This window comes from Amycolatopsis cynarae, assembly GCF_026802195.1.
GTDB classification, from domain to species: domain Bacteria; phylum Actinomycetota; class Actinomycetes; order Mycobacteriales; family Pseudonocardiaceae; genus Amycolatopsis_E; species Amycolatopsis_E rhizosphaerae.
Map to the genome: position 1 here is coordinate 5824124 of NZ_CP113836.1, position 115343 is coordinate 5939466.

Sequence of the window (115343 nt, forward strand, 5' to 3'; positions counted from 1 at the left end):
GCGGGCGATTCCGCGAACCACAGGTCAGCGTCTCCCGACCGGCAGGGCAGGTCGGGGATAGGTGAGGTCACGGCGTCGAGCAAGTCGCCGACCCCCATCGTGTGGGGATCGGTCAGCTCGTCGGGTAACGCCCCCTCTGACGCGAAGGCGATTGCCGATGACATTCCCGTTCTCCTTTGTGTAGTAACGGTTTTTGTTGTGGAGGGTGCTGCACAAACACGAAGGCCGCGGATCCGGTTTACGGTTCCGCGGCCTTCGTGAGCCTGTTTCCCTGCGTGTCAGGGGCTTCGCTCGAGCAGAGGGTGCGGAACGTGGATCTTCGGCTGCTTGGCCTTGGCGTAATCGGCGATCGCCGGGACATCACTGCCGGACACACGGGTCCACTCGGTGACGTGACGAAGTCGGACGATCACTCCGGCCGACAGCACAGCGTCGCTGGCCCGTCGCATACCGGTGCCCAGACCGACAGGAGCGGCCACGACGGGGGCGCAGGACAGCGCGGTGCCATGATTAGCGATCGACGTAAATGTCTTCACTTCCGGCACCTCCTCTCGCTGTCCACTGCTCATCGCCGTCGAGGACGATCGAAACCTGTCGGGCGGCTGCGGCCACCCGTCGCATGCAGGCTATGGCCCATCCGCACACCGGGGCAACCGATTTTCCGCAAGACTCTTCAAATCGACGAAGATTGCCCCTGAGCAGCGGCTCCGCCGCACGAATCACCGCTTCGACGCGGTCAACCTCGCTCGCCGCGGATCACGGCCAGCACATCGGCTCCGAACCGCTCGACTTTGCCCGACCCGATCCCCGAAATCGACACCAAACCATGTCGGTCGTGAGGTTGCTGCTCGGCGATCGCCAGGAGTGTGGCGTCGGTGAACACCACGAACGGGGGCACCTTGAGCTCCCTGGCCCTACTGCTGCGCCAGTTCTTCAGCCGTGCCAGCAGATCTTCGTCCAGCGTGGACGGGCAGCCATCACAACGGCCGAGCTTGATCTCCATCGTGTCGCGTAGCGGTCCACCGCAGACCCGGCAGCGCGGCTTCGCCGCCTTCGAGGTCTGCTGGCCCCGACGCACCCTGGCGTCGGGATGTTGCTCGGGTAACAAGCCGTAGAGGAACCGGCTGCGCCTGCGATGCCGACGACCGCCGGGATGCCGGGACAGCGACCACGACAACCACAGATGCTCGCGGGCCCGTGTCACTCCCACGTAGAACAGCCGCCGCTCCTCCTCGATCGCGTTGTCGTCGCCATCGGCGTGCTGGATCGGGAGAGTGCCTTCGGCGAGCCCGACGAGGAAGACGGCATCCCATTCGAGCCCCTTCGCCGCGTGGAGCGAGGCGAGCGTCACGCCCTCGACCGTCGGCGGGTGCTGCGCAGCGGCCCGCTGCTCGAGTTCGGCGACGTACCGCCTCAGGTCCGCACCCTCGACCGTCGCCGCCAGCTCCTCGGCGAGTTCGACGAGCGACAGCAATCCGTCCCAGCGCTCTTTTGCGGCACCGCCTGCCGGTGGTTGCTCGGTCAGGCCGACGGGCGCCAGCACGGAACGCACTGCTGTCACAAGCTCGGTCGGTGGAGGATCTCCCGCCGCCGTGCGCAGCGAGATCATCGCCTGGCGTATTTCACGCCGATCGAAAAACCGCTCTCCACCCCGCACCAGATACGGGACACCGGCGTCCGCGAGAGCCTGCTCGTAGGTCTCGGACTGGGCATTCACGCGGTAGAGCACCGCAACCTCACTCGCCGCGACACCTGCCTCGAGCAGTTGCCGGACCCGCGAGGCCACGGCTGTGGCCTCGGCTGGCTCGTCGTCGAACTCGGCGAAACGCGGCTCCGGCCCGTCCGGACGCTGCCCGACCAGGCGGAGCCGGGAGCCTGCCGGGCGGTTGCGTGCCGCTCCGATCACCTTGTTGGCCAGCGCCACGACCTGCGGAGTCGATCGGTAGTCGCGCTCGAGCCGGACCACCGTCGCCTCCGGGAACCGGCGGGTGAACTCGAGCAGAGGGCGCGGCGAGGCACCACCGAACGAGTAGATGGTCTGGTTGGCGTCGCCCACGACGGTCAGATCGTCACGGCCGCCAAGCCAGGCGTCGAGAAGACGCTGCTGTAGCGGAGTCACGTCCTGGTATTCGTCCACGATGAAACAGCGGTAACGGTCGCGGAACTCCCTCGCCACCTCTCCGTGTTCCTCCAGCACGGCCGTGGTGTGCAGCAGGAGATCGTCGAAGTCGAGGACCTGGGCGTTGTTCTTGATCGCCTCGTAGGCCCGGTATACCTCGGCGACCTGGGCCGGGGAAGCAGGCACATCGCGTTGGGCGCGTGCCGCTGCGACGGGATAGTCCTCGGGGGTGATCAGCGAAGCCTTCGCCCATTCGACCTCGCTCGCCAGATCGCGCAGGATTTCCGGCTCCGTGCCGAGCCCGACCCGGTGTGCGGCCTGCCCGACCAGCCGGAGCTTGCCCTCGAGCAGGTCCCACGGCCGATCCCCCACCACCCGGGGCCAGAAGTACCGCAGCTGACGGCGGGCGGCCGCGTGGAACGTCAGGGCCTGAGCCCCCTCCACCCCGAGGGCTCGCAGGCGCGCCCGCATCTCACCCGCGGCCCGTGCGGTGAAGGTCACCGCAAGCACCTGACCAGCGGCGACGTGGCCAGAGCGGATGAGGTGCGCGATGCGGTGGGTGATCGTTCGCGTCTTCCCCGTCCCCGCGCCGGCCAGCACGCACACCGGCCCTCGCGGCGCGATGGCGGCGGCTCGCTGTTCCGGGTCGAGTCCGTCGAGCAGGCTCGGCCGGTCGGAGGTCGGGGATGTGGCAGCCACGTTCGCATCCTCGCAGAGGGGGCCGACAGATTCCGCGCTGGCCACCCGCCCGTATCCTGGTGCAATGGCGGGAAAGCAGGATAAAGAGGCTGCCAAGCAGGCCAAGCAGGAACGGCGCGCGGCAAGCAAGGCCCGGCGTGGGCAGATCTTCGAAGCGTTCAAGGTGCAGCGCCGGGAGGACAAGGCGCTCATCCCCTGGATGCTGGGCTCCTTCCTCGTTATCACCGGCGTGGTGTTCGGGGTCGGGTTCCTCTTCAAACTCCAGTGGATCCTGCTGCCGCTGGGCATCGTGCTCGGCCTGCTGGCCGCAATGATCATTTTCGGGCGCCGGGTACAGCGCACGGTGTTCACGAAGGCCGATGGCCAGCCGGGCGCGGCAGGATGGGCGTTGGACAACCTGCGCGGCCAGTGGCGAGTGACCCAGACGGTCGCCGCGACGACCCAGCTTGACGCCGTGCACCGCGTGCTCGGCGCGCCGGGCGTGATCCTCGTGGCGGAGGGTGCACCCCACCGAGTGAAGAACCTGCTCGCCCAGGAGAAGAAACGTGTCGCGCGTCTGGTGGGCAGCACGCCCATCTACGACGTCGTCGTCGGCAACGAAGAGGGGCAGGTCCCGCTGCGTCGCCTGCAGTCGTACCTGATGAAGCTGCCACGCAACCTCAAGGGCCCCCAGGTCGATGCGCTCGAAACACGGCTCGCCGCCCTCGGCAACCGCGGCGCGGCCATGCCGAAGGGCCCGCTCCCCCAGGGCGCGAAGATGCGGAGCGTGCAGCGAACCCTCCGCCGTCGCTGACGGTCCCTGCCCGCTTTCCGAAGCAAGGGGTGTTTCCTACGGATGATCCGTAGGAAACACCCCTTGCTTCATCTTTGCCCCGCTTCAGCCCTCTCGCGTGTCGCAATCCCGCTGCGGCATCACCCAGTTGGGCTGTGATGAGTGTTCTCGTCGGTGTCGAGCACGATGAAGCCCAGCACCTCGCACCAGAACGCCGCCAGCCGTTGCGGGTCCAGTGAAGGGATCACCAGTTCGGAAATTCGAGAAGCCGTGATCGGGACCCTATACAGCTCAACCGAACGCACTTACGGTGGTGGATCCGTCCGGCGCCGATCGACGATGCGCAGAATCATCACGCGTTAGGGGTTTGCTCCGTGTCGCGCCGGGTGAGCACCAAGGGGGCGTCCTCGGTGATGGCGATCGTGTGCTCGGAGTGGGCCGTGCGTGAGCCGTCGGCCGACCGGATGGTCCAGCCGTCGGCGTCGTAGACGATCCGGTCGGTCGTGCGGGCGAACCAGGGTTCGAGCGCGAGGGTCAGGCCCGGCCGGAGTTTGAGGCCGCGACCTGCCCTGCCCTTGTTGGAAACGTGGAGTTCCTCGTGCATGGTGCGGCCGATGCCGTGACCGCCGAACTCGGTGTTGACCGGATAGCCGTAGTCGCAGGCCACCGCCCAGATCGCCGCCGAGATGTCACCCAGGCGGTTGCCCGGACGTGCCACCTTGATCGCCGCCTCCAACGCTTCCTCGGTGGCACGGATGATCCGCAGGTCCTCCTCGGCGGCAGTCCCGACGACGATGGTGCGCGCCGAATCGGCCACCCAGCCATCGATGCCGACTGCGAGGTCCGCGCTGAGCACGTCCCCGTCGCGCAGTGTGTAGTCGTGGGGCAGGCCGTGCAGGACGGCGTCGTTGACCGAGAGGCAGATGACGTTGCGGAACGGTCCCTTGCCGAAGGACGGAGCGTAGTCCCAGTAGCACGACTCCGCCCCGCGCCGTTTGATCATGCCGCGCACGTGGTGCTCCAGGTCCAGGAGGTTGACGCCCACGTCGGCGAGCCGGCCGACCTCGGAGAGCACCTCGGCGACGAAACGTCCCGCCACGTGCATGCGTTCGATCTCCGCAGGCGTCTTCAGTTCAATCACGAATACCTCACGTCACCGGATGTTGGTATGATTATACCGGTACCTTAGCACGCGTCGGTATAGTAATACCAGCACGATGAACGCCCAAAAATGTCAGTGGGTAGTTGCAGGATGACAGTGTGCCATCGAAGCAGCTCGCGCCCGATCACGAAGCGCTGATCGCGTTGTTCCCGGAAGGCGTCGCGCCCCGGGCAACGTTGGTCGCGCTCGGCTTGTCACATTCGACGATCTCTGCACGCTGCCGTCCCGGCAGGGTCTGGCAGCGACCGATCCCCGGCGTGATCGTGCTCAACAGCGACCCGTTGAGCAGAGCACAACTGCACCGCGCAGCCCTGGTGCACGCCGGCGCACGCGCCATGATCACGGGGATCGAGGCGGCGAGGTTGCATGGCCTGACCCGCCTCCCGCCAGGGGAGGCCGTGCACGTACTGGTACCGCACACGAGCGGAGTGAGTTCATGGGGCTTCGCGACCGTCGAACGAACGATCCATCTCCCTGCCCCCGTCGTAATCGAGCGAGTCCCGGTCGCTCCGCTTGCCCGCGCCCTCTTCGACGCGGCGCGTCGCATGACCGATCTTTCCGCGGTCCGCGCCATGATCAAGGAGGCCGTCGGTCGCGGCCTGTGCGATCCGCGGGATCTGCAACGCGAGATCGAGTCGGGTTCCACGATCGGCTCGGCTCTTCCCCGCCGTGTGGTGCACGAGATCCACGCAGCGGTCCGCTCGGCGTCCGAAGCCTGGGCTCGAGAAATACTCCGGCGCAGCGGGCTGCCAGAACCGGAATGGCAGGTCGAACTGGAAGATCAGGACGGCGTGTTCCTCGGCCACGCCGATGCCTATTGGGCCGAGGTCGGCCTGCTCTGGCGAATCGCGTGGGCGGAGTTCAGCCTCGAAGACCAGGAGCCAAATCCGGCACCGGCGGGAGCCGGGGCAATCGTGGTGGAGACCTTGCCCTCTCAGCTCCGCGACAACCCGCTCAGGGTGATCGAGCAACTACGAAAAGCGTACGAAACGGCCGCGGGGCGTCCCCCACCGCCCATAAGGATCAGCGGAAACGGACGACGGCCGTCCCGGTCAGCCGGTCCAGCCAGTTCCGCCCGTCGGCATTGCGGATGATTGCCGGAACGATGAGGAACGTCAGGACCGCGCGCACGGTCGCCCGCCACGGGCCGACCAGGGAAACACCGTCCAGCCTGCCCACCCTGATCCCGGTCACAGCCATGCCCGGCGTGAAGCCGAAGAAGGCGACCGGTACCGCCGTGATCACGGCCCACACCACCACCGACCACAGGTTGTACGTCTGCATGGCCGCCGTGTCCTGCAGATTCGGCCGCAGGAACAAGGAAGTCACCAGCGAAGCCAGCACCAGGTCGATCACCAGCGCGAGCAGCCGGGATCCGCCACCGGCCACGGAGCCAGGGCCCTCCTCGGGTAGCCCCAATCGCTCACCGCGCCAGCGCGGTGGCTCTGCGTCGCCCCCTGTCAAGCCGGTTGCAGAGCCCGACAACCACTCACCGGTCCATCTCGCCACTCATCCAGGGTATGCGGTTGGCCCGAAAGCTGCTCTCGCCGGCCTACCGGCCAAAAACGAGTCGCCCGTTAACCTGCGCGAAACATACGGGTGACGGTCGGGCAACACCACCCTCTTAGCGTGAGCCGAAGAGAGTACTGCCCCCGGCGGTAAAAACGAAGGAGTTACAGAGGGTGTCCACTACACCAGACGATATCCAGCGTCTCATCGCCGATGAGAACGTGCAGTTTGTCGATGTCAGGTTCTGTGATCTGCCGGGCGTCATGCAGCACTTCACCGTCCCCGCGAAGGCCTTCGACGAGGAGGCGTTCAACGAGGGGCTGGCCTTCGACGGCTCCTCGGTGCGTGGCTTCCAGTCGATCCACGAGTCGGACATGCTCCTGCTGCCCGACCCGGACACGGCTCGGATCGACCCGTTCCGCAAGGAGAAGACCCTCTCGATCAACTTCTTCGTGCACGACCCCTTCACCCGTGAGGCCTACAGCCGGGACCCGCGCAACATCGCCCGCAAGGCCGAGCAGTACATCGCCGAGTCCGGCGTAGCCGACACCGTGTTCTTCGGTCCGGAAGCCGAGTTCTACCTCTTCGACTCGATCCGGTTCGGTTCCTCCGAGAACGCCACCTTCCACGAGATCGACTCGGTCGAAGGCTGGTGGAACACCGGCCGCGAGGAAGAGGGCGGCAACCGCGGGTACAAGACCCGCTTCAAGGGCGGCTACTTCCCCGTCCCGCCGGTCGACCACTTCGCCGACCTGCGTGACGAGATCAGCAAGAACCTGCAGGGCTCCGGTTTCGAGATCGAGCGCGCGCACCACGAGGTGGGCACCGCCGGCCAGACCGAGATCAACTACAAGTTCAACACGCTGCTGCACGCCGCCGACGACCTGCAGCTGTTCAAGTACATCGTGAAGAACACCGCCTGGAACGCCGGCAAGACCGCGACCTTCATGCCGAAGCCGCTGTTCGGCGACAACGGCTCGGGCATGCACTGCCACCAGTCGCTGTGGAAGGACGGCGTGCCGCTGTTCTACGACGAGTCCGGCTACGCCGGCCTGTCGGACATGGCGCGCCACTACATCGGCGGTATCCTCGCGCACGCGCCGAGCCTGCTGGCCTTCACCAACCCGACGGTGAACTCGTTCCACCGTCTGGTTCCGGGCTTCGAGGCTCCGGTCAGCCTGGTCTACTCGCAGCGGAACCGCTCGGCCTGCGTCCGTATCCCGATCACCGGCACGAACGCCAAGGCCAAGCGCATCGAGTTCCGCTGCCCGGACTCGTCGGGCAACCCGTACCTGGCGTTCGCGGCCATGATGATGGCGGGCCTCGACGGCATCAAGAACAAGATCGAGCCGGCCGACCCGATCGACAAGGACCTCTACGAGCTGCCGCCCGAGGAGGCCAAGGACGTCAAGCTCGTCCCGTCCGACCTGGGCACGGTTCTCGACAACCTGGAAGCCGACCACGACTTCCTCACCGAGGGTGGCGTATTCACCCCGGACGTGATCGAGACCTGGATCTCCTTCAAGCGGGAGAACGAGATCGACCCGCTGCGCCTTCGGCCGCACCCGTACGAGTTCGCGCTCTACTACGACGTGTGATCCGAAATCGCTTTGACCTGTAATAACACCTGGTTTCGACCGCCCCAGGCCGCCTACGGGTCGTCATAGCGAAAAGAACGGCCGGTTCCGCCACCCGCGCGGAACCGGCCGTTCGTCACTCTTCGCGGCCGAAGGCCGATCACCATACTTACGCAAAGCGTTTTCCGCACCTGAGGACTACACCACCGGGCACGCAGGCCCGCGGCAGCCTGCTCGGCTACTGGGAAGGAGCATGGCGTCGTCATCGGCCCGTCTGCTTCTGCGAGTCGGAGTTCAAGACCTACCTCACTACACGAACCGTGACATCGCAGGATTCGCCTCCCAGCTCATCCAGCAGGCGGAGCACGAAGCCGCGCTCTACACCGATCTCGTCGAAGACGCCCTTGGCACCGTCCGTCTCGAACAGGAACGCATCTCGTATGCAGCCATCGAGACAGCAGTACGAAACCCGATCACAGCGGATTAGAGCAAGGGATGTTTGCTACGGACGCTGACGCCGCTCCGCCTACTCGGCGGTCGACAGCACCGTGAGGTCGAACCCGGCGCGCAGGAACCGTCCGCGGGGATCGTCGACGAGTTTGCGGCGCTCGAGATCCATCAGTCCGAGCGTGACGGTGAGGTCGGCCGAGAGTGTCCCGTCGAGCTTGACGATCTCCTGAACCATCTGGAACGTCTTGCCGCTGCCGAACTTCGTGTCGCAGGTCACCTGGACGATGTCACCCATGCGAAGCTCTCGCCGATAGTTGATGCTGGACGCGAGCAGCACGGGCGAGATGTTCTCGGCCCGGAAGGGGTCGCCTCCCTGTGCCGCCTTCTCGATCGCCTCGATCCGCGCGACCTCGGCATACGAGTGGTAGACGGCGTGGTTGAGATGCCCCAGGGGATCCAACTCGTAGAGCCGCACCTTGATCTGCGTACGGAACGGTTCGCGCTCAGTCACTCATCCACTGTAGAGCTGCATCCGCCGATCCCAGCTGTGACATCAATCTTCGTAGAAGACCCGCTCGACGATGGCATGGGCCCGGCGGGTCGTCCGCCGGTAGAAATCCAGGAACTCGCCGGGGTCGGTCTCCTCGCCGTAGCCCATGATGCGGGCGACCGCGGCCAGGGGACGCCCACTCGACGGCACCTGATCGACTGCCTTGCCTCGAACCAGCATGGACGCGTTCCGCACATGAGTCGCCAGCAGCCACGCCTCGGTCAGTGAGGCCGCGTCCTCCGCGTCGACGTATCCGGACTCCGCCAGTACGGCGAGCGCCGCCGGGGTCGAAGTCGTCCGCAACTCTGGCACGGCGTGCGCGTGCCGCAACTGGAGCAGCTGGACGGTCCACTCGACGTCGGCCAACCCGCCCCGGCCCAGTTTGGTGTGGAGAGTGGGATCGGCTCCCTTGGGCATGCGCTCGTCCTGCACGCGCGCCTTCATCCGCCGCACTTCCCGCACCCGTGCCGGATCGAGGCCCTGGTCCGGATAGCGGATCGGATCCACCATGGTGAGGAAACGGGTTCCCAGTTCCTCGTCGCCGGCCACGAAACGTGCCCGGAGCAGAGCCTGCGCCTCCCACACCTGGCTCCACCGCGCGTAGTACGCACGGTAGGAATCAAGCGTGCGGACCAGAGGGCCACCCCTCCCCTCGGGACGGAGGTCGGCATCGACGTGCAAGGGCGGGTCGGCACTCGGCGCGCCGAGCATCTCCTGCACGGTCTTCGCCACGATCAACGCGAAACGCACGGCCTCCTCGTCGCTGGCTCCGTCGTTGGCCTCGCAGACGAACAGCACGTCCGCATCCGATCCGTACCCCAACTCGGCGCCCCCCAGACGCCCCATTCCAATCACAGCGATCTTCGCCGGAGCGTTTCCGGTCTCGGCGGTACGCTTCCGAAGTGCCGCGGCAAGGGCACCCTGCAGCACCGCGACCCAGACGCTGGACAGTGCCTCGCACACGGCACGGACGTCGAGCAGCCCCAGCAGGTCGGCAGCGGCCACGCGCAGCATCTCGTGCCGCCGCAACGACCGTGCGGCGGCGACGGCCGCTTTCAGCCCAGGCTGGCGCCGGACCGTGGCACGCAGCGACTTGGCCACCTCTTCGGGCTCACGGCCGGCCAGTGCGGCCGGATCCCCCAGTAGTTGCAGCACTTCAGGCGCCCGGACCAGAAGATCCGGCACGAGTTTGGCGGTGCCGAGCAGGCACGCTAGCCGCTCGACGACGGCTCCTTCGTCTCTCAGGACGCGGAGGTACCAGGGAGTGTCTTCCAGTGCTTCGGACACCTTGCGGTACGCGAGAAGACCGCCATCCGGATCCGGCGTGTCGGCCAACAGGTCGAGCAGCACCGGAAGGAGTGTGTGCTGGATCGAGGCCCGCCGCGAAACTCCGGCGGTGAGGGCCTTGATGTGTTGCAACGCCCCATCAGGCGCCGCATAGCCGAGTGCGGCAAGCCTCGTGGCAGCCTGTTTTGTGGTCAGCCGCAATGCTTCCGAAGGCACGCTCGCAACCGATTGCAGCAGCGGACGGTAGAAGAGCTTTTCGTGGAGCCGCCGGATCCGCTGGGCATGCCGGCGGAAGTCGGCCACAAGTACCTCGCCCTCGCTTCTCCCTCGTTCCGCCTTGATCCCGATCGACCTGGCCAAGACGCGCAGTTCCGCGGTCTCGTGGTGGTCCGGGAACAGGTGGGTGCGGCGCAGCCGCCGGAGTTGGAGCCGGTGTTCGACGGTGCGCAGGAACTCATAAGAGATCTCGAGCTCCGCCGCGTCGGCCCGGCCGACGTAACCTCGACCGCCGAGTGCGTTCAGCGCCTCCATGGTGGATGGCGAGCGCAGCTCCGGATCGGCTCGGCCGTGAACCAGCTGCAACAGTTGCACGGCGAACTCGACGTCCCGCAGCCCGCCGCGGCCGAGCTTGAGCTCGCGGTCGGCCAGTTCTGACGGTACGTGTTTCTCCACGCGCCTGCGCATCTGCTGGACGTCGGCGACGAAGTTCTCCCGTTCCGCCGCCGTCCAAACCAGCGAGTCCACCATCTCGGCGTACTGGCGGCCGAGTTCGGGGTCGCCTGCGACGGGCCGGGCCTTCAGCAGGGCCTGGAACTCCCAGGTACGGGCCCATTTCCGGTAGTACGCGGTGTGCCCCTCAAGGGTTCGCACCAGCGCTCCGGCCTTGCCCTCGGGACGCAATGCGGCATCGACCTCGAAACACGCCTTGCCCACAACGCGCATCATGGTACTGGCGAGCCTGGTGGCGAGCGGGAGATCACCTTCGCCGACGAAGACCACGTCGACATCGCTGACGTAGTTCAGCTCGTGCCCACCGCACTTGCCCATTGCGATCACGGCCAGGCGCGCGGCGTCCGGGTCGGTGACCTTCAATTCCGCGTGCGCGACGGCCAGGCCGGTGGACAGTGCCGCCTCGGCGAGGGCCGTCAGTTTGTCGGTGATTTCGGTGTAGGACGGACGTTCCAACTCGCTTTCGACGAGGTGTCCGAGGTCTGCTGCAGCGATTTCCAGCAGCATGCCCCGGTAGGCCGTCCGCAGGGCCTGTTCGGCGGAGCCGTGCGTCAGCGTCGTGCCGGCATCCTGGACTGCCTCGAGCAGAATATCGACATAGCGCTCTTTTTTCGTTCCCTTGTCCCGCGCAAGGCGTGGCCATTCGTGCGGGTAACCGACCAGGAAATCCGCGAGCGCGCTCGATGTCCCGAGGACTCCGATCAGGCGGCCACGCAGCGACGGGTCTTCGCGCAAGGCTTCGGACAGTTTCCGCCAACCGGTCTCGTCGGCCTCGCGGAGGCGGTCAAGACCGCGGAGGGCAAGATCGGGGTCGGCGGACCGGGACAGGGCAGTGAGGACCTCGATACCGGCCGGTTCGGGCCCACCCTCGCCCCACCAGCCCAGAGAACGGAGCTGCGCTTCGGCGCGATCGTCGGTCAAGCCGTACCGTGCGGGGGACGCCGCTCCCCGTACCTGCTCTGCCATCAGCCTCCACCGTAGCCTGCCCGCCGCCCCTCCCCCGGCTACAACTCGATAGCAAGGGATGTTTGCTTCGGATGGGCCGCAGTAAACATCCCTTGCTCGTCTCCTGGGCGGTCAGGTGAGGGGGAGATGGCGGGGGTTTGCTGCGGCGGGCAGGACTGCGCCTGCGGCGAGTTGGACGAACCTTGCGGCGAAGGGCTGCCAGGTCTCAGCCAGGTCGGTGTGGACCTGCGCCAGTGTGGCGGCCTCGAATGCCCCCGGTTTCGCAGCCGACATCATGTCCGGAACGTCCTTCGCCCAGGCCTGGACGACTTCGACGGTGGTCTCGATATGGAACTGGATGCCATAGCCGCATCGCCCGATGCGAAACGCCTGATTCGGATAGCGGGGAGCCGAGGCCAAGAGGACGGCGTTGCCCGGCAACCGGGTGATGGCATCTTCGTGGAAATGGAGAACGTCGGGCATCAACGGTAGTTCAGCGAACAACGGGTCGGTCCAGGCGGCGTCCTTCTTCGCGACCAAGCTCGCACCGACTTCCGGGCCGTGCTCCCCTTTCTCCACCTGCCCACCGGCGGCGATGGCCAGAAGCTGAGCCCCGAGGCAGATACCCAACGTGGGGAGGGTTTGAAGCACTGCGGTGTTGAGAAGTCGGCGGACAGGTACCAGCCATGGGTGCGCCAGGTCGTCATTGGCGCTCATGCCTCCGCCGAGACAGACGAGACCCTGATATCCGTCGAGGTCGTCGGGCAACGAACTGGTCGAGGGCAGCCGAATGTCGAGTTCGGCGCCGGCGTCGATGAGCCAGTCGCCGAGGGGACCGATCGGATCGGTCTGATCGGGCTGGATGATCAGCAGGCGAGGCGCGGTCACGTCGCCAGGATACGGGCATGAATGCAGAAAGCCCCAGGGTCTGGGAGATCCCTTGCGGGTTCTCGACCAGAGCCCTGAGGCTTCCTGTCAATGAGTGTTCGGCGGTGTCCTACTCTCCCACACCCCTTCGAGTGCAGTACCATCGGCGCTGGTGGGCTTAGCTTCCGGGTTCGGAATGGAACCGGGCGTTTCCCCACCGCCATGACCACCGAAACATTATGATCACACACAACCACTATCCAATAAACAGGGTCGCGTGGTGTTTCAGAACCATAGAGTGGATGCGTAGCACCTTTGTAGACAAGTCCTCGGCCTATTAGTACCAGTCAACTCGAAAACACATTACTGTGCGTCCATTTCTGGCCTATCAACCCCATCGTCTCTAGGGGGCCTTAACCCACAAAGGGGTGGGAGACCTCATCTTGGAACAGGCTTCCCGCTTAGATGCCTTCAGCGGTTATCCCTTCCGAACGTAGCCAACCAGCCATGCCACTGGCGTGACAACTGGCATACCAGAGGTTCGTCCGTCCCGGTCCTCTCGTACTAGGGACAGCCTTCCTCAAGTCTCCTACGCGCGCGGCGGATAGGGACCGAACTGTCTCACGACGTTCTAAACCCAGCTCGCGTGCCGCTTTAATGGGCGAACAGCCCAACCCTTGGGACCTACTCCGGCCCCAGGATGCGACGAGCCGACATCGAGGTGCCAAACCATGCCGTCGATATGGACTCTTGGGCAAGATCAGCCTGTTATCCCCGGGGTACCTTTTATCCGTTGAGCGACACCCCTTCCACCAGGAGGTGCCGGATCACTAGTCCCGACTTTCGTCCCTGCTCGACCTGTCAGTCTCACAGTCAAGCTCCCTTGTGCACTTACACTCAACACCTGATTGCCAACCAGGCTGAGGGAACCTTTGGGCGCCTCCGTTACTCTTTAGGAGGCAACCGCCCCAGTTAAACTACCCACCAGGCACTGTCCCTGAACCGGATCACGGTCCGAGGTTCAGATTCCCAATCCGATCAGAGTGGTATTTCAACAACGACTCCACGAGAACTAGCGTCCCCGCTTCACAGTCTCCCACCTATCCTACACAAACCGAACCGAAAACCAATACCAAGCTATAGTAAAGGTCCCGGGGTCTTTCCGTCCTGCCGCGCGTAACGAGCATCTTTACTCGTAATGCAATTTCGCCGGGCCTGTGGTTGAGACAGCCGGAAAGTCGTTACGCCATTCGTGCAGGTCGGAACTTACCCGACAAGGAATTTCGCTACCTTAGGATGGTTATAGTTACCACCGCCGTTTACTGGCGCTTAAATTCTCAGCTTCGCCCCGAAAGGCTAACCGGTCCTCTTAACGTTCCAGCACCGGGCAGGCGTCAGTCCATATACATCGTCTTACGACTTCGCATGGACCTGTGTTTTTAGTAAACAGTCGCTTTCCGCTGGTCTCTGCGGCCAACTCACCCTAGCCCGCGAAGGGCTTCAAGTGCTTTGGCCCCCCTTCTCCCGAAGTTACGGGGGCATTTTGCCGAGTTCCTTAACCACAGTTCACCCGATCGCCTTAGTATTCTCTACCTGACCACCTGTGTCGGTTTGGGGTACGGGCCACACATGTTCTCGCTAGAGGCTTTTCTCGGCAGCATAGGATCACTCTACTTCACCTCAACGGCTACGCATCACGTCTCAGCCCATATGGAACACGGATTTACCTACGTTCCGGCCTACACGCTTACACCAGTACAACCACTCACTGGCGGAGCTACCTTCCTGCGTCACCCCATCGCTTAACTACTACACCATCAGGCCCCACGCTCACCAACCACCAATCCGAAGATCAGCAGCCAGCTCGGGTGGTTAGTATCCGGCGCCTCGCTATGGGCGAACACACGCGGGTACGGGAATATCAACCCGTTGTCCATCGACTACGCCTGTCGGCCTCGCCTTAGGTCCCGACTCACCCTGGGCAGATTAACTTGACCCAGGAACCCTTGGTCATCCGGCGGCAGAGGTTCTCACTCTGCATTCGCTACTCATGCCTGCATTCTCACTCCCACACCCTCCACCGCTAACTTACGTCACGGCTTCACTGGATGCAGGACGCTCCCCTACCCATCAACACGACTACACACAACCCACAAAGAGCTGCGCGGATCTATTGTGTCAATGACACGGCTTCGGCGGTGTGCTTAAGCCCCGCTACATTGTCGGCGCAGGACCACTTGACCAGTGAGCTATTACGCACTCTTTCAAGGGTGGCTGCTTCTAAGCCAACCTCCTGGTTGTCTGGGCAATCCCACATCCTTTCCCACTGAGCACACACTTCGGGGCCTTAGCCGGTGTTCTGGGCTGTTTCCCTCTCGACGACGAAGCTTATCCCCCGCCGTCTCACTGCCGCGCTCTCACTCTCTGGTATTCGGAGTTTGGTTGACTTCGGTAACCCGGTAAGGCCCCTAGGCCATCCAGTAGCTCTACCCCCAGAGAGAAACACACGACGCTGCACCTAAATGCATTTCGGGGAGAACCAGCTATCACGGAGTTTGATTGGCCTTTCACCCCTACCCACAACTCATCCCCCAGGTTTTCAACCCTGGTGGGTTCGGGCCTCCACACCGTCTTACCGGCGCTTCACCCTGGCCATGGGTAGATCACTCCGCTTCGGGTCTAGACCACGCGACTCAAACGCCCTATTCAGACTCGCTTTCGCTACGGCTACCCCACACGGGTTAACCTCGCCACGCAGCACTAACTCGCAGGCTCATTCTTCAAAAGGCACGCCATCACCCAAAGGCTCTGACGGCTTGTAGGCACACGGTTTCAGGTACTCTTTCACTCCCCTCCCGGGGTACTTTTCATCTTTCCCTCACGGTACTAGTCCGCTATCGGTCACCAGGAAGTATTTAGGCTTACCGGGTGGTCCCGGCAGATTCACAGCAAATTCCACGAGCTCGCTGCTACTCGGGAACACCATCACACAACACCAACACGACTTTCGCGTACGGGACTCTCACCCACTCCGGTCAACCATCCCAGGCTGTTCCACTAGCCGCGCAGCATCACGCCCAGACTGTCAGATCTGGGAAGACAGGTCCCACAACCCCGCACACACAACCCCTGACAGGTATCACATGCATACGGTTTAGCCTCCTCCGCTTTCGCTCGCCACTACTCACGGAATCACACTTGTTTTCTCTTCCTACGGGTACTGAGATGTTTCACTTCCCCGCGTTCCCTCCATACCGGCTATATATTCACCAGCAGGTAACACCTCATAACAGGTGCTGGGTTTCCCCATTCGGACACCCTCGGATCACAGCTCGGTTGGCAGCTCCCCGAGGCTTATCGCAGCCTCCCACGTCCTTCATCGGCTCCTGATGCCAAGACATCCACCATGTGCCCATAACAACTTGACCACAAAGATGCTCGCATCCACTCTACAGTTCTCAAACACCACACCAGAAACAACCACCCACCGGCAAAACCGGCCCAGGCGTGTTGCCTCAGGACCCAACAGTGCACCAACAAACACCAAACAACAGAACCCCATCCACACACTTTCCACGCCCCCACCAACAGGCAGAAACAGTACTCACGCGGGACAGCAAACCCTGCCGCCGGCATAAACCAGTAGTTCCACAATTCCTTGAGCGCCCAGACAGTGCCACATTCGGACACTAGGCCTGGCCACTCCACCACTCACCACCAAAAGCGGATCGGATGGATGTGTTGTGCTCCTTAGAAAGGAGGTGATCCAGCCGCACCTTCCGGTACGGCTACCTTGTTACGACTTCGTCCCAATCGCCAGTCCCACCTTCGACCACTCCCTCCCTTACGGGTTGGGCCGTGGGCTTCGGGTGTTACCGACTTTCATGACGTGACGGGCGGTGTGTACAAGGCCCGGGAACGTATTCACCGCAGCGTTGCTGATCTGCGATTACTAGCGACTCCGACTTCACGCAGTCGAGTTGCAGACTGCGATCCGAACTGAGACTGGCTTTAAGGGATTCGCTCCACCTCGCGGTATCGCAGCCCTCTGTACCAGCCATTGTAGCATGTGTGAAGCCCTGGACATAAGGGGCATGATGACTTGACGTCATCCCCACCTTCCTCCGAGTTGACCCCGGCAGTCTCCCGCGAGTCCCCGCCATTACGCGCTGGCAACACAGGACAAGGGTTGCGCTCGTTGCGGGACTTAACCCAACATCTCACGACACGAGCTGACGACAGCCATGCACCACCTGTACACCAACCACAAGGGAAACCGTATCTCTACGGCTGTCTGATGCATGTCAAGCCCAGGTAAGGTTCTTCGCGTTGCATCGAATTAATCCACATGCTCCGCCGCTTGTGCGGGCCCCCGTCAATTCCTTTGAGTTTTAGCCTTGCGGCCGTACTCCCCAGGCGGGGCGCTTAATGCGTTAGCTACGGCACGGACAACGTGGATGTCGCCCACACCTAGCGCCCAACGTTTACAGCGTGGACTACCAGGGTATCTAATCCTGTTCGCTCCCCACGCTTTCGCTCCTCAGCGTCAGTATCGGCCCAGAGACCCGCCTTCGCCACCGGTGTTCCTCCTGATATCTGCGCATTTCACCGCTACACCAGGAATTCCAGTCTCCCCTACCGAACTCAAGTCTGCCCGTATCGACCGCAAGCTGAAGGTTAAGCCTCCAGTTTTCACGGCCGACGCAACAAACCGCCTACGAGCTCTTTACGCCCAATAATTCCGGACAACGCTCGCACCCTACGTATTACCGCGGCTGCTGGCACGTAGTTAGCCGGTGCTTCTTCTCCAGGTACCGTCACTTGCGCTTCGTCCCTGGCGAAAGAGGTTTACAACCCGAAGGCCGTCATCCCTCACGCGGCGTCGCTGCATCAGGCTTTCGCCCATTGTGCAATATTCCCCACTGCTGCCTCCCGTAGGAGTCTGGGCCGTGTCTCAGTCCCAGTGTGGCCGGTCACCCTCTCAGGCCGGCTACCCGTCGTCGCCTTGGTAGGCCATCACCCCACCAACAAGCTGATAGGCCGCGGGCTCACCCTGCACCGCCGGAACTTTCCACCCCACACCATGCGGTGCGAAGTCGTATCCGGTATTAGACCCCGTTTCCAGGGCTTATCCCAGAGTGCAGGACAGATTACCCACGTGTTACTCACCCGTTCGCCACTCATCCACCACCGAAGTGGCTTCAGCGTTCGACTTGCATGTGTTAAGCACGCCGCCAGCGTTCGTCCTGAGCCAGGATCAAACTCTCCAACAATGTCAGAAAATCCGATCGACTCAAACAGTCAATCTCAAAGGAACCCAAAGGGTTCAAATATACAAAGCTCTACTGGCTTAGTTCATTAGCACACTGTTGAGTTCTCAAACAACACGCAACCGCAGTTGCTTCTTCTAAGTCTTCTGGCTTGCCCTTGGCGCCTGGGAAGCCTCAACCCCATCTGATTACCAGTGGTGTTGTTGCAACCCTACCTTCAGGGCCGTCGCAGTACGTTACCTGGCTCGGTTCGCGGTGTCAAGTCCGCCCGACCCGGGGGCCGTCCGCCGGGGCTTTCGGCCCCGTCGTCCCGGTCTCCCTGGCGACGAAGAGAAGATTACACGGGCCGGAACCCCCCTGAAACAGGGGGGTTCCCCAAGGGTGAAAACCGCTGGTCAGAGGCCCTTTTTCGGAGGGTCAGAGCACCGGGAGCAGCGTCTTGAGCTCATACGGTGTCACCGCGCTCCGGTAGTTGTCCCACTCCACCCGCTTGTTCCGCAGGAAGAAGTCGTAGACGTGCTCGCCGAGCGCCTCCGGCAGCAGTTCCGAACGCTCCATCTCGGCGAGCGCCTCACCAAGGTTCTGCGGCAACTGCTTGTAGCCCGCTGCCTTCCGCTCGGCCTCGCTGAGCGACCAGATGTTGTCCTCGGCGGGCGGGGGCAGCTCGTACCCCTTCTCGATCCCCCTCAGCCCGGCGGCCAGTACGACCGAGTACGCCAGGTAGGGGTTGCAGGCCGAGTCGATGGTGCGGATCTCGACCCGGCGCGAAGACGCCTTGCCCGGAGAGTAGTTGGGCACCCGGACCAGGGCCGAGCGGTTCGCCCTGCCCCACGAGACCGTTGTCGGTGCCTCACCGCCGCTGATCAGCCTCTTGTACGAGTTCACCCATTGGTTGGTGACCGCCGAGATCTCCCTGGCGTGGAACAGCAGGCCGGCGACGAACGCCTTGCCGGTCTCGGACAGCTCGAAGGGGTCCTCCGGATTGTGGAAGGCATTGCGGTCGCCTTCGAACAGCGAGACGTGGGTGTGCATCCCGGAGCCGGGCTGGTTGGTGAACGGCTTCGGCATGAAGGTGGCCCGGACACCCTGCGTCAGAGCCACCTCCTTGATCACGTACCGGAACGTCATCACGTTGTCGGCCATGGTCAGGGCATCGGCGTAACGCAGGTCGATCTCCTGCTGGCCGGGCGCCCCTTCATGGTGGCTGAACTCGACCGAGATGCCCATCGCCTCGAGGGTCTCGATGGCGTGACGGCGGAAGTGGGTGGCGGTCGCGTGGCTCGCCTGGTCGAAGTACCCGCCGTTGTCGGCGGGCTCGGGCTCGCTGCCGTCTTCGGACAAGCCGTTCAGCAGGAAGAACTCGATTTCCGGGTGCACGTAACAGGTGAATCCCGCTTCACCCGCCTTCGACAACTGGCGGCGCAGCACATGCCGCGGGTCCGCCCAGGAGGGTGAACCATCCGGCATCGCGATGTCGCAGAACATCCGCGCCGAGTAGGGCCCGCCTTCCGGCGTTTCCCAGGGCAGCACCTGGAAGGTGGACGGGTCGGGCTTGGCGATCATGTCCGATTCGTAGACGCGTGCGAAGCCCTCGATGGCCGATCCGTCGAACCCGATCCCGTCGCTGAACGCGCCCTCGAGTTCGGCGGGGGCGACGGCCACCGACTTGAGAAAACCCAAGACGTCGGTGAACCACAGTCGGACGAAGCGGATGTCACGTTCTTCCAGCGTGCGCAGCACGAACTCCTGCTGGCGATCCATGGCCGCACCCTACGGCCGCTGTGTTAACGCCATGTTTCGCGGTTCTCCCGCTACCCCGGCCGAGGGAACCGAGACCGACATCAGTGCTGCCAGGGCGCACAATCCGCCCGCCAGGTACCACGCGAGGTCGTAACTTCCCGAGGCGTCGTGGATCGCACCGGCCCCCACCGCGGCGATCGACGCACCGATCTGGTGAGAGGCGAAGACCCAGCCGAACACGATCGGACCGGTCAGGCCGAACCGGTCACGGCACAGCGCCACGGTGGGCGGCACGGTCGCCACCCAGTCCAGACCGTAGAAGACGATGAACGCCCACATCGGAGGCTCGGTCGTCGGCGCGAACAGGTGCGGTAGCAGAAGCAGCGAAGCCCCGCGAAGGAAGTAATACCCGCCCAGCAGCCACCTCGGATCCACGCGGTCGGTGAGCCAGCCCGAGGCGATCGTGCCTGCCACGTCGAACAGCCCGACCACGGCCAGCAGGGAGGCCGCGGTCGTCACCGGCATGCCGTGCTCGTGCGCCGCAGGCACGAAATGGGTCCCCACCAGGCCGTTCGTCGAGGCGCCGCAGATCGCGAACCCGCCGGCCAGCAGCCAGAACACCCGGCTGCGGGCGGCCTGGCCGAGTACCGTCACGGCCCGGCGGGCCGTTCCCCGCGCCGGGGCCGGCTTTTCCTCCGGCTCGGTGGCCCCGTAGGCGGTCGTGCCCACGTCACTCGGGTGGTCCCTCAGGAGAAGCAACACGATCGGGGCGACGATCAGGGCGGCACCCGCGACCAGCAGCGAGGCCGAGCGCCAGCCATGGCGGCCCGCCAGGGACGCGATCAGCGGGAGGAAAACCAGTTGGCCGGCGGCGCCCGCGGCGGTGAGCACACCACTGACCAGCCCGCGGTGCTTGACGAACCAGCGGCTGGTCACGGTGGCGACGAAGGCGAGCGCCATCGAACCCGTTCCCGTGCCGACGAGGACGCCCCAGCACAGCACGAGCTGCCAGCTCTGGGTCATGAACACGGTCAGGCCGCTGCCCGCGGCGACCAGCACCAGCGCGCCTGACACCACGCGCCGCATGCCCAGGCGCTCCATGAGCGCGGCCGCGAACGGCGAGATCAGGCCGTAGAGCACCAGATTGATGGACACCGCGGAGGAGATCGTGGCACGGGACCAGCCGAACTCGTCGTGGAGCGGATCGATCAGCACGCTGGGGGTCGCACGGAAGCCGGCGGCCCCGACGAGAGCGATGAAGGCGGCGAGGGCCACCAGCCAGGCACGATGCACCCGCGGCGGGGACTGCACTTCGGAAATCACCCGATCAGCTTGAGTGTTCGATGGCGGTGAGACGAGTGGCCGGAGCGCCAATATATGCAAGAATCCGGCCATGCACCGTGTGGTCGTACTGGCTGTTTCCGAGGTGATCGGTTACGACCTCAACATCCCTCCGCAGGTGTTCAACGCGGCCGTCCGTGACGGGCAACGGCTCTATGACGTGCGCCTGTGCGGAGTCGACGACCAGCCCGTGAAGGTGAGCTACGGGTACGAGGCACGGTTCGAACACGGCCCGGCCGTCCTGGCCGAAGCCGACACCGTGATCATCCCCGGCACGCGCGTGGCCGGGCCGCGACAGCACGGGGTGCTGCCCGCCGAACTGGCCGAAGCGCTGGCCCTCATCCCGTCCCACGCCCGCATCATGTCGATCTGCACGGGGGCGTTCGTGCTCGCGGCCGCAGGCCTGCTCGACGGGCGGCGGGCGACGACGCACTGGTCGCACGCGGAATCCTTCCGCCGGTTGTATCCGCAGGTCGAACTCGACGAGAACGTCCTGTTCGTCGACGACGGCGACGTACTCACTTCCGCCGGTCTGTCCGCCGGGGTCGACCTGTGCCTGCACGTGATCCGCTCCGACCACGGGAGCGCGGTCGCCAACCAAGCCGCGAGGTACTGCGTGGTGCCGCCGTGGCGCGACGGTGGCCAGTCGCAGTACATCGACCGGCCGTTACCCGCACCCGGCGAGGGCAGCACGGCCGCGACCCGCGCATGGGCGATCGAACACCTGGCCGAGCCGCTCGACCTGACCACCCTGGCGCGGCACGCGCGCATGAGCGTCCGCACCTTCAGCAGGCGGTTCCGGGCCGAGACCGGACTGTCGCCCCGGTCGTGGCTGAACCAGCAGCGGGTGCTGCACGCGCGCCATCTGCTCGAGACCACCACCCTGGCGATCGAGCGGGTCGCCGCGGAATCGGGGCTGGGCAGCGCCGCTTCCCTGCGCCAGCATTTCAGCGCCACCCTCGGCGTCTCCCCGCTCGCCTATCGCCGCACCTTCTCGGGCACCTGACCGGCAGCGCTACGGTTGTCGCATGCTCCGCCGCCGCGCCGCCAGTTTTCTCGCACTGACCCTGGCGCTCGTCAGCGGCTGCACCGCTTCGCCCGACACGCGAGGACCGCTGCCCGACGCGACGGGCCTGGTCACGACCGCGGCCGCGAGTTTCGAGCAGGTGCGCACCCTCCAGTTCGATTTCAGCGTGAGCGGCACGATTCCCGGGCTCGACATCCGCGAAGTCAAGGGTCAGGCCAGCCGGGAGGGCGGCCCCTACGGCAGCGCCTCCGGCCAGGCCGACATGCAGGAATCGACCAACCGTTTCGAAATGGGCTTCCAGATCGTCGGCGACCGGCTCCGCCTGACGAACCAGCACGGCCTGCAAACCGACGAGCCGGTGCCTCCCGAGTACCGGCCGGTCCTGCTGATGGGACCGGACAGCGGGCTGCCGAAGCTGCTGAAGTCGGCGACCGGGCTGAGGACGGAGACGAAGGAAGACGTCAAGGGCGTGCAGACCTACCGGGTGACCGGGCAACTCGCGAAGGACACGGTGGCCGAGGTACTGCCGGCAGTCCAGTCGAACGTGGACGTGAAGTTCTGGGTCACCCAGAGCGAGCCGCGCACGCTCGTGCGGGTGTGGATGCAGCTTCCCCCGCGGCAGCCGAACGAAGGTGCGGTCATGCTGGAACTCGGGCTTTCCGGGGTGAACCAACCGGTCAGTACGACGAGGGTGGGCTGAGGCCGGGGCGTTGCTCCAGACCGGCCGTTGGTCAGCCCGGGCAGCGCGTGTTCGGCGGCGGCAGGGTGCCGTCGACGAGGTAGGCCAGTGCGTTGATGTCGACGCAGGTGTCGCCGTGCAGGAATGCGGTGTGCTGGGTGCCGTCGAAGGTGAGCAGGCCCCCGCCCAGTTCCGCGGCCAGGTTCACCCCCGCCTGGTACGGGGTCGCCGGATCGTTGGTGGTGGAGATGACCAGCGGCGGGGGAAGGCCGGGTGCGATCGGGCGGTGTGGCTGTGACGTGCTCGGGACCGGCCAGTTCGCGCACACGTCCGGTTCGCCCTCGTCAGGGCGCCCGCCACCGAGGAAGGGCGCGGTGGCGAGCATCCGCAGGTGCGCCTCCGCGATCGCGAACGGGTCGGTGAGGCGCGGGTTGTCCACGCATCTCACCGCAAAGTAGGCGTCCTGGAGAGACGAGTAGCGACCGTCGGCGCCGCGCTCGTAATAGGCGTCGGCCAAGCGCAGGAGCCCACTCCCGTCCCCGGCCTTGAGCTGGTTGAGCCCGGTGCTCAGGGAGGGCCACAACTGCCGGGAGTACATGGCCTCGACCACGGCGGTCACCGCGTCGTCATAGGTGAGCTTCCGGCCGCCCGCTTGGGCCGGTGCGACGAGCAAGCGCCGGACCAGCCCGTCGAACACGTCGGGGGCACGGGCGGGATCGTCCCCGAGTGCGCACCCCGGATGGCGGGAGCACTCGGTGGCGAAGAGGCCGAACGATCGAGCGAACCCCTCCCCCTGCGCGACCAGTGAGTCCACCTGGGTCTGAGTGGGGTCGACGGCGCCGTCGAGCACCATCACGCGCACATTCCGGGGGAAGGCCTCCGCGTAGCTGTAGCCGATTTGAGTGCCGTACGAGTAGCCGAGGTAGGACAGCTTCTCGTCGCCGAGCGCGGCGCGCAGCACGTCCAGGTCCTTCACGACATCCCTGGTGCCGATGTTGGCGAGCAGTTCGGCACCGTGTCCGGTGCGCTGAGTGCATTTCGAGTCGAAATCGCGTGCCACGGCCGACCAGACCGCGGCGGAGTCGTGGGTGGTGCCGTCGCCGCGGTATTCGGCGCGGTCGGCGTCACGTTCGGCATCGGTCAGGCAGCGCACCCGCGGCTGGCTCGCGCCGACGCCTCGCGGGTCGAAACCGACCAGATCGAACCGCAGGCCGATGGCGTTGTTGGTGGTCCGCGGTATCAGGCGCGCCGCCGCTTCCATACCCGACCCACCCGGCCCGCCCGGATTCATCACCAGCGAGCCGATCCGGTCCTCCGGGTGGGCCGCGCGGCGCCGCAGGACACCCACGGTGATCGTGTCGCCTTGGGGACGCGCATAGTCCAGCGGCACGGTGAGCCGCGCACATTCCACCCCCGGGGCGCGGAAAGCCTGCGCGCTGTCCTGATCCGTGGCGAAGGGACCGCAGGCGCCCCAGGCCAGTTTCTGCTCGTAGAACCGGTCGAGGGCGTGCACATCGGCGACGGGGGACGGTGAGGGCGGGCTCGGCGGCAGCGACGGGCCCGGCGTCGTGGTGCACGCACCGAGCACGGACACCAGGCTGGTGACGGTCAGTGACAGGCTGCGGGAGCGCACCTTTCACATCGTGCCAGCTCGGTCACTGAGCGGCACACCGTCGACCATCCGGCGGCAGCGTGCCGGAGATCAGATAGGCCGCGCCCGCCTGATCCACACACGAGTTCCCCTGCAGGAAGACGGTGTGCTGGGTGCCTTCGAAAGTCAGGAGTGCGCCGTTCATCGCCTTCGCCAGATTCACACCCGCGTCGTACGGGGTGGCCGGGTCGTTGGTGGTGGAGATCACCAGGATCGGCGGCAGCCCCGCCACCTTGGGTTCATGCGGCTCGGAGGTGTTGGGGACCGGCCAGAACGCACACGAATCGAGCGCGGCGCCGTTCGGACGGCCGTCGTCGAGGAAGGGGGCGACCCGGTCGTAACTGTTCTCCGCGGCCACGATCCTGGCCTTGTCGGTGACGCGGGGATCGTCCACGCAGCGGATCGCGGTGAACGCGTCCTGCGTGTTCGTGTAGTGCCCGCTGGTGTCACGTTCGTTGTACTGGTCGGCCAGCGCCATCAGCATCGTGCCGCGGCCCCGTTTGAGCTCGTTGAGGCCGGAGTTGAGCGGCGCCCACAGTTGTTGCGAATAGAGCGCCTGGATGGTGCCGAGCGTCGCGTCGTCGAAGGTGAGTTCCCGGCCGTCGGCGAGGCGCAGCGGATGGTCGATCAGCGGCCGCACCAGGTTCTGATAGGCCGCCGTCGCGGCGCCCGCGTCGGTTCCGAGCGCGCAGTCCTTCTGCGCGGTACACCATTGGGTGTACTTCGTGAACGCCGTGCCGAACCCGGCGCCCTGGGCGACGAGCGAGTCCACCGCGTCCTGGCTGGGGTCGAGCGCACCGTCGAGCACCATGGCACGGACGTTGCCGGGGAACTGCTCGGCGTAGGTGTAGCCGATCCGTGTGCCGTAGGAGTAGCCGAGATAGGTCAGCTTCTCCACGCCGAGCGCGGACCTGAGTACGTCCATGTCCCTGGCCACGTCGCGCGTGCCGATGTTGGCGAGCATGGCCGTGCCCTTGGGGGTCCGCTGGAGGCATTTGGCGACGAAGTCCTTCGCGTCCGCCTCCTGCCTGGCCACGCCGGCGGGCGAGCCGTCGATACCGAGATCCTCTTCGCGTTCGGCGTCGCGCTCGGAATCGGAAAGGCAGGTCACCTCGGGCTGGCTCGCCCCGACCCCGCGCGGATCGAACCCGACGAGGTCGAACCGCTTGCCGACCGGGCCGTTGGACGCCTGCGAGGCCAGGCTCGCCGCGGCCACCATGCCGGAGGCGCCGGGGCCACCAGGGTTGAGCACGAGCGGACCGACGCGGTTCGCCGGGTCGGTGGCCTTGTGCCGCAGCACACCCACCGTGATGGTGTCGCCCTGGGGGTTCGCGTAGTCCAGCGGCACGGTCAGCCTGCTGCATTGGAGACCGTCCCGACCAAAGAGGGATTTCGCGTCCTCGGAAGTCGCGTAAGGTGCACAATCGCCCCAGGTCAGCGGCTGGGCGTAGAACCTCTCCATGCCCGGGGGCACCGGTCCGGCCGGGCCTAGCGACTCGGTGGTGGCCTGCGGTGTCGTTCTGCCGGGCTGGGTGGTGGTGCAGGCCGAGAGCGGAACCAGAAGGCAGACACCGAGAAGAGCAGTCACCCGGGCGGTCCGCGACCGGGCTCGCTGAAGGAAGGCCACGACGGAATCGTGCCATCCTGGCGGGGAACACACGACCACCACCACCTCGTTGGCCGGTGGACTGGAGAAGGACAGACAGGAGACCAGGGGTGCCAGCACTGATCAGCCGGATGGGCAAGCGCCTCCGCAGGCTCATCGAACGCCCGGCCAGCATCGAGCTGACCCGGTACGAAGCACTGCTCCCGGCGATCGGCGAACTCGAGCCCGAACTGGAGAAACTCACCGACGCCGAACTGACCGAGCGCGCGGCGAAGCTGCGCCGGGAAGCGGAGTTCGGCGACGACCAGTTGATCGAGGTGTGCGCGCTGGGCCGCGAGGCGGCGCGCCGGGCGCTGGACGAGCGCGCCTTCGACGTGCAGTTGCTGGGCACCATGGGTCTGCTCACCGGACACGTCGTGCAGATGGAAACCGGTGAGGGCAAGACCCTCGCGGGGGCACTGGCCGCGGCGGGCTACGCGCTGCAGGGCAAGAGCGTGCACGTCATCTCCGTCAACGACTACCTCGCTCGACGGGATGCCGAGTGGATGGGCCCGGTCTACCGGCTGCTCGGAGTGTCCGTCGGCTGGGTGGAGCCGTCGCTGACCCGTGAGGAGCGGCGCGAGTCCTACGGCCGCGAGGTCACCTACGGTGCGGTCAGTGAGATCGGCTTCGACGTGCTGCGGGACCGGCTGGTCTCACGGGTGGAGGACCTGGTCCAGCCGGAGCCCGAGGTGGCCATCATCGACGAGGCGGACTCGGTGCTGGTGGACGAGGCCAGGGTGCCGCTGGTGATGGCGGGTTCGGTGGACGCCGCGGTGGCCGACGTGGAAGTGGCCAACGTGGTGCGGCGGCTGCGCCTCGGCCTGCACTACGAGACCGACAGCGACGGCCGGAACGCCTGGCTGACCACGGCCGGCGCGTCGGTGGTGGAGAAGGCGCTGGGCGGTATCGAGCTCTACGGCGAGTCGGGTGCGGAGCGGCTGGCGGCGGTGAACGTCGCGCTGCACGCGCACGCGCTGCTCACGCGCGACGTGGACTACCTCGTCCGTGACGGCAAGGTGCAGTTGATCAACGCCTCGCGGGGCCGGGTGGCCGAACTGCAGCGCTGGCCGGACGGCCTGCAGGCCGCGGTCGAGGCCAAGGAGCAACTGCCTGCCACGGACCGGGGGGAGATCCTCGACTCGATCACCGTGCAGGCGCTGCTGGCCCGGTACCCGCAGGTCGCGGGCATGACCGGGACCGCGGTGGCGGTCGCCGAGCAACTGCGCGAGTTCTACCGGCTCGAGGTGGCGGTGATCCCGCCGAACAAGCCCAACGTCCGCGTCGACGAACCGGACCGCATCTTCGCCTCGCCGTCGCACAAGCTCCGGGCGATCGAGGCGGAGATCCGGAAGGTGCACGAGACGGGCCGTCCGATCCTGGTCGGCACCCAGGACGTGGCCGAATCGGAGGAGCTGGCGGAGAAGCTGGCCAAGGTCGACCTGCCGTGTGTGGTGCTCAACGCCCGCAACGACGCCGAGGAAGCGGAGATCATCGCCGAGGCGGGCAAGTACGGCGCGGTGACGGTGTCGACGCAGATGGCCGGGCGGGGTACGGACATCCGGCTGGGCGGTGCCGACGGCAAGGACCGTGAACGGGTCGCCGAACTGGGCGGGCTGCACGTGATCGGCACCGCGCGGTATCCGAGCAGCCGGCTCGACGGCCAGTTGCGTGGGCGGTCCGGCCGCCAGGGCGACCCGGGCAGCGCGGTGTTCTTCGCGAGCCTCAACGACGACCTGGTGCTGTCGTACGCGCCGGACGTGCCCGACGGTATCCAGGCCGACGACGAATCCGGTGAGATCACCGACCCGGCTGCCCAGCGGCAGATCAACCACGCGCAGCGCGTGGCGGAGGGGGTGCATCTGGAGATCCACCGCAACACCTGGCGCTACACGCGGCTGATCGAACACCAGCGCACCGAGTTGCTGAAGCACCGCGACAAGCTGCTCCGGACCCCGCTCGCGGCCGAGAAGCTCAAGGAGGCGGCGGAGAAGCGCTACGAGGAGCTCGAAGAGCAGCTCGGTGAGGAGGGGCTGGTCCAGGCCTGCCGGGAGATCATGCTCTACCACCTCGACCAGCTGTGGTCGGATCACCTGGCGTTCCTGACCGACGTGCGCGAGAGCATCCACCTTCGCGCGCTGGCCAGGGAAACGCCGCTGGACGAGTTCCACCGGGTCGCGATCCCCGAGTTCCGCAAGATCATCCCCACGATCGAGGAGCGGGCGGTCAAGAGCTTCGAGGAAGCCGAGTTCACCGAAAAGGGCCTCGACCTCGCCGCTTCCGGGGTCCGTCGGCCCAGCTCGACCTGGACCTACCTGGTGCACGACAGCCCGTTCGACTCGAACTTCGAGCAGACGCTGAACCAGGTGCGCAACCTGCTGCGCCGCAAGAAGAGCTGACCCGCGGCCGGTGCTTCTGGAGCAAGGTGGATTTGCTACGGGTGCTCCGTGCAGGGAGCCGTAGTAAACATTCTTTGCTCCAGAAACCGGCCGGAGCGCGGTTGGGCACATTCGGTCGTCGGGAGCCGGTGTGTGGGTGAGAATGTGCCTATGCCGCAACTACGGATCGCGCTCGCGCAGATCAACTCGACCGTCGGGGACATCGCGGGCAACACCCGGCTGCACCTCGACTGGGCTCGCCAGGCCCTCGGCGCACGGGCCCATGTCGTGGTGTTCCCCGAGATGTCGCTGACCGGCTACCCCGTCGAGGACCTCTCCCTGCGTTCGACATTCGCGCAGGCTTCCCGTCAGGCGGTCGACGATCTGGCCGGCAGGCTGGTCGAGGCCGGTTGTGGTGATCTGCTGGTCTACGTCGGCTACCTGGACCTCGACGAGGCCGGCCCGCGCGACGCTGCCGCGGCGTTGTACCGCGGCGAGGTGGTGGCGCGGCAGTTCAAGCACCACCTGCCCAACTACGGCGTGTTCGACGAGCATCGCTGGTTCAAGGCGGGGCAGACGCTGGACGTCGTGCGGCTCCACGGCCTCGACATCGGCATGGTGATCTGCGAGGACATCTGGCAGGACGGCGGGCCGGTGACGGCGCTGGGCGAGGCCGGGGTGGATCTCGTGGTGGCGCCGAACGCGTCGCCGTACGAACGCTCCAAGGACGACATCCGCCTGCCGCTGGTCGCCCGCCGTGCCGCGGAGGCCGGCGCGCCGCTGGTGTACGCGAACCTCGTGGGTGGCCAGGACGACCTGGTCTTCGACGGTGACTCGATCGTCGTGGGCGCGAACGGCGATCTGCTGGGACGGGCACCCCAGTTCGTAGAGCACCTGCTGGTGGTGGATCTGGACCTGCCCGCGGGCGGGCATTCCGCCGAGGGCGAGTTCGCCGGGCTGAAGGTGCGGCGGCGTGTGCTGGGCACCGAGCCGGCCGCGCCGTACGAGCCGCTGGCCGAAGTTCCCATCAGCGAGCCGCTGTCGGACGAGGCCGAAGTGTGGTCGGCGCTGGTCGTCGGGCTGCGCGACTACGTCCGGAAGAACGGGTTCCGCTCGGTGCTGTTCGGTTTCTCCGGCGGTATCGACTCGGCGGTGACGGCGGCACTGGCCGTGGACGCGCTGGGCCCGGACGCGGTCTACGGCGTGTCGATGCCGTCGAAGTACTCGTCGGCGCACTCCCGGGAGGACGCCGCCGAGTTGGCGCGGCGCCTGGGCTGCCATTTCCGGACCGAACCGGTCGAGGACATGGTGGAGGTGTACGTCAACCAGTTGAACCTCGCCGGAACCGGGCTCGCCGAGGAGAACATTCAGGCCAGGGTCCGGGGCATGCTGCTGATGGCGCTGTCCAACCTGGAAGGCCACCTGGTGCTGGCGACCGGGAACAAGACCGAGCTCGCGGTCGGGTATTCGACGATCTACGGCGACGCCGTCGGCGGGTTCGCCCCGATCAAGGACGTGTTCAAGCGGCACGTCTGGGAGCTGGCGCGCTGGCGCAACGCGGAGGCCGAAAAGCGCGGTGAAACGCCGCCCATCCCGGAGAACTCGATCACGAAACCGCCATCGGCGGAGCTGCGGCCAGGGCAGCTCGACACCGACTCCCTGCCCGATTACGCACTGCTGGACGACATCCTCGACGACTACATCGAGGGCGACCGCGGGTACGGTGACCTGCTCGCGGCCGGTTTCGAGCCGGAGACGATCGACCGGGTGCTGCGGATGGTGGACCGGGCCGAGTACAAGCGGCGGCAGTACCCGATCGGTACGAAGATCACTTTCAAGGCCTTCGGCCGCGACCGGCGGCTGCCGATCACGAACGGCTGGCGCGAGGGCGACCAGCGCTGACGGGAGCCGGTCCGAAGCAAGGGATGTTTACTACGGCACAGCCGAACTGGAGTAAACATCCCTTGCTCCGTCAGGAACAGGCGTGGGCGAGCAGGTGTCGCAGGGCGGCTGGGGTGTGCCCGACGTGCTCACGCACCGTCCTGGTCAGGTGCGCCTGGTCGGCGAAGCCGAGGTCGGCGGCCAGCGCGGCGAGGTTCGGTTCGCCGGCTTCCAGCCGGTCCAGCGCACGCCCGACACGGACCCGGTTGCGGTAGCGGGTCAGCGACGTGCCGAGGTGCCGCGAGAACGCACGGCTGAGCCGATACGGCGACACCGACAGCAGGGTCGAAAGCGGCAGCAGTCCGGCCGAGGCCGGATGGTCCTCGAGGATCGCCTCCCGCGCCCGGGACACCAGTACCCGGTCCGCCGCGCGCATCTCGACGGTGCGGCGGAGCGCGATTCCCAGCAGGGTGACCAGGGTTTCGGCCAGCGCGAAATCGGTGTCCCCGGTACCGGCGGCGGCGAGGAACCGCCGGTGCGCGAACTCGAGCGCGGCGTCGACGTAGAGCTCGGGGCGGTGGTCCTCCCCGGCCACGGACCACCACAACCGGCCGCTGTAGCTGACCGCGGTGCACACGTCCCCGCCCGCCGGATGCGCGAAATGCTCCTCGTCTCCGGGCAGGCTGACATAACCGACCGTCGTGTCGACGTCGGTCACCACACCCGCGGCGCGCCGGCGGAACCGGCCGCTGCGCACCAGGACCAGGCCGTATTCCGTGCGGTGTTCCACCGCCGACCAACCCCGGTGATCATCCCGGCAGAACACGGTGCGCACGGCGAAATCCGGCCGGGCGGCCAACTCGACAGCGCTGCGCATAACCGCAAGCTACGTCCGGGGTACGACAAAAACCCGGCGGCAAGAATCTTCAAGACCCGCGGTGCCGTCTCCGGGCACGCTGCATTGGCAGCAATTCCCAGCGAATCAGGAGTACCCGATGAGCGTCACCCTCTCCACCATCGTGATCGACTGCGCCAACCCGGCCGGACTGGCCGAGTTCTACCGGACCGCCACCGGCTGGAAGATCACCTCCGCCGACGAGGACAGCGCCTACCTCGGCGACGGCGGGCCGGTCCAGCTCGGCTTCCAGCGGGTGCCCGGATACCGCTCCCCCGGCTGGCCGGAGGACGCCAAGCACTTCCACCTCGACTTCACCGTCTCGGATCCGGCGGCCGCCGAGCGGGAACTGCTCGCGCTCGGGGCCGCCAAACCGGAGTTCCAGCCGGGCGGCGCCGACTGGACGGTGCTCACCGACCCCGAGGGGCACCCGTTCTGCCTGGTGCCCGAGAATTGAGCGATCATGACGGCTCAAGGGTTCGCGGTGTTCGCCACCGCGATCGGGCACTGCGGGATCGCCTGGAACGACCGCGGTGTGGTCAGCGTGCGGCTCCCCGAAGGCGGCGCCGCCAGAACCCGCGCCCGGCTCCGTGCGCGGTTCCCGGGCGCCGCCGAAGCCAGTGCCGCACAACCACCACCGGCCCCCATTCGCCAGGGCATCGACGACATCGTGGCCCTGCTCCGCGGGGAACCCCGCGACCTGGCCGACCTCCCCGTCGACCTCGAAGGCGTGCCGGAGTTCCACCTCAGGGTCTACGAACTGGCCCGCACGATCCCACCGGGCAGCACCCTCACCTACGGGGAGGTGGCCACCCGGCTGGGCCTGCCCGGTTCGGCACAGGCCGTCGGGCAGGCGCTGGGCCGCAACCCCGTGCCCATCGTGGTGCCCTGCCACCGCGTGCTCGCCGCAGGCGGCAAGATGGGCGGCTTCTCCGCCCCCGGGGGCGTGGACACCAAGCGCCGCATGCTGCTCATCGAGGGCGCGCCGGAAGTCGAGCCGACCCTGTTCTAGAGGGTGCTTCACAGCGGCGAGGCCGGTTGCCCCACACGGTCAGCGGGGCGCCAGGGCTTCAGCCAGGGTGACTCCGGCCAGCCCTCGGCAGCGGCCAAAAGCGGGAACGCGGTGGCCCCGTCAAGATGCTCACGCACGATGTCGGCGTGTCCCGCATGGCGTGCGGTTTCCTCGATCAGGTGGAACAGGACCCACCGGACCGACCAGGCGTCCACATCCCGCGGGAACCACCCGACGCCGGGCGGCACCGGAACCGGCCGGCCGAGATCCTCGATCCCGGCCACCGTCTCCTCGGTCTCCCTGGCGACCTCGTCGTACCGGGCCAGCAACTCCTCCAGCGTCTCGTCCGGGCCCATGCGGAAATTCTCCCGGAAGGCCGCGGACCGCTCCTCCGCCGAGCCGGGTGGTCGCCGTTGCCGGACCGTGTCCATCCAGCCCCGCTCGGTGAAGGCCACGTGTTTGACCAGACCGCCCACGCTCAGTGCGCTCCGGCTCGGCGCCGAGCGCGCCTGCTCGTCGGTCAGCCCGTGGGCGGCGGTGCGCAGCACCAGCCGCTGCTGGGCGAGAAAGGCCAGCAGGCCGTCGCGCTCGTCGGCGATGGGACGCACGTAACCGGGCATGTCGCTTCCTTCTTTCGGGGATGAATGACCGCCACAGCGGTGTGAACATCGTCGCACCGGGTACCGACAGATTTACGATTCACGCAGGTCGGGGCCGCCCCTGCAGCGCGTTTCTCAGGGTCCTCACAGCGTTCAGCGCGCACGGTGTCGGCGACCAGTCCCGACCCCCGGTACGTGAAGGAGTGCGCTGCGGACATGGTGAACCACCAGGAGATGAGCCTGGGGTCCCCGGCCGGGCCCGGTCATACCCTCGCTGTGGCGAGCGCGCGGGGGTTGCCCCTCCGCACGCGGACGGCGATCGCGGCGGGCAGGCTCGCCGCCGCGGCCTCGCGGCTGAGCAAGCTCGGCAACGGTGGCGTGATCGGCGGCCGTGCGGCATTGATGCTGGACCCGGACGCGTTGCGACGGCTCGGCCAGGGCCGCAAGGTCGTACTGGTGACCGGGACCAACGGCAAGACCACCACCTCGCTGATGATCAGCAGGCTGCTGGAGACCCTCGGTCCGGTGGCCGCGAACGGCGACGGCGCGAACATGCCCGACGGCGTGCTTTCGGCGCTGGCGAAGCGGCCTGACGCCCCGTACGCCGTCCTCGAGGTCGACGAAACCTACGTTCCGTGGGTCGCCGAGCGGATCCAGCCCGCCTGTCTGGTGCTGCTCAACCTCAGCCGGGACCAGCTCGACCGCGTGGGCGAGGTGCGGGCCACCGAGCGCGAGCTGCGGGCCGCGATCACGCGCCTGCCGGACACGACCGTGATCGCCAACTGCGACGACACGCTGGTCACCTCCGCCGCGCTCGGCGCGAGCCGGGCGGTGTGGGTCAGCGCGGGCCAGGAGTGGCGTGACGACTCCGCCTCGTGCGCCCGCTGTGGCCAGGCCATCCGGCACGAGGGGTCGCACTGGAGCTGCGTGTGCGGGTTCTCGCGGCCCGAGCCCGCCTGGTCGCTGGTGGACAAGAACCTCGTGGCGGCCGACGGCAGCACGATCCCGCTGGAACTGCAGCTGCCTGGCCGGGCGAACGCAGCCAACGCGGCCATCGCCCTGGCCACGGCCGCCGAGCTGGGCGTTCCCCCGGAGCTCGCGGCCGACCGGTTGCGTTCGATCACCAACGTGGCCGGGCGGTACCGGCGGGTGAACGTGGACGGGCACGCGGTGCGGCTGCTGCTGGCGAAGAACCCGGCGGGCTGGAACGAGACGCTGCCGATGCTGGATCAGGGTGTTCCCGTGGTCATCGCGGTGAACAGCCAGGAGGCCGACGGCCGGGACACCTCCTGGCTGTGGGACGTGCCCTTCGAGCGGCTGCGCGGGCGATGCGTGGTGGCGTCCGGCGAGCGGGCCACCGACGTGGCCGTGCGCCTGACCTATGCCGAGGTCCCGCACATCACGCTGAAGGACCCGCTCGACGCGGTGCAGGGCATCGAGTCCAGCGAGGTCGACCTGGTGGCCAACTACACCGCCTTCCGGGATGTCAACGCGAGGTTGAGAGCATGAGCGGCGACTCCGAGGTCCGGCTGGGCCTGGTGCTCCCCGACGTGCTGGGCACCTACAGCGACTCCGGCAACGCGACCGTGCTGAGCAAGCGGCTCGAATGGCGCGGCGTGCCGGCCACGATCGTCCCGATCAGGCTCGGCGAACCCGTGCCCTCCTCGCTCGACCTGTACCTCCTCGGTGGCGGCGAAGACGAGGCGCAGGCGCTCGCCGCCGCGCACCTGCGTGCCCACCGGGGCTTGCAGGAGGCCGCCGCGCGCGGCGCTGTCGTGGTCGGGGTTTGCGCGGGATTCCAGGTGCTCGGTACCTCCTTCGTCACCTCGGGGGGCGTCGAGCACGAGGGGCTCGGCCTGCTCGACGCGACCACCCGGCCGGGCGAGCGGCGCGCGGTGGGCGAGGTGGTGGCCCGGGTCGATTCGCTCCTCGGCGACGAACCGCTGACCGGTTTCGAGAACCACCAGGGCAACACCACCCTCGGCCCGGGCAGCGCACCGCTGGGCGAGGTGGTCCGCGGGGTGGGCAACGGCGACGGCTCCGAAGGCGCCCGCACCGGGCACATTCTGGCCACCTACCTGCACGGACCCGTGCTGGCGCGCAACCCCGGACTGGCGGATCTGCTGCTGGAATGGGTGCTCGGTGAGCCCCCGAAACCCCTGGCGCTGGCCGAGGTGAGCGCGCTCCGCCGGGAGCGTCTGAGCGGCGTGAGGTTCGGGCATCGCCGGTGACCTCGTCGCCGGTCCTTACCCTGCACTGGTGACGATTCGCCTTCCTCGCTCCGGTGTGCGCGCCCGCACCACCCTGATCGCGGTCGTCGTGCTGACGCTGGCACTGGCGCTGGCCAATGTCATGGTGATCGTCCTGCTCAGCTGGTCGCTGGACAAGGCGACCACGCAGGACGCCCGCAGTGCGGGGCGGCAGGTCGCGAACGAGCTGGCCAAGCAGGGCACGCGCGATCTCACGCCCTCCGACGTCGCCAGCTCCGGCGACGCCGCCTCGATGATCCAGGTGCTCGACGCGAACGGCGTGCCCGTGGCCAGCGACCCGGCGATCGTCGGCTATCCCGCGCTGACCCCGGCGCGCCCCGTGCCCGGTCAGGACGTGGTCGAGACGACGACGATCAGGGTCAACGGCAGCAAGCAGGACTACCGGCTGGTGGTCAGGGGCGTCAACGGCCCTGGCGGGCCGTACACGGTGATCTCGGCGCGTTCCCTGGCCCCGGTGACCGAGGCATCCACCCGGCTGACGCTGCTGCTGGGTCTCGCGGCCGTCCCCATGCTGGCCATCTCGGCGTTCGCCGGCTACCGCGCGGTCGGCTCGGCGCTCAAGCCGGTGGAGCAGATGCGGCGCACGGTGGCCGAGATCTCGACCCGCGACCTGAGCCTGCGGGTGGGGCTGCCGCCGGGCAACGACGAGGTGCACCGCCTTGCCACCACGCTGAACAGCATGCTCGACCGGTTGGCCTCCACGCAGGAGGCGCAGCGCCGGTTCGTCGCGGACGCCAGTCACGAGCTGCGCTCGCCGTTGAATACCATCACCACGGCACTGGAGGTGTCCGAGCACCACCCGGAGACGATGAGCACCGGCGAACTGCTCGGCGTGGTGTCCCAGGAGACGGCGAGGCTGCGGGAGCTGGTCGACGACCTGCTGCTGCTGGCGCGGACCGACGACGCGACCGACAACCCGGTCCGCACCGAAGTGGATCTGGACGATCTCGCCCACGCCGAGGCCGAACGGGCCAGAGCCGGGGTGAAACTGCGGGTGGAGATCCGCACCGAGCCGGCGAAGGTGCGCGGGAACGCCGCTCAGCTGCGGCGCGCGATCCGGAACCTGGTGGACAACGCCCGCGAGCACACCCACGGGCAGATCCGGGTGTGCACGTACACGATGGACGGCATGGCGGTGGTCGAGGTGAGTGACGACGGGCCCGGGGTGCCCCCGGCGGACCAGGAAAGGATCTTCGAACGGTTCGTGCGGCGGGACGATTCGCGGCAGCGCCGGGTGGGCGGCTCCACCGGGCTGGGCCTGGCCATCGTGGCCGGCATAGCGGCCCGTCACGGCGGGCGGGCGCGCTACGTGAACGTGGCCGACGAGGAATACCCCGGTGCGCACTTCCGCATCGAGCTGCCGCTCGAGGTCGCCGCCTGATGCGTGTCCTGGTCGTCGAGGACGAGACAGCCTTCGCCGAAACCCTGCGCAAGGGCCTGCGCGCCGAAGGGTTCACGGTGGACGTCGTGCACACCGGCACCGACGGGTTGTGGCGGGCCACCGAACACACCTACGACGTGATCGTGCTGGACCTCATGCTGCCCGGAATGTCGGGCTACGAGGTGGTGAAGAACCTTCGCGCGGCGGAGAACTGGACCCCGGTGCTGATCCTGACCGCGAAGGACGGCGAGTACGACGAAGCGGACGCCTTCGACCTCGGTGCCGACGACTATCTGACGAAGCCGTTCTCCTACGTGGTTCTCGTCGCCCGCCTGCGGGCGCTGCTGCGGCGCGGCGCGCCGGAACGGCCCGCCGTGCTCACCGTCGGCGATCTGCGGGTCGACCCCGCCGCCCGTACTGTCCACCGAGGACAGGCGAAGATCGAGCTGACCGCGCGGGAGTTCGGCCTGCTCGAGTTCCTGGTGCGGCGGCGCGGGGAGGCACTGAGCAAGCACGAGATCCTCAGGCACGTGTGGGACGCGCACTACGACGGCGACGAGAACGTGGTCGAGGTCTACGTCGGCTATCTGCGCCGCAAGATCGACGTGCCGTTCGGCACGCACACCATCGAAACCCTCAGAGGGGTCGGCTACCGGCTGTCCGCCTGAGGGGCGCCGCCGGAAACCTGGCCGTTGCGCAGCAGCGGGAGCGACAGCGACAACGTCGCACCCCCGCTGTCCGGATTACGCGCGGCGACCGAGCCGCCATGCCGCGCGACGATCTCGCTGACCAGGGACAGGCCGAGCCCGTAGCGGCGCCGCTCCCCCGGCGCCGCGTCCGAGGAGGCCTTGGCGAAGCGGGTGAACAGGTTGGGCAGCACGGCGGCGTCGATGCCGGGCCCGTCGTCCGCGACGTCCACGCGGACCTGCCTTCCGGACACTCCGAGTGCGACCCGGAGGCGGCTGTGGGCGTGCCGGATGCCGTTGTCCAGCAAGGCGTTCACCGCCCGCCGCAGGGCCGCCTCGTAGCCGGAGACCCACACCGCTGCGGGCTCGTCCAGCACCACCAGCTCGATTCCGTGTTCCGTCGCAGCCGGGGTGGCGGCGTCCACCGCCTGGCGCACGAGGGCGCCGAGCTCCACCGGCTGCCGGGGCACGTTTTCGCGGGGATCCGCGGCCAGCAGGAGGTCTTCGAGGATGGCGCCCAGCTCGCCGGCGTCTTCCACCAGGCCGTTCACGTCGGCCTCGGCGGGCTGGCCGCGCAGCCGTCTGCGCAGCATCTGCGCGCGGGTGCTCAGCAGCGTCAAGGGCGTGCGCAGCTCGTGACTGGCGTCGGCGACGAACCGGCGTTGCAGGGCCAGCGCCCCGACCAGGGGCAGGACCGCCCGGCGGGCCATCCAGGCCCCGGTGAGCACGGCCAGCAGCAGTCCCGCCACACCGGAGACCAGCAGCGCCTTCACCAGCCTGCTGCGCTCGATGTGGGCGGGCCGCAGGTCCAGGATCGCCTGGATCACCTTGTCCCCGGCGCGTTCGGTGCGGACCCGGTACTCGCGCTCGTGGTCGACCCTGAAGTCCTCGGTCGTGGCGATCCCGTCGGCCCGCACCCGCTGGATGGCGGCGACGTCCGGCAGGCCGGGCGGCAGGCCCGAGGTGGCCTGTATCTGCCCCTGGGCCAGCACCACCAGCCAGGTCCCCGCCGGCGGGTCGGACACGTCGTCGGCCCGCGCGATCGCGGTCGTGAGCGTCGCGTTCTGTTCGTCGTGCTGGCTGCGCAGCACCACCAGCACCGCCACCGCGCACAGCAGTACCACGGTGGCCCCGACCACGAGGGCCGACTGCAGGCCGATCCGCAACATGGTGCGCCGGATCAGCCGCGCGTCGGCCGAATCGTCACGCCGCCACCTCATCGGTCGCGCCCGAGCTGGTAGCCCCGCCCCCGCACGGTGTCCACCACCTTGCGGCCGAGTTTGCGGCGCAGGTAATGCACGTAGGTGTCCACCACCACCTCGCTCTCGGCCTCGCCGAACACGAGCCCGAGCAGTTGCGCCCGGGAGAACACGTGCCCGGGCCGGGCGGCGAGGGTGGCGAGGAGGTCGCATTCCCGTTCCGACAGCCGCACCGCGCCGGTACCGGGCCGGATCACGCAGCGGCTGTCCAGTTCGAGCCTGCCCGACGGCACGGGGAGCGAACGGGCGGCGTCGAGATGGCGGCGGCGCAGCGCCCGCAGCCGGGCCAGCAGCTCGTCGACGTCGAACGGCTTGCCGAGATAGTCCTCGGCGCCCGCGTCGAGCCCGGCCACCCGGTCGGCGGGGTTGCTCAGTGCGGACAGCACCAGTGTCGGGGTGACCACACCGCGCAGCCGCAGGCGGGCGAGCAGGTCGAGCCCGTCGATCGCGGGCAGCCCGCGGTCCAGCAGCAGCACGTCGTACTCACGGGTGAGCCCGAGGTGCAGGCCGCGCTGGCCGTCGGCGGCCGTTTCGACGTGGTAGCCCTCCTCGGTCAGCAGGACCTCCAGCATCGCGAGCAGTTGCGGGTCGTCCTCGACCACCAGCAGCCTCGGAGCGACGGGTACGTTCACGGGGTCATTCTCGTCAGCCCGGCGGAGCGCCGCACGCGACGTCCGGCGTCTACCGCGAACACCAGGCAACCGGGCTGGGCATCGGCCCAGGCGACGCCCTCGGCGCCCATCGCGAACGCGGCCGTGGACACGGCGTCGGCGGTGGTCAGATCGCCGGCGATCACGGTGAGGCTCAGCAGGTCCCGCACCGGCTCGCCGGTGCGGCCGTCGAGGATGTGTTCGCCGCGTTCGTACGTGCCGGAGGTGGCCACCGCCTGGTCGCGGACGGTGAACACGGCACACACTTCGTGTGCCCGGTCCGGGTGCTGGATGCCGACCGACCACGCCCGCCCGGCCGCCACCACGTCCCCGCCCGCGTTGAGCAGGAACTCACCGACGCCCTCGGCGCGGAGCCGGTCGGCGGCCCGCTGCACGGCCCAGCCCTTGACCACTCCGCACGGGTCGAACGGCCTGCCGGGCAACCGGGCGCGGAAGGCCCCGCCGCTGCGTTGTTCGTATTCGTCGCACAGGGCGCGGATTTCCGCCATGTCCGGGCTGTCCGCCCCGAGGCTGACCTCGCTGTCCTCGCGGAAGGGACTGAACCGGCGGTCGACCTCCCGCAGCCAGCCGAAGACCAGTTCGGCGGCCTCGGCGTGCGGCACCTCCACCGAGATCGGCATGCCCATGATCTGGGCGACCCGCCGCATCGGCTCAGTTGCCCCTCTGGTCGATCGCCGACTGCAGCGACTGGGCGTACGCCTCGCTGGTCGCGGTCGCCCCGGACACGGTGTCGATGTGCGCGCTCTGCGCCTGCAGCGCCTCCTCGCGCAGGGTGGGTTCGGCGCTGTTCGCGATGCGCTGGCTGTGCCGGTCGTCGGGCTCGGTGGTGATCCTGATGTCGGTGATCTTGTTGCCGGTGAAGGTGACCTGCACCTGGTACGGACCGTATTCGGTGTCCACAGTGGACCCATTGACGACCTTGCGGCCCCCGCCGCCCGAACCGCTCGGGGGAGCGGACTTCGGGGCGCTGGAGGAGGTCGGCGAAGACGGCGAAGACGAGGGCGCTTCCGTCGCCGGTGTCGAGTTGCCGCTCAACGCCGAAGCCGGCGAGGAGGCCGGGTGATAGCGCAGCAGCGGAACAAGCCCGGCGATGGTGAGCAGGACGACGATGACAACTCGGCGCACAGTTTCTCCCTTAGGCTGCGAAGGCGAAGCGCTCGCTGTGACACTGGGATTCCGGGACACGAAGCTCGTGAAGCGTTTGCAGCACGGCCTCGGTCATGCCCGGTGGGCCGCAGACGTAGACGTCGCGGCGCCGCACGTCCCGCACCATCGCCGCGAGGTGCCCGGGGCCCATCATCGGCCCGTACCGGCCGACCGCGGTGGACGGGCCGACCACGACGTGCAACCGCGCCCCGCACCAGCGGGCGAGTGAGTCCAGTTCGTGAGCGAGCACCGCGTCGCGGGGCGTGCTCGCCCGGTAGATCACCGCGATGTCGTCCCCCGCGTAGGCGAACTCCTCCAGCAGCGCCCGGATCGGCGTCACGCCGACACCGCCCGCGATGAGCAGGACGTGCTTGCGGGTCCTGCGATCCGCCGTGAAGGCGCCGTACGGTCCCTCGGCCAGCACCCGGGTACCGGGCCGGATCCGTTGCAGCCACGCGCTGCCGTCCCCGAGCGCCTTGACCGTGATCCTCAGGTGGTTACCGTCCGGCATCGCCGACAGCGAGTACGGATGCGCCTCCCACCACCGGTTCCCGAAACGCCACAGGAAGAACTGCCCGGCCCGCGCGGGCAACCGGTCGAGATCGCGGCCGCCGATCCAGATCGTGACCACGTCGTCGCTCTCCCGCACCACGGACTCGACGCGAAGCCGGTGCCGGAAGTTGCGCCACAGCGGCAGGCCGGCCCGGCTGACAAACACCAGCCCCAGTGCCACCCCGTACAACGACCACCAGTAGAACCGCCCGATCGGCGCCTGGGTGAAGTCCTGCCCGATGCTCACCTGGTGCAGGAAGCCCAGCACGACCGCGAGATAGGCGTAGAGGTGCACGAAATGCCACGACTCGTACCGCATCCGGCGACGAGCGCGACGAGCCGAGGTGACCCCGACCGCGATCAGCAGGAGCGTGGCGACCGTGGCCTTGAGCACGTCCTCGGTGTCGAAGACCAGCGTGCCGAGTTCGGACACCACCCCGCTGCCGTCCTGGCCCGCGTAGCCGAGAGTGATGAACACGACGTGCGCGATCACCAGCCACAGCACCCAGAACCCGCTCCAGCGGTGCCAGGCGGTGAGCCGGTCCATGCCGAGGCGGGTCTCGAGCCACGGCAGCCGCGAGATCAGCACCAGTTGCAGCACCAGCGCGAGCGCCCCGTAGAGCCCGGTGAGCCTGCCCAGCGCGGTGAGCAGCGCCCCGGGCGCGCCGAGGTTCTCGAAGCCGTGTCCCAGGACGAACAGATCGGTAGCCCACGCCGCATTCAGCGCCAGCAGGGCGAACAGCCAGTGGACCGCTTTCACGCCATGAGTCTCTGCCGTTTTTCTGGGTGAAACCTTGGAGTACACCCACAGCGGGCACGGAAAACGGCAGGCCGCGGGAAACCCGGCAAAACCCCGCGGCCGGGACCACCGCTCAGGCGCGGGGCCGGGCGAACGGGAAGAGGACGGTCTGCCGGATCGACGCTCCGGTGAGCATCATCAGCAGCCGGTCGATACCCAGGCCCAGACCTCCCGTGGGGGGCATGCCGTGTTCGAGTGCCAGCAGGAAGTCCTCGTCCAGTTCCATCGCCTCGACGTCCCCGCTGGCGGCCCGCAGAGACTGCGCCTCCAGCCTGCGGCGCTGCTCGAGCGGATCGGTGAGCTCGCTGTAGGCGGTGCCGATCTCCGCGCCGAACGCGATAAGGTCCCAGCGCTCGGCCAGCCTCGGGTCACGCCGGTGCTGACGGGTCAGCGGCGACACCTCGGTGGGGTAGTCGGTGTAGAAGGTCGGCTGGACGGTCCTGGGTTCCACCAGGTGCTCGAACGCCTTCAGCACGAGGTCACCGTGCGAGGCGTCCTCCGCGGCCTGGACACCGGCGCCCCGGCACAGCTCGCGCAGCCGTTCCACCGGGCTGCCCGGCTCGACCCGCTCACCCAGCGCCTCGGACACCGCGTCGTGCACCGTGACGACCGGCCACTCCCCCGAGATGTCGACCTCGCCGACGTCGGGGCGCCGCACCACCAGCGCACCATGCGCCGCCATCGCGGCCTGCTGCACCAGTTCCCGGGTCAGCGTGCGCATGGTGCCGTAGTCCGCGTAGGCCTGGTACGCCTCGAGCATGGTGAACTCGGGGTTGTGCGTGGCGTCCACACCTTCGTTGCGGAAGTTCCGGTTGAGTTCGAACACCCGCTCGACCCCGGCGACGCACAGCCGTTTGAGGTACAGCTCCGGCGCGATCCGCAGGTACATCCGCATGTCGTAGGCGTTGATGTGGGTGATGAACGGGCGTGCGTTCGCCCCGCCGTGCACGGTCTGCAGCATCGGGGTCTCGACCTCGAGGAACTCCCTCGCGTGCAATCGTTCCCGGACCGTCCGCACCACCTTGCTGCGCAGCTTCAGCATGCCCGCCGCGTCGGGGTTGACCATCAGGTCGAGGTACCGCTGCCGCACCCGCGTCTCCGGGTCAGCCAGCCCCTTCCGCTTGTCCGGCAGGGGATGCAGGCACTTCGCGGTCACCGTCCACTGGTCCACCCGCACCGACAGCTCACCGCGCTTCGACGTGACCACCTCGCCGCGCACGCCGACGTGGTCGCCCAGGTCCACGCCGTCGCGCCACAGGTCGAGCTGATCCTCCAGCAGCATCAGCTGGAGCTCGCCGCTGAAGTCGCGCACGCGCGCGAAGCACAACCCGCCGAGATCGCGGATCGCCACCACCCGCCCGGTGACCCGCACCTCGTGCCCGGTGTGGCTGTCCGGGCCCAGCGTGCCGAACTTGCGGGTGATTTCGGCGAGCGCGGTGTCCCGCTCGAAGCCGACCGGGTACGGGTCGATTCCCGCGTCCCGCAGGCGATCCAGCTTCGCGATGCGGACCCGGACCTGTTCCGGGCGCCGGAGCGGCCGGGGTTCCACCCGCTGCGCGGCGGCGTCGATCTCCTTGACGCGGTCGAGGAACCCGTCGCTCACGATGCCGGTGGAGAGGGCGCGCCGCCGCGAGCGCAGGCTCGCCGGGAGGAAGCCTTCGAGCGCACCCGCGACCAGACCGATGCGGGGCAGGCGGCGGGCCGAGGTGTAGCACAGGAACCGCGGTTCCCAGTCCGGGCCGTACTTGGCGTTGGACCGGTACAGCGATTCGAGCTGGAAGAAGCGCGACGCGAGCCCCAGCACGGCGCGCCAGGCACGCAGCACGGGGCCCGCCCCGATCCGCTCACCTTCGGCGAACACCGCGCGGAACATGGCGAAGTTGAGCGAAATCCGCTGCGCGCCGAACTCGCCGGCGTGCTCGACCAGCTTCGCGACCATGTACTCATTCAGCCCGTTCTCGGCGTCGCGGTCGCGGCGCATGAGGTCCAGGGACAGGCCACGCCGCCCCCACGGCACGAACGAGAGCAGCCCGCGAAGGACACCGGCGGCGTCGTAGGCCTCCACCATGACGCACCGACCGTCACTGGGATCGCCGAGGCGGGACAGGGCCATCGAGAAGCCGCGCTCGGTCTCGGCGCCGCGCCACTGCTGGGCCCTCGCCAGCAGTTCGTCCATTTCGGAGGGTGAGATATCGGCGTGCCGCCGGACCCGCGCGGTGTAGCCCGCCCGCTCGATGCGGCTCACCGCCTGGCGCACGGACTTCCGCTCCGGGCCGGTCAGGCTGAATTCGCGGATGTCGAGGATCGCCTCGTCCCCCAGTTCGAGCGCCTTGAGCCCGGCGCGCGCGTACACCTTCGCGCCCCGCTCGCTGGCCCCGAGCACCCCGGCGGCCCAGCCGTAGGTGTGCGCCTCGGCCAGCCAGGACGCGACGGCCTGGGGCCACGCCTCCGGATCGCCGATGGGATCCGCGCTGGCCACGCTCGTGCCACCGAGCACGCGGTAGGTGACGGCGGCACGCCCGTTCGGCGCGAACACGACGCTCTTGTCGCGGCGGGTGGCGAAGTAGCCGAGGGAGTCGTCCTCGCCGAACTTCGCCAGGAGTGACCGCAGCCTCAGCTCTTCCTCGTCGGTGCGGTGCCGCTGGCTGCGCACCCCGCGGAAGAACGTGTACAGCGTGGCCACCGCCACCGCGGTGGCCCCGAGGTCGAGCAGCAGATCCAGCCACGGCGGGCCCTCCCGCACGCCGAGCCGCCGCAGCTGGAGCAACTCGCCGGTGGCGTGGTTGGCCGTCCACAGGAAACGGTCCCCGGCGCCGGTCAGCGTGCCGGGGAAGAACTCGGCCAGCGCCCACCCGCCGAGGATGACCGCGGAGATGCCCACCGCACCGACCAGCAGCGCACGCTTCCACGCACCGGGGGCGAGCCGCGCGGGGAACGCGGGCCGCAGCGCGACCAGGAACGCGATCAGCGCGATCGACACCGCCTCGGCGACGGTGAAGCCGATCAGCGGCACCGGCAGGAACCGGGGCCGTCGTTCCGGGGCGAGCAGTTGTGGCGCCCACAGCAGCGTCGCCTGGTAACCGACGGTCATGAACAGGCCGCCGACCTGGAACAGGATCAGCGTGTCCAGCGCCGCGCGCTTGCGCCGCCGCAGCGCCGCCCCCAGCACGAACAGCACCAGCGCGATCAGGATGTTCGAATCGACCGGAATGTTGACCAGGTTGAACAGCGCCACGATCCGGCGGACGGCCGTGTGCCCTCCGTCCCAGATCAGCAGCAGCACCGACATCAGGGCACCCAGCTGCACCACGGTGGCGACGACGCCGCCCGCCTTGCGCCGCCAGCGCGGCACCTCCACCTCAGGCATCGTCACCACCCCGTGTGAAGCTCATCGCAGGTGCTTGGGCCGTCTCCCGCCACGATGTCACGCTGATTACTCCAGATCCACGACCCGGGGACCCGACGAGGGCCTCGAGGGAAGGTTGGTCGACGATGATGTCTCACCACTCTGGCGAGGGGCTGCCCGCAGGCGGTCGGCAAGAGTCTTCGAAGGACGCCGCGAACACCGAGACGACGGCTGAGACGACGGCTCCCTACGGCACCGGCCCGCGGGCCGGCGCACCGGTGAAGAAAGTCCGTATCCATCACCTGCAGGAGCTCAAGGACCGCGGCGAGCCGTGGCCGATGCTCACCGCCTACGACATGTATACCGCCGAGCTGTTCGACGAAGCGGGCATCCCCGTCCTGCTGGTCGGCGACTCCGCCGCGAACAACGTGTTCGGTTACGACACGTCGCTGCCGGTGACGGTGGACGAGCTGTTGCCGCTGGTCCGCGCCGTGACCAGGGCCACGAAGCGGGCGCTGGTGGTGGCGGATCTGCCGTTCGGCTCCTACCAGCTCTCGCCCGAACAGGCACTCGCCACCTCCGTGCGGTTCATGAAGGAGGGCCGCGCGCACGCCGTCAAGCTCGAAGGCGGCCGCCGCTTCGCCCCGCACGTCGAGGCGCTCACCGGCGCCGGTATCCCCGTCATGGGGCATATCGGGTTCACTCCGCAGAGCGAGCACAACCTGGGTGGTTATCGGGTCCAGGGCCGCGGCGCGGCCGGTGAGGCGCTCGTCGCCGACGCGCTCGCCCTCCAGGAGGCCGGGGCGTTCGCCGTGGTGATGGAGATGGTTCCGGCGGAGGTCGCCAAGCGCGTCACCCACGAGCTGAAGATCCCCACCGTCGGAATCGGGGCTGGTCCGGACTGCGACGCGCAGGTCCTCGTCTGGCAGGACATGGCCGGGCTGCGCCGCGGCAAGGCACCGCGGTTCGTCAAGCGCTACGCCGACCTCGCCGGGGTGCTCTCCGGGGCGGCCGCGGCCTTCGCCGACGAGGTGCGCCGGGGCGAGTTCCCCGCACCGGAACACGCCTTCCACTGACGCGCGGTCCTCGAGGAGCTGTGAACTCCCGTGAGGGGCACCTTCACGGTCGAATCGACCGTGAAGGGCCCCCTCACGGCTCTGCTCGCGACCGTGCCGATCCGTAGTAAAGCTTCTTTGCTCCAGATCCCCGGGCTCCGGATCCCCGGCGCCCACTACTGCCGTCCGCGGCGGAAACGCTCGGCCAGTACCGGGTCGTTCTCCCACCAGAGACCGTCGGCGGGCGCGTCGGGCGTGCCCGCCTTCGTGGCTTCGTCGAGCTCTCGGTCGGCCTGCCGGGCCTGCCGTTCGTCGGTCCGCATCCAGCGCGCGAACAGCGCGCCGACGAACGGCAGCCCGGCCAGATCGCCCCCGATCCACAGGATGCCCGCACCGACGATCTGGTCCGTGCGCAGGTCCGGGCCCCACGCCCGGTGAAGCGCCTCGTAGTAGCCCGCCGCCCGCAACGGGCCGAGCCACAGGATCAGGCCCAGCGCCGCGTCGACGACCACCTCGGCGAAGCTGATCCCGAACGACACCAGGTGGTGATCTTCGCGGGGGGTCGGGTCGAGCCGCAACCGGGTCCAGAAGTACACGAACCCGCAGCCCAGCAGGCCCAGCCGCACCAGCTCGTCCACTGCCGCGTGCCGCAGGGTCAGCTCGTACAGCGGGGTGAGGTAGATCAGGAACGGCGGCACGATCAGCAGCACGGTGATGACCAGCGGGAAGGTCAGCACGCGCGCGAGGAGGCTCCGGCCCAGCGCCCGCAGCCGGTCCGCGAACGGCGCGGTGGCCAGCAGCAGGGTCAGCGGCGCGCCCAGGGCGAGCAGCAGCGGGGTGATCATGAGCAGGGTCACGACCTGAAGCGCCCGCACCCAGAACAGCACCCCGTCGTAGGCGCCGAGGAACGAGCAGGTCAGCAGCAGTACCGTGGCCAGCCCGCCGAGGAAGGCCGCGGTACGCGAACGCGGCCAGTCCGGCACCCGCCGCGCCGCGGTCAGATACCAGGCGCCGAGTCCGAGCACGAACACCAGCGCGGGGACATCGAGCGTCCCCGTGGTGAAAATCGTTCCCCAGGTCAGCGCAGTCATCGTGGTCAGATCGCGAAATAGATCAGGCTACCGGCACCCGCCAGCACGCAGTAAATCGCGAATGGGGTCAGTGTCCGGCTTTCGAAATACGACGTCAAGAAGCGCACCGCGATATAGGCCGCGACACCGGCGACCAGGCTGCCCACCACCGCGGGCCCCAGCGAAGCGCGGTTGTCCGCGGCGAACAGCGACGGCATCTTCAGCACCCCCGCCGCCAGGATGACCGGGGTGGCGAGCAGGAAGGCGAACCGCGCCGAGTCCTCGTGGTCGAGACCCCGCCGCAGTCCGGCCACCATGGTGATCCCGGACCGGCTGATACCGGGGAACAGCGCCAGGATCTGCGCGGCACCGATGAGCATCGCCTCGCCGATGCCCAGTTTGGCCAGTCGGTGGTCCGACATCTCCTCCACGCTGATCGCCCGCATCGGCATGGTGACCTCGGCGGAGAAGTCGATCGTCTGCTCGGCGGCGGCGGGCACCGCGGGCTTGGCCGCCCGCGCCCGGCCGAAGCGCTCGACGGCGTAGAGCACCGCACCGTTGAGGGTCAGGAAGATCGCCGTCGGCACGGGCTTGCCCAGGAAGTCCCTCAGCGCCTTCTCCAGCAGCAGACCGGCGACGCCGACCGGGATGGTGGCGAGGATGAGCAGCCAGGCCAGCCGCTGGTCGGAGTCGGCCACCTCGCGATCCCGGATGGAGGTCCACAGGCCACGCAGGATGCGCACCCAGTCCTGCCAGAAGAAGACCACCAGCGCGATCGCGGTCGCCACGTGCATCGCGACGAGCACGGCGAGGTACGGCGAGTCCTTGCCCATGCTCAGGTCGTTGGCCCAGGAGCCGCCGAACCAGGCGGGGAGCAGAATGCTGTGCCCGAGACTGGACACCGGGAACAATTCAGACACACCCTGCAAGGCGCCCACAACAATTGCCTCGAAATATGTCACAGCGGACATTGAGGACCTTTCCACGAACGCGAAGCACGGTTTCGCTACGAAAGTACCGGACACGTCCGGCGCCCCCGGTGGCACGGGTGGCACGATCGGAGGGGAAATCGTAGACGGCCGGGGAAGCGGCGAAACGTCAGCCCTGGTGCAGCATCCGGATGTCCGCGGCCTTCCAGCCCTCGCCCGTTCGCCGCAGTTCGAGCGTCACCGCGACCCGCTTGTCCTGCGGCGCACCGCCGTTCTGCGAGACGGTGGCAGCGAGGTAGACCAGCGCGGTCGCGGTCCCCTGCCCGGAGTCGAGGACGCTCAGCGCGGAAGCCGTCACCGTGGGTGTGACCACTGTCTGCTGCTGCTTCACGATGTCGGCGGACGTCGCGCGTTCTTTGGCGATCTTGAGTTGCAGGGATTCGGAGGCCACGGCCTTCTGGCGCGTCTCGATCTCGTCCGGGATGCGGTAGTCGACGGTGGTCAGTTCGAGCGCGGCGTGCTCGGCGGTGGCCAGGACGGCGTCCCGGGTGGCCGCGACGGCGTTCTGCTGGACGGCGGGGGACGGCGCCGGTGGCGGCTGCCTGTCCGCCAGCGGAGTGATCAGGGCTGCCACCGTGACCGCGGCGACGACCACCACGGCCATCACCGCGACGAGGACGAACACCCACCGGTCCCGCCGCGGGGACGGTTCGACGGAATCCATGGCGTCGGCCTCCCTCAGTTCGTCCGCAGGGCGGCGATCAGCCAGCGCTGCCCCACCTGTTCGGCGGTGACGACCAACGCGGCGGTACCCGCCGTCCCGGCCGTGCCCGGCTTGTCCATGTGCTGTTCCACGAAGACCAGCAGTTCGGCCTTGGAGGCGGTCAGCGTCCGCACCGCAGCCTCGCGCACGGTCACCGTGATCCGCTGGTTTTCCGGGGGAACCTGCGTCAGCAGGGTTTCGTACTGCTTGGCCGCCGCCTCGGTGAAGTACTTACCCGCATCCCGACGCGCCTGGTCGAGTGTGTCCCCATGGATGCTGAAGACTGCCCGGAGCGCCTCGCTGACCTGCGTTCGCACCGCTTCGGTGGCGACGGGGTCGCTCAAGGCCAGGTTCGACGGGGCGCTGGGCGGCGGCGGGGCGGCGACCGGCGACGGCGCACGCCCGAGCAGCACCAGCACGGTCACGACCCCGCCGACGAGCAGCATCATCGCTGTCGCCAGTCCGGCGAAAAGTCGGCCTCTGCCGGGCCGTGCCTCCGGTGTCACAAAATGATCTTCGGCCGGTTTCTCCCCGTTGTCCAGAAAAATTCAGCCGGACAGCGCCGCCGACAGGGTCTCGTGCGCGGCCACCAGCGAAGGCCCATACCAGGTGAGGTAGCGGCCGGAGACCAGGACGTGGCGCACCCCCGGGAAGGCCTCCGGCCCGTCGTCCGCCGTGAACCGGTACGGCTCGTCGGGAAGTACGAGCAGCTCCGCGTCCCCGCGGTCGAACCACGACCGCAGCTCGTCGAGCTTCGGCCTCGGATACCGGTCCCCGTGCTCGCCGTACACAATGGACACTCCGAGGCGGCGCAGTACGTCGCCGCCGAAGGTGTCCCGGCCGAGAATCACCCAGGGCCTGCGCCACACCGGCACCACTGCGCGCACCCGCTCCGGGCGGATCTCCCGCCACAGCTGCTCCGCCTGCACCAGCCAGTAGGGCTCCGTCACCTCGAAGGCCTGCGTCAGCAGACGCCGCAGCGACGCGAGCGCATGCGGCACGGTCGCCGGAGCCTCGGTCACCCAGACCGGAAAACCGTTGGCGCGCAGGCGTTCCACGTCCTCGGGCCGGTTCTCCTCGGAATTGGCCAGCACCAGGTCCGGGCGCAGTTCGAACACCCGGTCCAGCTTGGGGTACTTCGATCCGCCGACCCGTGGCACGGCCAGCCCCTCCGGGTGCGTGCAGTAGTCGGTCGCCCCGGCGAGCACGCCGGGGACGCTCACCGCGATCGCTTCGGTGAGCGACGGCACCAGCGACACCACGCGCCGCGGGACGCCGAGCAGCGGGACGTCCTCACCGAGGTCGTCGAACAGGGCCATCGCTCGCTGGTCGGTCATGCTCGCTCGAACGACACCTTTCGCCTCTCCACGTCCACCGCGGTGAGCCGCACCGTGATGCGCTCCCCCTCCGGCAGGTTGGCCCCGGCACACCGGCCCATCACCGGCGGATCCTCCACCAGGATCTCCGCCCTGGCCTCCTCGGCCCGCAGCACGACCGCCTCGAAGGTGCTGCCGACCCGCTCGGCCAGCATCCAGGCCTCGACCTGGTCGAGGCAGGCGCGCTCCACCCTGGCGGCGAGGCCGTCGGAGGTGCTCATGAGCGACGGCAGCTCCGGCAGGGCCGCCCGCACCCAGTCGGGCACTTCGGCTCCGGCGGAGACGGCGAGGCAGACCTCGGCGGCGAACCGGTCCACCAGCCGGCGGATGGGGGCCGTCACGTGGGCGTACGGGGCGCCGATCCCGGCATGGGAGGTCGAGTCGGGCGCCCCGCCGGCGAAGCTCGTGTAGCCGGCGCCGCGCAGCAGGCGGGTCGAGCAGGTGTAGAGGGCCATCGACTCGGGAAGCGCCGGGTCGAGCCCGGCGAGCAGTTCCGACACGCTCGCGCCGGCGGGCCAGGGAATGCCCAGCGCCTGCGCGGAGCGGCGGAGCCAGTTCACCGACTCCTCGTCCGGATCGGGCAGGGTGCGCAGCACGCCGACCCCGGCCTCGATCATGATCCCGGCCGCGGCCATCCCGGTGAGCAGCGAGATCTCCGCGTTCCAGGCATCGACGGGATTGCGGGGACGCATGCCCAGCACCCAGCCGTCCCCGGCGTCGCCGCCGATGGCCTGTTCGGGCAGTTGCGGTTCCACCGCGCCGCGGTGCACGGCGAGTTCCCGCCGCAGCCGCCCCAGCGCGGGCAGCGGCTCGATCGAAGGATGCGGGGTGCCGGTGGCGAAGGCGGCCTGCACGCTCTCGTAGTCGAACCGGGCGGTCGACCGGACCAGGGCGCGCCGCACCCTGGTGGCCGTCGGCTCACCCCCGCTGTCCAGGTCGATCGTCCACAACACGGCCGGGCGCGTCTCGCCGGGCAGGAGGCTGGCCGCGCCTTCGGACAGCACCGGCGGATGCAGTGGCACGTTGCCGTCGGGGAGGTAGAGCGTCTGGCCACGGCGGCGGGCTTCCCGGTCGAGTCGCCCGCCGGGGCGTACGAACCCGCCCAGGTCGGCGATCGCGTAGTGCACGCGGAAGCCTTCGCCCCGGCGCTCCAGCGCCATCGCCTGGTCGAGGTCCTTCGCGCCGGGTGGATCGATCGTGACCAGCGGTAGCGCGGTGGCGTCCTCCCGGGGCGCGACGACGGCGGGCGGGTCCATCGCCACGGTTTCGGCTTCGGCGAGCACGTCGGCGCCGAAGCCGTCCGGCAGCTCGAATTCGGCGCGAAGGCGACCGAAGTCGCCGCCCGCCGAGTAGGCGTGAACCACGACGCGAGGCACATATGCACCCTAACCCGCTGGAGGCCGTTGATCCCCCCATCGGTGACTGGGCCACTCGGGTGTACCTTGCCATACTAGTTATGAAAACCGATGTCATTTTCGTTTCATGGAGAGGGTGTGGTCCGCAGTGAAGGTCGCGTTCGTCGGCAAGGGAGGCAGTGGCAAGACCACGCTGACCTCGTTGTTCACCGCCTGTCTGGCCGGAGCGGGGCATCCCGTGCTGGCCATCGACGCCGACATCAACCAGCACCTCGCGGTCGCGCTGGGGGCGAGCGAGGAGGAGGCCGCCGCGCTGCCCACCCTCGGTGAGCACCTGCCACTGGTGAAGGACTACCTCCGCGGCGACAACCCGTTGATCAGCGGCGCCGACGCGATGATCAAGACGACTCCGCCCGGGCGCGGTTCCCGGCTGATGCGCCCCTTCGAGGACAACCCGGTCACCGAGGCCTGCTTCCGCGAGATCGGCGGGGTCCGGCTGGGCGTGACCGGCCGCTTCACCGAGGACGACCTCGGCGTCGCGTGCTACCACTCGAAGGTCGGCGCGGCCGAACTCCTGCTCAACCACCTCGTCGACGACGAGCGCGAGTACGTTGTCCTGGACATGACCGCCGGTGCCGACGCCTTCGCCTCGGGGCTGTTCACCCGCTTCGACGTCACGTTCCTGGTGTGCGAGCCGACGCTGCGCAGCGTCGGGGTGTATCGCCAGTACGCCGAGTACGCGCGGGATTTCGACGTCCGGCTGGCGGTGGTCGGCAACAAGGTGACCGACGAGGAGGACGTCGCGTTCCTGCGCGAGCAGGCCGGTGAGGACCTGCTGTGCTGGCTCACCGGCTCGGGTCACGTCCGGGCCGCCGAGCGGGGCCGCGCCCGGCCCATCGGCGCGCTCGAACCGCACAACCTGGCCGCACTGGCCACCATGCTGTCCACTGTGGACTCGACCGTGCGGGACTGGGACCGGTTCCACCGGCAGGCCGTGGAGTTCCACCTGCGCAACGCCCGCTCCTGGGGCAACGAGCGCACGGGCCAGGACCTCGCCGCCCAGATCGATCCCGAGTTCGTCCCCGGCCCGCCCGCGCTGGCCCGGGCGTAGCTCCACCACTGGAAAAACAACGGAAAAAGGAGAAACAGTTGTCCCTGGACGTACCCGCCGCCCTGCTCGAGCGCGCCGAATCCGGTGAGGTGACCGATGCCGAGTTCGTCGCCTGCGTGCGCGACTCGCTGCCCTACGCCTGGCAGGTGATCAGCACCGTGGCGGCCGATCTGAACGGCGGCACGGCGGACTTCGCCGACCACGCGACCCCGCCGCCGAGCGAGACCGAACGCGGCCAGCTCCTGCGCGCACTCGCCTCCGACGCCATCCGCGGCGGACTCGAACGGCACTTCGACATGAAACTGGCGTTCCAGAACTGCCACCGGGTGGCCGCCTTCCGCCCGGCGGCGGTGGACGGCGACGCCTACCGCGAGTTCATCTCGCCCGCGGGCCAGCTGCGCAACCAGAGCCCCGAGCTGCGCGACTGCTGATCTTCGTCCGGACGGCGCCTTCCCGCACTCGTGCGGGAAGGCGCCGTCGCTTTTCCCGGTCAGTCACCGCCCCACTCGGCGTCTTCCTCGTCGGCCTTGCGGGTGCGCTCCCGGGCGATCTCCAGCGCCCGCCGCGCGGTCGCCTCGTCCGGGTAGGGCCCGAGCAGGTCCACCGAGCGGGACCGCTCCAGATGCTCGACCTCGTGCGTGCGTGTGTTGTAGTACCAACCCCGGTCCGGATCCGGATCCTTGCTCTTCGCCGCCATGTCCCGAGCTTCGCACCTGCCGCCGGTGCTGTCACCACCAGCGGCGGCGGCCCAGGTCAGGAGCGGTAGCGGAACGGCTTCTCGGTGGGCTCCCCGGTCGGGCCGAACGTGCCGGGTCCGGCCGCGCCGTCCTCCCGCAACTCGTCGAACCAGCCACGCTCGCCCATCGGGATACCTCGCGGGGGCGTGTCGGTGTCTGCGTCCACCGCACTGTCCGGCGCACTGGCGGCAGAGCCGCCGGGGGCACTCACGGGCGCGCTGGCCGAAGCACTTTCCGGGGTGGCCGGGGGCGGGGCGGCGGTCTTGCGCGAGGGCTGCGGCAGCGGAGGCAGCGGCGGGACCGACGGCGACGGCGCAACCGGCGTGGTCCGCCACACCGGGGCGGGCGGGATGTTCATCGGTGCGGCCCGCGGCGGCTCGCCGGGACCGGACGGTGTGTCGGCGGACGCGGCACGAGCGGCACCGCGCGGCGGGATCGGGTCCAGGCAGGAAACCAGCACCGTGGTGTTCGCCGGGTCCTCCACCCTGCGGCCGCTGCGCTCCCGGTAGACCATCTCGCCATCCGTGTCGAGTTCCACGATGTAGCCCGCCTCCGCGAGCTGCTCCTCGTCCAGGTCGACCAGTTTCTCCTCGCGCGAGGGCACCACGCGGTACAGCGGCCACGACAGTCCCCGGTGGGTCTGGTGGAACTGGGCGAGCAGACCGGTCAGGTGCTGCTGCCAGGGCAGCGACATCGATTCGGCGAGCGAGCGGGGCAGCACCACGTAACCCTCGCTCACGCCCGGCAGCTCTCCGGCGAGATAGTCGGCCAGCGGGGTGCTCGACGCCGGGCGCGCGGCGGGACGGGGCGGCGGGGGCGCGCCGAACAGATCCCGCGCGTCGCTCACCCGAGGCTTGCGCCGCTTCCCGAACTTCTTAGCCACGATCCATCCCCTGTGTTGTGCCGACCTGCACGCTCACACCCCTGGCCGCACGGCCTGCGGCACGAGTTCCTTCTCCTGGAACGAAACCGACCGGACGTGCACCGGCACCCCGGTCTGCTGCGCCTCCACGATCTTGCCGTCGCCAAGGTACATCGCGACGTGGTGGATGGTCTCCGGGTTCGACGGGTCGGTCGCCCAGAACAGCAGATCACCCGGCTGCGCGTCCCGCACGGGCAGCATCGCACCATCGTGGTACTGGTCCGCCGCAACCCGGTCGAGGATGATGCCCGCCGCCCGGTAGGACCGCTGCATCAGTCCCGAGCAGTCGTACGCGTCCGGCCCCTCGGCCCCCCACACGTAGGGCTTTCCCCGCTCTCCCAAGGCGAACGACATCGCGGCCGCGGCGGCCTTGTTCGGCGGGAGCGCCAGTCCGGCGCTCTGTCCACAACCGACCACGTCGCCCACCTGGCCGATGTTTTCCACCAGGTACGCCGCCATCTGCTCCCAGCGGTGGTACCGCTCGGGGAAGGCCGAACGCTCCACGTCCTGCGCGGAGGCCCCCGGCCGCTGCTGGTCCCAGTCCGGCACCGCCAGCAGCACGTCGTAGAACTTGTTGATCTCGTAGACCGGGTCCTGCAACTGCTCCACGGTGCCCCAGCCCATGGACGGCCGCATCTGGAAGATGCCCAGCGAGTCCCGGTCGCCGTAGTCCAGGTTGCGCAGCCCCGACTCGGTCATGCCCGCCTGGATCGCCACCTGCCAGGCCCGCGGCGACAGGCCGCGCTGCTTGCCGATCGCCACGATCAGCGACACGATCTGCCGCTGCTCGTCGCGCAGGTTCGACGCCTGCCCCTGCGCGGTCTGCACCAGAGCGACCTGCGTCGGGCCGATCGCCGCGCTGCAGCTGACGCCCATCACCCCCCGCGCCTGCACCTGCGCCCGCTGCTGGTCGGTGACCACTTTGGACACCACACCGGTGGTCATCACCGCCGCGAACAGCGCGGCGGTGACCACCCCGATCAGCAATCCGACCCGCACCCCCATCAGCCTCGCTTCAGCTCGCCTGGTCGTACTGCGAGACGCGCCAGCCGCCGGCGACCTCGCTCACCGTGATCGACAGCTTCGGACCGTCCGTCGGAATGACCACGTTCAGGGAACTGGTGAAGGAGCTGACCACCGAGGGCTCACCGGTGACCCGGGTCGCGGTGATGTTCGCGATGTCCACTGTGGACATCGTGGCGGCCAGGTACTCCTCGGTGGTGTAGGGCCGCAACCCGTCCAGCCACTGGGCCTGCGTCGTCCCGGCCGGATGGTTCACCCACGCCCGCGCCCACAGCTTCGCCACGTTCAGCGCGTCGGGATTCGGCGCGGCGGAGGTCGGCTGCACCAGCGGCGCGGTCAGCCGGGTGGCCATCGGGGTACTGGCCGCGGTGGTCGCGGCGGCCGTCGAGCTCGGCGCGGCGATCCCGGCGGGCTGCGGCGACTTCCGGTCCCGCGGGCCCAGAGCCTGCGGCACGAGCACCCCGATCGCGCTGACCAGCAGGGCGACCGCGATCACCGTGCCCACCAGGTGCCGAGGGGACCGCAGCGGAAAACCCCACAACCTGCGGTAGACGGCGGCACGACCGCGGTTGGTCCGAATCGGCATCGCTCACCTCACCGCACGACTCGGTCGGTGTCACGCAGGTCTTCGCGCACCTCGATGCCACGGGACGGCCGGTACACCACGTACACCGGCTTGCCACCGACCAGTTCGCGCTCCGCACGCCGCGGCTGCGGGGCGGCGACCGGCACGGCGAACCGGTCGGCACCGGCCGCGTTCAGCCGCGAGGGAACAACCACCGGATCGCCGAGGTCACCGTCCCGGTCGAACACCGGCGAGGTGTCCACGCGGCGGCTCTGCGGCTGCGGTGGCACCCAGCCCCCGTCGGCGCGGCGCACCGTCCCCGGCGGGGCCGAATACACGTAGGCGTCCGACTGGTCGCCCGATCCCCGGCCCGCGGGCGCGAACCCGGCCAGCGTCCCCGCGCCCCCGCCCGCGGGCAGCGCGGCCCTGCTGCGGGTGCCCGGCAGTGCCCCGGACCAGGCCGCCGCCGGCCTGCCCTCCATCGGCACGGCCCCGTCGAGCCGCTGCGCGCTGGCGAACACCGTCGCCTCCGGCCGGAACCGGCCGCCGCCCACGGTCGCCCCGATCGGGCCCCGGGTCTCGAGGTCGGTGTCGTCGGAGTCACGCACGTTCTGCCAGAACTCGTCCTGCGGCGTGGGCCCGGTCTTCTTGCGGAAACGGGAAAACAGCCCGCCGCTGGGCGCCGGGATCGAGGAGCCGAGCATGCCCACGGACATCTCCACCATCTGCCACAGCCGCCGCACCGGCCTGCCCACCAGGAACAGCAGGACCGTCACCAGCCCCGCCATCACCATCTGGGTCAGCATCGACAGCGAACTGCCCGCGCCGAAGATCGCCTGCAACAGCAGGGCGTGCACCCCGGCGAGCACGGCCAGCACGATCAGGTTGAACGCGACCCCGCCGAGCACCTTCCCCACCCGGCGCAGGACCTCGTGGTGCACCAGTGCGATCAGGCCGATCAGCGGCGCGGTCAGCGCGAACAGCCTGATCAGGACCTGGGCCAGCAGCACCGAAGCCTTCGCCAGCAACTGGAACAGGGCGTAGACCAGGCTCTGCAGCAACGCGAGGACACCGGCGCCGGTGCGGCTCCCGCCCTCACCGGTGAAGTACGGCGTGGCCGTGCCCAGCTGGGTGGAGATGGTCTTGTAGGCCGCCTTCTTACCGTCCACAACGGACTGGTTGGCGTCGTCGCCGTTGCGGATCTGGGTCCAGGTGAACGCCTGCGCGTCCAGCAGCTGACGTCCGAACTGGGTCGCCTGCGCCGCGTCCGGCGCGCCGAACTCGCCCCGCAGCCAGTTGTTGTAGACCACCTGCGTGTGCAGCTCGGTCGGCAGGATCTCCCGGACCACCCGGTCCCCCGAGTCGTCGACGAACCCGGCCTGGATGTTGGTGGTGGTCTGGACGATCGCCTTGTCGATGGGGTCGAAGTAGCGCAGCATCGCCATGGAGGAGGCGGCCAGCCACACCGCGCCCAGCCCGTAGAGCGCCCGTTTGCTCACCGCGGACAGATCGCCCCGCCAGATGTTGCGGAACATCATGATCGCCAGCACGAGCGCGGCCAGGCCGAACAGCTGCGCGTAGATGTTGTTGTAGACCTTCTCCGCACCGGTCTTCACCGCGTCGTAGATCGGGTTCAGCAACCCGCCTTCCAGCACGGTGTAGTGCAGCGAGTCGGTGGCACCGACGATGTTCTTGCCGATGTTGAACAGCTCGTTGCCCGCCCAGGTGTCGATGGTCGAGCTGGGGCTGGTGATCCCGGACAGCGGCCCGCAATCGGTCTGGTAGACGTACCAGACCATCCCGGCGTAGCTGTAGTCCAGGTAGGCGCTGCCGTTCTCGCCGTGCGTCGCGGGCGGATCGATCGCCCCCACCATGCCCGCGCCGGGCCGCTCCGGCGTCGGCGCCTCACCGCAGGCCGCGGCGGATGCGGGCGGCGCCGTCGCCACCGTCTGCAGGCCCAGGATCAGCGCCACCATCGCCAGCGTGGCGAAGCGGCCCGGGCGCTTCTTGCCGCGGAAACCTCCGCGGCGGACGAAGCCCTTGAACGAATGCCACGCCGCGGCGCACCCCAGCACCAGCAGCAACGTCATGGCGGTGGTCATGCCGCGTCCCGGCCGTGACCGCCCCGCTTGCCCGCGGTGGCGGGCTCGCCGGAACCCCCGGCCAGCCCCTCCTCGGCGAGTATCTGTTCCTCGGTCAACCCCACCTCACGTTCCGCGGCCAGCTCCAGGTCCGGTTCGAGCTCGTCATCGGGAGGCGGGACGGGCACCCGCTGCTCCGGCGCGGGCGGCTCGGCGTCCCGGGCCCGGCTGTCCGCGGGCAGGGCGTCCTTCGAGCCCGGCGTGGTGTCCAGTGCCGCGCGCAGGTGTTCCAGATGGGGGCCGGAGAAGTCGACGCGGATGCGCTCCACGCCGCCCGCGCCGTCCCCGAAGATGAACTGGCGGGGGTCGCGGTCGCGTTCGAGCCCGCGCTGGGCACCCGGACGGCGCCCGAGCGCGGCCACGACCTGCTCGTAGCCGACCCCGACCGGCACCTTCAGCAGCCGCAGCGCGTCGGCCTGTGCCTCGTCGTCGTCGAGTCTGCCGACGAACACCGAGTCCAGCAGTGCCACGAAACCCTGGATCTTGAGGAAGTCGGCGGGAATCTGCGAGGACAGCAGGACCCGCACGTTCCACTTGCGGGAGTCACGGGCGAACCGGTTCATCAGTACGCGCCCGGTGGGCACCTCCGACAGGAAGAACGCCTCGTCGATCCAGACGCCCTTGCGCTGGTCCTTCGGCTTCTCGTAGACGGAACGCTGGGTGAGCCAGGCGGCGAGGTTCAGCATCTCCACGCCGAGCGCCTCGGCGTCGGTCCAGTGCTCGCGGCCGACCCCGTCCTTGGGCAGGGTCAGGCCCGCCATCGTCAGCACGGTCAGCCGGTCGTCCCTGGTCTCCGAGTACGGATCGGCGTCGTCCTCGGGGATGAGCAGCGACATCCGCTCCCGCATCTCGTCGAGGAAGTCGGCGACCACCACGGCGTGCTCGTGGTGCTCGCTCGAGTCCCGCCGCAACGCGTCGATGACCTGGCCAGGGTCGGCGTCGTAGCGGCCGCCGACGGCACGGACGGCACGCAGCAGCACGATGCGGCTCTGCGGCATCCGGGAGACCTCGTACGGCAGCACGCCGGTGAGCACGTCGAGCACGAGGCGGCGCCGGGTCGCCCCGGCGAGCGCGCGCTCGCGGCGCCACGCCCGCTCCGGGTCGTCCTCGTCGAGGAAGTGCTCCAGCAGCGGCTCGGCCACCACGCGGTACGGGTTGAGGATGCCGGGCTGCGCGTTGAGCAGGTTGATCGGCCGCGCGTAGGGCCGGATCTCGGGCAGGTCGCACAACCGCGACAGCGGGCCGGACGGGTCGAGCAGCGTCCAGTGCGCCCCGGCGCGCAGCGTCTTGTAGACGATGCCGCCGCCCAGGAAGGACTTGCCGCCGCCGAGCCCGGCCACCATCGCGGTCAGGCCCGAACCGTCGCGGATCTCCTGCGCCATCCACGGGTCCCAGGCCACCGGGCGCCGGGTCGCGGTGCAGGTTTCGCCGAGCAGGATGCCGCGCCGGTCGCCGACCTCCGCCGTCGCGGTGGGCACCGCCGAAGCGGCCCAGACCACCGAGCCGCGCCGCATGTACGCCGACGAGGACAACGGCTCACCCGGGATGAACTCGCGGGCCAGTGCGTACTGCGCCTCGGGGTGTTCGATGGCGATCTTCGGCTTGTACAGGTCCAGCAGCTGCTGGGCCAGGCGCAGCGCCTCCCGCTCGGTCGGCCCGGACACCGCCAGCCGCCACCAGGACCGCACCCGGGTGGCCAGCGCGGTGAAGCCGGAGGTCATCTCGTCGTCGATTTCGAGCACTCGCGAGGCCTGCCGCGCCAGCGACTGCGGCGGCTCCAGCTCGTGCTCGTCGGTGTAGTGCTTGACCTGCGAGCGGACCTTGTTCATCTGGCGCTGCAGCTCGCCCGCCACTTCCTCCGGCCGCCGCACGTAGATGCGCGCCGACCATTCCACCGCCGCGGGCAGCCGGTCCGCGTGCTGCACCCACGGATCGTCCACCTCCGGGATCTGCAGGCCGTGCATCTGCCCCACGGTCAGCACCGCGACGTGCCGCTTGACCCCGGCGTTGGAGCCGGTGCGCCCGCGCACGGTCAGCGTGGGCGCGTACGGCTCGGCGTGGAAGTCCGCGGCGTCGGTGAAGCTGGCCAGGTCCTCCGGCTCCCACGCCGAACCCGGCACGGCGGGCAGGTTCCTGGGCGCGGGCAGGCCGAGCGAGCAGGACCGGTGCATCAGCCAGGACATCTCCTCGGCGTGCACCGGACGGCCCTCCAGCCCGGACGAACCGATGACCTGGTCGAGGTGCTCGACCTCGGAGTCCAGCGCGGTCAGCTCCGCGTCGACCGCCTCGGGCAGGATCCGCCGCAGCAGCGGGGCGGCGCTTTCCACCGCGCGGTCCACCATGCGCCGCGTCTGCACCTGGACGCCGAGGTAGACCTCCTTCTCCGCCATCGAACGGCCCATCAGCTGCTGCTGCTCGCCGATGAGGTAGTCGTCGAAGGACAGCGCGCCCGGCGTGTCCTGCGGCCTGCCGACCGCGTTGTGCACGTGCGCCTCGGCCCACATGCGGATCGGGTACGGGCGCGTCGTCACGCGCAGGTGCAGCCACCGGCCCTGCAGCTCGGCGTACTGGCCCGCGATCGCGGCGATCAGGTCGCGGCGCTGCGAGTCCGAACGGAACGACCAGCGCTGCGGCGCCAGCCGGTACCAGGCGTAGACCTCGTGCCCGGTGCGCAGCAGGTGACCGTCGATGCTGCGGGCCGCGATCGAAGGGGTGTAGGTCGGGATGGCCTGCTCACCCGGCAACCGCCGGTTGGCCTGCTTCGGCTTGGCCGGCGTCGCACGGCCCGGCCGCGGCTGCCACTGCTGCGCGGCTCCGCGTGAGTCGTGTTCCCGGTCCTTCCGGCGACCGAACAACGGTTACCTCCTCGCCGCAGCCGCAGCGCGACCCCGGCGTGCTCGTGACGTGTCTGGGCTCGGCTGGTAACGCACGGGTGCGGGCCGGCGTTTGTTTCGGGGCAACGGCCGCTCCGCCCGCACGCGGAGCTTGGTCGCGGTCACGGCGCCGCCGTCGCCGCGGGAACGTTCGCGGGGCGTGTGCAGCTCGCGCAACCACATCGTGAACACCGCGCCCAGCGGCCGCTCGTGACTGATCTTGCCGGTGATCAGCCGCGTGATCGCGATCGTCGCGACGAACGCCCACGCGGTCGAGAAGAATCCGAACGACACCCCGAGCTGCCGCTCGACGGTCAGCACGACGAGGAAGACCGCGATGCCCACACCCCACGCCACGTAGCGGGCGCGCCAGGGAAACGTGGCCTTCGGCGGGCCGAGCCAGACCGCGTCGACCCGGTAGACCTCGTCATCGGTTCGAATCCGCACGAGCTGTCCCGGTCCACTAAGTGGTGAACAGGTGGGCGATCCACTCGCCGACGTTGACGCCCAGTCCGCTGACGGCCAGGCCGATCACCGCCAGCGCGATCACGACGCCGGCGAGACGGCGCATCACGCCGGCGTTGTCGCCCTTGCCGCCGCCCAGCCAGAGCAGCAGCAACGCGACGGCCAGCAGTACCAGAGGGATGATGTTGTCGAGGATCCATTGCTGGACGGAATGGGTCTTGATCTCGCCCTGTGCCAGTTGCACAAGCGTCATCATGGTCATCGCGTACTCCCGGGTGCGAGGAGTGTGGTGGTCGGGTGGGTCCCGGGGCGGGCCCACGGGGCTGGAGGTTGTCCGGTCTGGTCTAGATCATCATGGCGTCACGAGCGGTGACGGTCAAAGCGCTCTCCGTCGAAGGTAAACCATTCACACCAGGCACAGTACGGCCACTCTCCCTGAAGTCGTCGCCCTCCATCATCGTTGCAAGGCCGCCCAGGGTTAACCCCGTCCACCCGTATTTCGTAGTGGGCGGACGAACTCACCCGCTCGCGGGCCCGGGTGCTCACTCTCGGTGGGCACCCGTGGCCAACGCGGACAAGTGTGGCATGACCCGTTCGGCGGCGGACGTTCCACCCGATGATGATCACCCGGGGGGAAAGCGCCTCCCGCGAAACCGCTTTCCCGACCTCGGCCCGCTACTGGCCGGACGACTTCCCCGCCGCGAACAGGCCGCCGGGGAAGGCCCCCGCCGCGGACACCTTCCTGGCCAGGTCGCGACCGATGTCGTGCAGGCGGGCCGCCTTGTCCGCACCGAGGTACACCCACGGCGCCACGGCCGCGGCATTGGTCTGATCCTCGATCCGTTCCCGCAGCCCCCGGCCCTGTTCGGTGAGCGCACCCGTCTCGTCGAGCACGCCGGCGGCGCGCAACCGGTCCGCCGCGGCGTCCCACTGCTCGTCCGACCAGCCGCGCAGGCCCTTGGCCACCTCGACCAGAAGGCCCTTCCCGGTCGCGGTATGGGTGATCAGGGCGGAGAGCCCATCGAGCCCGTTGACGATCAGGGCGGCGATATGCCCGTCGCCGCGGTACTCGCGCAGGAGAGTGATCGCGTGCCACAGCACCAGGTGCGGTTCCTCGGGCCACTCCAGATCGGCGTGCCCCGCGTACAGGGGCCGCCCGTCCGGGCGGCAGGCGGTGGTGGCCTCGCGGGCGAGTTCGGCGGCCTCGGCCACCGCGGGCGCGGCGACCTCCTCGCCGAGCAGCCGGCGCAACGCCGCGTCGGCGGCCTCGAGACGGGCGGCCAGGATCCGTTCGGGGGTGGCCAGCGTCCAGGCGCGGGGGATGAGCCGGGCGACCAGTTCGGGATTGAAGTTGTAGAACGTGGCGGACACCACACCCGCGCCCACCGCGCCCATCGGTGCGGACCGGCTGGCGAAGTAGCCCATGCGGCCCGGCCGGAGCCCGGCGGCAGTGAAGCGCTCCTCCGCCTCGGGGGCGAAGTAGACCAGTGAGTGGATCGGGTCGAGGACTCGGTGACACCGGAAGGCGAGGGCGCAGGCTTCGTCGCTAGGCACGCACAGAAGCTATCGCGCGCGGGCACGCGGGGAAAGATGTCGGCGGACGAGTTGGCGTGTAAGCCGGATTCTGTACCGCGCCACCTCTCGGCGTCGCGGCGGCGACCATCCATCTAGGCCTGCCGTCGCCGGCAGGCTCGAGCAGCCTACCCGCAGGCATCGGGCGGGCCGCCCTCGATCGCCTGCGCAGACACCCTGGGGTGTCCTCTTGGCCTTGCTCCGGGTGGGGTTTACCGAGCCATCCCGGTCACCCGGGATGCTGGTGGTCTCTTACACCACCGTTTCACCCTTACCCCGGCCGGAAGCCGGGGCGGTCTGTTTTCTGTGGCACTGTCCCGCGGGTCGCCCCGGGTTGCCGTTGGCAACCACCCTGCCCTGTGGAGTCCGGACTTTCCTCGAAGGCTGTGCACCCTCGCGGCCGCCCGGCCAACTCGTCCGCACCTCCAGATTAGCCGCCCTGCTCCACCCGGCCGCCGCCGGAGTCTCCGCCGGTAGCGTGAGGGCGTGGCGGCGGCGGGAAGTCTGGGGCTGCTCCTCGCCGTGCTCGCCTTCGCGATGCTGCGGCCCCGGGGCCTGCCGGAAGCGGTGCTCGCGGTCCCGGCGGCCTGCGTCGCGCTGCTCGCGGGCTGGGTGCCGCTTGCCGCGGCGGAACACCAGATCGTCACGATCGGGCCCACCCTGGGTTTCCTGTCCGCGATCCTGCTGGTGGCCTACCTCGCCGATCTCGACGGCGTGTTCACCTGGCTGGGCGCGCGCCTCGCCGCGGCCTGCCGGGGCCGCCCGCGGCGCCTGCTGGTCCTGACCTTCGCCGTGGCCTCGGGCACCACGGCCGTGCTCAGCCTCGACGCGACCGTGGTGCTGCTCACTCCGGTCGTGCTGGCCACCACCCGCCGGCTGGAACTGCCACCGCGGCCCCACGTCTACGCCTGCGCCCACCTGGCCAACTCGGCCTCGACGCTGCTGCCGGTGTCGAACCTGACGAACCTGCTGGCGTTTTCCGCCACCGGACTGAGTTTCACCGGGTTCACCGCGCTGATGGCGCTGCCCTGGCTGGTCGCGATCGGCCTCGAACTCGCCGTGTTCGTCCGGTTCTTCGGCGCGGAACTGGCGCCCCCCGCCACCGCGCGCCCCGCGGCGGCACCCCCGCGGATCCCGCCCGTCCCGCTGTTCGCGCTGGTGGTCCTGGGCCTGGCACTGGCCGGTTTCGGGGTGGCCCCGCTGTTCGGCCTCGAACCGGTGTGGGTGGCCGCGGCGGCCGCCGCGGTGCTCGCCGCGCGGGCACTCGCCCGGCGCCGCGTGCGGGTGACCGTACTGGTGGCCGAGGCGAACCTGCTGCTGTGCCTGTTCGTCTTCGGGCTCGCGATCGTGGTGGAAGCGATTTCGCGCCACCTGCTCGGCGCCCCGCTGCGGGCGCTGCTGCCCGAGGGCACCGGCCTGGCCCAGTTGCTGCTGACCGCGGTGCTCGCCGCCGTGCTGGCCAATCTGGTCAACAACCTGCCCGCGACCCTGCTGCTGCTGTCGGTACTGGGCCCGCACCCGGCGGCGGGCACCGTGCTCGCCGTGCTACTGGGCGTGAACCTCGGCCCGAACGCGACCTACCTCGGCTCGCTGGCGACCCTGCTGTGGCGGCGCGTGCTGGCCGGGGTCGGCGCCACCCCGCGCTGGCGCGAGTTCCACCGTCTCGGGCTCTACACGGTGCCGCTGACCCTGGTCGCCTCGGTGGTCGCACTCTGGGCGAGCCTCCGGGTACTCCCCGCGCCGTGAGGGAAGTGCCCGGAGCCATTGGCCCGCGGCAGGCTAGGCCAGGTGGCAGACGTCGTTGGCGAGACGGACGGAGGCGTTGCCGTCCGGGTAGAACTCGACGATCGACAGCGAGGCCAGGTCCAGGTGGAGCCGGAACAGCACGGAGGGACCGGCATCCAGGGCCAGCCGCAGCAGCGACTTGATCGGCGTCACGTGGCTGACCACGACGATGGTGCGGCCCGCGTAGGTCTCGACCAGCTCGTCGCGCAGGCGCGCCACCCGCTGCTCGACCCGCGCGAAGCTCTCCCCGCCCGGCGCGGCCACGGTGACGTCGGAGATCCACCGCGCATGCAGTTCGGGATCACGCTGCGAGGCCTCGGCGAAGGTCAGCCCCTCCCATTCGCCGAAATCGGTCTCCACCAGCAGCGGGTGGGTCTGGACGCGGCCGCCGACGGCGTCGGCGACGGCCTGGGCCGTCTGCTTCGCCCGGCTCAGCGGCGAGGACAGGATCGGGGCGGGTTCCCCGTCGACCATCACGCCCGCCATCCCCGCCAGGCGCTTGGCGACGGCCGCCGCCTGCTGACGGCCGAGCTCGGTGAGCAGCACGTCCCGGCGGCCCGAATAACGCCGGTCGACCGACAGTTCGGTCTGGCCGTGGCGGACCAGCAGCATCCGGGTCGGCCTGCCCTTGGCCCCGGTCCACTTGGCGGGCGAACTGGTGCGCGGGGCGGGCGAAGGCGGCGTCACCGGCGGTGCGGCGGCGGGCCTGGCCACCGCCTTGCCCGCCTGGGTGTCCATGGCCTCGTTCGCGAGCCGGTCCGCGTGCGAGTTCCGGGCACGCGGAATCCACTCGTAGCGGACCCGGTCGAACCGCGAGGCCAGGTTCCGGGCCTTGAGGGCGAGAGGCTGCAGGGCGGCGTGCTTGATCTTCCACCGGCCGGACATCTGCTCGACCACGAGCTTGGAGTCCATCCGGACGTCCACCGTGGTCGCGCCGAGTTCGGCGGCCGCGGTCAGCCCCGCGATCAGCGCGGTGTACTCGGCCACGTTGTTCGTCGTGACGCCGAGCCCTTCCTGGCGTTCGGCGAGGATCTCGCCGGTCGCGGCGTCCTTGACCACGGCGCCGTAGCCCGCCGGTCCCGGGTTGCCGCGCGAACCGCCGTCGGCTTCGACGACCACGTTCACAGGCCGGACTCCAGGGTGCGCACCAGGATCGCGCCGCAGTTCTCGCACTGGATGACCTCGTCCGGCGCCGCGGACTTGATCTCCGAGATCGCGGCGCGGTCCAGGTCGAGCTGGCAGGCCCCGCAGCGGCGGGACTTGAGGAGGGCCGCGCCGATGGTCTTGTGCGCCCGCACCCGCTCGTACAGGTTCAGGAGGTTTTCGGGGAAGCGGGGCAGCAGCTTCGCCCGGTCCTCGTCACGGCGGGCCTGGACGGTGTCGAGGTCCTTGACGGTCTCGTCGCGGCGGTGCTGCGCGTCGGCGAGCGCCTGCTGGGCCTGGTCCACCTCGGCCCCGGTGCGCTGCGCGTCCATCTCCAGCGCCTCGCGGCGCTCCATCAGTTCGAGCAGGTCGTCCTCGAGTGCGGCCTGCCGCCGCGCCAGGGTCTCCAGCTCGTGCTGGACGTCGGTCATCTGCTTGGCCGACACCGAGCCGGACTCGAGCAGCTTGCGGTCGCGATCCTCGCGGGCGCGCACGGACTCGATCTCCTTCTCCTGCCGCGCGACCTCGCGGTCGAGGTCGGAGACGGAGGTCTGGGTCGCGACGAGCGCATCGCGGCGGTTGCGGAGGGTCTTCTCCGCCTGCTCGATCTCGGCGAGCTCGGGCAGGGTGCGGCGGCGGTGCTCTACCCGGGACAGCTCGGCGTCCACCTTGGCGAGCTCGAGCAGGCGGCGCTGAACGGACGGGTCTGCCTTCACTGGATGTGCTCCCTCGGAACGGGGTCGGGTTGCGCACCGCCTCCGGCCCGGACGAGCCACGGATCGGTGCGGCGGGTGGACACGTGAATGTCGACGGTACCCGCAACGGCGTGTGACAGGACCGCCGAGGCTTGCGCGCACCAGGGCCATTCGCTGGCCCAGTGCGTGACCCCGACCAGCGCGGGCCCGCCCGCCTCCAGATGCTCACCGGCCGGGTGGTGGCGCAGGTCCGCGGTCAGGAAGGCGTCTACCCCGGCCTCGGCAGCCTTGGCCAGGTAGCCGTCGCCCGCCCCGCCCGACACCGCGACCGTCCTGATCGGACGGTCCGGGTCGCCGGCGCCGAGCACCCCCGGCTCGGTCCTGGGCAGGGCGGCCGCGACGCGCTCGACGAAGGTCGAAAAGGGCTCGGGTTCGGGCAGTTCCCCGATCCGCCCGATCCCGGTCACCCCGTCCGGGTTGGGGTCGAGTGGCCGTAGCGAGCGCAGGCCGAGGGCGGTGGCGAGCGCGTCCGAGACGCCAGGGCTGGCCGCGTCGGCGTTGGTGTGGGCGCAGTACAGGGCGATACCGGCGCGGATCAGCCGGTGCACCAGCCGTCCCTTGGGGGTGGTCACCGGCACGCCGTGCACCCCGCGGAGCAGCAGCGGATGGTGCGCCACGATCAGCTGCGCACCGCGCTCGATCGCCTCGTCCACGGTGGCGGTGACCGGGTCGACGCACACCAGCACCCGGTCCACCCGCTCGGCCGGGTCGCCGCAGACCAGGCCGACCGCGTCCCAGCTTTCGGCGAGTCCGGGCGGGTAGGCGGCCTCCAGTGCGGCGATGTATTCGGCGAGCGCGGGCATACCCGGATCTTCGCACCCGAGCCCGCCGGTACCGGGGTTGGGCACACTGGGCGGCGTGACCGAACTCCGTCTGCATCTCTGCTTCGTCTGTTCCGGCAACATCTGCCGCTCCCCGATGGCGGCGCTGGTGTTCACCGAGCACCTGCGCCGGGAACGCCTGGACGGTCTCGTCCGGGTGACCAGCGCGGGCACCGGCCCGTGGCATGTCGGTGAGCCCGCCGATCCGAGGGCCCGCCAGACCCTCCTCGGCCACGGCTACCCCGTCGCGCACGTCGCCTCGCAGGTCGACGCCGGTCATCTGGAAGCCGACCTGCTGCTCGCCGCCGACGCCGGTCATCTGCGCACCCTGCGGCAGAAGGTGGCCGATCCGGCACGGGTGCGCCTGCTGCGCGAGTTCGACCCCACCGCCGCGCCCGGCGCCGAGGTCCCGGACCCCTATTACGGCGGTGACGAGGGTTTCGACGAGGTCATCGCGATGATCGAGCGAACGGTACCCGGCCTGCTCGATTGGGTGCGGCAGGAGCTGGGCACACTGCAGGGGTGATCAGCGACTTCCGTTCCGCCCGCCGGGACCGGCGGTGAACGCCCGCGAGGCGGTCGAGGCCCTGCTCGGTGGCCGGGTGACCGGGGTACGCCGCGGCGGCGGGTCGATCTGCCTGGTCACGCTGCACGGCGGCGAGGTGGTGGTCGCCAAGCGCGGCGTGGGCAAGGGCGCGACCGAGGCCGAAGCCGCCGGTCTGCGCTGGCTCGGCGAGTACGGGGACGTGCCGGTGCCCGCCGTGCTCGGGCAGGACGACGAGTGGCTCGTGCTGCAGTACGTCCCGCCTGCCTCCCCCGCTCCGGCGGCCGCCGAGGCGTTCGGCCGCGGCCTGGCCCGGCTGCACCTGCGCGGCGCCGAGGCGTTCGGCAGTCCGCCGCCCGGCGGGCCGGTGGACGCGTGGATGGGCGTGGCGCCCATGCGCAACGAACCGCACCCGGACTGGCCCGCCTTCTTCGCGCAGGAGCGGATCGAGCCGTACGTCCGCCTCTGCGTGGACCAGCGGCTGTTGACCGCGGACGAGGTCAAGGTGTTCGACACCGTGTGTGAGCGCCTGCCCGCGCTCGCCGGGCCCGCCGAGCCACCCGCCCGGGTGCACGGTGACGCCTGGAGCGGGAACGTGCACTGGTCGCACGACGGGGTGTGGCTGATCGACCCGGCGGCGCACGGCGGGCACCGGGAGAGCGATCTGGCGATGCTGCTGCTGTTCCGTACCTCGCTGGTCGATCACATCCTCGGCGCGTATGCGGAATCGGCCACAGATGCCGGCGCCCCGCTCGAGGACGGCTGGCGGGATCGCATCCCGCTGCACCAGCTGTTTCCGCTGCTCATGCACGCGGCGGTGTTCGGCGGCGGCTACGCGCGGCAGGCGCTGTCGGCGGCCCGGGCCGCTCTCCGCTGAACGCACGGGGCTACCGTGGAAGCCGTGCGGTGGAAGTTCTTGTTGCGGCCGAGCTGGCTGGCGACGGTGGCCGGTGTGCTGTTGTTCGCCTTCGCCTGCTTCTGGCTGCTTTCCCCCTGGCAGTTCAGCCGCAACAGTGAGCGCGAGACGCAGAACAACGCCATCGAGGCCTCGCTCACTGCACAGCCGAAGCCGGTGAACAGCGTGCTGGCCCCCGGCGCCGAACCCGACGCGCACACCGAGTGGAGCCGCGTCACCATCGCCGGGAGCTACCTGCCCGAACACGAAGTGGTGGCCCGGCTGCGGACCGTGCAGGGGGAGGCCGCGTTCGAGGTCCTCACCCCGTTCCGGGCGGAGGACGGGCAGATCCTGCTGATCGATCGCGGGTACGTCCGGCCGGGTGACAAGGGCGCGGTGTCGCCGTACGCCGCGCCGCCCGCGGGCCCCGTGCAGGTCATCGCCCGGATCCGGGCGGACGAAAACGACCCCAAGGGCCGCGACGCCTTCGCCGACCCGGCCACCGGGAAACTGCAGAGCTACGACGTGGATTCCCGCGTGGTGGCCCGCTCCAGCGGCCTGCCCATCCGGCCCGGCTACTTCCAGCTCGACCAGGACCAGCCGGGCGTGCTCACCGCGCTGCCGCTGCCCCAGCTCGACTCCGGGCCGTTCTTCTCGTACGCGCTGCAGTGGATCGCGTTCGGGGTGATGGCGCTGGGCGCGCTGGCCTACTTCACGATGCGGGAACTCAAGCCGGGCGGGGTGCTGGCCGAGATGGGTGACCGCGCGAAGGCGAAGAAGGCGCGCCGCCGCAGGTCCGTCGCCGAGATGCTCGCCGAAGACGACGACGACGAAAACACCCCCGCCGGTTCCCCCCGCAACCACACCGCCTCGCACTGAGCTGCGCCTAAAGGGTCCCTTCACGGTCGCTACTCGGCCGGTGGCCGGTGTCGGGTGCCCTGAAGGTGGCCTTCAGGGTCATAAACGCCCTCAAGGCCACCTTCAGGGCACGCCCCTGACACGAACAGCACCCAGACCGAACGTGGCCCCGCTTGCCGGGGGATCCGGTCAGCGGCGGCGCAGGCCGGTCAGCACGGCGAGGACGGCGGCACCGGCCGCGGCGAGCCAGCCCACCACGCGGGACAGTTCCACCGCGCGGGTGACGTGCCCGGCGTCCGGATTGCGCCCGTCGCCGAGTACGGGCAGATCGGCCACCCCGTGCCGGTACACGGTCCGCCCGCCCAGCCGGATCTCCAGTGCCCCCGCGAAGGCGGCCTCCGCCCGGCCCGCGTTCGGGCCGGGATGCGCCGGGCTGTCCCGGCGCCAGGCCCGCCAGGCTCCCTTCGCGGAACCGCCGACCACCGGGGCCGCCGCCACGGTGAGCGCGGCCGCGAGGCGGGTGGGAACGAGGTGGATCAGTTCGTCGAGCCGCGCCACCAGCCAGGCGAGCGGGCCCCGCTGCCCGGCGGCCGGGCGCAGGAGCGAAGGCACGCGGGCGGCGAGCAGGCCCGGCATACCCGCCAGTGCGCCCCAGACCAGCGGGGCGACCATGTCGTCCGCGGTGCGCTGGGCGACGGTCTCGACCGAAGCGCGCGACAGCCCGATGACGTCGAGCTTGCCGGTCCGGCGCGGGTCGAGTCCGCCGAGCGTCTCGCGGGCCTCGTCGAGCCGGCCTTCTTCGAGGTCCCTGGCGAGCGACGCGCCGTTCGCGGCGAGCCCGGCGCCACCGAGGACCGCCCAGGTCGCGGTGGCGGTGCCCAGAGCCTGAAGCACCGGGCCGCGGCGCCCGGCCCGCTCGGCCAGCACCCCGGCGACGACCAGACCTGCCGCCAGACCGGTCACACCCGGACCGGCCCCGCTCCGCCGTGCCGAAGCGGCGAGGCGCGCCACCGGCCGTCCCCGGCCGGGAGAACCGATCACTCCATCGGCGGCTGCCCCCAGCAGCAGCCCGACGGCCCGCGCCGCAGTCACTTTCGTCCCCCCAGATAAGCCCAGTGAGCAAAGCTCGACGATCTGCCGGGGAAGGTTAGAGGTCGAGTGGATCGGGGCCCGAGGGTGGGGCCGGTTTCCCCGGCCTTCCCGGTCTTTCCCTCAGCCGAACTGCCGGGCCACCTCGTCGCGGGCCTGTTCCATGATCGCCCGCATGGCCCGCTCGGCCCGGTCGGCCTCGCCGCCGTCGATGGCCTCGGCGACCTCGATGTGGAGCGCGACGGCTTCGGGCTGGGGTTCGGGCGGCATCAGGCCGTGTTCGGTGCGGCCGGTGAGCACCTCGGCGACGATCCCGGACAACTGGCGGAACATCGGGTTGCCGGAGGCCTGGAGCACCACGGTGTGGAAGTCGATGTCGTGGCCGAGGAAGGTGGTCAGGTCGCGGGCCTTCGCGGTGGTCCGCAGCCTGCTGCCGAGAGCGCGCAGGCGGCCCCGCTCCTCGGGGGTGGCACGCAGGGCGGCGAACCGGGCGGCGCTGGGCTCGATCGCCCAGCGCAGCTCCATCAGCATGCGCAGGGCGCGCTCGCGGTTGCCGCTGTCGAGTTGCCAGCGGATCAGGCGCGGGTCGTAGTGGTTCCACTCCTCGGGAGCACGGACGGTGACGCCGACGCGGCGCTTGCTGGTGGTCAGGCACATGACCTCGAGCGCGCGGACCACTTCGCGGGCGACGGTCCTGGAGGCGCCGTAGTCCTGTTGCAGCTGTTCGAGGCGCAGGACGGTGCCCGGCGCGATCGTCCCGGACGCGATCGCGGTGCCGAGCTCGTCGAGCATCCGTCCGTGCAGGTTTCCTGACACAGTGTGAAGTTATACCCCTGCCACGATTAAGTACTATCTTTCTCGCTCAAAAGTAGTACTTTCATGCCACGAGCTCGAGACAGCGAAGTCGGAGGAACAGATGACCGTCGTCGTCGTGATGGGAGTCGCCGGTTCCGGCAAGACCACCATCGGCCAGGCCCTCGCGGCCGGGCTGGGTGTGGAATACGCCGAAGCCGACTCCTTCCACCCGCCGGCGAACATCGCGAAGATGTCTTCCGGTCACCCGCTGACCGACGAGGACCGGTGGCCCTGGCTGCGTGCCATCGCCGCCTGGATCGCCGAGCACCAGGAAACCGGCGGGGTCGTCTCCTCCTCCGCACTGAAACGGAAGTACCGGGACGTGCTGCGCGGCGGCGGGGACGTGTGGTTCCTCCACCTCGACGGCCCGAGGGACCTGCTCGCCGAACGCATGAGGAACCGGACCGGCCACTTCATGCCGCCGTCGCTGCTGGACTCCCAGCTCGCCGATCTCGAGCCGCTGCAACCCGACGAGCGCGGTGCCGTCGCCGACATCGCCGACCCGCCCGAGTACATCGTGCGCGCCGCGCTGAACACGCTGGCAAAGGAGCCGAAGTGAGCACCCTCGCCGCCGCCTGGACCGGGCACGATTCCCGGTTGATCGGTGCGACCCTGATCGCGATCGCGGTGATCGTGATCCTGATCAGCAAGGTCAGACTGCACGCCTTCCTGGCGCTGATCCTCGGTTCCGGTGTCCTGGGCCTACTGGCCGGGATGCCGGTGGACAAGCTGCTGAAGAGCTTCACCAGCGGCGTCGGCTCCACCGTCGCCTCGGTGGGCGTGCTGATCGCGCTCGGCGCGATGCTGGGCAAGCTGCTCGCCGACTCCGGCGGTGCGGAACAGATCGTCGACACGATCCTGTCGCGCACCGGGAAGCGCGCGCTGCCCTGGTCGATGGCACTGGTGGCCGCGCTGATCGGGCTGCCGATGTTCTTCGAGATCGGCCTGGTACTGCTGATCCCGATCGTGCTGCTGGTCGTCAAGCGCACCGGGAAACCGCTGATGCTGATCGGGATCCCCGCACTGGCCGGGCTTTCCGTGCTGCACGGCCTGGTGCCACCGCACCCCGGCCCGCTGGCCGCGGCCGGTGCGCTGGGCGCCAACGTCGGCATCGTGCTCGCGTTCGGCCTGCTCGTCGCGATCCCGACGGTGATCGTCGCCGGCCCCCTGTTCGGCAGGCTGGCCGCCCGCTGGCTGCCGGACGTGGCGGCGCCGGAAAGGCTGGTTCCCGAGCAGAGCGAGCAGGCCGGGGCACGGCGCCCGAGCTTCGCGGCCACGCTGGCCACGGTGCTGCTGCCGGTCGTGCTGATGCTCGCCAAGGCGATCGCCGACATCACCTCGGGCAGCGCGAACCAGACCCGGCGGCTGCTCGACTTCATCGGCGACCCGCTGGTGGCGCTGCTGCTGGCCGTTCTGGTGGGGATGGTGACGCTCGGCCGGGCCGCCGGTTTCGACCGGACGAGGCTGGCGTCCACGGCGAACGCCTCACTCGGCCCGATCGCCGGGATCCTGCTCATCGTCGGGGCGGGTGGCGGTTTCAAGCAGACCCTGGTCGACGCCGGCGTGGGCAACGTGATCACCCAGCTCGCCACCGGCGCCGCCATCCCCGCGCTGCTGCTGGGCTGGCTGGTCGCGGTGGCGATCCGGCTGGCCACCGGCTCCGCGACGGTCGCCACGGTGTCGGCGGCGGGAATCGTGGCCCCGCTCGCCGCGACGCTGGATCCCACGCACGACGCCCTGCTGGTGCTGGCGATCGGCGCGGGCTCCCTGTTCTTCTCGCACGTCAACGACGCGGGGTTCTGGCTGGTCAAGGAATACTTCGGCCTGTCGGTGGGGCAGACCATCAAGAGCTGGTCGCTGATGGAGACGGTGATCTCCGTGGTCGCGATCGCGCTGATCCTGCCCCTAGGCGCGCTGTTGTAGCTCCGCCTCGAGGGTGGTACGCACCCTCAGCAGCAGATCGCGGCGCTCGCGCAGTTCCCGGCGGAAGCCGGGGTTGTCGGTCGCCGCGATCTCGGCGGACAGGTCGCCGAGGTGCACGACGAGCAGTTCGCGCAGCGCCCGCGCCTCGTTCTCACTCAGCTGAAGGTTCATCTCGTCTCCCCGCGAAGTGTCGGTAAGTCCACCTTCGCGGGGAAACCGGCCCGCTTCGACGGCCTTAGGTCCCCCATACCAGGGTCCTTGTGCCGTCCGTCCCCCGAGCAGCGAAATCCTCGGGGGACCCTGGCGGCGCGGACCTCAGACGCCGGATTCGGCGTAGGCCCAGGCTTCCAGCATGACGTGGGCGATAGAGGCGTTGCCCGGCAGGACCATGGTGGACGCGCCGTCCGCGATCGGCACCGGCTCGCCGCCGCTTTCGAACGCGGCCCGCACTTCGCCGCGGGACACCCACAGCGCCTCTTCGATCTCACCCTCGGCCGGGCGCAGCGGAAGCGACGCGTCGGCACGGGCGGCGAAACCCAGCATGATCGAGCGCGGGAACGGCCACGGCTGGCTGCCGAGATAGCGCACATCCCACACCTCGGCGCCCGCCTCCTCGCGGATCTCCCGCGTCACGCAGTTCTCCAGCGACTCCCCCGCCTCGACGAACCCGGCCAGCACGGAGTACCGGCCCTTGGGCCAGATCGGCTGCCGCGCCAGCAGCACCCTCTCACCGTTGACACCGGCGTCGTCGTGCACGAGGCAGATGATCGCCGGGTCGGTGCGGGGGTACTCCTCACGCCCGCACTGCTCGCAGCGGGTGGCCCAGCCGAACTGGATCCGCGCGGTGCGGCCGCCGCAGCGGGCGCAGAACCGCGCCTGGCGGTGCCAGTGACGCAGCGCCTGCGCCGTGGTGAACAGGCCGGCGGAGGTGTCGTCGAGCCGATCGCCGTGGGACCGCAGGTCCACCCACAGCTCGTCGCCGATCTTCGGGATCTCCTCGGTGAATCCCCAGCTGCCCTTCAGCCGCACCAGTTCGGGTTCGCCCTCGGGAGCGCCGGGCAGGGACCAGTAGTCCACCCCCTGCCATTCACCGAGGAACACCGCGTCCTCGGGCGGAGCGTCACCGAAGGAGAGGGCCTTGCGGGTGGCCACGGAGACCTCCCCGGCGCGCACCGGGGTCCGGGACCGGTCGTCGAGCAGCACGACCTGCGCCTGGGGCCAGCGACTCAGCAACCGGTCGGGGTTGGTGCGCAAGGTTTCCTGACGGTCCACAGTGGACCGCGAAAGGGTGGGCAGTGCGCCCAGCCGGAACGGAGCGGTCATGACGCGGCCGGCTCTCCCACCGTGAAGCCGCCCAGCGCGGACAGCTGCGGCGCGAGGCTTTCGGCATCGCCGACGACCACACCGGTGAACCGCGCCGGGGCGAAGAAGTCGAGCGCGGCCTGCGCGACCTCTTCCACCGTCACGGCGGCGAGCCGTTCCGGATGGGTGGCGAGCCACTCCACGCCGAGGCCGTTCGACGCGAGCGCGGCGAGCTGGGTGGCCAGGCCCGTCTGCGACGCGGTGGAGGTGAGCAGGGAGCCCACCGCGAACTGGCGCACCGAGGCGACCTCGTGGGCCGTCGGCGGGACCACCGCGAGCCTGCCCAGTTCGTACCGGGTCTCCAGGACCGCGGCGGCGGTCACGTCGTTGGCCGTGTCGGCGTCCACACCGACGGTCGCGCTCGGCCCGGTGAACTCGAAACCGGAATGCGCGCTGTAGGTGTAGCCCTTGTCCTCACGGATGTTTTCCACCAGCCGCGAGGAGAAGTACCCACCAAAGGACAGGTTCGCCAGCTGCAGTGCGGGGTAGCGCGGGTCGGTCCTGGGCACCGCCTGGGCGGAGAACCGGATCTGCGACTGCACCGCGCCCGCGCGCGGCACCAGCAGCATGTCCCCGCCGGACAGCTTCGGCAGCGCGGGCATGATCCGGGCGGCCGACGGCGAGGACCAGTCCCGCACCGCGGCCTCGACCTGGCCCACCACCTGCTCGGGGTCGAAGTCGCCGACCAGGACCAGCACCGAACCGCGGGGCAGCACGGCGGCCGAGTGCAGGGCCCGCACCGCCTCCGGGCTCACCTGGGCCACGTCCTCGGCCTGCGGCATCTCGCGGGTGACCGGGTGGTCGCCGTAGCAGTGCCTGAGCAGGGCCTCACGGGCGATGACCCGGGGCTGGGTGCGGGACACCGCGAGCCGCTCCACCAGCCGGTCGGACTCCCTCGCCACCTCATCGTCCGCATAGGACGCCGAGGTGAGCGCGTCGGCCAGCACGTCCAGCAGCGTCGGCAGGCGGGCGGCCAGCGCGTTGCCGTTGACGGACAGCCGTTGCGGGTCCACCGAGGCGTTGAGATCCCCGCCGATCAGCGCCAGCTCCGTGTCGATCCCGACGCGATCGCGGTGGGCGGTGCCGGTGAGCAGGGTCTCGGCGAGGACCTCCGCGGTGGCCGAGTGCAGCGGCTCGGTGCCGCCGAACGGAACGCGCAGCCGGATCTCCACCAGCGGCACGGTCGGCTTGCGCACCGCGAGCACGCGCAGCCCGTTGCCGAGAGTCGTGTCCACATGCGACAGATCGGCGGCCGCGCGCTGCGCGCCCAGCTCCGGCACCGGGCGCGGGCCCCGCTCGGTGCGGCCGATCTCCGCGGCGTCACGGTGGGTCGTCGAGGTCACTTGCCTGCCTCCATGCTGTTGGGCTCCACCAGCAGAACCGCGCGCGAATCGGGCCGCAGCGCCTTGGCCGCCGAGGCCACGTCCTCGGCGGTGACGGCGGCCATCCGGTCGGCGAGCCGGTAGATCAGGGACGGATCGCCGTAGAGCAGTTCGAACGCGCCGAGTCCGAGGGTCCGCGAGACCAGGCGGTCGTGGTCGGCGTGCAGGCCGGAGCTCCAGCGGGCGGTGACCTTCGCCAGCTCCCCCGCCTCCGGCGGGGTCGCGGCCAGCTTTTCGAGTTCCTCGTCGACCGCGGCGAGCACCCGCTCCGGGGACACCTCGGGCGAGTGGATCGCGGTGATCGAGAAGGTGTCCGGGTCACGCGCTTCGAACGGGCCGAACAGGCCTGCCCCCGCGCCGATGTCGGTCACCAGGGGTTCCCGGTGCACCAGCCGCTGCTCCAGGCGGGAACCGTCACCTTCGGTGAGCACCCCGGCGAGCACCAGGTAGGCCAGGTACGCGTCGAGCTCGTGGATCGGGTCGGGCATGCGGTAGCCGATGGCGAGCGCGGGCAGCGGGGCGTGCGGATCGGTGTGGCTGCCCCGCACCTCGCCGACGGGTGGCGGCTCGGCGAAGGAGCGGCGCGGCGGCGCCGGCCGGTACGGCACGTCACCGAAGTGCTTCTCGACGAGTTCGCGGGCCGCGTCCGGTTCGAAATCGCCCGCGATGGTCAGCACCGCGTTGGCCGGGGAGTAATAGGTGTCGAAGAAGGCCGCGCAGTCGTCGAGGCTCGCCTGCTCGAGGTCGGTGAAGTCGCCGTACCCGTTGTGCGCGTTGGGGAAGCTCTGGTACAGCACCGGCGGCAGCAGGATCCACGGAAACCCGCCGTAGGGCCGGTTGAGCACGTTGAGGCGGATCTCCTCCTTGACCACGTCGATCTGGTTGGCGAGGTTCTCCTGCGTCAGCTTCGGGGCGCGCATCCGGTCCGCTTCGAGGAACAGGGCGCGCTCGAGCGCCGCCGAGGGCAGCACCTCGTAGTAGTCGGTGTAATCCGGATGGGTGGAACCGTTGAAGGTGCCCCCGCTGGACTGCACGAGCTTGAAGTGCGCGAGCTTCTCCAGGCTTTCGCTGCCCTGGAACATCAGGTGTTCGAAGAGGTGGGCGAAACCCGTGCGCCCCTCCGGCTCGGAGCGGAAGCCCACGTCGTAGTGCACGGAGACCCCGACGACGGGCGCGGTCGCGTCCTGCGCGAGCACCACACGTAAGCCGTTGTCCAGGGTGAAGCGGAGATTTTCGGGTGCGGCCATGACGCCACCTTACGGCCAACCGCGGGTGTCCGGTCGGCGGCGCGACGGACGGCGGCCGCGGCGCGGCGAGGTGGGAATCGGCGGGCGGTATCGAGCGGTACGGAGAAGGGAATCCGGCGGAAATCACCCGGAAGGGCGAGCGGGGCCGTATGCTTCGTATGCTTCGTCCGCGCGCCGATTCGATCATCCACCGGCGTGCCCGAGCCCTGGGGGAGCAAGCCGGCGATGTCCCAGCCACCGTACGGTCCCTGGCCGTCCCACTGGCAGCCCTACCCGCCGCCGCCACCGCCCCCACCGGTGCGGAGATCCCATACCGGCCTGATCGTCGCCGCCTGCCTCGCCGGTGTGGTGCTGCTCGGGTTGAGCATCGTCGTCATCGCGGTGAAGGGCGGGCGCGACCGGCAGCCCTCCGCCTCCGCCGCGACCATGACGACCACGACCGCGTCGAGCACGACGAGCAGGCCGAGCCCGAGCAGCACGAGCCGGACCAGTTCGTCCAGCCGCACCACCACCAGCACCCCGACCTCGGAATCCGGGCCGCACAAGATCCTCACGCTGGCCGACCACCCGCTGCTGGCCGATCAGAACGCGGGCCTGCGCAATGCCCCGTGCAGCGTGCCGGGCTGGCCGAGCAGCCCCTCCGCCGCCCAGACCTTCTTCACCGCGGCGGCGCAGTGCCTCAACGCGCGCTGGGGCGAACTGCTCAACGCGATGGACCTGCCGTTCCACCCGCCGCAACTCGAGTTCCCCAGCGGGGACAGCTTCACCAGTCCCTGCGGCACCATCGAGGTGAGCATCGCGATCGCCGCGTTCTACTGCAAGGACCACCTCTACGTGCCCTGGCGCGGCCTGCAGACCGACCTCTACGGCAACAAGCCCGGCGTCTACCTCGCGCTGTTCGCCCATGAGTACGGGCACCACGTCCAGGATCTCGTCGGTCTGATGGACGCCGCCTGGTCGGTGATCTACCAGAAGGGCGAGGACAGCCCGGCCGGGCTGGAAATGTCACGCCGCAAGGAACTGCAGGCGCAGTGCTTCTCGGGGCTGTTCCTCGGTTCGACCGCGAACCGGGGCGGGTCGGTCACCCAGAGCGTGTTCGACACCGCCTGGAACGACCAGGAAACCCGGGGCGACGACACCTCCGGCAGCCACGACCACGGCACCAACGCGCACTACGCCGCCTGGTGGCGCAAGGGGGCGCAGAGCGACCGGCTCGCGCAGTGCAACACCTTCGCCGCGGCGTCCTCCGACGTCAGTTAGGCGGGGCGAACGGGCCGTCCGCCGTGCTCCTCGAGTCGGGCACCGGGTGCGGCACGAAGTGCGGATGGGGTTGCGGATGGGCCGGAGCCTGGCCCCAGACGGTGCCCTGCCACTGCGTTGCCGCCCGGTTCCGCCGCTCGGCCAGCACCGCCATCAGGTAGGCCCACGGCGGTGCCCCGGGCGGCGAAGGCGCGCCGATGCGCGCCGCGACCTCCTGCACCAGCCGGTGGCCCAGCGCGTCCCGCGCCTCCGGGCGCATCTCGCCGTACCGCGCCACGTACTGCCGCGCCGCGAGCGCGAGATCATCGGTGAATCCCGACAGCTCCAATCCGGCGGCCCACGTGATCAGCGCCGGGGGCATCACGACCGAGGGCGCGAGCGCCTCTGGCGCACGGTCCTGGATCACGACCGTGCCCGCCAGGTAGTCGCCGACCCGCTTGGACTTCGCCGAGAACAGCGACACCGTCACGGCCACGACGCTCCACAAGCCGACCGGGCCGAAGTCGACGATCGCCCCGGCCAGGCCGCGCGCCAGCGCGTGGCGGAAGCGCAGGGGGCCGCCGTCGTCCCGCACGGCCCTCAGCCCGAGGGCCAGCTTGCCCGGCGTGCGGCCCTGGTTCAGCGACTCGAACAGCACCGGGTAGCCGACCCGCACCAGCACCAGCAGGCTCAGCAGGATCGCCGCGGTCAGCGCCGCGTCGAGGTCGGCCACCGCGAGCGCGACCGCGCAGACGCCCAGCATCCCGGCCTGGATCGCGAGGTCGATCGCGAAGGCGAGACCGCGGCTGGCTAGACGGGCGAGCCGCAGGTCGAGCACGACCGCGTCTCCGGTCACCAGATCGGGTTGGACACTCACCCGCCAACTGTAGTCTGGGCCGGACGCGGAGGAGCCCTGTGGACGTTGATCTTTTCGTCGCGACGCATCGCGCCGAATGGGACCGGTTGGCCGAACTGGTCCGGCGCGGCCGCACCCTGCGAGGCCCGGAGGCCGACGAGCTGATCACGCTGTACCAGCGGTGCGCCACCCACCTGTCGATGGTGCGCTCGGCCGCACCCGACCCCGCCCTGCTGTCCCGGTTGTCGTCGCTGGTCGCCCAGGCCCGTGCGGCCGTCACCGGCACGCCGACCGCCGCCTGGCGCGAAGCGGGCCTGTTCTTCTCCCAGCGGTTCCCGGCCGCCGTGTACCGGAACCGGTACTGGTGGCTCGGCACCGCGCTCGCGACCGTGCTGGTGAGCACCCTGCTCGGCGCCTGGGTGGCCACGGACGCGAGAGTGCGGAGTTCGATCGCCGCGCCCGACCAGATCCGCGAGCTGACCGCGCCCGGCGGGGCTTTCGAGTCCTACTACTCGAGCAATCCGGCCGGTTCCTTCGCCGCCCAGGTCTGGACCAACAACGCCTGGGTCGCCGCGACCTGCCTCTTCTTCGGCGTGCTGCTCGGCCTGCCGGTGTTCGTCGCGCTGTGGGCCAACGCCGCGAACGTGGGGGTCTCCGCCGGCCTGATGGCCGCGGCCGGCCGCCTCGACGTGTTCTTCGGCCTGATCACCCCGCACGGACTGCTGGAGCTGACCGCGGTGTTCGTCGCCGCGGGCACCGGGCTGCGCCTGGGCTGGACCGTGCTCAGCCCGGGGCCGCGCACCCGCGCCGTCGCGCTGGCCCAGGAGGGCCGCACGGTGGCCGCGATGGCGCTCGGCCTGGCCTGCGTCCTGCTCGTGTCCGGCGTGATCGAGGCGTTCGTGACCCCGTCCCCGCTGCCCACCTGGGCGCGGATCGGCGTCGGTGTGCTCGCCGAAGCGGCCTTTCTGACCTACGTCTTCGTGCTCGGCGGGCGGGCCGCACGGGCCGGGGTGACCGGCGACCTCGACCCCCGGCAGGGCGGCGACGTCCGGCCCCAGGCGGCCTGAATCGGCTCGCGACACGCCCCCGCCGCGTCTTCGGGCGGTGGCATTCGGTGACGTCCTATAGTGGCGCGATGGGTAAGCGACTGGCATTGACGTTGTCCGACGACACGCACGGCCAGGTCAAGGCCCTGGCGGCGGAAGCGGGCCTGTCCGTGCGCGCGTGGCTCGTCGCGGCGGTCGAACGCGAAGCGTTCCGGCAGCTGTGCGCGAAGGCGGACGAGTGGTGGCACGAACACCCCGGAGAGGTCCAGGCGGCGACGGAGGGTTACCACCGTCGCCAGGAATGGCGCACCGAGATCCAACGTGCTTCCTCGGCCGCGTAGGGGTCAGCTCTGGGCCGTGGCGGGCCAGGCCCGGCGCCAGGTGCTGATCTACAGCGGTGACATGTTCAACGACCTCACCGGCGTGCCCTACGTGATCACCATGGAGGTGGTCGACACTCCGGACCCGCTGACCGTGACCACGATCAAGGGAAGGCACATCTCCTACACCCGCCTCGACCACACGCCGAAGGCCTCGCTGGTCGACTGCCTCGGCGAGGTCACCACCGGTGAGATCCAGACCCTGAACACCCGCCTGTTCATGGTTCTCACCACGTCCTGACCCGCGGCCCCGGCGGTGCGGGTTCAGAAGCCGCCGGTGGCCTTGAGGGTCAGGTAGCGGTCGGTCAGCGCCGGGGGCAGCTCTTCCGGCAGCGCGTCGACGACGTCGACCCCGCGGCGGGCCAGCACGGCCGCCACCTGCCGCCGCTCGGCCAGCGACCGCTCCGCGGCGGCGGCCCCGTACACGGCTTCCGCGCTGCCGCGGCCCCGCGCCATCTCCGCGACGGCCGGGTCGGCGACCGCGCCGACCAGGAGCCGGTGCCGGGCGATCAGACCGGGCAGCACGGGCAGCAGCCCCTCCTCGATCGCGGGCGCTTCGAGCCCGGTCAGCAGCACGACCAGAGACCGCTGGCGGGCCCGGCGCAGCACCTCGCCCGCCAGGCCGCGCGCGTCGGTCTCGACCAGGCTCGGTTCGAGTGGGGCGAGCGCGGTGGACAGGGCGGGCAGCAGCTCGGCACCCGTCGCGCCGCTCACTTTCGCCCGCAGACGGCGGTCGTAGGCGATCAGGTCCACGCGGTCACCGGCCCGCGCCGCGACCGCCGCGAGCAGCAGGGCGGCCTCCATCGCCGCGTCCAGCCTCGGCGCGTCACCGACGCGGCCCGCGGAGGTCCGGCCGGTGTCGAGCACCAGCAGCAGGTGGCGATCCCGTTCGGGACGCCAGGTCCGCACCATCACGTCGCGGGCACGGGCCGTGGCCCGCCAGTCGATGGACCGCACGTCGTCACCGATCACATACTCGCGCAGGGAGTCGAACTCGGTGCCCTCGCCGCGAACCAGCGCGGCCTGGCGCCCGTCGAGCCTGCGCAGCCGGTCCAGCCGGGCGGGCAGGTGCTTGCGGCTGTGGAACGGCGGCAGGACGCGCACCGCCCCGGGAACCCGGTGCGAAGCCTGCCGGGCGGCCAGGCCCAGCGGCCCCACCGACCGGACGGTGATCCGCGCCGCTTGCCGCTCACCGCGCCGGACCGGCCGCAGCGTGGTCACCACGCTGTGCCGCTGCCCGGGCTCGAGCCGGATCGGGTGCCGTTCGTTCTCCGCGCCCGCACTCGGCGGCCAGGCGTCGCGCAGCACGCCCCGGACCGGACGGCGACCCGGATTGGTCACCGTGAGGGTCGCCTCGATCGGTTCGCCGAGCCGTGCGGCGACCGGCCCGCCGCGCTGGAAGACCAGGCCGCGGACCCCGCCGGCGAGCGCGACGTCCAGCAGGACGAGCAGGACGAGCGCGGTGAGCACCGTGAGCACGCCCGTCCAGGACGGCAGCGCGAAGGCCACCACCAGGACGCCGAGGAGCGCCAGCACTCCGACGCGCGCGGTGATCGCCATCAGCGCGGCACAGCCACCGAGGCGAGCACCCGGTCGACCACGCCGTCCGCGGTCACCCCTTCGAGCTCGGCCTCGGGCCGCAGGCCGATCCGGTGCCGCAGGGCGGGCCTGGCCAGCGACTTCACGTCGTCCGGGGTGGCGTAGTCCCGGCCGGAGAGCCAGGCCCAGGCCCGGGTCGCGGCCAGCAGGGCGGTGGCACCGCGCGGCGAAACGCCGAGGCGGACCGGGGGCAGCGAGCGGGTCGCCCGGCACAGGTCGACGATGTAGCCGAGCACCTCGGGGCCGACGGTGACCGCGCCGACGGCGGCGCGGGCGGCGTCGAGCTGCGCGGGTCCGGCGACCGGGCGCACCCCGGCGGCGGCGAGGTCACGGGGGTCGAAGCCGCCCGCGTGGCGGGTGAGGATGCCGATCTCGTCCTCCCGCGAAGGCGGGGCGATGGTGAGCTTGAGCAGGAACCGGTCCAGCTGCGCCTCCGGCAGCGGGTAGGTGCCCTCGTACTCGACCGGGTTCTGGGTGGCGATCACGATGAACGGGTCCGGCAGCGGGCGCGGGCGCCCGTCCACCGACACCTGCCGCTCCTCCATCGCCTCCAGCAGCGCGGACTGCGTTTTGGGCGGAGTGCGGTTGATCTCGTCGGCGAGCAGGAGATTGGTGAACACCGGCCCCTCTCGGAAGGAGAACTCGCTGGTGTTCGCGTCGTAGACGATCGATCCGGTCACGTCGCCGGGCATCAGGTCCGGGGTGAACTGGAGGCGCCGGGTGCCCAGGTCGAGTGCCGTGGCCAGCGCGCGCACCAGCAGCGTCTTCGCCACCCCCGGCACTCCTTCGATGAGCACATGGCCGCGGCACAGCAGCGCGATGATCAGCCCGGTGACCGCGGCGTCGTTGCCCACCACCGCCTTGCCGACCTCGGCTCGCAGCGCGATCAGCGCGTCCCTGGCCGTCACGGCCGCGTCGGTGGTCAAGATCCCCGTACCTCTCTCTCGAGCCGGTCGAGCTCGTTCGCGAACCGCACGAGCGCCGCTTCGTCCTCCGGTGCCGGACCGTACAGCAGGGGGCCGGCGTCGCTGCCGCAGCGCGCCCTGATCGCGGCCGTCACCGACGCGGGTTCCGCGCCGGGGCCGAGCCCGAGCACCGGAAGCAGCCTGGCGAGCGCGGCCCGCCGCAGGATCTCCGCGGCATGCCCCGCCGAACGGGAGCGGCGGTACAGGCGGGCCCGCCCCTCCACGGTTTCCGCGGCGCGCACCGCCACGGGCAGCGGCTCGGTCACCACCGGGCCGAGCCTGCGGGCCCGCCACAACGCGAAGAGCACGGCCGCGACCACGACTTCGATCGCGCCGAAAAGCCAGCTTCGGGGCAGGAGTTCGGTCAGCGGACGGCGGACGGCCCCGGCCGCGGCGTCGCCGGGCGACGGGACGTACCAGACGAGCGTCGGGTACCGGCCGAGGAGCCGCATGGTCAGCGCCGCGTCCCCCGCCTGGGCAAGCGAACCGTTCGTCAGCGGGGCCCCGGTACCGAGGACCGTGACCTCGCCGGGCAACTGCACCAGCGAGCCTTCGTAACAGGACCGCAGCACACCGGGCCCCCGGTAGCGGAGGCCGCCGGTCACGGCGTCGCCCGCCGCCACGGCGGGCGCGAGGGTGCAGCCGGGCGACCGGAGGCCGACCTCGGTTTCCGCGATCACGGCCACTCCGGGCCACAGCGCGGTCAAAGCCTCCTGCTCCGGCCCGACGACCACGGTGGCCCCGGCCCGATCGCGCAGCGCCGCCAGCCTGCCCGGTTCGACCAGTGCGGGATCGGTGACCAGCAGGGTCGCGTCGCCGTGGCTGGTCAGAGCCGTTTCCGCCGCACCGTAGTCGTGGGCGGCGACCAGGCGGACTCCTTGCCGCTCCAGCACTTTCGCCAGCGCCTGGGCGCCGCCCGTCGCGGTCGAGGCCGGATCGAGCGCCCCGGAGGACCCGCCGCTCGACGCGAGCACCACGACGGCGCAGCCGAAGACGAGCACCAGAGCGATGAACACCGGAACGCGGGCGGCCCGCCAAACGCGGCGCGCATCGGGAGACACCACGGTCACGCGGGAACCACCGGCCGTTCCTGCCGGACCCGCTCGTCGAGCAGGGCGAGGCGCCGGTAGTCCTCGGCGGCCGCGTACCGCCCGCCGTAGTGCACGGCGTCGAACAGGACGGCCGAGGCGGTCAGCTCGTCCGCGCGGTCCGGCAGCCGGGACCCGGCGTCCCGGGCCACCTCGTCCGCGGTCCGGCCCGCCGAGGAATCCACCACTCCGCGCTCCTCCAGATCCCGCACGAGCGCACGGAAACGTTCCCGCACCGCCGCCGCGAAGTCACCGGCGGCGAAGGCCCGTTCGGCCGCTTCCCGGTACTGCCGTGCCGTGGTCGTCTGGTCTTCGAAGACCAGGCCGGGGACGCGGACCTGTCGGGCCACCCGGCCGAGCCGCAACCGGACCACCACCGCCACCAGCACCAGCACGGCCAGCACCACCAGCAGGCCCAGCGGGCCGCCCGGCACCACCGTCGACGCGGTGTGGAAGAGGTCCGTGAGCCGGTCGCCGAGCCAGCTCAGTACCTGCTGGAAAAGCCCAGGACGATCGGAACCGTAGCCCGGCTTCGCGAGTTCGGCTTCGGCGGCACGGCGGGCGTCGTCGCGGTCGATGGTGACCGGGACCTCGCGCAGCAGGCCGATGATCGTCGAGAGGCTCACTGCCCGGCCGCCGCGGCGCGGGCGAGCTGGATGTCCATTCCCTCCCGGCGCATCCGTTGGTCGATGTAGAGCAGGGCGCTCGCGCCCGCCGCGAACGGGGTGACGATGGTCGAGGAGACCGCCTGCCCCAGGTACTGCGCCAGCTCCGAATTGAGCCCGAGGCCGAGGCCGAACGGGACCTCGATGATGCCCGTGACCAGAATGGTGACGAGCCCGGTGAGCAGCAGGATGCCGAACACGCGCCACCAGCTGCCCTGCACGAGCAGGCGCGAGCGCCCGAACGCGGTGCCGATCCCGCTCTGTTCCAGGACGAGCGCGGGCGCGGCCAGCGCGAACAGTACGTACAGCCAGACACCCGGGACGATGAAGAAGACCGTCGCCACCCCGACGATGAGCATGTACAGCACCGTCAGCCCGAGCAGCGGTAGCAGCCTTGGCTTGAGTTCGGCCAGCACCTCGCGCAGTTCGACGCGGCGGCCCAGCACCGCCTTGCCGACCACGATGGTCATGAACCCGGACAGGAAGGTCGAGGTCAGCAGTCCGACCACGAAGGTGATGCCGGCCGAGACAGCGGTCTGGCGCAGGGCCTCGGAGAACCAGGCCAACTGCTCCTGCTCGGTCGCCGCCGGGCCGAGCGGGTGGAGGGTCCTCACCCCGCCGAGCAGCGAGCGGGTCAGCGCGAAATCCGCGACCGCCCCGATCACCGCGACGAGTGCGGAGAAACCGAAGACCAGCCCCGGATGCCTGCGCATGGTGGTGAAGGCCCCGTCGAGAATCTCGCCCACACCCAGCGGCCGCAGCGGGATCACGCCGGGCTGCGGGCTGACGGGGGGCGGCGGGAATGCCGGCCCTGGGTATCCGGGCTGGTTGGGTCCGTTCCAGCCGCCGGTGTCGCTCATCCGGTCACTCCAGTTCTGCTGTTCTTTCGCCGCCCACTCTCGCAGAGCCCACCGCGGACGGCCATGCCCGGTATGCGAGTCGTTCCGAGTCGTGATCTGCGGCCCGTGGTTATGCTCACTGCCGATGACGAACACACCGCGCTCCGCCTCGGACACCTCGCGGTCCGGTCGACGGCACCGGCGTTCGAAGTCGAGGTCCGGCGCGGCCGCGACCCTCACCTTCACCGTGCTCGCGTTGATCCTGGTCGGCGTGCTCGTGCTGGTCACGGCCAAGCAGAGCCACGACACCGGCCCCACCAGCTCCGCGCCCGCCAGCGGCCGCAACGACGGATCCACCGGCTCGGGCGGCGGCACCGTGCCCGGTCAGAAGGTGCTCAAACTCGCCGACCACCCCATCCTGCAGGACCCGGACGCCGGCCTGCAGAACATCGTGTGCGTGCTGCCGGACTGGCACAGCGACCAGGCCTCCGCCCAAGCGTTCTTCACCGCCGCGGAACACTGCCTCGACCAGGCGTGGGGAACGTTCCTGCAGGGCTACCGCCTGCCGTTCAACCCGCCGACACTGCACTTCCCGACCGGCTCGAGTTTCCAGACCGCCTGCGGCACCATCGCCGTCGGCGTCGCCACCGCCGCCTACTACTGCGACAACAACCTGTACGTGCCCTATCGCGGGCTGCAGATCGAGCAGTACGGCGACAACCCCGGCGTCTACCTCGCGCTGTTCGCGCACGAGTACGGCCATCACGTGCAGGAGATGGCCGGGCTGATGGACGCGGTGTGGCAGCGGATCTACCAGGTCGGCGAGAACACCCCGGCGGGGCTCGACCTGTCACGCCGCAAGGAACTGCAGGCCCAGTGTTTCTCCGGGATGTTCCTGGGCGCCGTGGTCGACCACGGCTCCGTCACGCGCGACATGTACGCCAAGGCGTGGCGCGACCAGGACACCCGTGGCGACAACACCTCCGGCAGCCACGACCACGGCACCAATGCGCACTACGCCGCCTGGTGGCGCAAGGGCGCCCAGTTCAACCGCGCCGTCCAGTGCAATACCTTCAGCGCAAGCGCCTCGGACGTCTCCTGACCTGGGGGGAGTGCCCGGTGCTGGAGCAAGGTGGATTTACTACGGATCCACGGGCTCCCCGCGGCCGTGAGGGGTCCCCTCACGGCGATCTGGCGGCGCGCGGAACTGGAGTAAACATTCATTGCTCCAGCACCCGGGCGGCTCAGGCGGGGACGGGCTGCCGCCGTGGGCCGCGCTGCACGAGGAACGCGTAGGTGGCGCCGCCGAGGCAGGACAGGGCGAGCAGGGCCAGCCCGAGCGGGCGCCGCAGGTTGCTGTGGCCGGGCACGACGTCGGCCAGGTGCACGTCCACGGTGCCCGAACCGAGGCCGGTGGGCACCATGATCTCGACGCGGTCGTTCTGGTCGTGCCCGCAGGCGTCGAGCGAGCCGGTGTGGTCCTGGCCGCCGAACCGGAACTGCACGGTCTCCTTGACGTTGGTGTCGTTGCAGGGCGCCGCCTTGGTGACGGTGGCCTCGGTGGGCGTGCCGTCGACCCCGGCAGGCGAGCCCAGCGCGCCCGGCCCCGCCCACCAGACGCTGATCACGATCGCGATGCCGACCAGCGCCACGATCACGAGCGTCCGCCAGTGGATCCGATGCGCGATCATGCGGGGTCCCGGAAGGTCACCGGCCGCGGACGTGATCGCAACAAGCATTGCACGCGGTCAATCGTTCCAGATCCCTCCGGCGATTCCCAGGCGCGACCACGCCACGGAGCAGGATCACTCCTTGTGCTCGGCCGGGGTGACCTTCCGCACATACAACAGGCGGTCGCCGGGCTCGATCGCGTCCACCTGCGGCGAGTCGACCCGGTACAGCACCCCGTCCCGCACGACGCCGAGCACGATGTCGGACAGGTGCCGCGGCGAGCCGCCCTCCTCCGAGGGCTCGACCGCTCGCTCCGCGATGGCGAGCCCGGACTCCGGGGTGAGCAGGTCCTCGACCATGTCCACCACCACCGGCGTGGAGGTCGCCATGCCGAGCAGCCGTCCCGCCGTCTCGCTGGACACCACCACCTGGTCGGCGCCGGACTGCTTGAGCAGGTGCACGTTCTCGGCCTCCCGCACGGAGGCCACGATGTGGGCCTTCGGCGCGAGTTCGCGCGCGGTGAGCGTGGTCAGCACCGCCGAATCGTCCCGGTTGGTCGCCACCACCACGGCCCGCGCCCGCTGCACACCGGCCACGCGGAGCACGTCCGACCGGGTGCCCGTGCCGTGCACGGTGACCAGGCCGAGCGCACCGGCCGCGTTCAGCGCCTGCTGGTCGGTGTCGACGACGACCACCCGGTTCGGCTCCAGGTTCTCGTCGCCGAGCAACGCCTTGACCGCCGAACGGCCCTTCGTGCCGAAGCCGACGACCACCACGTGGTCCCGCACCTTGGACCTCCACTTCTGGATCCGGAAAGCCTGCCGCGAACGCTCGGTGAGCACCTCCAGTGTGGTGCCGACCAGCACGATGAGGAACAGCACCCGCAGCGGCGTGATCACCAGGACGTTGATCAGCCGCGCGCTGTCGGTGACCGGGGTGATGTCGCCGTAGCCGGTGGTCGACAGCGAAACGGTCGCATAGTAGAAACTGTCCAAAAGCGACAATCCATCGCCGTTGACATCGCGGTAGCCGTCCCGGTCGGCGTAGACGATGAGGACCGCCGCGACCAGTGCCAGCAGGGCGTAGACGATCCGGCGGGCGATCGACCGCATCGGACTGACCGACGGCTCGGGCATCCGGATGAGGCCGACGAGCGTCGGGTCCGCTCGATCAGGGGAACGCACGCCGCGGATCGTAGGGGATCACCCGACCGGCGGCTACCCCGGTGAATTCGAGGGCACACCGCGCAGCAGCTCCCGCAGACCGTCCGCGTCGAGCAGATCGACCGGGCGCAGCGTGTGATCGTCCCGGACGTAGTGGAACGCCGCCCGCACCCGCTCCAGGGGGGTGCCGGACAGGGAGGCCCAGGCCAGCCGGTAGGCCGCGAGCTGCACGGCCAGCGGACGGATCCGGCCCGGTTCGGGCACCGCGCCGGTCTTCCAGTCCACCACGGTCCAGCCGCCGTCCGGATCGGCGAACACCGCGTCCATCCGGCCGCGCACCAGCACCCCGTCGATCTCGGTGGAGAAGGGCACCTCCACCTCGTGCGGGGTCCGGTCCGCCCAGCTGCCCGATTCGAACGCGGCCCGCAGCGCTTCGAGGTCCTCGTCACCGGCCTCGTCCGGATCGGCCGCGCCGGGCAGCTCGTCGAGGTCGAACAGCCGCTCCCCGGCGAACCGGCGCTCCAGCCAGCCGTGGAAGGCAGTGCCACGCCGGGCGAAGGTGTTGGGGGGCACGGGCAGGGGACGCCGCAGGCGGCGGGCCAGGCCCCCGGGGTCGCCGGCGAGCTCGACGAGCTGGCTCACCGAAAGCCGGTCGGGCAGCACGACCTGGTCCGCGCCGCTGCCCGCCGCCGCCCGCTCCGCGAGCAGCACATCGGTGTCGGCGACCCAACCGTCGGGATCGTCTTCCTCTTCCTCTGCCGGGTCCCCGGATTCGTCCTCGGCCAGTGCCGCCAGCACCAGCTCGGCCCCCTCGGTGACCGGGGTGCGCCGCTCGCCCAGCGGGTCGACCGGCCACCGCGCCGTCCGGGACTCGCTGACCAGCGGGTTCTCCTCGTCCGCCGCCGGTTCCTCCGCCCACACCGAGATCCGGCCCACCCCGCCCTCGATCAGTTCGGCCGTTTCGGTCAGGAAGTCCGAAGGCCCCTTGGGCTTGGTGCTGGTTTCGTTCCACCAGTGCCCCGAAACGAGCAGCGAGTGCTCGGACCGCGTCAGCGCCACGTAGCACAGGCGGCGCTCCTCGTCGGCCTCGCGTTCGGCGAAACCCTCCTCGTGTTCCTCGAAGGCCTCCTGGAGTTCCTTGCGGTCCATCCCTGCCGATACCCGCAGCGCGGGCAGATCCTCCACGTCGCCGCGCAGTGCGGCAGGCAGCGCCGTCACCGTCCGCAGCCACGACGAGGACCGGCGCTTGTTGGGGAAGACTTCGCGCACGAGGTGCGGCACGGCCACGACACGCCATTCCAGCCCCTTCGACGCGTGCACGGTGAGCACCTGCACCCGGTCCGGCAGCACCTCGACCTCGCCGGGGGTCAATCCGTCCTCGGCGTGCGCCGCGGTGGCAAGGTAGTCCACGAAGGACATCAGGCTCGCGTTCGGCGCGGTTTCGGCGAAATCGGCGACCACGTCGGCGAAGGCGTCCAGATGGGCACGCCCCGCTCCGCCGGGGCGCGCCAGCGATTCCACGTCGAGCAGCAGGGTCCGCTCGACGTCGGCGACCAGTTCCGGCAACGACTGGTCGAGGCGGCGCCGCAGTCCGGACAGTTCCGCGGCGAGCCGCCGGATGCGGCGGTACCCCTCCGCCGAAAACCGCGCCGGATCGCCGGGATCGTCCAGCGCGTCGATCAGCCCGGTCTGCTCGGCCCGCTCGGTGAACAACTCGGGCACACCGGTTCCGGCGACGGCGGGTGGTGCGGCGATCTCGCCGGCACGGGCCGACAGCGCGGCGAGATCGGCCGCCGCCAGCCGCCAGCGCGCCCCGGTGAGCAGGCGGACCGCCGCCGTCCCGGCCAGCGGATCCGCCAGCACGCGCAGTGTCGCCACCAGATCGGCCACCTCGGGTTCGTCGAGCAGGCCGCCGAGCCCGACCACCTCGACCGGCAGGCCCCGCGCGCGCAGTTCGGCGGCGATGGGCGCCATATCGGCGCGGCGCCGCACCAGCACGGCCGCGGTGGGCGGCGAGCCGGTGGCATCCCGCTCGGCGAACCAGCGCCGCGCCATCGCGTCGGCGAGCCAGCCACGCTCGGCCCGGACATCGGGCAGCAACGCGGCTTCGATGTCGGCGGGACCGGCGCCGTCCCGTGCCCGCAGGCGTTCGACCCCGAGCCCGCGCGCCCGCAGGGGTTCGGCCACGGCGTTGGCCAGGGTGAGTACCTCGGGCGGGTTGCGGAAGCTGGTGAGCAGGCCGTAGCTCCGTGCGGGCGCGAACCGCCCGCCGTCGGCCCGGGGGAAGTCGGTGGTGAACCGGGGCAGGTTCGCCGCACTCGCCCCGCGCCAGCCGTAGATCGCCTGCGCCGGGTCCCCCACCGCGGTGACCGGCAGGGGCGGCCGTTCCGCGCCGCCGAACAGCGCCCGCAGCAGCACGCGCTGCGCGTGCCCGGTGTCCTGGTACTCGTCCAGCAGGACCGCGCCGTAGCGCTCCCGCTCCCCCTCCGCGACCGCCGGATGGCCATCGGCCAGCCGGGCGGCCAGCGACATCTGATCGGCGAAGTCCAGTGCCCCTTCGGCCCTCTTGCGCTGGTGGTAGCCCTCGATCAGCGGCAGCAGGGCCAGCCGGAACCGTTGCGCCGCCACGATTTCGGTCAGTGCGTTGGGCAGTTTGGCCCGCTGCCCCTTGGCGCGCGGCGCCTGCTCGATCAGCTCGCACAGCCACCGGCTGTACCCGGCGAGTGCGCTCTCCTCCACCAGGTGCTCGCCGAGTTCCCCGGCCAGCGACAGCAACTGCGCGGTGACCGACGCGGGCACCCGGTCGGTCTCCAAGTCACTGTCCCAAGTGGACACCACGCGGTGGGCCAGCTGCCACGACGAGGTTTCCGACAGCAGGCGCACCCCGGGCCGCACCGGCAGCCGCAGGCCGTGCTCGGCCAGCAGGCGGCCCGCGTACGCGTGGTAGGTGAGCACGGTGGGCTCACCGGCCAGCACGGCCGCCCGCCGCTGCCCGCCCGGATCGACGCGGTCCAGCAGGCTCGCCCCGGCCAGGCGCCGCAACCGGGCGCGGACCCGTTCGGCGAGCTGACGCGCGGCCTTGCGGGTGAAGGTCAGGCCGAGCACGCGCTCGGGGGTGACGATCCCGTTGGCCACCAGCCAGACCACCCTGGCGGCCATGGTCTCGGTCTTGCCCGCGCCGGCACCGGCGACGACGAGCGCCGGTTCGATCGGGGCCGCGATCACCGCGGCCTGCTCGGGGGTGGGCGTCGGCAGGCCGAGCGCGGCGGCGACCTCGGCCGGGGTGACGAGGGTGTCCAGTGCGGTCATCCTCCTGGCACCTGCCTGCCCTCCGGGCGCAGCGGGCACGAGCCCTTCGCCGGGCAGCGGTCGCAGTCGGTGTTTTCGCTGGCCCGGTATTCGGGCCCGGCCGCGGAGGCAGCCGCCCCGCGGACCAGCTCCAGCCAGCGCCTGCCGGTCTCGTCGTCGAGCGGGGGCTGCTCGCGCTGTGTCGCGCCGGTCTTGGTGTGGGACTTGGCCAGGTACACCAGGCGGGCCCCGCCCGGCCGCTGATCCTCACCGAACGCCCCCAGCAGCACGGCGAGCTGGTAGGCGGCCAGCTGCGGATGCTCCTCGGCCTCGGCAGCGGTGACCGCGGTCTTGCCGGTCTTGAGGTCGACGATCACCGGGCGGCCCTCGCGGTCGGTCTCCAGCCGGTCGACCCGGCCGCGCAACCGCACCAGCAGGCCCTCGATGCCCTCGTCCGCGGCGGGCAGTTCCACTTCGATGTCCCGCTCGACGTCCAGCTGCGCCAGTTCACCGCGACTGTTTTCCAGCCAGGCGAGGAAGTTCTGCACCATCTGCTCGACGCGGTGGCGTTCCCGCCGCGAAAACCACGGCGCCCCCGCGTCCACCTTCGCCCACGCCTCGTCGAGCGCCTTGCGCAATCCCTGCTCGTCGAGCCCGCCCGCCGCGGCCTGGGCCAGGCCGTGCACGAGGGTGCCGGTGATCGCGGCGAGCTGCGCCGGGTCGGTGCCGCCGTGGCGTTCGACCAGCCAGCGCAACGGACACCGCAGCAGGATGTCCACAACGGACGGAGAGATGCGCACGACGTCACCGGACGCGTACAGCGGCTCGGCCGTCGAAACGTCCGCGTACCCGTACCACGAGCCGGGGTGCGCCCCCGGAACCCCGGCGCGCGCCAGCCGTGCGAGCTGCCGCGCGGCGAGCTGCCTGCGCCCGGGTTCGGTCTTCGGGTCGCAGACCGCGCCGCGCAGCTCCCCGACCAGTTCGGCCAGCACCAGCGAGCGGCCCGGCGGTTTCCGCCGGGAATCCGTCCCCGTTTCGCCCGAACTGTTCTCCTCGACGTCGTCGATGAACCGCGAAGGCTGCTCGTCCTCGCCCGCCACGGCGCTGACCAGCAGGACGCGGCGCGCCCGGCTGACCGCCACGTAGAACAGGCGCCGTTCCTCGGCCAGGATCGGCGCCGTGGCAGACACCCCCGAATCGTCCACACCGGAAAGCAGGTCCACCAGCCGCTCGACGCCGAGCAGGGAACCGCGCAGGCGCAGATCGGGCCAGCTGCCCTCCTGCACGTTCGAGACCGCCACCACCGTCCACTCGCGACCAGCCGCGGCGTGCGCCGTCAGCATCGACACGCCCTCGCCCCGCGCCGCCACCGGCGCCAGGTTGTCCCCGGCGATGTTCTGCGACGACAGGTAGTCCACGAAGGCCGCCGCACTCGCCTTCGGCAATCTGTCGACATAGCGCCCCGCGGCGTGGAACAGCGCGACGATGGCGTCGAGGTCGCGATCGGCCTGGGAGCCGAGCGAGCCGCCGCGAGCCGACTGCCGCACCAGCCGCGGTTGCAGACCGGTGGCCCGCCACAGCTCCCACAGCACCTGCTCGACCGGCGCGCCCCGCCTGATCGCCGCCGCGGTGGTGGCGATCAGGCCCCCGATCCGCCGGATCGGGGCCGCCTCGGCCTCGGCGAGGCCGGTGAGCCGGTCGTTGTCCAGCAGCACTTCCAGCAGCAGCTCGTCGCTGCCGCGCTCACCGCCGCCCGCCAGCTCCAGCCTGCGCAGCCCCCGCCGCATCCGGCGCAGTGCGAGCGGATCCGCCCCGCCCAGCGGCGACGAGAGCAGCATTTCGGCGAGATCCACGTCAAGGCACTGGGCGTCGGCCGCGACCCGCAGCACCGCCAGCAGCGGCCGCACCGCGGGCTGGCGGGCCAGCGGCAGTTCCTCGGCGGCCGAGGCGATCGGCACCCCGGCCGCCCGCAGGGCCCGCTGCAGCACCGGGAAGGACCGGCCGGGCGAGCGGACCACCACGGCCATCTCCGACCACGGGATCCCGTCGGTGAGGTGGGCGCGCCGCAACTGGTCGGCCACCCAGCTCGCCTCGGCCGAGGGAGTGGGCAGCAGCCGGACCTTCACCACACCCGGCTCGGTGTCCTGGGACACGTCCTGGGACAGCCCGAACCCGCGGTGCCGGTTCGCGCCCGGCAGCGTGCCCGCGAACCGCCGCACGGCACCGTGCACCGCCGGACTCAGCCGGTGTGAGCGCGTCAGCGTGACGGTGTGCCCGCCGTCGGGATCCGCATCGGCGAGCAGGGCCGGATCCGCGCCGCGGAAGGAGAACACCGCCTGGTCCGGATCACCGGCGGTCACGAAGTCGTCGGCGGCCGAGCCGAGCAGGCGGATCAACCGGAACTGCAGGGGGTCCAGATGCTGCGCGTCGTCGACCAGCAGATGCCGGACGCGGGCCTGCTCGCGGGTCAGCAGGTCCGGGTCGCCCTCCAGTTCGACCAGCGCGCTCGCGACGAGCTCCGCCGCGTCCAGCGCGGGCGAGCCGGGCGAGCCCAGCGCGTTCCCGCCCGCCGACTGCAGGACGGTGACCTCCTCGTACTGGCTCCAGAAGATCCCGGCGGCCTCCCATTCCGGCCGTCCGGTGTGGCGGCCCAGCTTGACCAGGTCCTCCGGGCCGAGGCCGCGCTCCGCGGCGCGGAGCAGCAGATCCCGCAGTTCCTCGGCGAAGCCGGGCACGGCCAGTGCCGGGCGCAGGGCCTCCGGCCAGTACCCGGCACCGGTCTCGAGGTCACCGGCGAGCAGCTCGCGGACCACGACGTCCTGTTCGGCCCCGGCGAGCAGCCGGGGCGGTGGCAGTTCCTGGGCACTCGCCTGCAGGCGCAGGAGCGCGAAGGCGTAGGAGTGGACGGTGCGCACCATCGGTTCGCGAAGCGTGCGGCCGTCCACGGCGGAGGTGACCCGGCGGGTGATGTCGGCCCGCAGCGCGTCCGCCGCACGGCGGGAGGTGGTGAGGACCAGCAGGCTTTCCGGGTCGGCCCCGCTGTCGATGCGGCTCGCCGCGACGGCCGCGAGCAGGGAGGTCTTGCCCGTGCCGGGGCCGCCCAGTACCCGCATGAACCCCGCCGGGTGCTCGATCAGGGCACGGGCCTCGGGCGCCCACTGCTGCGGGTGCGTCGGCACGGCCGGGGCCCGCACCAGGCGTGGCCCCCGCGTCCCGGTCCCGCGTCCACTCACGCTGCGATGGAATCATGCCGCGGCGACAGATCCTCGCACCGGCACGCCCGATGTGGTGAACGCGGCCTTCGCGCGGGCCTGCCGGAAGCGCGGAACAGCCACTTTCGGGTGCAACTGTAGGTTGGAGCACGTGGACGAGGAGCTGCACGAGCGGGTGCGGGAGGTCATCGCCTCGGTACCGGCCGGAGCGGTCGCGACCTACGGCGATATCGCGGCCCTCGCCGGCGCGCCGTCACCGCGGATGATCGGCCGGATCCTCTCCGAAGACGGCCACGACCTGCCCTGGCACCGGATCCTGCGCGCCAACGGCACCCCGGCGCCGCATCTGGTGCACCGCCAGCTCGAACTCCTGCGCGCCGAGGGTGTGCTCGCCCGCGGCCAGAAGGTCGATCTCCGCACCTATCGCTGGCGTCCGGAGCCCTGAGGTATCGCCGTGAAGGGTCCCTTCACAGCCAAGCCTCAGGAGCCCAGCTCGGTGACCAGGAGCTTGACGAGTGCCCCGAGCCGCTGGCGCTCGGGCTGGAGGGTGGGAATCCCGGCGGCGGTCAGCGGCCCGGCGGTGACCGGACCGACGCAAGCGCACACCACCTCACCCCGCAGGACGCGCAGCAACTCCTCGTAACTGCCCCGCTGCCGCGCCAGTGCCAGCAGGTTCGTCGTCGCGGGCGCGCTGGTGAACGCGAGTGCCCGCACCGAACCGGCCAGTACCTCGTCGAGCAGCCGGTGCGCGGGGCCGAGATCGGCGGGCCACTCCCACCGGTAGGGCTGCACCTCGATCAGCCGGGCCCCGGCCTCCACCAGCGGCGAGGTGCACTCCGGCAGCGGGGAGCCGTGCAGCTGCACCGCCACCCTGGCACCCTCCGCAGTGGCCTGGAGCAGGTGCGCGAACAACTGCCGGTTGCTCTCCTCGGGCGCGGACCACTCCTCGGCCAGCCCCCGGCCGCGCACCGCGCCCTTGCCCTTCGGTCCCCGCGTGAAGATGCGCGCCCGCCGCAGCGTGTCCAGCAGCCGGTCGCCCAGCCCCCAGCCTTCGGCCGCCTCGATCCAGCCGCGGAATCCGGCGCCGGTCGTCACCGCGAGCAGGTCGACCCCGTCGGCCACGACCGTCTCGGTGGCCGCCCGCAGCCGCGTGTCGTCGGGCAGCGGCACGATGTGGATCATGGGGGCGTGCCGCACGACGGCACCGTTGCGCCTCAGCGCGCCGATGAACTCCTCCGCCCGCCGTTCGGCGGTGACACCGATGGTCACCCCACGGAGATCACCCATAGCACGCGCCCATCTTCGCGATCGCCGCCACGACCTGCTCGCGCAGCTCGGCCGGGGCGAGTACCTGCAGTTCGGGGCCGAACCGCAGCAGCTCACCGAGCGCCGGGGCGCCGGGTTCCACCGGTAACTCCACCCGTAACCACCCGTCTTCGTCTTCTTCCCCGGAGGAGTCCGCCAGCGCGCGGGCGCCGACGGCTCCCAGGTAGAACGGCACGAGGTCACGTCCGAGCGGGGACAGGCGCACGACCGCCACCCTGGGGTACATCCGCCGTTCGAACTGCTCCGACCATTCCCGCCAATAGGCGGCGAGGTCGAAATCCGCCGGCCGCTCGAACGTTTCGTCCCGCTCCTCGAGGGCGAGGATGCGGGACACGCGGTAGGTGCGGTGACCGCCGTGGCGGCGGGCCGCGACATACCAGTTCCCAGCTTTGAGGATCAGCCCGAGCGGGTCAAGGTCGGAGTCCGCTTCGCTCCCGTCCCAGCGCCGGTAGCGCGCGGAGATCCGGCGGTTTTCCCAGACCGCACGCGCCAGCGCCGCCAGCTGCGGCGGGCTCTCCACGTCGCGGAACCAGCCGGGAACGTCCACGAGGAACCGTTCGGCGATCTTGCCCGCCCGCTCGCGCAGCTCCTCGGGCAGGGCCGCGTGCAGCTTGAGCTGAGCGGCCGCGAGCACCGCGCCAAGGCCGAGTTCGGCCGCCGCGGCCGGCAGGCCGGCCAGCGGAAGCGTTTGCGCCTCCTGTTCGGTCAGCCCGGTCAGGCGCGTGCGGTACCCGCCGACCAGCTGGTACCCGCCCGTGCGGCCGCGATCGGCGTACACCGGCACGCCCGCCGCGGACAGGGCCTCGATGTCCCGGTACACCGTGCGCACCGAAACCTCCAGCTCCCCCGCCAGTTCCTCGGCCGTCATCCGGCCGCGGTTCTGCAGCAGCAACAGCACCGACACCAACCTGCTCGCCCGCATGCCCGCCATTCTCCCCGGAAAAACCTGACAGAAGATGACAGGTATGGCCCGCAGACTCATCCCCATGACCAACACGTTCACCATGAAGACCTGGCAGGAAGAGATCGTCAGCGGCCCGGAGGACGGCCCCCGGTTCGCCCACGCGCACGCGACCTTCGACTACACCGGAGTCATCGAAGGCAGCTCGGCCTGCGATTACCTGCTCTACTACGGCGGTGAAGGGTTCCAGGGGCACGACGCACCCGGCCTGGAGCGGATCGAAGGCGCGGTCGGCGGCCGCAAGGGCAGCTTCGTCATCCGGCACGAGGTAGCGTACGAGGGACATTCCGTGACCGGGACGTTCACGGTGGTGCCGGGATCGGCCACCGGCGAGCTGGCCGGGCTGACCGGAACGGGGACCACCGGCGGGTCGAGCGCCACGATGAACTACACCTTCGACTATTCCCTCCCCGAGAGCAGCTGATGCCGGAAATGGATCGCAAGCAGGTCCTCGCCTACCGCGTGGCGGCGCAGGGCCTGCACCGGCGGCAGGCGGACGCCGCCGCGCTGACCGTGTTCGACCTGGGCCTGCAGAGCACGATGCGGGACACCGCCGCGGTGTCCCTGGCGGCCCGCCTGGACACCGAGCTCACCGAAGAGTCCTTTGTGGAGGATCCGCGGTTCGTGCTGGCCTGGACGCACCGGGGAGCGCCCCACTACCACCGCGCCACCGGACTGGACGCGGTGCGGGCCGCGCTGGTGCCACTCGGCGAAGCCGACGCGATGGCGCGCATGCAGTGGCAGCGCAAACAGGTCGAGGCGGCGGGCGTGTGCGCCACCGAGGGTCTGTTCGCGGCGGCGCGGGCGATGCACGAGGTGGTGGACCGCACGATGAGCAAGGGCGCGGTGAGCACCGCCGTCACCCGCCGGGTCCCCGAGGGCATGACCTACTGGTGCCGGGGCTGCCAGGCCACACACATCCTGGACCAGGTGATGCGGCTGGCGGCGATCCACGGCGGTGTCCGGCTGGAATCCGGGGTGTGGCCCGCCACCCTGGCCCCGGTCACCGGGCGCCCCCCGGTGAGCACGGCCCCCGACCCGGCCGCCGTGGCCGCGGTCGTGCGGCACTACCTGCGCCTGCACGGTCCGGCCGGTGCGACCGAGGCGGCGGGCTTCACCGGCACCACGGCGAAAACCGTGAAGGGCAGCTGGCCCGGCGGGCTCGCCGAGGTGCGGGTGGACGGGCGCCTCGCGTACCTGCCCGCGGAGGACCTGCCCGCGCTGGAGAACGCCCCGGAACCGGACGTGGTGCGGCTGCTGCCGCCGTGGGATCCGTTCCTCCAGTCCCGCGACCGCGCACTCCTGGTCCCGGACAAGGCGCGGCAGAAGGAGATCTGGAAGATCATCGGCAACCCCGGCGTGCTGCTCGCCGACGGGGAGCTCGCCGGCACCTGGCGCACGAAGGGCAGCGGCCGCAAGCGCCTGGAGTTCACCCTCACCCCGTTCTGGCCGCTTCCCGCCCCGGTGCGGAAGGCCGCGGAGGCCGAAGCGGAACGGGTCGCCACGGCGCGCGGCTTCGCCGACCTCCGCGTCGGCTGGGCCTGAGCCTCAGCCCGAGGTTCCGGAGTTCCCGGCCGAGGAGTCCTGCCCGGTCCCGCCGTTCATCCCCGGCGGGCCGTACCCGTCCGGGCCGCCCTGGCCGCCATAGCCCGGCACGCCCTGTCCCATGGAGGGCGGCGTCTGGGAACCCGAACCGGTGCCGTGCCCGATCACGAAGCCGACGCTGCCCCCGACGACCAGCGTGGCCGCGGCCAGTACCGCCAGCACTCCGGAGGAAAACTTCCGCACCGGTTTGGCCGCCGGGGCCGGGGCGGCCTCAGCCGCCGTTGGGGCCTGGGGCGGCATCCCGGGCCTCGTGAAAGCATCCGTCTGCGGGTAAGCCGCGTGCTGCTCGCCCGGCGAGGGTGTGAACGTCATGGCCTTCCTTTCCCTGTGCGTTGACCGGCGAGCCCCACCTTCGTCCCGTCGTCTGGGAAAGCGGTAAGCGGAAACTGCGAACGCGCTGTGAACGCGCGGTGGTGGACGTGGTGGTGCTGTGAGCGGTCAGGCGGCCAGGGAGGGGTTGCGGGCCTCGCGGTAGCGCCGCAGGACGAGGTCGACCACGCCGGGATGCACCCCGAGCGGTTCGGCGACCACGTCGGCCCCCGAAGCCGCAAGCCTGCGCTGGAACAGGCCGGGCGCGAGCAGCCATGACGCGACGGCCACGCGGCGGCCGCGGCCGCGAGCGTCGGTGACCGCGTCGGCGATGGACGGGCGCGCCGTGGCCGCGTACCCCACCCTGACCGGCGTGGCGAGCCGGGTGGCCAAGGCCTCGGCGGCGAACCGCACCTCGGCGAGGGCGCGGGGGTCACTGGACCCGGCGGCGGCGAGCACGACGGCGTCGCCCCGCCGGTAGCCTGCCCAGTCGAGCCGATCCCGCATCGCCTCGACCAGCTCGTTCGCGGGCCCGAACGCCGGGGCGAGCACCACGTCGAGGTGGCCGCTCGCCTCGATCTGGGCGGGGATGTCGGTGCGCACGTGGTAACCCGCGGCGAGGAACGCGGGCACCACCACGACGTGGTGACCGCGCACCGAGTCGAGCACGCTGGTCACGTCGGGCTCGCGCACGTCCGCGTAGGCCACCCGCACCGGCACCCGCGCCTCCCGGCGCACCCGCGCGGCCAGTTCCTCCACGACGCGCGGCCCCGCCGGATCCCGCGTGCCGTGGGCGACCAGGACGATCACCGCTCCACCGCCAGCCGGTACCCGCGTTTCACCACCGTCTGCACGAGACGGCTCTCCCCCAGTGACGTGCGAAGCCGCCCGATCGCCGTCTCCACCGCGTGTTCCTCTCCTCCGCTGGGCAGGGCCGTGGTCAGCTCCCGGCGCGACACGACCCGGCCCGGCTCCGCGGCGAGCGCGCGGAGCACGGCCATCGGCGCCGGGGCCACCTCGCAGAGGTGACCGTCCACAATGGCCGCCTGCCCGCGCAGCTCGATCTGCCTGCCCGCCGCCCGCAGTCGCGGTGACCGCGCCACCAGCGCCTCCGCCACGGTGCGGGCGAGCGCGCCGATCCGCGCCCGTTCCGGCTGCACGGTGGGAATGCCGAGCGCGGCCAGCGGAGCCGCGGTGATCGGCCCAACGCACGCCACCAGCACGCGGTGCGTCAGCGCGTCCACCAGCGCCGCCTGCCTGCCGGTGCGCCTGGCCATCGCCAGCGTGCTGGCGGCGGCCGGAGCGCTGGTGAACGGCAGCGCGTCGATCGCCCCGTCCAGCACCGCGTCGAGCAGCCGGTCGAGCGGACCGGGATCGGCGGGGCCGACCCACCGGTACACCGGGACCTCGATCACCTCGGCCCCGGCATCCCGCAACGAATCCACGAAGTACGGGAGCGGTTCGCCGTGCAGCTGCACCGCGATCCGCATACCGTCCACACCGGACCGAAGCAGGTGCTGCAACAGCTCGGCGCTGCTCTCCGAAGCCGGCGAGTACTGTTCGGACAGCCCAGCGGCGCGGATCGCGCCCCGGGCCTTGGGACCTCGGGCCAGCAGTGTCGCCTTGCCCAACCGCGCGAGCAGTTCCTCGCCCAGTCCCCAGCCTTCCGCGGCCTCGACCCAGCCACGGAAGCCGATGCCCGTGGTGGCCACCACGGCGTCCACCGGTTCGTCCAGCAGCCGGGCGGTGGCGGCGTGCAGTTCGGTGTCGTCGGCCAGCGGCACGATCCGGATCGCCGGCCCGTACCGGACCACGGCACCCTTGCGCACCAGCAGGGCGCCGAGCTCGTCGGCCCGCCGGGCGGCGGTGATGCCGACGCAGAACCCGGCCAGCGAAGGGATGCTCGGGGACTGTTCGGTCATGGCCGGAGGTGCACCACGCCGTCGGCGACCTCGACCGGGTAGGTGCGGATCACCACGGACTCGTCGTCCAGGCAGACCCCCGTCCGCAGGTCGAACCGCTGTTTGAGCATCGGTGAAGCCACGAACGGGATCCCGCCGCTGTCCCCGGTGATCCCCCGCGAGAGCACCGCGGCCCGCGAAAACGGATCGATGTTGGACAGCGCGTAGAACTCGTCGTCCACCGTGCGGAAGATCGCCACCTGGCGGCCGTCGGGCAGCAGCGCCGCCACGCCGCGCCCGGGGATGAGCGCCCCCACGGCGCACACCGCCACGGTCTTGGTCTGCTCGTCGACCACGGTCACCGCGAAACCACCTCCGGAACACCCAGCAGGACAGGGACTTTCTGTTCGCGCTCCACGCGGAACGAGATGGTCGGATCGGGCGTGCCCGGCGCGTTCACGAACGAGGTGAACCGGGCGAGCTTCTCCGGGTCTTCGAGCACACCGCGCCATTCGTCGGCGTAGTTCTCCACGTGTTTGGCCATCGCCGCGTCGAGTTCTTCGCAGATGCCGAGCTTGTCGTCCACGATCACCTCCCGCAGGTGGTCGAGCCCGCCCTCCATCTCCTCGATCCACGGGGCGGTGCGCTGCAGGCGGTCGGCCGTGCGCACGTAGAACATCAGGAACCGGTCGATGTAGCGGACCAGCGATTCGGAGTCCACATCGGACACGAGCAGCTCGGCGTGCCGGGGGAAGGTCCCGCCGTTCCCGCCGACGTAGAGGTTCCAGCCCTTCTCGGTCGCGATCACACCGAAGTCCTTGCCCCTGGCCTCGGCGCATTCCCTGGCGCAGCCGGACACCCCGGCCTTGAGCTTGTGCGGTGAGCGCAGGCCGCGGTAGCGCAGTTCGAGCTCGACCGCCATCCCGACACTGTCCTGGACGCCGTACCGGCACCACGTCGAGCCGACACACGACTTGACCGTCCGCAGCGCCTTGCCGTAGGCGTGCCCGGATTCGAGACCGGCGTCCACCAGCCGCTTCCAGATCAGCGGCAACTGGTCCACCGTGGCCCCGAACAGGTCGATCCGCTGCGCCCCGGTGATCTTGGTGTAGAGCCCGAACTCGTCGGCCACCTCGGCGATCACCCGGAGCTTGGCGGGGGTGATCTCGCCACCGGGCACCCGCGGCACCACCGAGTAGGTGCCGTTGCGCTGCATGTTGGCCAGGAAGTGGTCGTTGGTGTCCTGCAGTGCGGCCTGTTCGCCGTTCAGGACGTGCCCGCCCTCGCCCACCGTGGTGTCGAGCGTGGCGAGGATCGAGGCGACCGCGGGCTTGCAGAGCGCACAACCGGATCCGGTGCCGTGCTTGGCGATCAACTCGGCAAAGCTGGTGATCCGGGTCGCCTTGACGATCTCGAACAGCTCTCGGCGCGAGAAGCCGAAATGCTCGCAGACGGCCTTCGACTGTTCGACCCCGCACGCGTCCAGTAGTTTCGACAGCATCGGCACGCAGGAACCGCACGTGGTGCCCGCCCGCGTGCAGCCCTTGATCGCCGCCACGCTGTCACAGCCCTGCGAGAGGATCGCACCGGTGACCGCGCCCTTGGTGACGTTGTTGCAGGAGCAGATCTGCGCCTCGTCCGGAAGCGCTTCGACGCCCACCGCGCCGGCACCTTCGGGCGCGAGCATGGCGGCCGGGTCGGCGGGCAGCGGACCGCCGACCAGCGGGCGCAACAGGGTGTACGCGCTCGCGTCGCCGACGAGCACACCGCCCAGCAGGGTGCGCGGTTCCTCGGCGGAGACGACCAGTTTCTTGTAGTACCCGGAGACCGCGTCCGCCAGCACGACTTCGAGCGCGCCCTCGGTCGCGGCGTGCGCGTCGCCGAAGCTCGCCACGTCCACACCCATCAGCTTCAGCTTGGTGGACAGGTCCGCGCCGGGGAATGCGGCTTCGCGGCCGAGCAGTTGCGCCGCGACCACCTCCGCCATCGTGTAGCCCGGTGCGACGAGCCCGTAGCAGCGGCCCTCCACCGCCGCGCACTCGCCGATCGCGTACACGCCGCGATCGCTGGTACGGCACGACGAATCGACCAGGATGCCGCCGCGCTCGCCGACCTCCAGTCCCGCTTCGCGGGCCAGTTCGTCCCGTGGCCGGACACCCGCCGAGAACACGATGAGGTCGAGGTCAAGCTCGGTGCCGTTGGTCAGCTTCGCACACAGCCGGCCGCGGTCCTCCTCGATCACGGTGGCCGACGTTCCGGTGTGGACGGTCAGGTCCAGCTGGGTGACCAGCCTGCGCAGCAGGCTGCCACCGCCTTCGTCCACCTGGAGGGGCATCAGGCGGGGCGCCATCTCCACCACGTGGGGCGAAAGGCCCATGTCCCGCAGGGCCTTGGCCGCCTCAAGGCCCAGGAGCCCGCCACCGACGACCATGGCGGCGGCGCGCCCCCGCTTCGCCGATTTCACCCGCTCGACCGTCTCCCGGATCGCGTCCAGGTCTTCGATCGTGCGGTAGACGAAGCAGCCTGGCAGGTCGTGTCCCGGGACCGGTGGCACGAACGGGCGGGAACCGGTGGCGAGGACGAGCGCGTCGTAGTGCTGGGTGAACCCGGCGGCGGTGACCACGTTCCCGGCCGCGCGGTCGATCTTCACCACCGGATCGTCCAGTCGCAGCTCGACGAGTTCGTCCCCGGCGTAGTCCGCGCCCGGCAGCGCGAGCGCTCCGGCATCCCAGCCGTCCACATAGGACGTCAGGGCGACCCGGTCGTACGCCGCACGCGGCTCCTCGGCGAGCACGACCACTCGCCAGGCGTGCTCGGTGTCCTCCGCGCGCAGCGCTTCGACCAGCCGATGGCCCACCATGCCGTGTCCGACGACGACCAGTGTCCGCGTCATCTTTCGCTCCTTGTCGTGGTTGTCCCGGTCCGTCTCGTCTCAGACCTGGGAACCGGCCAGTGCCAGACCCTTTTCGCTGATTTCGCTCGCGGCCGAGCGGCGCAGGTACACCGCCCAGGTCACCGCGAAGCACAGGCCGTAGAAGACGAGGAACCCGGCGAAGGCGGGCACCCCGCTCTTGGCGGTCATGAACGACTGCCGGAAGGCCAGGTTGATGAACAGCCCGCCGAGCGCGCCGACCGCACCGGCCAGCCCGATCAGGGCGCCGGAAAGCCTTCGGGCCCGCAGCAGTTCCGCCGCCTCGTCCGCACCCGAGGCGATCGCCGCCCTGGCCTTCGCGCGGAAGATCGCCGGGATCATCTTGTACGTCGATCCGTTGCCGATGCCGGTGAGCACGAACAGCGCGATGAACGCCACGGTGAACAGCGACAGCGACTTCACCGTGGAGGCCACGATCAACAGCGCGGTCATGCCTGCCATGCCGACGAAGTTCCAGAAGGTGACCTTGCCGCCGCCCAGCCGGTCCGCCAGCCAGCCGCCCAGCGGCCGGGAGAACGAGCCGAGCAGCGGGCCGAGGAAGGTCACGGACGCGGCCTGCAGCGGGGTGCGGCCGAACTGGTTCTGCAGCACGAGGCCGAAGGCGAAGCTGTACCCGATGAACGAACCGAAGGTTCCGATGTACAAAAAGGACATCACCCAGGTGTGCGCGTCCTTGACGACCTCCCGCATGCCCTTCTTGTCCCCGCGCACGGACGCGATGTTGTCCATGAACAGGTAGGCGCACAGCGCGGCGACCACGATCAGCGGGAGGTAGACGAAGAGCACGATGCGCGGTGCGGTGGCCCCCGCGGTGGCGATCACCAGCAGGCCGATCAACTGGATCACCGCGACGCCCAGGTTGCCGCCGCCCGCGTTGAGCCCCAGTGCCATGCCCTTGGCCTTCTCCGGGAAGAAGGTGTTGATGTTGGCCATGGAGGAGGCGAAGTTGCCGCCGCCGACCCCGCCGAGCGCGGCGACGAGCAGGAACACCCACAGCGGCGTGCCCGGCTTCATCACGATCGCCGCGGCGATGCTCGGCACGAGCAGCAGCAGCGCGCTGGTGATCGTCCAGTTGCGACCGCCGAACCGCGCCACCGCGAAGGTGTAGGGCAGCCGGGCGAGCGAACCGACCAGCGTCGGGGTGGAGGTCAGCAGGAACTTGTCCCCGGCCGACAGGCCGTACTTCGGGCCCATGAACAGCACCATCACCGACCACAGGGTCCACACGGAGAACCCGATGTGTTCGGAGAAGATGGAGAACCAGAGGTTCCGCCTGGCCACCTTCTTCCCGGTGCTCTCCCAGAACTTCTCGTCCTCGGGTTCCCAGTGCTGGATCCAGCGTTTGCCCCGGTGGGCGGTTTCGGTGGTCATTACTCGCTCCTTGGTCGCGGAAGATCTAGGAAGTGGTCGTGAGCCACTCGGCGATGCCGCACACGGCATCCCGGCAGCTGCCGCAGCCGGTGGTCGCTCTGGTCACCGAGGCCAGCCCGGCGACGTCCGTTGCCCCGGCGCGGAAGGCCTCGACCAGCCCGCCCTTGGTCACCGAATTGCACCGGCACACCACCGCCGTGGCGGGGAGGTCCGCCGGGCTCGCGGCGACGGGAGCGCCGGAGGGCAGCGCGCGGCCGAGCAGGACCGCGAGCCGGTCGGTGGGCACCGGGACGGCCCGGTCGTAGAGCTGGGTGACGGTCGCGGCCGCGTCGGGCGCGCCAAGGAGGATCGCTCCGGTGACGCGGTCGTGGCGGATCACGAGTTTCGTGTACCGGCCACGGGTGGGGTCGGTGAGGCAGAGCACTTCGGCACCCGGATCGTCCACTTCGGTGTGTGCCTCACCGAGTGCGGTGAGGTCGATCCCGCGGGCCTTGAGCTTGGTGACCACCCGGGTTCCGCGGTAGCGCGCCGAGACATCGGTGCCGGTGAGCAGGTCGGCGAGCACGGCGGCCTGCTGCCAGGCCGGTTCCACCAGGCCCGAGACCGTGCCCGGGTGCTGGGCGCAGTCACCGATCGCGTGGATGCGCCCGTCACTGGTCCGCAAGGCGTCGTCGACGAGCACGCCGCGGTCGACTTCGAGGCCAGCCTCACGGGCGAGCGTGGTCTCCGCCCGGACTCCGGCGGAGACCACGACCAGGTCCGCGTGCACCTTGCCACCGTCGTCGAGCTTGAGCCCGTCGCCGGGGAGGTATCGGGCGGCGCCGGTACCGAGCCGGAAGTCGATGCCCAGCGCGGAAAGCGACCGGGCGAGCACCTGGCCCGCGCCCTCGTCGAGCTGGCGCTCCATGACGTGTCCCGCGGGGTGCACGACGGTGACCAGGTTCCCGCGCCCGGCGAGCCCGCGCGCGGCTTCGAGGCCGAGCAGGCCGCCGCCGAGCACCGCGACCGGCGCCCCCACCCTGGCCGCGTCGAGGATCCGGTCGCAGTCGTCGAGGGTGCGGAAGGTGACCACACCCGGCGCGGGGCTGCCGTCCTCCAGCGCGAGTCCCTCCACCGGTGGCAGCCACGGCCTGCTGCCGGTGGCCAGCACCAGCGCGTCGTAGTCCACTGTGGATCGGTCGCTGAGTGCGACGAACCGGCGCTGCCGGTCGATGCGTACCACGTGCACCCCGGTGCGCAGGTCGACATCGCGCTGCCCCGCCCAGCCGCTTTCGTGCAGGCGCACCATCTCCGGCCGCATCGTGCCCGCGACGAGCGCCGACAGCAGCACCCGGTTGTAGGCGTGATGCGGTTCTTCGCCGATGACGGTGAGGGTGACACGGGCGCCTTCGGGATCGCGCTGCCGGATCTCGTCGGCCAGCCGGGCACCGGCCATCCCGTACCCGGCCACGACCACCTTGCGCGGGGTCATCGGAGCGTCTCCTCTCGCCAGGCTTCCTCGCCGGCGGCCGCGTCGTCCTTGGCCAGGCTGACGGCGCTGACCTTGAATTCCGGCATGCGGCTGACGGGGTCCAGCGCGGGATTGGTGAGGAGGTTGGCGCGCTGCGCACCGCCGAAGTGGAAGGGCAGGAACACCACGTCCGGCCGCATCGACGCGACGCACCGCACGCGCGCCCGCGTGCTGCCCCGGCGGGAGCTCACGCGTGCCCAGTCCCCCTCGGCGAGCCCGCACCGCGCGGCCGTGTCGGGATGCACCTCGACGTAGGCCTCGGGCACCACGTCGTTGAGTTCGGTGATCAACCTCGTCTGCGCGCCCGACTGGTAGTGCTGCAGGACGCGGCCGGTGGTGGCCAGCAAGGGAAACTCGTCATCGGGCGACTCGGCCGGGCCCCGGTGCTCCACCGGCACGAAACGCGCCAGGCCGTCCGGATGCGCGAACCGGTCGAGGAACAGCCGGGGCGTTCCCCGGTGCCCGGCGCCCGGCACCGGCCAGTACAGCGCCTCCCCGGCGCGGAGCCGGTCGTAGGTGATCCCCGAGTAGTCGGCGAGCCCGCCCCGCGAAGCCTCGCGGAGTTCGGTGAACACCGTCTCGGCGTCCACGGGAAAACGCCGCGCGGGCTGGCCGAGCCTGGTCGCCAGTCCGTTGAGGACGTACAGGTCGGTGCGCACCCCGTCCGGCGGTTCGATCGCCCGCCGCCGCAGCAGCACGCGCCCTTCGAGGTTGGTCATCGTGCCGTCCTCTTCGGCCCACTGGGTCACCGGCAGCACCACATCGGCCAGCGCGGCGGTCTCCGACAGCACCAGATCCGCCACCACCAGGAGGTCCAAAGCGGACAGCCGGTCGGCGACATGGGCCGAGCGCGGCGCGGACACCACGACATTGCTGCCGAAGACCAGCAACGCGCGCGGCCCGCCCTCGGTGCCGAGCGCGTCGAGCAGTTCGTAGGCGGAGCGGCCGGGCCCCGGCAGCGAGTCCGCGGGCACGCCCCACACCGCGGCGACGTGTTCCCGCGCGGCCGGGTCGTCGATCCTGCGGTATCCGGGCAGCTGGTCGGCCTTCTGACCGTGCTCGCGCCCGCCCTGGCCGTTGCCCTGCCCGGTGAGGCAGCCGTAACCGGATCCCTCGCGGCCGGGCAGGCCGAGCGCGAGCGCGAGGTTGATCCACGCGCTGACGGTGTCGGCGCCGGTCGCGTGCTGCTCGGCCCCCCTGGCGGTGAGGATGTAGGCGTTGCGTGCCCCGGCCAGCAGCGCGGCCACCCGGCGCTGGTCCTCGGCCGCCACCCCGGTCACCCGCTCGACGCGCTCCGGCCACCAGCGCGCCACGATCCGCCACACCGCTTCGAAACCGCGAGTCCTATTGTCCACATAGGACCGATCGACCAGCCCGTCGGCGACCGCGGCGTGCAGGATGCCCAGTGCCAGTGCCAGATCCGTGCCCGGGGCGGGCGCCAGGTGCAGGCTGCCCCGCTCGGCGGTGGGCGTACGGCGGGGATCCACCACGATCAGGCCGCCCGCGTCGATGGCGGAGGCCAGGTGCTGCATGAACGGGGGCATGGTCTCGGCCGGGTTCGAGCCCACCAGCAGCACCACGTCCGCCCGAGCCAGGTCCGTGATCGGGAACGGCAGCCCGCGGTCCACACCGAACGCCCGGTTGCCCGCGGCCGCCGCGGAGGACATGCAGAACCGGCCGTTGTAGTCGACCTGCGAGGTGCCCAGCGCGACCCGCGCGAACTTGCCCAACAGGTAGGCCTTTTCGTTCGTCAGCCCACCGCCGCCGAACAGCGCGACGGCGTCACGGCCGTGCGTCCCCTGGATTTCGGTGATCCGCCGCGCGATCAGTTCCAGCGCGTCGTCCCAGCTCGCGGGCACCAGTTCACCGTCGACGCGGACGAGCGGAGTCCTCAGTCGCGCGGGCGAGGTCAGCAGGCTGCCGGAGGTCCAGCCCTTCTGGCACAGGCCCCCGCCGTTGGCAGGAAACTGGCGGGGCGCGACGGTGGTGCCGGACACGGTCATCCCGCACTGCAGGGCGCAGTACGGACAGTGCGTCGCCACCGAAAGCCTGGGTTCCGCCGTCAGCGTCACGCGCACCTCCTTCCCTCGACGTGTTTTGACGGTAGGGAGGGCGTGTTACCTGAAAATGGCCTTGTGTTTCAGGCGTTTGACATTGCTGGCGAGTTACGCGAGGTGCGCGGTGAGATGCGCCGCGCTCCCCGAAGGCGACCTTCGGTTCCCGTGAAGGGTCCCCTCACGGCCGATAGGGCCAGGGTTCCTTCACGGCCCGGCCGGGGCTGGTTACAGCAGTTCGCTGACGGAGGCGGCCGCGGCGCGCAGGCCGTCCAGCGCCGAGGCGGTGGAACGCGGGTTCAGCGCGTTCCCCGCGAGCCGGAACAGCACGGCGTGCAACAGCAGCTGGGACCACTCCGGCAGGTGCGACCAGCGGCGCAGCAACTCGATATCCGCGCCTCCCCAGGCGACCGCATCCACCGCGGCCACCGCCGCGCCCCATTCCGCGGGCCGGTGATAGGGCGTGAAGTCCACGATCCCCGGCGGCTCGGCGGCGTCGAACAGCACCGTGCCCAGCAGGTCGACCGGCACGATCTGATCCGGCGACCCGACCGGTTTCCTCGCCACCGCGAGCACCTCGAACCAGCGCCCGCCCTTGCGTTCCTCGAGCGGCACGTTCGCCTCGCCCCAGGCGATGCGGTCGGCGAGGGTGTCCAGGTCCTGGCGGCGGGCGAGAAACGGCGGCCGGGGCAGCCCGGCCATCGCCTGGGCGAGTTTCAGCGCGCCGGAGACCACCTCGTCGTAGCGGTGCTCCGGCTGGCCGGTGAGATAGCGGGCGGCCGTCCAGCCGCCGACGATCCAGCGTCCGTCCCGGGATCGCACGGGACGCGCGATCCGCAGACCGGGCGGGGTCAGGCCGCTGAGGGTGTTCGCCAGCCACAGTGCGTGCGCGCGATCGGCGACCGGTTTGAACACCAGATCGCCGCAGTGCCAGGCGGAACCGCCGGGCAGCCGCTCCGGCTCACCGGGCACCCCGAACGCGTTCAGCACCCGCGGTGGCGGGCGCTCGAGTCGGGAACCGGACGGCACCGGCCGAGGCTACCTTCCGCGACCGCCGGAACGGCAGTACCGCGACGGCGGTTTCACCCCCTCGTCGTCCGCGCCCCCACGCCGCGTGTTCCCAGCGTGAATGCGCGACGCCCCGGCACACACGGTGGTGTGCCGGGGCGTGAACGCGCCGGAGCCGGTCAGTAGGTCGGCAGGCTCGGGTCGATCTGGCGGGCCCAGGCCAGCACGCCGCCCCCGAGGTGGGTGGCGTCGGCGAACCCGGCCCGGTGCAGCGCGGCCAGTGCCTCGGCCGAGCGGGCGCCCGACTTGCAGTGCAGCACGATCGGCTTGTCCTGCGGCAGCTCCGCCAGCGCCTCACCCGAGAGGATCCGGTCCTTCGGGATCAGCTTGGCGCCCTTGATGTTGACGATCTCGTACTCGTGCGGCTCGCGGACGTCGATCAGCACGAAGTCCTCACCCGCGTCGAACTTCGCCTTCAGCTCGGCCGGGGTGATCGTGTGGGCGGCGGCCGCGTTGGCCGCGTCCTGGGACACCACACCGCAGAAGGCCTCGTAGTCGATCAGCTCGGTGATCTTCGGGGTCTCCGGGTCCTTGCGGATCTTCACCTCGCGGTAGCGCATCTCCAGCGCGTCGTAGCTGATCAGACGGCCCAGCAGCGGCTCACCGATACCGGTGATGAGCTTGATCGCCTCGTTCACCATGATCGAGCCGATGGACGCGCACAGCACGCCCAGGACGCCGCCCTCGGCGCACGAGGGCACCATGCCCGGCGGCGGAGCCTCCGGGTAGAGGTCGCGGTAGTTGAGGCCCTTGCCGTTCGGCGCGTCCTCCCAGAACACGCTGACCTGGCCCTCGAACCGGAAGATCGAGCCCCACACGTAGGGCTTGCCCAGCAGCACCGCGGCGTCGTTGACCAGGTAGCGGGTGGCGAAGTTGTCCGTGCCGTCCAGGATCAGGTCGTAGCCGCGGAAGATGTCGAGCGCGTTCTCCGTGGTCAGCTGCTCGTTGTGCAGCACCACGTTGACGAACGGGTTGATCTCGGCGATCGATTCCTTCGCCGAAACGGCCTTCGGCTTGCCCACGTCGGACTGGCCGTGGATGACCTGACGCTGCAGGTTCGACTCGTCCACGACGTCGAAGTCGATCACGCCGAGCGTGCCGACACCGGCCGCGGCGAGGTAGAGCAGTGCGGGGCTGCCCAGCCCGCCGGCACCGATCACCAGGACCTTGGCGTTCTTGAGCCGCTTCTGCCCTTCCATCCCGACATCCGGGATGATCAGGTGCCGGCTGTACCTGGCCACCTCTTCCTTGGTGAGCTCGGCCGCCGGCTCCACGAGCGGCGGCAGCTTGCCCGCCGGTGTTCCTGACATCGGCTCCTCCATCTCACACGGATCGCGTTGTCGCCATCCCAGTATCCACAACACGTACTCTGCCCTACGTCTTCCCCTCGTCCCACAGAATGGGATGAGGGTGGGCGGATCAGTTGTGGGGAGCGGTGTCGCCGAGGTTGAGCACCGGCCAGGCATTGGGCCGGCACACCTTGTGGTCGGCGGGGACGGCCTTGGAGTTGTACGGGTCGACGGCGTTGAGCCGCGCCACGTAGTCGTTGGCCACCCCGAAGGTCTGCTGCATCATCACCGGCGCCAGCGCGCCGTTGTCCTGGCAGCCGACGTGCCCGTTGCCCAGCGCGTGCCCCACTTCGTGGTTGATCGCGTACTGACGGTAGAGCCCCAGGTCGCCGTTGAAGGCGAGGGCCGCGCGGACCCACCGGGCCAGGTTGATGATCACGCTGCGCTGGTAGCTGCGGGTGTAGCACGAGGTCGGGTACTTGATGTCGAACCCGCACAGGTTGGCCTGTTTGGTGGTGGCCGGGCTGGTCAGGCGCACCCGGAAGTCCGGGCTCGGGGAGTCCGCCCCCACGCGCTGCAGGCTGACCTTCCCGGTGCCGGTCCAGCTCTGCGGGCTGGACAGGGTGGCCTCGACGGCGGCCGCGAACGAGTCGTCGCCGCTGTAGTCGGACGGATCGACGCCGTCCTCGACCTCGATCGTGTAGCGGTAGAGCTTCCCGGCCGTCCCGGCGCGCTTCCCCGCGTCACCGGTGAGCGGGATGACGTGCCAGGTGCCCTTGCCCGCTTCGGTGTAGTGGCCGCCCTCGGGCAGGTCGGCGGTGGGCACGTTGAGGTCGGCGGGCAGTGCCGGCTTCTCCGCCGGCCCGGACTCCTCCGCCGGGGCGGCGTCGCCCCCGGCGCTCGCCGCACCCACGCCCGCCGCCCGCCTCGGCGGCGAGGTCGCGGTGTTGAACACCACGAGCGCGGTGATCACCAGCAGGATGGGCAGGACGTACACGCGCCAGCCGTAGGTCTTGAAGACCGAGCGGGCCTTGCTGCGTTCCGCGCGGGCCTTGCGCGCCTGCTCCGGATCCTGCTCGAGTTGCGGTTCGGGTTTCCAGGAGGCGCTGAGCGGCTCGGCGGTGGTGCGGCGGCGCCCCGGGCGGTACCGGTCTTCGCTCAGCCTGTGCACCTCGGCGACGGTAGAACGGGCGCCCCGTGGGTACTGAGCCCGCTTCTCGTCGCTTCGCGCGCCGTTCGTCGCCCGGTTCACGCACCCCAGAGTGCCATATCCGTACGGTGATGCGACCGGCGACCATCCGATCACGGACCGGATTCGCACCACCCGGATGGCCTACCACTCTCCCGTGGTGACCCGTTCCCACATACCCAGGACTGCCTTCGCTACGGCAATCGGGCGTTCCATCTGCGCTACGTGACCGGTCCTCGGCAACACCAGCAAACGCCCCTTCGGCAGCACCGTCGCCGTGCGCGCGGCATACCGGACCGAGATCACCTTGTCTTCGGTGCCCCATACCACCAGTGACGGGGCCGCCACTTTCGGTGCCACCGACCAGAGGGACGCCGGTCCGCGCGCGAACCAGGTCCGGAAGATGCCGAGCGTGCTGCGGGACATAGCGGCCTCGGCCCAGGCGAACTCGGCCCGGGCGAGGTGTTCCTCGGCCAGTTCGTCCAGGCGGTGTTCGGGGAAGGAATCCGGATCCGCGAAACACAGCTTGATCACCTGTGCCGCCCGCTCCCGCGGGCCGAACGCGGCCAGCCTGCGCCGCACCGGCCGCCCGAGCAGCGGCAGGTAGGCCAGCGCCATCATCGGATCGGACAAGCGGCGCGGGTCGGGCCGCAGATCGGGCATCGCCGGGGAGATCAGGGTGAGGGTGCGCACCAGTTCCGGCCGCCGGGCGGCGACCAGGAGCGCGATCGCCCCGCCCATCGAATTGCCGACCAGGTGCACCGGCCCCGCGTCCAGCCCGGCCACGAACGTCGCGAGCACCTCGGCGTGCGCGTCGAGGCTGTAGTCGAACCCGTCCCTCGGCTCGGAGAACCCGAAACCAGGCAGGTCGGTGGCGAGGCCGTCGGCGAACGGCGAGAGCAGCGCGGCCAGGTCCGTCCAGTTCGTGGCGGAACCACCGAGGCCGTGCACGTACACGACCTTGGTCTCGCCCTGGCCGGGGGTGCGGCGCACGTGGAGCGACACGCCGCCGGAGGTTTCGACCCCGCCCGGCCACGGCCGCTGCCGGGGATCCAGCTCGGGCAGCGGGGTGGCCGACAGCGGCACATGGGTGAGGGGCACCCGATCGCCTGAGCCGGCCCCCTCGCGGGTTGGCACTGTGTCCGTCATTCCATCAGGATGCCTATCCGGCCCCAGCCTTGGCGACTCGACGGTACCGGCTAGTAATCTCGAACGGTCTCAACCGGGAGGAAGCATGACGGAGATCGCGCCGGTACAGCAGCGAGGCGTGCGGCTGCCGCGCACCGAGCGGCGGGCACAACTACTCGCCGCGGCCCAGCGCGTTTTCTCGGCCAACGGCTACCACGCCGCCGCCATGGACGAGATCGCCGAGCAGGCCGGTGTCTCCAAACCCGTGCTGTACCAGCACTTCCCCGGCAAACTCGACCTCTACATCGCACTGCTGGAAAGCCACGTCGACGAGCTCGTCGGCCGGGTGCAGGAGGCACTGGCCTCCACCACCGACAACAAGCTGCGGGTGCAGGCCGCGGTCGGCGCGTTCTTCGACTTCGTCAACGGCGACGCGGGCGCGTTCCGGATGGTGTTCGAGTCCGACCTGCGCGGCGAACCCGCGGTCCAGGAGGCTGTGGACCGCGCCACCTCGGCCAGTGTGGACGCCATCACGGAGACCATCACCTCCGACGCCGGTCTCGACGAGGAGAAGGCGCGCCTACTGGCCGTGGGCCTGGTCGGTCTGAGCCAGGTCAGCGCGCGCTTCTGGCTCGCCCACCACAGCACGATGAGCCGTGAGGACGCGGTCGCGCTGACCGCCACCCTCGCCTGGCGCGGTATCGGCGGCGGTTTCCCGCTCCAGCAGACCCCGGCCCGCTAGGGCCGTATTCGTCTCGCGAGTTGGCCGTGAAGGGCCCCTTCACGGCTCGCCACGGCCTCGTTCAGTCCGCGGCCTGGTCGAGCAGGGCGCGGAGGCGGGAAGCGACTCCGACGGGACGTTCGTAGGTGAGCTCGTGGCCCGCGTCCGGGAACAGCACGAACTCGGCGTGCGGCAGTTCCCCGGCGAGAACCCGGGCATGCGGCAGCGGCGTGATCCGGTCCCGGTCACCGGCCAGGATCACGGCCGGGGTGTCCCGCAGGGTGGCCAGCGCCGCCCGCCGGTCGTGCTGCGACATCGAGTCGCGGAACCCGCCCGCACTGCTCGGATGCGCCCGCAGGACCTGCGCCGTCATCGCCCGCACATCCGCCCGGCGCGCCTTCCTGCCGAAGGCCAGCCACTTCGTCACGGGCCGGGCGGCCACCGCCGGTACCGGCACG

General features: G+C 70.3%; 101 protein-coding genes, 3 rRNA genes and 1 other RNA gene (2 of these 105 running past the window's edge). 32 read left to right on the forward strand and 73 right to left on the reverse strand.

Features of this window, described 5'->3' with window-relative positions:
• From ORV05_RS27975 to ORV05_RS27985, 3 genes are all read right to left on the reverse strand, one after another.
• On the reverse strand, window positions 1-164 hold the 5' end (the start) of the coding sequence (locus tag ORV05_RS27975; RefSeq protein ID WP_326938093.1) for a WhiB family transcriptional regulator. 217 nt of this gene lie to the left of the window's left edge; 164 of the gene's 381 nt are visible here — the first part of the coding sequence; the start codon lies at window positions 162-164; the stop codon falls past the left edge of the window.
• A gap of 114 nt (window positions 165-278) precedes the next feature.
• Window positions 279-545, reverse strand: coding sequence for a hypothetical protein (locus ORV05_RS27980; RefSeq protein WP_268754985.1), 267 nt, complete (start codon window positions 543-545; stop codon window positions 279-281).
• 191 nt (window positions 546-736) lie between these two features.
• Window positions 737-2818, reverse strand: a complete 2082-nt coding sequence (locus ORV05_RS27985; RefSeq protein WP_268754986.1) for an ATP-dependent DNA helicase UvrD2 — start codon at window positions 2816-2818, stop codon at window positions 737-739.
• A 64-nt stretch (window positions 2819-2882) separates the two neighbouring features.
• On the opposite strand from ORV05_RS27985, the gene ORV05_RS27990 reads away from it, so the two are divergent.
• Window positions 2883-3611 carry a DUF4191 domain-containing protein gene (locus tag ORV05_RS27990; RefSeq protein ID WP_268754987.1) on the forward strand — a complete coding sequence of 243 codons (729 nt, stop codon included), beginning with the start codon at window positions 2883-2885 and terminating at the stop codon, window positions 3609-3611.
• Window positions 3612-3942: 331 nt separating this feature from the next.
• Here the strand turns inward: ORV05_RS27990 and map are convergent, their stop codons facing one another.
• The gene (gene map / locus ORV05_RS27995; protein WP_268754988.1) at window positions 3943-4731 is read right to left on the reverse strand and encodes a type I methionyl aminopeptidase; all 789 of its coding nucleotides are present in this window, start codon (window positions 4729-4731) and stop codon (window positions 3943-3945) included.
• A 119-nt stretch (window positions 4732-4850) separates the two neighbouring features.
• Between map and ORV05_RS28000 the strand changes: the two genes are divergently transcribed.
• A complete protein-coding gene (locus tag ORV05_RS28000; RefSeq protein WP_268754989.1) occupies window positions 4851-5846 on the forward strand; it encodes a hypothetical protein in 996 nt (331 codons plus the stop codon).
• On the opposite strand, the gene ORV05_RS28005 is transcribed toward ORV05_RS28000, so the two are convergent.
• Window positions 5776-6261 carry an RDD family protein gene (locus ORV05_RS28005; protein WP_268754990.1) on the reverse strand — a complete coding sequence of 162 codons (486 nt, stop codon included), beginning with the start codon at window positions 6259-6261 and terminating at the stop codon, window positions 5776-5778. The genes ORV05_RS28000 and ORV05_RS28005 overlap by 71 nt on opposite strands.
• A gap of 173 nt (window positions 6262-6434) precedes the next feature.
• On the opposite strand from ORV05_RS28005, the gene glnA reads away from it, so the two are divergent.
• Window positions 6435-7859 carry a type I glutamate--ammonia ligase gene (glnA, locus tag ORV05_RS28010; RefSeq protein WP_268754991.1) on the forward strand — a complete coding sequence of 475 codons (1425 nt, stop codon included), beginning with the start codon at window positions 6435-6437 and terminating at the stop codon, window positions 7857-7859.
• 232 nt (window positions 7860-8091) lie between these two features.
• Entirely contained in the window at window positions 8092-8325 is a 234-nt protein-coding gene (locus ORV05_RS36550) for a Wadjet anti-phage system protein JetD domain-containing protein (RefSeq protein ID WP_407652575.1), read from the forward strand.
• Between the two features lie 39 nt (window positions 8326-8364).
• Here ORV05_RS36550 and ORV05_RS28015 read toward each other — a convergent pair whose 3' ends face one another.
• From ORV05_RS28015 to ORV05_RS28050, 8 genes are all read right to left on the reverse strand, one after another.
• A complete protein-coding gene (locus ORV05_RS28015) occupies window positions 8365-8799 on the reverse strand; it encodes an acyl-CoA thioesterase (RefSeq protein ID WP_268754992.1) in 435 nt (144 codons plus the stop codon).
• Between the two features lie 42 nt (window positions 8800-8841).
• The gene (locus ORV05_RS28020; RefSeq protein WP_268754993.1) at window positions 8842-11820 is read right to left on the reverse strand and encodes a bifunctional [glutamine synthetase] adenylyltransferase/[glutamine synthetase]-adenylyl-L-tyrosine phosphorylase; all 2979 of its coding nucleotides are present in this window, start codon (window positions 11818-11820) and stop codon (window positions 8842-8844) included.
• A gap of 111 nt (window positions 11821-11931) precedes the next feature.
• Window positions 11932-12687, reverse strand: a complete 756-nt coding sequence (locus ORV05_RS28025; protein WP_268754994.1) for a type 1 glutamine amidotransferase — start codon at window positions 12685-12687, stop codon at window positions 11932-11934.
• A gap of 96 nt (window positions 12688-12783) precedes the next feature.
• A 5S ribosomal RNA gene (rrf, locus tag ORV05_RS28030) occupies window positions 12784-12900 on the reverse strand.
• Between the two features lie 83 nt (window positions 12901-12983).
• Window positions 12984-16094 (reverse strand): 23S ribosomal RNA (locus ORV05_RS28035).
• A gap of 326 nt (window positions 16095-16420) precedes the next feature.
• Window positions 16421-17939, reverse strand: a 16S ribosomal RNA gene (locus tag ORV05_RS28040).
• Together the 16S, 23S and 5S rRNA genes form the textbook arrangement of a ribosomal RNA operon.
• 414 nt (window positions 17940-18353) lie before the next feature.
• Window positions 18354-19697, reverse strand: a complete 1344-nt coding sequence (locus ORV05_RS28045; RefSeq protein ID WP_268754995.1) for a glutamine synthetase family protein — start codon at window positions 19695-19697, stop codon at window positions 18354-18356.
• A gap of 9 nt (window positions 19698-19706) precedes the next feature.
• Window positions 19707-21071 carry an MFS transporter gene (locus tag ORV05_RS28050; protein ID WP_407652576.1) on the reverse strand — a complete coding sequence of 455 codons (1365 nt, stop codon included), beginning with the start codon at window positions 21069-21071 and terminating at the stop codon, window positions 19707-19709.
• Between ORV05_RS28050 and ORV05_RS28055 the strand changes: the two genes are divergently transcribed.
• Both ORV05_RS28055 and ORV05_RS28060 read left to right on the forward strand, forming a co-directional pair.
• The gene (locus ORV05_RS28055; protein ID WP_268754997.1) at window positions 21070-22023 is read left to right on the forward strand and encodes a GlxA family transcriptional regulator; all 954 of its coding nucleotides are present in this window, start codon (window positions 21070-21072) and stop codon (window positions 22021-22023) included. The genes ORV05_RS28050 and ORV05_RS28055 overlap by 2 nt on opposite strands.
• 22 nt (window positions 22024-22045) lie before the next feature.
• Window positions 22046-22744 (forward strand): LppX_LprAFG lipoprotein, encoded by a 699-nt coding sequence (locus ORV05_RS28060; protein WP_268754999.1) that lies wholly within the window; start codon window positions 22046-22048, stop codon window positions 22742-22744.
• Between the two features lie 31 nt (window positions 22745-22775).
• On the opposite strand, the gene ORV05_RS28065 is transcribed toward ORV05_RS28060, so the two are convergent.
• Both ORV05_RS28065 and ORV05_RS28070 read right to left on the reverse strand, forming a co-directional pair.
• The gene (locus tag ORV05_RS28065; protein ID WP_268755000.1) at window positions 22776-24356 is read right to left on the reverse strand and encodes an alpha/beta hydrolase; all 1581 of its coding nucleotides are present in this window, start codon (window positions 24354-24356) and stop codon (window positions 22776-22778) included.
• A 22-nt stretch (window positions 24357-24378) separates the two neighbouring features.
• Entirely contained in the window at window positions 24379-25722 is a 1344-nt protein-coding gene (locus tag ORV05_RS28070; protein ID WP_407652577.1) for an alpha/beta hydrolase, read from the reverse strand.
• Between the two features lie 368 nt (window positions 25723-26090).
• Between ORV05_RS28070 and secA2 the strand changes: the two genes are divergently transcribed.
• Together secA2 and ORV05_RS28080 are read left to right on the forward strand one after the other, a co-directional pair.
• Window positions 26091-28418: an accessory Sec system translocase SecA2 gene (gene secA2, locus ORV05_RS28075; protein WP_268755001.1), complete on the forward strand. Its 2328-nt coding sequence runs from the start codon at window positions 26091-26093 to the stop codon at window positions 28416-28418.
• A gap of 150 nt (window positions 28419-28568) precedes the next feature.
• On the forward strand, window positions 28569-30299 hold the full coding sequence (locus ORV05_RS28080; protein ID WP_268755002.1) for an NAD+ synthase: 1731 nt from the start codon (window positions 28569-28571) through the stop codon (window positions 30297-30299).
• Window positions 30300-30369: 70 nt separating this feature from the next.
• Here the strand turns inward: ORV05_RS28080 and ORV05_RS28085 are convergent, their stop codons facing one another.
• The gene (locus ORV05_RS28085) at window positions 30370-31155 is read right to left on the reverse strand and encodes a helix-turn-helix domain-containing protein (RefSeq protein ID WP_268755003.1); all 786 of its coding nucleotides are present in this window, start codon (window positions 31153-31155) and stop codon (window positions 30370-30372) included.
• A 118-nt stretch (window positions 31156-31273) separates the two neighbouring features.
• Between ORV05_RS28085 and ORV05_RS28090 the strand changes: the two genes are divergently transcribed.
• Both ORV05_RS28090 and ORV05_RS28095 read left to right on the forward strand, forming a co-directional pair.
• On the forward strand, window positions 31274-31630 hold the full coding sequence (locus ORV05_RS28090; protein ID WP_268755004.1) for a VOC family protein: 357 nt from the start codon (window positions 31274-31276) through the stop codon (window positions 31628-31630).
• A 6-nt stretch (window positions 31631-31636) separates the two neighbouring features.
• Complete coding sequence (locus tag ORV05_RS28095) at window positions 31637-32185, forward strand: methylated-DNA--[protein]-cysteine S-methyltransferase (protein ID WP_268755005.1); 549 nt, start codon at window positions 31637-31639, stop codon at window positions 32183-32185.
• Between the two features lie 8 nt (window positions 32186-32193).
• Here the strand turns inward: ORV05_RS28095 and ORV05_RS28100 are convergent, their stop codons facing one another.
• Window positions 32194-32805: a DinB family protein gene (locus ORV05_RS28100; RefSeq protein ID WP_268755006.1), complete on the reverse strand. Its 612-nt coding sequence runs from the start codon at window positions 32803-32805 to the stop codon at window positions 32194-32196.
• 195 nt (window positions 32806-33000) lie between these two features.
• Between ORV05_RS28100 and ORV05_RS28105 the strand changes: the two genes are divergently transcribed.
• From ORV05_RS28105 to ORV05_RS28120, 4 genes are read left to right on the forward strand one after another with little or no spacing between them, the layout of a single operon-like run.
• Window positions 33001-34293 carry a MurT ligase domain-containing protein gene (locus ORV05_RS28105; RefSeq protein WP_326938094.1) on the forward strand — a complete coding sequence of 431 codons (1293 nt, stop codon included), beginning with the start codon at window positions 33001-33003 and terminating at the stop codon, window positions 34291-34293.
• On the forward strand, window positions 34290-35015 hold the full coding sequence (locus tag ORV05_RS28110; RefSeq protein WP_268755007.1) for a type 1 glutamine amidotransferase: 726 nt from the start codon (window positions 34290-34292) through the stop codon (window positions 35013-35015). The genes ORV05_RS28105 and ORV05_RS28110 overlap by 4 nt, the downstream gene beginning before the upstream one ends.
• Window positions 35016-35043: 28 nt before the next feature.
• Window positions 35044-36435, forward strand: coding sequence for a sensor histidine kinase (locus ORV05_RS28115; RefSeq protein WP_268755008.1), 1392 nt, complete (start codon window positions 35044-35046; stop codon window positions 36433-36435).
• Window positions 36435-37103, forward strand: a complete 669-nt coding sequence (locus tag ORV05_RS28120) for a response regulator transcription factor (RefSeq protein WP_268755009.1) — start codon at window positions 36435-36437, stop codon at window positions 37101-37103. The genes ORV05_RS28115 and ORV05_RS28120 overlap by 1 nt, the downstream gene beginning before the upstream one ends.
• Here the strand turns inward: ORV05_RS28120 and ORV05_RS28125 are convergent.
• From ORV05_RS28125 to lysX, 6 genes are all read right to left on the reverse strand, one after another.
• Window positions 37085-38341 carry a sensor histidine kinase gene (locus tag ORV05_RS28125; RefSeq protein ID WP_268755010.1) on the reverse strand — a complete coding sequence of 419 codons (1257 nt, stop codon included), beginning with the start codon at window positions 38339-38341 and terminating at the stop codon, window positions 37085-37087. The genes ORV05_RS28120 and ORV05_RS28125 overlap by 19 nt on opposite strands.
• Window positions 38338-38988: a response regulator transcription factor gene (locus tag ORV05_RS28130; RefSeq protein ID WP_268759924.1), complete on the reverse strand. Its 651-nt coding sequence runs from the start codon at window positions 38986-38988 to the stop codon at window positions 38338-38340. Before ORV05_RS28130 ends, ORV05_RS28125 begins: the two co-directional genes overlap by 4 nt.
• 20 nt (window positions 38989-39008) lie before the next feature.
• A complete protein-coding gene (locus ORV05_RS28135; protein ID WP_268755011.1) occupies window positions 39009-39698 on the reverse strand; it encodes an FAD:protein FMN transferase in 690 nt (229 codons plus the stop codon).
• 4 nt (window positions 39699-39702) lie between these two features.
• The gene (locus ORV05_RS28140; protein WP_268755012.1) at window positions 39703-40176 is read right to left on the reverse strand and encodes an FMN-binding protein; all 474 of its coding nucleotides are present in this window, start codon (window positions 40174-40176) and stop codon (window positions 39703-39705) included.
• A 10-nt stretch (window positions 40177-40186) separates the two neighbouring features.
• Window positions 40187-41509 carry a ferredoxin reductase family protein gene (locus tag ORV05_RS28145; protein WP_268755013.1) on the reverse strand — a complete coding sequence of 441 codons (1323 nt, stop codon included), beginning with the start codon at window positions 41507-41509 and terminating at the stop codon, window positions 40187-40189.
• A 112-nt stretch (window positions 41510-41621) separates the two neighbouring features.
• Window positions 41622-44915, reverse strand: a complete 3294-nt coding sequence (lysX, locus tag ORV05_RS28150; protein ID WP_268755014.1) for a bifunctional lysylphosphatidylglycerol synthetase/lysine--tRNA ligase LysX — start codon at window positions 44913-44915, stop codon at window positions 41622-41624.
• A 257-nt stretch (window positions 44916-45172) separates the two neighbouring features.
• Here lysX and panB point away from each other — a divergent pair, with 257 nt between their 5' ends.
• Window positions 45173-45970, forward strand: coding sequence for a 3-methyl-2-oxobutanoate hydroxymethyltransferase (panB, locus tag ORV05_RS28155; RefSeq protein WP_456062010.1), 798 nt, complete (start codon window positions 45173-45175; stop codon window positions 45968-45970).
• Between the two features lie 155 nt (window positions 45971-46125).
• Here panB and ORV05_RS28160 read toward each other — a convergent pair whose 3' ends face one another.
• From ORV05_RS28160 to ORV05_RS28185, 6 genes are all read right to left on the reverse strand, one after another.
• On the reverse strand, window positions 46126-47040 hold the full coding sequence (locus ORV05_RS28160) for a cytochrome c oxidase assembly protein (RefSeq protein ID WP_268755015.1): 915 nt from the start codon (window positions 47038-47040) through the stop codon (window positions 46126-46128).
• Between the two features lie 5 nt (window positions 47041-47045).
• Complete coding sequence (locus ORV05_RS28165; RefSeq protein ID WP_268755016.1) at window positions 47046-47990, reverse strand: undecaprenyl-diphosphate phosphatase; 945 nt, start codon at window positions 47988-47990, stop codon at window positions 47046-47048.
• 127 nt (window positions 47991-48117) lie between these two features.
• On the reverse strand, window positions 48118-48672 hold the full coding sequence (locus ORV05_RS28170; RefSeq protein ID WP_268755017.1) for a hypothetical protein: 555 nt from the start codon (window positions 48670-48672) through the stop codon (window positions 48118-48120).
• Between the two features lie 14 nt (window positions 48673-48686).
• Complete coding sequence (locus ORV05_RS28175) at window positions 48687-49160, reverse strand: hypothetical protein (protein WP_268755018.1); 474 nt, start codon at window positions 49158-49160, stop codon at window positions 48687-48689.
• Between the two features lie 99 nt (window positions 49161-49259).
• Window positions 49260-50030: a helical backbone metal receptor gene (locus ORV05_RS28180; RefSeq protein WP_268759926.1), complete on the reverse strand. Its 771-nt coding sequence runs from the start codon at window positions 50028-50030 to the stop codon at window positions 49260-49262.
• Window positions 50031-50044: 14 nt separating this feature from the next.
• Window positions 50045-51463: an RNB domain-containing ribonuclease gene (locus ORV05_RS28185; protein WP_407652578.1), complete on the reverse strand. Its 1419-nt coding sequence runs from the start codon at window positions 51461-51463 to the stop codon at window positions 50045-50047.
• 127 nt (window positions 51464-51590) lie between these two features.
• Between ORV05_RS28185 and ORV05_RS28190 the strand changes: the two genes are divergently transcribed.
• Entirely contained in the window at window positions 51591-52553 is a 963-nt protein-coding gene (locus tag ORV05_RS28190; protein WP_268759928.1) for an ATP-binding protein, read from the forward strand.
• A gap of 38 nt (window positions 52554-52591) precedes the next feature.
• The gene (locus tag ORV05_RS28195; RefSeq protein WP_268755019.1) at window positions 52592-52984 is read left to right on the forward strand and encodes an SCO5389 family protein; all 393 of its coding nucleotides are present in this window, start codon (window positions 52592-52594) and stop codon (window positions 52982-52984) included.
• Window positions 52985-53043: 59 nt separating this feature from the next.
• Here the strand turns inward: ORV05_RS28195 and ORV05_RS28200 are convergent, their stop codons facing one another.
• The 10 genes from ORV05_RS28200 to rnpB form a co-directional block, all read right to left on the reverse strand.
• Window positions 53044-53250, reverse strand: a complete 207-nt coding sequence (locus ORV05_RS28200) for a hypothetical protein (protein ID WP_144591592.1) — start codon at window positions 53248-53250, stop codon at window positions 53044-53046.
• Window positions 53251-53306: 56 nt separating this feature from the next.
• Window positions 53307-54173, reverse strand: a complete 867-nt coding sequence (locus ORV05_RS28205) for a hypothetical protein (RefSeq protein ID WP_268755020.1) — start codon at window positions 54171-54173, stop codon at window positions 53307-53309.
• A 33-nt stretch (window positions 54174-54206) separates the two neighbouring features.
• Window positions 54207-55211: a C40 family peptidase gene (locus ORV05_RS28210; RefSeq protein WP_268755021.1), complete on the reverse strand. Its 1005-nt coding sequence runs from the start codon at window positions 55209-55211 to the stop codon at window positions 54207-54209.
• A 16-nt stretch (window positions 55212-55227) separates the two neighbouring features.
• A complete protein-coding gene (locus ORV05_RS28215; protein ID WP_268755022.1) occupies window positions 55228-55821 on the reverse strand; it encodes a hypothetical protein in 594 nt (197 codons plus the stop codon).
• 8 nt (window positions 55822-55829) lie between these two features.
• Window positions 55830-57902, reverse strand: a complete 2073-nt coding sequence (locus tag ORV05_RS28220) for a magnesium transporter (RefSeq protein WP_268755023.1) — start codon at window positions 57900-57902, stop codon at window positions 55830-55832.
• Entirely contained in the window at window positions 57899-60796 is a 2898-nt protein-coding gene (locus ORV05_RS28225; protein WP_407652579.1) for an ATP-binding protein, read from the reverse strand. The genes ORV05_RS28220 and ORV05_RS28225 overlap by 4 nt, the downstream gene beginning before the upstream one ends.
• A gap of 3 nt (window positions 60797-60799) precedes the next feature.
• The gene (locus ORV05_RS28230; RefSeq protein WP_268755024.1) at window positions 60800-61261 is read right to left on the reverse strand and encodes a hypothetical protein; all 462 of its coding nucleotides are present in this window, start codon (window positions 61259-61261) and stop codon (window positions 60800-60802) included.
• 16 nt (window positions 61262-61277) lie between these two features.
• The gene (locus ORV05_RS28235) at window positions 61278-61541 is read right to left on the reverse strand and encodes a hypothetical protein (protein WP_268755025.1); all 264 of its coding nucleotides are present in this window, start codon (window positions 61539-61541) and stop codon (window positions 61278-61280) included.
• A 413-nt stretch (window positions 61542-61954) separates the two neighbouring features.
• Entirely contained in the window at window positions 61955-62833 is an 879-nt protein-coding gene (locus ORV05_RS28240; RefSeq protein ID WP_268755026.1) for an SCO6745 family protein, read from the reverse strand.
• A gap of 43 nt (window positions 62834-62876) precedes the next feature.
• Window positions 62877-63267, reverse strand: an RNA gene (gene rnpB, locus ORV05_RS28245) — RNase P RNA component class A.
• A gap of 121 nt (window positions 63268-63388) precedes the next feature.
• On the opposite strand from rnpB, the gene ORV05_RS28250 reads away from it, so the two are divergent.
• Window positions 63389-64597, forward strand: coding sequence for an SLC13 family permease (locus tag ORV05_RS28250; RefSeq protein WP_268759930.1), 1209 nt, complete (start codon window positions 63389-63391; stop codon window positions 64595-64597).
• A gap of 33 nt (window positions 64598-64630) precedes the next feature.
• Here ORV05_RS28250 and ORV05_RS28255 read toward each other — a convergent pair whose 3' ends face one another.
• The 3 genes from ORV05_RS28255 to ORV05_RS28265 are packed head-to-tail and all read right to left on the reverse strand — an operon-like array spanning window position 64631 to window position 67337.
• The gene (locus tag ORV05_RS28255; RefSeq protein ID WP_268759931.1) at window positions 64631-65755 is read right to left on the reverse strand and encodes a bifunctional RNase H/acid phosphatase; all 1125 of its coding nucleotides are present in this window, start codon (window positions 65753-65755) and stop codon (window positions 64631-64633) included.
• A 2-nt stretch (window positions 65756-65757) separates the two neighbouring features.
• A complete protein-coding gene (locus tag ORV05_RS28260) occupies window positions 65758-66495 on the reverse strand; it encodes a zinc ribbon domain-containing protein (RefSeq protein ID WP_268755027.1) in 738 nt (245 codons plus the stop codon).
• Entirely contained in the window at window positions 66492-67337 is an 846-nt protein-coding gene (locus ORV05_RS28265; RefSeq protein WP_268755028.1) for a Nif3-like dinuclear metal center hexameric protein, read from the reverse strand. The genes ORV05_RS28260 and ORV05_RS28265 overlap by 4 nt, the downstream gene beginning before the upstream one ends.
• A 115-nt stretch (window positions 67338-67452) precedes the next feature.
• On the opposite strand from ORV05_RS28265, the gene ORV05_RS28270 reads away from it, so the two are divergent.
• Genes ORV05_RS28270 through ORV05_RS28280 form a run of 3 tightly spaced genes read left to right on the forward strand, consistent with a single transcriptional unit; the run spans window position 67453 to window position 69673 of the window.
• Entirely contained in the window at window positions 67453-67881 is a 429-nt protein-coding gene (locus ORV05_RS28270) for a low molecular weight protein-tyrosine-phosphatase (RefSeq protein ID WP_268759932.1), read from the forward strand.
• Window positions 67882-67915: 34 nt separating this feature from the next.
• Window positions 67916-68776 (forward strand): fructosamine kinase family protein, encoded by an 861-nt coding sequence (locus tag ORV05_RS28275; RefSeq protein ID WP_268755029.1) that lies wholly within the window; start codon window positions 67916-67918, stop codon window positions 68774-68776.
• Window positions 68777-68800: 24 nt separating this feature from the next.
• On the forward strand, window positions 68801-69673 hold the full coding sequence (locus tag ORV05_RS28280; protein WP_268755030.1) for an SURF1 family cytochrome oxidase biogenesis protein: 873 nt from the start codon (window positions 68801-68803) through the stop codon (window positions 69671-69673).
• A gap of 168 nt (window positions 69674-69841) precedes the next feature.
• On the opposite strand, the gene ORV05_RS28285 is transcribed toward ORV05_RS28280, so the two are convergent.
• Both ORV05_RS28285 and ORV05_RS28290 read right to left on the reverse strand, forming a co-directional pair.
• Entirely contained in the window at window positions 69842-70744 is a 903-nt protein-coding gene (locus tag ORV05_RS28285) for a cobalamin biosynthesis protein CobD/CbiB (RefSeq protein ID WP_268755031.1), read from the reverse strand.
• Between the two features lie 120 nt (window positions 70745-70864).
• Window positions 70865-71533, reverse strand: coding sequence for a FadR/GntR family transcriptional regulator (locus ORV05_RS28290; protein WP_268759933.1), 669 nt, complete (start codon window positions 71531-71533; stop codon window positions 70865-70867).
• A gap of 124 nt (window positions 71534-71657) precedes the next feature.
• Here ORV05_RS28290 and ORV05_RS28295 point away from each other — a divergent pair, with 124 nt between their 5' ends.
• Both ORV05_RS28295 and ORV05_RS28300 read left to right on the forward strand, forming a co-directional pair.
• Window positions 71658-72155, forward strand: coding sequence for a gluconokinase (locus ORV05_RS28295; protein ID WP_268755032.1), 498 nt, complete (start codon window positions 71658-71660; stop codon window positions 72153-72155).
• Window positions 72152-73519, forward strand: coding sequence for a GntT/GntP/DsdX family permease (locus ORV05_RS28300; protein ID WP_268755034.1), 1368 nt, complete (start codon window positions 72152-72154; stop codon window positions 73517-73519). The genes ORV05_RS28295 and ORV05_RS28300 overlap by 4 nt, the downstream gene beginning before the upstream one ends.
• Here the strand turns inward: ORV05_RS28300 and ORV05_RS28305 are convergent.
• From ORV05_RS28305 to ORV05_RS28320, 4 genes are all read right to left on the reverse strand, one after another.
• The gene (locus ORV05_RS28305; RefSeq protein ID WP_268755035.1) at window positions 73502-73690 is read right to left on the reverse strand and encodes a hypothetical protein; all 189 of its coding nucleotides are present in this window, start codon (window positions 73688-73690) and stop codon (window positions 73502-73504) included. The two genes, ORV05_RS28300 and ORV05_RS28305, sit on opposite strands and share 18 nt — an antisense overlap.
• 144 nt (window positions 73691-73834) lie before the next feature.
• Entirely contained in the window at window positions 73835-74842 is a 1008-nt protein-coding gene (nudC, locus tag ORV05_RS28310) for an NAD(+) diphosphatase (protein ID WP_268755036.1), read from the reverse strand.
• Complete coding sequence (locus ORV05_RS28315; protein WP_268755037.1) at window positions 74839-76224, reverse strand: M16 family metallopeptidase; 1386 nt, start codon at window positions 76222-76224, stop codon at window positions 74839-74841. The genes nudC and ORV05_RS28315 overlap by 4 nt, the downstream gene beginning before the upstream one ends.
• Window positions 76221-77510: a M16 family metallopeptidase gene (locus ORV05_RS28320; RefSeq protein WP_144586885.1), complete on the reverse strand. Its 1290-nt coding sequence runs from the start codon at window positions 77508-77510 to the stop codon at window positions 76221-76223. The genes ORV05_RS28315 and ORV05_RS28320 overlap by 4 nt, the downstream gene beginning before the upstream one ends.
• 225 nt (window positions 77511-77735) lie before the next feature.
• Between ORV05_RS28320 and ORV05_RS28325 the strand changes: the two genes are divergently transcribed.
• Window positions 77736-78770: a neutral zinc metallopeptidase gene (locus ORV05_RS28325; RefSeq protein WP_268755038.1), complete on the forward strand. Its 1035-nt coding sequence runs from the start codon at window positions 77736-77738 to the stop codon at window positions 78768-78770.
• Here ORV05_RS28325 and ORV05_RS28330 read toward each other — a convergent pair.
• The gene (locus ORV05_RS28330; RefSeq protein WP_268755039.1) at window positions 78763-79626 is read right to left on the reverse strand and encodes an RDD family protein; all 864 of its coding nucleotides are present in this window, start codon (window positions 79624-79626) and stop codon (window positions 78763-78765) included. The genes ORV05_RS28325 and ORV05_RS28330 overlap by 8 nt on opposite strands.
• Before the next feature lie 38 nt (window positions 79627-79664).
• Between ORV05_RS28330 and ORV05_RS28335 the strand changes: the two genes are divergently transcribed.
• From ORV05_RS28335 to ORV05_RS28345, 3 genes are all read left to right on the forward strand, one after another.
• A complete protein-coding gene (locus ORV05_RS28335) occupies window positions 79665-80672 on the forward strand; it encodes a stage II sporulation protein M (protein ID WP_268755040.1) in 1008 nt (335 codons plus the stop codon).
• Between the two features lie 68 nt (window positions 80673-80740).
• The gene (locus tag ORV05_RS28340) at window positions 80741-80992 is read left to right on the forward strand and encodes a hypothetical protein (RefSeq protein ID WP_268755041.1); all 252 of its coding nucleotides are present in this window, start codon (window positions 80741-80743) and stop codon (window positions 80990-80992) included.
• A 16-nt stretch (window positions 80993-81008) separates the two neighbouring features.
• The gene (locus ORV05_RS28345) at window positions 81009-81272 is read left to right on the forward strand and encodes a hypothetical protein (RefSeq protein WP_268755042.1); all 264 of its coding nucleotides are present in this window, start codon (window positions 81009-81011) and stop codon (window positions 81270-81272) included.
• A gap of 23 nt (window positions 81273-81295) precedes the next feature.
• Here ORV05_RS28345 and ORV05_RS28350 read toward each other — a convergent pair whose 3' ends face one another.
• Genes ORV05_RS28350 through ORV05_RS28370 form a run of 5 tightly spaced genes read right to left on the reverse strand, consistent with a single transcriptional unit; the run spans window position 81296 to window position 86208 of the window.
• Window positions 81296-82591, reverse strand: coding sequence for a DUF58 domain-containing protein (locus ORV05_RS28350; protein ID WP_268755043.1), 1296 nt, complete (start codon window positions 82589-82591; stop codon window positions 81296-81298).
• Window positions 82591-83556, reverse strand: coding sequence for an AAA family ATPase (locus ORV05_RS28355; protein ID WP_268755044.1), 966 nt, complete (start codon window positions 83554-83556; stop codon window positions 82591-82593). The genes ORV05_RS28350 and ORV05_RS28355 overlap by 1 nt, the downstream gene beginning before the upstream one ends.
• The gene (locus ORV05_RS28360) at window positions 83553-84665 is read right to left on the reverse strand and encodes a DUF4350 domain-containing protein (protein ID WP_268755045.1); all 1113 of its coding nucleotides are present in this window, start codon (window positions 84663-84665) and stop codon (window positions 83553-83555) included. The genes ORV05_RS28355 and ORV05_RS28360 overlap by 4 nt, the downstream gene beginning before the upstream one ends.
• Window positions 84662-85309 (reverse strand): DUF4129 domain-containing protein, encoded by a 648-nt coding sequence (locus ORV05_RS28365; protein ID WP_268755046.1) that lies wholly within the window; start codon window positions 85307-85309, stop codon window positions 84662-84664. The genes ORV05_RS28360 and ORV05_RS28365 overlap by 4 nt, the downstream gene beginning before the upstream one ends.
• Window positions 85306-86208, reverse strand: coding sequence for a hypothetical protein (locus ORV05_RS28370; protein WP_268755047.1), 903 nt, complete (start codon window positions 86206-86208; stop codon window positions 85306-85308). Before ORV05_RS28370 ends, ORV05_RS28365 begins: the two co-directional genes overlap by 4 nt.
• Window positions 86209-86332: 124 nt before the next feature.
• Between ORV05_RS28370 and ORV05_RS28375 the strand changes: the two genes are divergently transcribed.
• The gene (locus ORV05_RS28375; protein WP_268755048.1) at window positions 86333-87289 is read left to right on the forward strand and encodes a neutral zinc metallopeptidase; all 957 of its coding nucleotides are present in this window, start codon (window positions 86333-86335) and stop codon (window positions 87287-87289) included.
• 142 nt (window positions 87290-87431) lie between these two features.
• Here ORV05_RS28375 and ORV05_RS28380 read toward each other — a convergent pair whose 3' ends face one another.
• From ORV05_RS28380 to ORV05_RS28395, 4 genes are all read right to left on the reverse strand, one after another.
• Complete coding sequence (locus ORV05_RS28380; protein WP_268755049.1) at window positions 87432-87878, reverse strand: hypothetical protein; 447 nt, start codon at window positions 87876-87878, stop codon at window positions 87432-87434.
• 114 nt (window positions 87879-87992) lie between these two features.
• Window positions 87993-88994: a potassium channel family protein gene (locus ORV05_RS28385; protein WP_268759934.1), complete on the reverse strand. Its 1002-nt coding sequence runs from the start codon at window positions 88992-88994 to the stop codon at window positions 87993-87995.
• Window positions 88995-89075: 81 nt separating this feature from the next.
• On the reverse strand, window positions 89076-92330 hold the full coding sequence (locus ORV05_RS28390) for an ATP-dependent helicase (RefSeq protein ID WP_268755050.1): 3255 nt from the start codon (window positions 92328-92330) through the stop codon (window positions 89076-89078).
• Window positions 92327-95542 (reverse strand): ATP-dependent helicase, encoded by a 3216-nt coding sequence (locus ORV05_RS28395; protein ID WP_407652580.1) that lies wholly within the window; start codon window positions 95540-95542, stop codon window positions 92327-92329. Before ORV05_RS28395 ends, ORV05_RS28390 begins: the two co-directional genes overlap by 4 nt.
• A 130-nt stretch (window positions 95543-95672) precedes the next feature.
• Between ORV05_RS28395 and ORV05_RS28400 the strand changes: the two genes are divergently transcribed.
• Complete coding sequence (locus ORV05_RS28400) at window positions 95673-95966, forward strand: MGMT family protein (RefSeq protein WP_268755051.1); 294 nt, start codon at window positions 95673-95675, stop codon at window positions 95964-95966.
• Between the two features lie 35 nt (window positions 95967-96001).
• Here ORV05_RS28400 and ORV05_RS28405 read toward each other — a convergent pair whose 3' ends face one another.
• Both ORV05_RS28405 and ORV05_RS28410 read right to left on the reverse strand, forming a co-directional pair.
• Window positions 96002-96808 carry a uroporphyrinogen-III synthase gene (locus ORV05_RS28405; RefSeq protein ID WP_268755052.1) on the reverse strand — a complete coding sequence of 269 codons (807 nt, stop codon included), beginning with the start codon at window positions 96806-96808 and terminating at the stop codon, window positions 96002-96004.
• A complete protein-coding gene (locus ORV05_RS28410; protein WP_268755053.1) occupies window positions 96801-97769 on the reverse strand; it encodes a helix-turn-helix transcriptional regulator in 969 nt (322 codons plus the stop codon). The genes ORV05_RS28405 and ORV05_RS28410 overlap by 8 nt, the downstream gene beginning before the upstream one ends.
• Window positions 97770-97833: 64 nt before the next feature.
• Between ORV05_RS28410 and ORV05_RS28415 the strand changes: the two genes are divergently transcribed.
• Window positions 97834-98232: a DUF3224 domain-containing protein gene (locus ORV05_RS28415; RefSeq protein WP_268755054.1), complete on the forward strand. Its 399-nt coding sequence runs from the start codon at window positions 97834-97836 to the stop codon at window positions 98230-98232.
• Entirely contained in the window at window positions 98232-99353 is a 1122-nt protein-coding gene (locus ORV05_RS28420) for a DNA glycosylase AlkZ-like family protein (protein WP_268755055.1), read from the forward strand. The genes ORV05_RS28415 and ORV05_RS28420 overlap by 1 nt, the downstream gene beginning before the upstream one ends.
• A 3-nt stretch (window positions 99354-99356) precedes the next feature.
• On the opposite strand, the gene ORV05_RS28425 is transcribed toward ORV05_RS28420, so the two are convergent.
• The 12 genes from ORV05_RS28425 to ORV05_RS28480 all read right to left on the reverse strand — a co-directional run bounded on the left by ORV05_RS28425 (window position 99357) and on the right by ORV05_RS28480 (window position 114185).
• Window positions 99357-99725: a hypothetical protein gene (locus ORV05_RS28425; RefSeq protein ID WP_268755056.1), complete on the reverse strand. Its 369-nt coding sequence runs from the start codon at window positions 99723-99725 to the stop codon at window positions 99357-99359.
• A gap of 126 nt (window positions 99726-99851) precedes the next feature.
• Window positions 99852-100532, reverse strand: a complete 681-nt coding sequence (locus ORV05_RS28430; RefSeq protein ID WP_268755057.1) for a sirohydrochlorin chelatase — start codon at window positions 100530-100532, stop codon at window positions 99852-99854.
• Window positions 100529-101644 carry a uroporphyrinogen-III synthase gene (locus ORV05_RS28435; protein ID WP_268755058.1) on the reverse strand — a complete coding sequence of 372 codons (1116 nt, stop codon included), beginning with the start codon at window positions 101642-101644 and terminating at the stop codon, window positions 100529-100531. The genes ORV05_RS28430 and ORV05_RS28435 overlap by 4 nt, the downstream gene beginning before the upstream one ends.
• Entirely contained in the window at window positions 101641-101985 is a 345-nt protein-coding gene (nirD, locus tag ORV05_RS28440; RefSeq protein ID WP_268755059.1) for a nitrite reductase small subunit NirD, read from the reverse strand. The genes ORV05_RS28435 and nirD overlap by 4 nt, the downstream gene beginning before the upstream one ends.
• Window positions 101982-104516 carry a nitrite reductase large subunit NirB gene (gene nirB / locus ORV05_RS28445; protein WP_268755060.1) on the reverse strand — a complete coding sequence of 845 codons (2535 nt, stop codon included), beginning with the start codon at window positions 104514-104516 and terminating at the stop codon, window positions 101982-101984. The genes nirD and nirB overlap by 4 nt, the downstream gene beginning before the upstream one ends.
• A gap of 39 nt (window positions 104517-104555) precedes the next feature.
• Window positions 104556-105926, reverse strand: coding sequence for a nitrate/nitrite transporter (locus ORV05_RS28450; protein ID WP_268755061.1), 1371 nt, complete (start codon window positions 105924-105926; stop codon window positions 104556-104558).
• A 25-nt stretch (window positions 105927-105951) separates the two neighbouring features.
• On the reverse strand, window positions 105952-107397 hold the full coding sequence (locus ORV05_RS28455) for an FAD-dependent oxidoreductase (RefSeq protein WP_268755062.1): 1446 nt from the start codon (window positions 107395-107397) through the stop codon (window positions 105952-105954).
• Window positions 107394-109439, reverse strand: a complete 2046-nt coding sequence (locus ORV05_RS28460) for a molybdopterin oxidoreductase family protein (protein ID WP_268759936.1) — start codon at window positions 109437-109439, stop codon at window positions 107394-107396. The genes ORV05_RS28455 and ORV05_RS28460 overlap by 4 nt, the downstream gene beginning before the upstream one ends.
• Before the next feature lie 279 nt (window positions 109440-109718).
• The gene (locus tag ORV05_RS28465; protein WP_268755063.1) at window positions 109719-110519 is read right to left on the reverse strand and encodes a TIGR02569 family protein; all 801 of its coding nucleotides are present in this window, start codon (window positions 110517-110519) and stop codon (window positions 109719-109721) included.
• A 158-nt stretch (window positions 110520-110677) separates the two neighbouring features.
• On the reverse strand, window positions 110678-111868 hold the full coding sequence (gene moeZ, locus ORV05_RS28470) for an adenylyltransferase/sulfurtransferase MoeZ (protein WP_268755064.1): 1191 nt from the start codon (window positions 111866-111868) through the stop codon (window positions 110678-110680).
• Between the two features lie 109 nt (window positions 111869-111977).
• Window positions 111978-113099 (reverse strand): DUF3152 domain-containing protein, encoded by a 1122-nt coding sequence (locus tag ORV05_RS28475; protein WP_407652581.1) that lies wholly within the window; start codon window positions 113097-113099, stop codon window positions 111978-111980.
• Between the two features lie 81 nt (window positions 113100-113180).
• On the reverse strand, window positions 113181-114185 hold the full coding sequence (locus ORV05_RS28480; protein ID WP_268755066.1) for an alpha/beta fold hydrolase: 1005 nt from the start codon (window positions 114183-114185) through the stop codon (window positions 113181-113183).
• Window positions 114186-114270: 85 nt separating this feature from the next.
• On the opposite strand from ORV05_RS28480, the gene ORV05_RS28485 reads away from it, so the two are divergent.
• On the forward strand, window positions 114271-114906 hold the full coding sequence (locus ORV05_RS28485) for a TetR/AcrR family transcriptional regulator (RefSeq protein ID WP_144592658.1): 636 nt from the start codon (window positions 114271-114273) through the stop codon (window positions 114904-114906).
• Window positions 114907-114967: 61 nt separating this feature from the next.
• Here ORV05_RS28485 and ORV05_RS28490 read toward each other — a convergent pair whose 3' ends face one another.
• Window positions 114968-115343: the 3' end of an alpha/beta fold hydrolase gene (locus ORV05_RS28490; RefSeq protein WP_268755067.1), read on the reverse strand. Its footprint extends 548 nt past the window's final position; only the last 376 of its 924 coding nucleotides appear in the window; its start codon lies beyond the right edge, outside the window — the gene reads right to left on this strand; the stop codon is at window positions 114968-114970.

What these genes read in the sequence shown, in the direction of transcription:
- ORV05_RS27990 (WP_268754987.1), top strand. Translation starts at nt 2,883, where the DNA reads ATGGCGGGAAAGCAGGATAAAGAGGCTGCCAAGCAGGCCAAGCAGGAA.
- ORV05_RS36550 (WP_407652575.1), top strand. Translation starts at nt 8,092, where the DNA reads ATGGCGTCGTCATCGGCCCGTCTGCTTCTGCGAGTCGGAGTTCAAGAC.
- ORV05_RS28020 (WP_268754993.1), bottom strand. Translation starts at nt 11,820, where the DNA reads ATGGCAGAGCAGGTACGGGGAGCGGCGTCCCCCGCACGGTACGGCTTG.
- ORV05_RS28045 (WP_268754995.1), bottom strand. Translation starts at nt 19,697, where the DNA reads ATGGATCGCCAGCAGGAGTTCGTGCTGCGCACGCTGGAAGAACGTGAC.
- ORV05_RS28055 (WP_268754997.1), top strand. Translation starts at nt 21,070, where the DNA reads ATGCACCGTGTGGTCGTACTGGCTGTTTCCGAGGTGATCGGTTACGAC.
- ORV05_RS28050 (WP_407652576.1), bottom strand. Translation starts at nt 21,071, where the DNA reads ATGGCCGGATTCTTGCATATATTGGCGCTCCGGCCACTCGTCTCACCG.
- ORV05_RS28060 (WP_268754999.1), top strand. Translation starts at nt 22,046, where the DNA reads ATGCTCCGCCGCCGCGCCGCCAGTTTTCTCGCACTGACCCTGGCGCTC.
- ORV05_RS28080 (WP_268755002.1), top strand. Translation starts at nt 28,569, where the DNA reads ATGCCGCAACTACGGATCGCGCTCGCGCAGATCAACTCGACCGTCGGG.
- ORV05_RS28085 (WP_268755003.1), bottom strand. Translation starts at nt 31,155, where the DNA reads ATGCGCAGCGCTGTCGAGTTGGCCGCCCGGCCGGATTTCGCCGTGCGC.
- ORV05_RS28090 (WP_268755004.1), top strand. Translation starts at nt 31,274, where the DNA reads ATGAGCGTCACCCTCTCCACCATCGTGATCGACTGCGCCAACCCGGCC.
- ORV05_RS28095 (WP_268755005.1), top strand. Translation starts at nt 31,637, where the DNA reads ATGACGGCTCAAGGGTTCGCGGTGTTCGCCACCGCGATCGGGCACTGC.
- ORV05_RS28100 (WP_268755006.1), bottom strand. Translation starts at nt 32,805, where the DNA reads ATGCCCGGTTACGTGCGTCCCATCGCCGACGAGCGCGACGGCCTGCTG.
- ORV05_RS28105 (WP_326938094.1), top strand. Translation starts at nt 33,001, where the DNA reads ATGGTGAACCACCAGGAGATGAGCCTGGGGTCCCCGGCCGGGCCCGGT.
- ORV05_RS28110 (WP_268755007.1), top strand. Translation starts at nt 34,290, where the DNA reads ATGAGCGGCGACTCCGAGGTCCGGCTGGGCCTGGTGCTCCCCGACGTG.
- ORV05_RS28120 (WP_268755009.1), top strand. Translation starts at nt 36,435, where the DNA reads ATGCGTGTCCTGGTCGTCGAGGACGAGACAGCCTTCGCCGAAACCCTG.
- ORV05_RS28125 (WP_268755010.1), bottom strand. Translation starts at nt 38,341, where the DNA reads ATGAGGTGGCGGCGTGACGATTCGGCCGACGCGCGGCTGATCCGGCGC.
- ORV05_RS28135 (WP_268755011.1), bottom strand. Translation starts at nt 39,698, where the DNA reads ATGCGGCGGGTCGCCCAGATCATGGGCATGCCGATCTCGGTGGAGGTG.
- lysX (WP_268755014.1), bottom strand. Translation starts at nt 44,915, where the DNA reads ATGCCTGAGGTGGAGGTGCCGCGCTGGCGGCGCAAGGCGGGCGGCGTC.
- ORV05_RS28160 (WP_268755015.1), bottom strand. Translation starts at nt 47,040, where the DNA reads ATGACTGCGCTGACCTGGGGAACGATTTTCACCACGGGGACGCTCGAT.
- ORV05_RS28165 (WP_268755016.1), bottom strand. Translation starts at nt 47,990, where the DNA reads ATGTCCGCTGTGACATATTTCGAGGCAATTGTTGTGGGCGCCTTGCAG.
- ORV05_RS28170 (WP_268755017.1), bottom strand. Translation starts at nt 48,672, where the DNA reads ATGGATTCCGTCGAACCGTCCCCGCGGCGGGACCGGTGGGTGTTCGTC.
- ORV05_RS28175 (WP_268755018.1), bottom strand. Translation starts at nt 49,160, where the DNA reads ATGATGCTGCTCGTCGGCGGGGTCGTGACCGTGCTGGTGCTGCTCGGG.
- ORV05_RS28180 (WP_268759926.1), bottom strand. Translation starts at nt 50,030, where the DNA reads ATGGCCCTGTTCGACGACCTCGGTGAGGACGTCCCGCTGCTCGGCGTC.
- ORV05_RS28200 (WP_144591592.1), bottom strand. Translation starts at nt 53,250, where the DNA reads ATGGCGGCGAAGAGCAAGGATCCGGATCCGGACCGGGGTTGGTACTAC.
- ORV05_RS28215 (WP_268755022.1), bottom strand. Translation starts at nt 55,821, where the DNA reads ATGCCGATTCGGACCAACCGCGGTCGTGCCGCCGTCTACCGCAGGTTG.
- ORV05_RS28220 (WP_268755023.1), bottom strand. Translation starts at nt 57,902, where the DNA reads ATGACCACCGCCATGACGTTGCTGCTGGTGCTGGGGTGCGCCGCGGCG.
- ORV05_RS28235 (WP_268755025.1), bottom strand. Translation starts at nt 61,541, where the DNA reads ATGACCATGATGACGCTTGTGCAACTGGCACAGGGCGAGATCAAGACC.
- ORV05_RS28250 (WP_268759930.1), top strand. Translation starts at nt 63,389, where the DNA reads ATGCTGCGGCCCCGGGGCCTGCCGGAAGCGGTGCTCGCGGTCCCGGCG.
- ORV05_RS28265 (WP_268755028.1), bottom strand. Translation starts at nt 67,337, where the DNA reads ATGCCCGCGCTCGCCGAATACATCGCCGCACTGGAGGCCGCCTACCCG.
- ORV05_RS28270 (WP_268759932.1), top strand. Translation starts at nt 67,453, where the DNA reads ATGGCGGCGCTGGTGTTCACCGAGCACCTGCGCCGGGAACGCCTGGAC.
- ORV05_RS28290 (WP_268759933.1), bottom strand. Translation starts at nt 71,533, where the DNA reads ATGCTCGACGAGCTCGGCACCGCGATCGCGTCCGGGACGATCGCGCCG.
- ORV05_RS28295 (WP_268755032.1), top strand. Translation starts at nt 71,658, where the DNA reads ATGACCGTCGTCGTCGTGATGGGAGTCGCCGGTTCCGGCAAGACCACC.
- ORV05_RS28305 (WP_268755035.1), bottom strand. Translation starts at nt 73,690, where the DNA reads ATGAACCTTCAGCTGAGTGAGAACGAGGCGCGGGCGCTGCGCGAACTG.
- nudC (WP_268755036.1), bottom strand. Translation starts at nt 74,842, where the DNA reads ATGACCGCTCCGTTCCGGCTGGGCGCACTGCCCACCCTTTCGCGGTCC.
- ORV05_RS28320 (WP_144586885.1), bottom strand. Translation starts at nt 77,510, where the DNA reads ATGGCCGCACCCGAAAATCTCCGCTTCACCCTGGACAACGGCTTACGT.
- ORV05_RS28325 (WP_268755038.1), top strand. Translation starts at nt 77,736, where the DNA reads ATGTCCCAGCCACCGTACGGTCCCTGGCCGTCCCACTGGCAGCCCTAC.
- ORV05_RS28340 (WP_268755041.1), top strand. Translation starts at nt 80,741, where the DNA reads ATGGGTAAGCGACTGGCATTGACGTTGTCCGACGACACGCACGGCCAG.
- ORV05_RS28350 (WP_268755043.1), bottom strand. Translation starts at nt 82,591, where the DNA reads ATGGCGATCACCGCGCGCGTCGGAGTGCTGGCGCTCCTCGGCGTCCTG.
- ORV05_RS28370 (WP_268755047.1), bottom strand. Translation starts at nt 86,208, where the DNA reads ATGAGCGACACCGGCGGCTGGAACGGACCCAACCAGCCCGGATACCCA.
- ORV05_RS28375 (WP_268755048.1), top strand. Translation starts at nt 86,333, where the DNA reads ATGACGAACACACCGCGCTCCGCCTCGGACACCTCGCGGTCCGGTCGA.
- ORV05_RS28380 (WP_268755049.1), bottom strand. Translation starts at nt 87,878, where the DNA reads ATGATCGCGCATCGGATCCACTGGCGGACGCTCGTGATCGTGGCGCTG.
- ORV05_RS28385 (WP_268759934.1), bottom strand. Translation starts at nt 88,994, where the DNA reads ATGCCCGAGCCGTCGGTCAGTCCGATGCGGTCGATCGCCCGCCGGATC.
- ORV05_RS28390 (WP_268755050.1), bottom strand. Translation starts at nt 92,330, where the DNA reads ATGACCGCACTGGACACCCTCGTCACCCCGGCCGAGGTCGCCGCCGCG.
- ORV05_RS28405 (WP_268755052.1), bottom strand. Translation starts at nt 96,808, where the DNA reads ATGGGTGATCTCCGTGGGGTGACCATCGGTGTCACCGCCGAACGGCGG.
- ORV05_RS28410 (WP_268755053.1), bottom strand. Translation starts at nt 97,769, where the DNA reads ATGCGGGCGAGCAGGTTGGTGTCGGTGCTGTTGCTGCTGCAGAACCGC.
- ORV05_RS28415 (WP_268755054.1), top strand. Translation starts at nt 97,834, where the DNA reads ATGACCAACACGTTCACCATGAAGACCTGGCAGGAAGAGATCGTCAGC.
- ORV05_RS28420 (WP_268755055.1), top strand. Translation starts at nt 98,232, where the DNA reads ATGCCGGAAATGGATCGCAAGCAGGTCCTCGCCTACCGCGTGGCGGCG.
- ORV05_RS28425 (WP_268755056.1), bottom strand. Translation starts at nt 99,725, where the DNA reads ATGACGTTCACACCCTCGCCGGGCGAGCAGCACGCGGCTTACCCGCAG.
- ORV05_RS28435 (WP_268755058.1), bottom strand. Translation starts at nt 101,644, where the DNA reads ATGACCGAACAGTCCCCGAGCATCCCTTCGCTGGCCGGGTTCTGCGTC.
- nirB (WP_268755060.1), bottom strand. Translation starts at nt 104,516, where the DNA reads ATGACGCGGACACTGGTCGTCGTCGGACACGGCATGGTGGGCCATCGG.
- ORV05_RS28450 (WP_268755061.1), bottom strand. Translation starts at nt 105,926, where the DNA reads ATGACCACCGAAACCGCCCACCGGGGCAAACGCTGGATCCAGCACTGG.
- ORV05_RS28455 (WP_268755062.1), bottom strand. Translation starts at nt 107,397, where the DNA reads ATGACCCCGCGCAAGGTGGTCGTGGCCGGGTACGGGATGGCCGGTGCC.
- ORV05_RS28460 (WP_268759936.1), bottom strand. Translation starts at nt 109,439, where the DNA reads ATGACCGTGTCCGGCACCACCGTCGCGCCCCGCCAGTTTCCTGCCAAC.
- moeZ (WP_268755064.1), bottom strand. Translation starts at nt 111,868, where the DNA reads ATGTCAGGAACACCGGCGGGCAAGCTGCCGCCGCTCGTGGAGCCGGCG.
- ORV05_RS28480 (WP_268755066.1), bottom strand. Translation starts at nt 114,185, where the DNA reads ATGACGGACACAGTGCCAACCCGCGAGGGGGCCGGCTCAGGCGATCGG.
- ORV05_RS28485 (WP_144592658.1), top strand. Translation starts at nt 114,271, where the DNA reads ATGACGGAGATCGCGCCGGTACAGCAGCGAGGCGTGCGGCTGCCGCGC.